Source organism: Chryseobacterium soldanellicola (assembly GCF_900100115.1).
Taxonomy (GTDB): Bacteria; Bacteroidota; Bacteroidia; order Flavobacteriales; family Weeksellaceae; genus Chryseobacterium; species Chryseobacterium soldanellicola.
The window spans coordinates 865,070-980,412 of the sequence record NZ_FNKL01000004.1; the positions used below are offsets into that span (position 1 = coordinate 865,070).

94 protein-coding genes and 1 pseudogene (2 of these 95 running past the window's edge) are annotated in these 115,343 nt (G+C 35.7%); 39 read left to right on the top strand and 56 right to left on the bottom strand.

All coding sequences use genetic code 11. The features are described 5' to 3' along the window. The 4 genes in view from BLT04_RS18115 to BLT04_RS18130 are tightly spaced (at most 35 nt apart) and all read right to left on the bottom strand, a layout consistent with a single transcriptional unit that may run on beyond the window. Positions 1–227, bottom strand: partial view of a carbohydrate porin gene (locus BLT04_RS18115; protein ID WP_089757192.1) — the start only. The gene continues 1,183 nt to the left of window position 1, outside the view; 227 of the gene's 1,410 nt are visible here — the first part of the coding sequence; its start codon is at positions 225–227; its stop codon lies beyond the left edge, outside the window. Positions 228–229: 2 nt separating this feature from the next. Continuing rightward, positions 230–1,480: an L-fucose:H+ symporter permease gene (fucP, locus tag BLT04_RS18120; RefSeq protein WP_089757193.1), complete on the bottom strand. Its 1,251-nt coding sequence runs from the start codon at positions 1,478–1,480 to the stop codon at positions 230–232. A 33-nt stretch (positions 1,481–1,513) separates the two neighbouring features. Continuing rightward, a complete protein-coding gene (locus BLT04_RS18125) occupies positions 1,514–2,410 on the bottom strand; it encodes a carbohydrate kinase family protein (RefSeq protein ID WP_089757194.1) in 897 nt (298 codons plus the stop codon). A gap of 35 nt (positions 2,411–2,445) precedes the next feature. Continuing rightward, positions 2,446–3,444, bottom strand: coding sequence for a LacI family DNA-binding transcriptional regulator (locus BLT04_RS18130; RefSeq protein WP_089757195.1), 999 nt, complete (start codon positions 3,442–3,444; stop codon positions 2,446–2,448). A 343-nt stretch (positions 3,445–3,787) separates the two neighbouring features. Here BLT04_RS18130 and BLT04_RS18135 point away from each other — a divergent pair, with 343 nt between their 5' ends. Further along, positions 3,788–4,351, top strand: a complete 564-nt coding sequence (locus BLT04_RS18135) for a Crp/Fnr family transcriptional regulator (protein ID WP_089757196.1) — start codon at positions 3,788–3,790, stop codon at positions 4,349–4,351. Positions 4,352–4,490: 139 nt separating this feature from the next. Further along, positions 4,491–4,817, top strand: a complete 327-nt coding sequence (locus BLT04_RS18140; RefSeq protein WP_089757197.1) for a DMT family transporter — start codon at positions 4,491–4,493, stop codon at positions 4,815–4,817. A 61-nt stretch (positions 4,818–4,878) separates the two neighbouring features. Here BLT04_RS18140 and BLT04_RS18145 read toward each other — a convergent pair whose 3' ends face one another. The 5 genes from BLT04_RS18145 to gpmI form a co-directional block, all read right to left on the bottom strand. Next, positions 4,879–5,646 (bottom strand): class I SAM-dependent methyltransferase, encoded by a 768-nt coding sequence (locus BLT04_RS18145; RefSeq protein WP_089757198.1) that lies wholly within the window; start codon positions 5,644–5,646, stop codon positions 4,879–4,881. Continuing rightward, complete coding sequence (gene map, locus BLT04_RS18150) at positions 5,646–6,455, bottom strand: type I methionyl aminopeptidase (RefSeq protein WP_089757199.1); 810 nt, start codon at positions 6,453–6,455, stop codon at positions 5,646–5,648. Before map ends, BLT04_RS18145 begins: the two co-directional genes overlap by 1 nt. Positions 6,456–6,610: 155 nt before the next feature. Then, positions 6,611–7,042, bottom strand: coding sequence for a BT0820 family HAD-type phosphatase (locus BLT04_RS18155; RefSeq protein WP_089757200.1), 432 nt, complete (start codon positions 7,040–7,042; stop codon positions 6,611–6,613). Positions 7,043–7,135: 93 nt separating this feature from the next. Beyond that, the gene (locus tag BLT04_RS18160; RefSeq protein WP_089757201.1) at positions 7,136–8,116 is read right to left on the bottom strand and encodes an acyl-ACP desaturase; all 981 of its coding nucleotides are present in this window, start codon (positions 8,114–8,116) and stop codon (positions 7,136–7,138) included. A gap of 144 nt (positions 8,117–8,260) precedes the next feature. Next, positions 8,261–9,802, bottom strand: a complete 1,542-nt coding sequence (gene gpmI, locus BLT04_RS18165; RefSeq protein ID WP_089757202.1) for a 2,3-bisphosphoglycerate-independent phosphoglycerate mutase — start codon at positions 9,800–9,802, stop codon at positions 8,261–8,263. Between the two features lie 296 nt (positions 9,803–10,098). On the opposite strand from gpmI, the gene BLT04_RS18170 reads away from it, so the two are divergent. Continuing rightward, positions 10,099–10,422, top strand: coding sequence for a translation initiation factor (locus tag BLT04_RS18170; RefSeq protein ID WP_089757203.1), 324 nt, complete (start codon positions 10,099–10,101; stop codon positions 10,420–10,422). A 1-nt stretch (position 10,423) separates the two neighbouring features. Here the strand turns inward: BLT04_RS18170 and BLT04_RS18175 are convergent, their stop codons facing one another. From BLT04_RS18175 to BLT04_RS18185, 3 genes are all read right to left on the bottom strand, one after another. Then, a complete protein-coding gene (locus BLT04_RS18175; protein WP_089757204.1) occupies positions 10,424–11,323 on the bottom strand; it encodes a leucine-rich repeat domain-containing protein in 900 nt (299 codons plus the stop codon). A gap of 58 nt (positions 11,324–11,381) precedes the next feature. Further along, a complete protein-coding gene (locus BLT04_RS18180; RefSeq protein ID WP_228421996.1) occupies positions 11,382–13,025 on the bottom strand; it encodes an alkaline phosphatase PhoX in 1,644 nt (547 codons plus the stop codon). A 214-nt stretch (positions 13,026–13,239) separates the two neighbouring features. Then, positions 13,240–15,072 (bottom strand): cytochrome-c peroxidase, encoded by a 1,833-nt coding sequence (locus tag BLT04_RS18185; protein WP_089757205.1) that lies wholly within the window; start codon positions 15,070–15,072, stop codon positions 13,240–13,242. A 237-nt stretch (positions 15,073–15,309) separates the two neighbouring features. On the opposite strand from BLT04_RS18185, the gene BLT04_RS18190 reads away from it, so the two are divergent. Next, positions 15,310–16,164, top strand: a complete 855-nt coding sequence (locus tag BLT04_RS18190) for a nucleoside phosphorylase (protein WP_089757206.1) — start codon at positions 15,310–15,312, stop codon at positions 16,162–16,164. 81 nt (positions 16,165–16,245) lie between these two features. Here BLT04_RS18190 and BLT04_RS18195 read toward each other — a convergent pair whose 3' ends face one another. Further along, the gene (locus tag BLT04_RS18195; RefSeq protein WP_089757207.1) at positions 16,246–17,610 is read right to left on the bottom strand and encodes a hypothetical protein; all 1,365 of its coding nucleotides are present in this window, start codon (positions 17,608–17,610) and stop codon (positions 16,246–16,248) included. Positions 17,611–18,258: 648 nt separating this feature from the next. Here BLT04_RS18195 and BLT04_RS18200 point away from each other — a divergent pair. Together BLT04_RS18200 and BLT04_RS18205 are read left to right on the top strand one after the other, a co-directional pair. Continuing rightward, on the top strand, positions 18,259–18,558 hold the full coding sequence (locus BLT04_RS18200) for a hypothetical protein (RefSeq protein WP_089757331.1): 300 nt from the start codon (positions 18,259–18,261) through the stop codon (positions 18,556–18,558). A 123-nt stretch (positions 18,559–18,681) separates the two neighbouring features. After that, positions 18,682–19,491: an enoyl-ACP reductase FabI gene (locus tag BLT04_RS18205; protein WP_089757208.1), complete on the top strand. Its 810-nt coding sequence runs from the start codon at positions 18,682–18,684 to the stop codon at positions 19,489–19,491. A 130-nt stretch (positions 19,492–19,621) separates the two neighbouring features. Here the strand turns inward: BLT04_RS18205 and BLT04_RS18210 are convergent, their stop codons facing one another. From BLT04_RS18210 to BLT04_RS18240, 7 genes are all read right to left on the bottom strand, one after another. Beyond that, the gene (locus tag BLT04_RS18210) at positions 19,622–21,061 is read right to left on the bottom strand and encodes a glycoside hydrolase family 30 protein (RefSeq protein WP_089757209.1); all 1,440 of its coding nucleotides are present in this window, start codon (positions 21,059–21,061) and stop codon (positions 19,622–19,624) included. 38 nt (positions 21,062–21,099) lie between these two features. Then, positions 21,100–21,909 (bottom strand): glycoside hydrolase family 16 protein, encoded by an 810-nt coding sequence (locus BLT04_RS18215; RefSeq protein WP_089757210.1) that lies wholly within the window; start codon positions 21,907–21,909, stop codon positions 21,100–21,102. A gap of 227 nt (positions 21,910–22,136) precedes the next feature. Further along, the gene (gene bglX, locus BLT04_RS18220) at positions 22,137–24,359 is read right to left on the bottom strand and encodes a beta-glucosidase BglX (RefSeq protein ID WP_089757211.1); all 2,223 of its coding nucleotides are present in this window, start codon (positions 24,357–24,359) and stop codon (positions 22,137–22,139) included. An 86-nt stretch (positions 24,360–24,445) separates the two neighbouring features. Further along, positions 24,446–25,906 (bottom strand): glycoside hydrolase family 30 protein, encoded by a 1,461-nt coding sequence (locus BLT04_RS18225; protein WP_089757212.1) that lies wholly within the window; start codon positions 25,904–25,906, stop codon positions 24,446–24,448. 18 nt (positions 25,907–25,924) lie between these two features. Further along, entirely contained in the window at positions 25,925–26,776 is an 852-nt protein-coding gene (locus tag BLT04_RS18230) for a hypothetical protein (RefSeq protein WP_089757213.1), read from the bottom strand. Positions 26,777–26,788: 12 nt separating this feature from the next. Continuing rightward, positions 26,789–28,309, bottom strand: a complete 1,521-nt coding sequence (locus BLT04_RS18235; protein WP_089757214.1) for a RagB/SusD family nutrient uptake outer membrane protein — start codon at positions 28,307–28,309, stop codon at positions 26,789–26,791. An 11-nt stretch (positions 28,310–28,320) separates the two neighbouring features. After that, positions 28,321–31,221 (bottom strand): SusC/RagA family TonB-linked outer membrane protein, encoded by a 2,901-nt coding sequence (locus tag BLT04_RS18240; RefSeq protein ID WP_089757215.1) that lies wholly within the window; start codon positions 31,219–31,221, stop codon positions 28,321–28,323. 177 nt (positions 31,222–31,398) lie between these two features. On the opposite strand from BLT04_RS18240, the gene BLT04_RS18245 reads away from it, so the two are divergent. From BLT04_RS18245 to BLT04_RS18260, 4 genes are all read left to right on the top strand, one after another. Continuing rightward, on the top strand, positions 31,399–32,592 hold the full coding sequence (locus BLT04_RS18245) for an MFS transporter (protein ID WP_228421997.1): 1,194 nt from the start codon (positions 31,399–31,401) through the stop codon (positions 32,590–32,592). Positions 32,593–32,608: 16 nt separating this feature from the next. Continuing rightward, entirely contained in the window at positions 32,609–33,397 is a 789-nt protein-coding gene (locus BLT04_RS18250; RefSeq protein WP_089757332.1) for an NUDIX hydrolase, read from the top strand. A gap of 89 nt (positions 33,398–33,486) precedes the next feature. Next, the gene (locus BLT04_RS18255) at positions 33,487–34,665 is read left to right on the top strand and encodes an acyl-CoA dehydrogenase family protein (protein ID WP_089757217.1); all 1,179 of its coding nucleotides are present in this window, start codon (positions 33,487–33,489) and stop codon (positions 34,663–34,665) included. Positions 34,666–34,819: 154 nt separating this feature from the next. After that, a complete protein-coding gene (locus BLT04_RS18260; protein WP_089757218.1) occupies positions 34,820–36,766 on the top strand; it encodes a T9SS type A sorting domain-containing protein in 1,947 nt (648 codons plus the stop codon). A gap of 55 nt (positions 36,767–36,821) precedes the next feature. On the opposite strand, the gene BLT04_RS18265 is transcribed toward BLT04_RS18260, so the two are convergent. From BLT04_RS18265 to BLT04_RS18285, 5 genes are all read right to left on the bottom strand, one after another. Continuing rightward, positions 36,822–39,512 (bottom strand): PD-(D/E)XK nuclease family protein, encoded by a 2,691-nt coding sequence (locus tag BLT04_RS18265; protein WP_089757219.1) that lies wholly within the window; start codon positions 39,510–39,512, stop codon positions 36,822–36,824. Beyond that, positions 39,509–40,045, bottom strand: coding sequence for a DUF922 domain-containing protein (locus BLT04_RS18270; RefSeq protein ID WP_089757220.1), 537 nt, complete (start codon positions 40,043–40,045; stop codon positions 39,509–39,511). Before BLT04_RS18270 ends, BLT04_RS18265 begins: the two co-directional genes overlap by 4 nt. A gap of 4 nt (positions 40,046–40,049) precedes the next feature. Then, a complete protein-coding gene (locus BLT04_RS18275) occupies positions 40,050–40,457 on the bottom strand; it encodes a hypothetical protein (protein ID WP_089757221.1) in 408 nt (135 codons plus the stop codon). A 65-nt stretch (positions 40,458–40,522) separates the two neighbouring features. Beyond that, positions 40,523–41,158: a 16S rRNA (guanine(527)-N(7))-methyltransferase RsmG gene (rsmG, locus tag BLT04_RS18280; protein WP_089757222.1), complete on the bottom strand. Its 636-nt coding sequence runs from the start codon at positions 41,156–41,158 to the stop codon at positions 40,523–40,525. A gap of 170 nt (positions 41,159–41,328) precedes the next feature. Further along, positions 41,329–42,669, bottom strand: a complete 1,341-nt coding sequence (locus tag BLT04_RS18285; RefSeq protein ID WP_089757223.1) for a M28 family metallopeptidase — start codon at positions 42,667–42,669, stop codon at positions 41,329–41,331. Between the two features lie 127 nt (positions 42,670–42,796). Between BLT04_RS18285 and BLT04_RS18290 the strand changes: the two genes are divergently transcribed. The 4 genes from BLT04_RS18290 to BLT04_RS18305 all read left to right on the top strand — a co-directional run bounded on the left by BLT04_RS18290 (position 42,797) and on the right by BLT04_RS18305 (position 45,549). Beyond that, complete coding sequence (locus tag BLT04_RS18290; protein ID WP_089757224.1) at positions 42,797–43,990, top strand: pyridoxal phosphate-dependent aminotransferase; 1,194 nt, start codon at positions 42,797–42,799, stop codon at positions 43,988–43,990. Between the two features lie 260 nt (positions 43,991–44,250). Then, positions 44,251–44,883, top strand: coding sequence for a peroxiredoxin (locus tag BLT04_RS18295; RefSeq protein ID WP_089757225.1), 633 nt, complete (start codon positions 44,251–44,253; stop codon positions 44,881–44,883). 108 nt (positions 44,884–44,991) lie between these two features. After that, entirely contained in the window at positions 44,992–45,297 is a 306-nt protein-coding gene (locus tag BLT04_RS18300) for a thioredoxin family protein (RefSeq protein WP_089757226.1), read from the top strand. A gap of 3 nt (positions 45,298–45,300) precedes the next feature. Continuing rightward, on the top strand, positions 45,301–45,549 hold the full coding sequence (locus tag BLT04_RS18305) for a DUF6952 family protein (protein WP_027375263.1): 249 nt from the start codon (positions 45,301–45,303) through the stop codon (positions 45,547–45,549). Positions 45,550–45,707: 158 nt separating this feature from the next. Here BLT04_RS18305 and BLT04_RS18310 read toward each other — a convergent pair whose 3' ends face one another. From BLT04_RS18310 to BLT04_RS18320, 3 genes are read right to left on the bottom strand one after another with little or no spacing between them, the layout of a single operon-like run. Beyond that, positions 45,708–46,394: a Bax inhibitor-1/YccA family protein gene (locus tag BLT04_RS18310; protein WP_089757227.1), complete on the bottom strand. Its 687-nt coding sequence runs from the start codon at positions 46,392–46,394 to the stop codon at positions 45,708–45,710. A gap of 38 nt (positions 46,395–46,432) precedes the next feature. Next, on the bottom strand, positions 46,433–46,885 hold the full coding sequence (locus BLT04_RS18315) for a hypothetical protein (RefSeq protein WP_089757228.1): 453 nt from the start codon (positions 46,883–46,885) through the stop codon (positions 46,433–46,435). A 45-nt stretch (positions 46,886–46,930) separates the two neighbouring features. Continuing rightward, a complete protein-coding gene (locus tag BLT04_RS18320; protein ID WP_089757229.1) occupies positions 46,931–47,965 on the bottom strand; it encodes an acyl-CoA reductase in 1,035 nt (344 codons plus the stop codon). Between the two features lie 59 nt (positions 47,966–48,024). Here BLT04_RS18320 and BLT04_RS18325 point away from each other — a divergent pair, with 59 nt between their 5' ends. The 8 genes from BLT04_RS18325 to BLT04_RS18360 all read left to right on the top strand — a co-directional run bounded on the left by BLT04_RS18325 (position 48,025) and on the right by BLT04_RS18360 (position 56,773). Continuing rightward, positions 48,025–48,375, top strand: a complete 351-nt coding sequence (locus BLT04_RS18325) for a 4Fe-4S binding protein (protein WP_047402186.1) — start codon at positions 48,025–48,027, stop codon at positions 48,373–48,375. A 120-nt stretch (positions 48,376–48,495) separates the two neighbouring features. Next, positions 48,496–49,560, top strand: coding sequence for a 3-phosphoserine/phosphohydroxythreonine transaminase (gene serC, locus BLT04_RS18330; protein ID WP_089757230.1), 1,065 nt, complete (start codon positions 48,496–48,498; stop codon positions 49,558–49,560). A 123-nt stretch (positions 49,561–49,683) separates the two neighbouring features. Then, entirely contained in the window at positions 49,684–50,649 is a 966-nt protein-coding gene (locus BLT04_RS18335; protein ID WP_089757231.1) for a D-2-hydroxyacid dehydrogenase, read from the top strand. A 3-nt stretch (positions 50,650–50,652) separates the two neighbouring features. After that, positions 50,653–51,897: a DUF1015 domain-containing protein gene (locus BLT04_RS18340; protein WP_089757232.1), complete on the top strand. Its 1,245-nt coding sequence runs from the start codon at positions 50,653–50,655 to the stop codon at positions 51,895–51,897. 56 nt (positions 51,898–51,953) lie between these two features. Further along, positions 51,954–53,360 (top strand): M28 family peptidase, encoded by a 1,407-nt coding sequence (locus BLT04_RS18345; RefSeq protein ID WP_089757233.1) that lies wholly within the window; start codon positions 51,954–51,956, stop codon positions 53,358–53,360. Between the two features lie 3 nt (positions 53,361–53,363). After that, a complete protein-coding gene (locus BLT04_RS18350; protein ID WP_089757234.1) occupies positions 53,364–54,719 on the top strand; it encodes a M20/M25/M40 family metallo-hydrolase in 1,356 nt (451 codons plus the stop codon). 1,053 nt (positions 54,720–55,772) lie between these two features. Beyond that, positions 55,773–56,507, top strand: a complete 735-nt coding sequence (locus BLT04_RS18355; RefSeq protein WP_089757235.1) for a DUF6261 family protein — start codon at positions 55,773–55,775, stop codon at positions 56,505–56,507. 8 nt (positions 56,508–56,515) lie between these two features. After that, positions 56,516–56,773 (top strand): hypothetical protein, encoded by a 258-nt coding sequence (locus tag BLT04_RS18360; protein WP_139166280.1) that lies wholly within the window; start codon positions 56,516–56,518, stop codon positions 56,771–56,773. Between the two features lie 67 nt (positions 56,774–56,840). Here the strand turns inward: BLT04_RS18360 and BLT04_RS18365 are convergent, their stop codons facing one another. From BLT04_RS18365 to BLT04_RS18390, 6 genes are all read right to left on the bottom strand, one after another. Beyond that, complete coding sequence (locus BLT04_RS18365) at positions 56,841–58,004, bottom strand: retropepsin-like aspartic protease (RefSeq protein ID WP_089757237.1); 1,164 nt, start codon at positions 58,002–58,004, stop codon at positions 56,841–56,843. A 79-nt stretch (positions 58,005–58,083) separates the two neighbouring features. Then, positions 58,084–59,022, bottom strand: a complete 939-nt coding sequence (gene cap12, locus BLT04_RS18370) for a CBASS system CD-NTase-associated NAD(+) hydrolase Cap12 (protein ID WP_089757238.1) — start codon at positions 59,020–59,022, stop codon at positions 58,084–58,086. Positions 59,023–59,030: 8 nt separating this feature from the next. Further along, the gene (locus BLT04_RS18375) at positions 59,031–60,053 is read right to left on the bottom strand and encodes a nucleotidyltransferase family protein (protein WP_089757239.1); all 1,023 of its coding nucleotides are present in this window, start codon (positions 60,051–60,053) and stop codon (positions 59,031–59,033) included. Between the two features lie 166 nt (positions 60,054–60,219). Beyond that, on the bottom strand, positions 60,220–61,257 hold the full coding sequence (locus tag BLT04_RS18380; protein ID WP_228422001.1) for a peptidylprolyl isomerase: 1,038 nt from the start codon (positions 61,255–61,257) through the stop codon (positions 60,220–60,222). Positions 61,258–61,338: 81 nt separating this feature from the next. Then, a complete protein-coding gene (locus tag BLT04_RS18385; RefSeq protein ID WP_089757240.1) occupies positions 61,339–61,851 on the bottom strand; it encodes an FKBP-type peptidyl-prolyl cis-trans isomerase in 513 nt (170 codons plus the stop codon). A gap of 515 nt (positions 61,852–62,366) precedes the next feature. Further along, complete coding sequence (locus tag BLT04_RS18390) at positions 62,367–63,437, bottom strand: branched-chain amino acid aminotransferase (protein ID WP_089757241.1); 1,071 nt, start codon at positions 63,435–63,437, stop codon at positions 62,367–62,369. Positions 63,438–63,521: 84 nt separating this feature from the next. On the opposite strand from BLT04_RS18390, the gene mnmD reads away from it, so the two are divergent. Together mnmD and BLT04_RS18400 are read left to right on the top strand one after the other, a co-directional pair. Continuing rightward, positions 63,522–64,196 (top strand): tRNA (5-methylaminomethyl-2-thiouridine)(34)-methyltransferase MnmC2, encoded by a 675-nt coding sequence (gene mnmD, locus BLT04_RS18395; protein ID WP_089757334.1) that lies wholly within the window; start codon positions 63,522–63,524, stop codon positions 64,194–64,196. Between the two features lie 58 nt (positions 64,197–64,254). After that, positions 64,255–64,671, top strand: a complete 417-nt coding sequence (locus BLT04_RS18400) for an NUDIX hydrolase (RefSeq protein WP_089757242.1) — start codon at positions 64,255–64,257, stop codon at positions 64,669–64,671. Positions 64,672–64,703: 32 nt separating this feature from the next. Here the strand turns inward: BLT04_RS18400 and BLT04_RS18405 are convergent, their stop codons facing one another. Next, positions 64,704–65,408, bottom strand: a complete 705-nt coding sequence (locus BLT04_RS18405) for a DUF4294 domain-containing protein (RefSeq protein ID WP_089757243.1) — start codon at positions 65,406–65,408, stop codon at positions 64,704–64,706. 51 nt (positions 65,409–65,459) lie between these two features. Between BLT04_RS18405 and chrP the strand changes: the two genes are divergently transcribed. Next, on the top strand, positions 65,460–66,536 hold the full coding sequence (chrP, locus tag BLT04_RS18410) for a chryseobasin maturation metalloprotease ChrP (RefSeq protein ID WP_089757244.1): 1,077 nt from the start codon (positions 65,460–65,462) through the stop codon (positions 66,534–66,536). Between the two features lie 84 nt (positions 66,537–66,620). Then, positions 66,621–67,271 (top strand): ribulose-phosphate 3-epimerase, encoded by a 651-nt coding sequence (gene rpe / locus BLT04_RS18415; RefSeq protein ID WP_089757245.1) that lies wholly within the window; start codon positions 66,621–66,623, stop codon positions 67,269–67,271. A gap of 218 nt (positions 67,272–67,489) precedes the next feature. Here the strand turns inward: rpe and chrI are convergent, their stop codons facing one another. Beyond that, a complete protein-coding gene (gene chrI / locus BLT04_RS18420; RefSeq protein WP_089757335.1) occupies positions 67,490–67,975 on the bottom strand; it encodes a chryseobasin maturation helper ChrI in 486 nt (161 codons plus the stop codon). A gap of 191 nt (positions 67,976–68,166) precedes the next feature. On the opposite strand from chrI, the gene BLT04_RS18425 reads away from it, so the two are divergent. Then, the gene (locus BLT04_RS18425) at positions 68,167–70,002 is read left to right on the top strand and encodes an alpha-L-fucosidase (RefSeq protein WP_089757246.1); all 1,836 of its coding nucleotides are present in this window, start codon (positions 68,167–68,169) and stop codon (positions 70,000–70,002) included. 85 nt (positions 70,003–70,087) lie between these two features. Here BLT04_RS18425 and BLT04_RS18430 read toward each other — a convergent pair whose 3' ends face one another. The 8 genes from BLT04_RS18430 to BLT04_RS18470 form a co-directional block, all read right to left on the bottom strand. Next, positions 70,088–70,504, bottom strand: a complete 417-nt coding sequence (locus BLT04_RS18430; RefSeq protein ID WP_050380425.1) for a nucleoside-diphosphate kinase — start codon at positions 70,502–70,504, stop codon at positions 70,088–70,090. A gap of 313 nt (positions 70,505–70,817) precedes the next feature. Then, entirely contained in the window at positions 70,818–71,744 is a 927-nt protein-coding gene (gene rsgA / locus BLT04_RS18435) for a ribosome small subunit-dependent GTPase A (protein ID WP_089757247.1), read from the bottom strand. A 141-nt stretch (positions 71,745–71,885) separates the two neighbouring features. Beyond that, positions 71,886–72,965 carry a chorismate mutase gene (locus tag BLT04_RS18440; protein ID WP_089757248.1) on the bottom strand — a complete coding sequence of 360 codons (1,080 nt, stop codon included), beginning with the start codon at positions 72,963–72,965 and terminating at the stop codon, positions 71,886–71,888. Positions 72,966–73,376: 411 nt separating this feature from the next. After that, positions 73,377–73,700 carry a hypothetical protein gene (locus BLT04_RS18445; RefSeq protein WP_089757249.1) on the bottom strand — a complete coding sequence of 108 codons (324 nt, stop codon included), beginning with the start codon at positions 73,698–73,700 and terminating at the stop codon, positions 73,377–73,379. A 287-nt stretch (positions 73,701–73,987) separates the two neighbouring features. Further along, on the bottom strand, positions 73,988–75,073 hold the full coding sequence (gene dnaX, locus BLT04_RS18455; RefSeq protein ID WP_089757251.1) for a DNA polymerase III subunit gamma/tau: 1,086 nt from the start codon (positions 75,071–75,073) through the stop codon (positions 73,988–73,990). Between the two features lie 99 nt (positions 75,074–75,172). Continuing rightward, entirely contained in the window at positions 75,173–75,799 is a 627-nt protein-coding gene (locus BLT04_RS18460; RefSeq protein ID WP_089757336.1) for a TetR/AcrR family transcriptional regulator, read from the bottom strand. A gap of 7 nt (positions 75,800–75,806) precedes the next feature. Then, positions 75,807–77,063 carry an aminotransferase class I/II-fold pyridoxal phosphate-dependent enzyme gene (locus BLT04_RS18465; RefSeq protein WP_089757252.1) on the bottom strand — a complete coding sequence of 419 codons (1,257 nt, stop codon included), beginning with the start codon at positions 77,061–77,063 and terminating at the stop codon, positions 75,807–75,809. 256 nt (positions 77,064–77,319) lie between these two features. After that, positions 77,320–78,063 (bottom strand): response regulator transcription factor, encoded by a 744-nt coding sequence (locus BLT04_RS18470; RefSeq protein WP_089757253.1) that lies wholly within the window; start codon positions 78,061–78,063, stop codon positions 77,320–77,322. 85 nt (positions 78,064–78,148) lie between these two features. Here BLT04_RS18470 and BLT04_RS18475 point away from each other — a divergent pair, with 85 nt between their 5' ends. Together BLT04_RS18475 and BLT04_RS18480 are read left to right on the top strand one after the other, a co-directional pair. Beyond that, complete coding sequence (locus BLT04_RS18475; RefSeq protein ID WP_089757254.1) at positions 78,149–78,793, top strand: DUF1349 domain-containing protein; 645 nt, start codon at positions 78,149–78,151, stop codon at positions 78,791–78,793. A 681-nt stretch (positions 78,794–79,474) separates the two neighbouring features. Next, positions 79,475–79,807, top strand: a complete 333-nt coding sequence (locus BLT04_RS18480) for a hypothetical protein (protein ID WP_089757255.1) — start codon at positions 79,475–79,477, stop codon at positions 79,805–79,807. Positions 79,808–79,820: 13 nt separating this feature from the next. Here BLT04_RS18480 and BLT04_RS18485 read toward each other — a convergent pair whose 3' ends face one another. Continuing rightward, entirely contained in the window at positions 79,821–81,401 is a 1,581-nt protein-coding gene (locus tag BLT04_RS18485) for a Na+/H+ antiporter (protein WP_089757256.1), read from the bottom strand. Positions 81,402–81,770: 369 nt separating this feature from the next. Between BLT04_RS18485 and BLT04_RS18490 the strand changes: the two genes are divergently transcribed. Together BLT04_RS18490 and BLT04_RS18495 are read left to right on the top strand one after the other, a co-directional pair. Then, the gene (locus BLT04_RS18490) at positions 81,771–82,184 is read left to right on the top strand and encodes a hypothetical protein (RefSeq protein ID WP_089757257.1); all 414 of its coding nucleotides are present in this window, start codon (positions 81,771–81,773) and stop codon (positions 82,182–82,184) included. Positions 82,185–82,457: 273 nt separating this feature from the next. After that, positions 82,458–83,780: a peptide-N-glycosidase F-related protein gene (locus BLT04_RS18495; RefSeq protein WP_089757258.1), complete on the top strand. Its 1,323-nt coding sequence runs from the start codon at positions 82,458–82,460 to the stop codon at positions 83,778–83,780. Positions 83,781–84,288: 508 nt separating this feature from the next. Here BLT04_RS18495 and BLT04_RS18500 read toward each other — a convergent pair. The 3 genes and pseudogenes from BLT04_RS18500 to lodB all read right to left on the bottom strand — a co-directional run. Next, entirely contained in the window at positions 84,289–84,708 is a 420-nt protein-coding gene (locus BLT04_RS18500) for a hypothetical protein (protein ID WP_089757259.1), read from the bottom strand. Between the two features lie 10 nt (positions 84,709–84,718). Beyond that, entirely contained in the window at positions 84,719–85,432 is a 714-nt protein-coding gene (locus tag BLT04_RS18505; RefSeq protein ID WP_089757337.1) for a glycohydrolase toxin TNT-related protein, read from the bottom strand. A gap of 114 nt (positions 85,433–85,546) precedes the next feature. Further along, a pseudogene (lodB, locus tag BLT04_RS18510) lies at positions 85,547–86,674 on the bottom strand (lysine-epsilon-oxidase maturase LodB); the annotation flags it as partial. A 661-nt stretch (positions 86,675–87,335) separates the two neighbouring features. Here lodB and BLT04_RS18515 point away from each other — a divergent pair. The 8 genes from BLT04_RS18515 (at position 87,336) to BLT04_RS18550 (ending at position 100,207) form a co-directional block, all read left to right on the top strand. Beyond that, positions 87,336–87,914, top strand: coding sequence for a YciE/YciF ferroxidase family protein (locus BLT04_RS18515; protein ID WP_089757261.1), 579 nt, complete (start codon positions 87,336–87,338; stop codon positions 87,912–87,914). Between the two features lie 231 nt (positions 87,915–88,145). After that, positions 88,146–89,288, top strand: coding sequence for a vWA domain-containing protein (locus BLT04_RS18520; RefSeq protein WP_089757262.1), 1,143 nt, complete (start codon positions 88,146–88,148; stop codon positions 89,286–89,288). A gap of 65 nt (positions 89,289–89,353) precedes the next feature. Beyond that, a complete protein-coding gene (locus BLT04_RS18525; protein ID WP_089757263.1) occupies positions 89,354–90,808 on the top strand; it encodes a sigma 54-interacting transcriptional regulator in 1,455 nt (484 codons plus the stop codon). 282 nt (positions 90,809–91,090) lie between these two features. After that, positions 91,091–92,491 (top strand): glycoside hydrolase family 28 protein, encoded by a 1,401-nt coding sequence (locus BLT04_RS18530; protein WP_089757264.1) that lies wholly within the window; start codon positions 91,091–91,093, stop codon positions 92,489–92,491. A gap of 1 nt (position 92,492) precedes the next feature. Further along, complete coding sequence (locus tag BLT04_RS18535; RefSeq protein ID WP_089757265.1) at positions 92,493–96,059, top strand: DUF4450 domain-containing protein; 3,567 nt, start codon at positions 92,493–92,495, stop codon at positions 96,057–96,059. A gap of 119 nt (positions 96,060–96,178) precedes the next feature. Further along, positions 96,179–98,314, top strand: coding sequence for a hypothetical protein (locus BLT04_RS18540; protein ID WP_089757266.1), 2,136 nt, complete (start codon positions 96,179–96,181; stop codon positions 98,312–98,314). 308 nt (positions 98,315–98,622) lie between these two features. Next, complete coding sequence (locus BLT04_RS18545; protein WP_089757267.1) at positions 98,623–99,669, top strand: GntR family transcriptional regulator; 1,047 nt, start codon at positions 98,623–98,625, stop codon at positions 99,667–99,669. Positions 99,670–99,763: 94 nt separating this feature from the next. After that, positions 99,764–100,207 (top strand): nuclear transport factor 2 family protein, encoded by a 444-nt coding sequence (locus BLT04_RS18550; RefSeq protein WP_089757268.1) that lies wholly within the window; start codon positions 99,764–99,766, stop codon positions 100,205–100,207. 338 nt (positions 100,208–100,545) lie between these two features. Here the strand turns inward: BLT04_RS18550 and BLT04_RS18555 are convergent, their stop codons facing one another. The 8 genes from BLT04_RS18555 to BLT04_RS18590 form a co-directional block, all read right to left on the bottom strand. Then, entirely contained in the window at positions 100,546–101,697 is a 1,152-nt protein-coding gene (locus BLT04_RS18555) for an alpha-hydroxy acid oxidase (RefSeq protein WP_089757269.1), read from the bottom strand. 3 nt (positions 101,698–101,700) lie between these two features. Then, positions 101,701–103,089, bottom strand: coding sequence for an FGGY-family carbohydrate kinase (locus tag BLT04_RS18560; RefSeq protein WP_089757270.1), 1,389 nt, complete (start codon positions 103,087–103,089; stop codon positions 101,701–101,703). Positions 103,090–103,505: 416 nt separating this feature from the next. Beyond that, a complete protein-coding gene (locus BLT04_RS18565; RefSeq protein WP_089757271.1) occupies positions 103,506–104,786 on the bottom strand; it encodes a sugar isomerase in 1,281 nt (426 codons plus the stop codon). A 231-nt stretch (positions 104,787–105,017) separates the two neighbouring features. Next, entirely contained in the window at positions 105,018–107,120 is a 2,103-nt protein-coding gene (locus BLT04_RS18570; protein ID WP_089757272.1) for a bifunctional aldolase/short-chain dehydrogenase, read from the bottom strand. Between the two features lie 264 nt (positions 107,121–107,384). Beyond that, positions 107,385–109,448 (bottom strand): RagB/SusD family nutrient uptake outer membrane protein, encoded by a 2,064-nt coding sequence (locus BLT04_RS18575; RefSeq protein ID WP_089757273.1) that lies wholly within the window; start codon positions 109,446–109,448, stop codon positions 107,385–107,387. A gap of 10 nt (positions 109,449–109,458) precedes the next feature. Further along, positions 109,459–112,497, bottom strand: coding sequence for a SusC/RagA family TonB-linked outer membrane protein (locus BLT04_RS18580; protein WP_089757274.1), 3,039 nt, complete (start codon positions 112,495–112,497; stop codon positions 109,459–109,461). Between the two features lie 359 nt (positions 112,498–112,856). Beyond that, positions 112,857–113,945: an L-rhamnose/proton symporter RhaT gene (gene rhaT / locus BLT04_RS18585; RefSeq protein WP_089757275.1), complete on the bottom strand. Its 1,089-nt coding sequence runs from the start codon at positions 113,943–113,945 to the stop codon at positions 112,857–112,859. 353 nt (positions 113,946–114,298) lie between these two features. Continuing rightward, positions 114,299–115,343, bottom strand: the 3' portion of a protein-coding gene (locus tag BLT04_RS18590) for a glycoside hydrolase family 88/105 protein (RefSeq protein ID WP_089757276.1). It continues 119 nt past the right edge of the window; only the last 1,045 of its 1,164 coding nucleotides appear in the window; its start codon lies off the right edge, out of view; it ends in the stop codon at positions 114,299–114,301.

A 115,343-nucleotide genomic window follows, 5' to 3' on the forward strand; every position in this document is an offset into this window, starting at 1 on the left:
AAAAAGTCAACATAATCTCCCTGATCCATTCTTCCTCCCAAAGACCCTTGATTGTTAAGGTTCAATTGCCTACCTGTTCGGCCATCCGCATTGGGTGAATAAGCGGCTCCTATCCTACCTGTTGTACCGAAAGAGAACTTTTTATTAGTAATTACAATCTGTGCGAAAGAACTTTGACTGCATATGATCATCAGCAAAAAACAGCCTTTAAAAATCTTATTTCTCATTGCTATTTAATGGTTTTAGGTTTATAAAGCTTTACAGCAAACAAAATGATGATTACATAACAGATAATTGGCAGCAAATAAGCATGAGCAACGTCCGATTCTGCGATTTTACCCATAATTGGTGTGAAAAAAGCACCACCAAACATAGCCATTACTAAAAATGAAGAAGCCTGTTGAACTTTTCCACCTAATTTTTTTAATCCTAAACTGAAAATGGTAGGATACATTACACTTAAGAATAAATTAAGCATAATTAAGCTTATAAACGAAACCCAGCCAAAACTTTGAGAAATAATCAGGCAAAGTACAATATTACAGGCTGTAAAAATCGCCAATACTTTATTCGGAGCGATATATCTCATCAGGAATGTCCCTACAAACCTGCCGATCATCATCATTGCCATACTTAAAGAGAAATAATAAGATGCCTGAGTTTCTGCAAGGTGCATTTTTTCAACGCCATAATTGATAAAAAATGCCCATGTTCCACCCTGTGCTGCAATGTTAAAAAACTGAGCAATAACGGCAAAAACAAAGTGTCTCTGCTTCCAAAGCGGTGCATTGGCATCTACTATATCAGCGTGATGATCTTCACCTGTTGCATGTTCAAGCATTTCAATCTCTTCCGCATGAGGATCTTTTAAGCTAGGAACTTTGATAAAAGAGAAAATAACCGCTAAAATAAGAACTACAACCCCGATCCAGGTGTAAAGACTTTTCACAGAATCTAACGAGGTATCTTCTGTAGTAGCCCCTCCAAAAATGAAAAAGCCACCCAATAACGGACCAACGATAGCTCCCAAACCATTAAAAGATTGTGCGAAATTAACTCGCTGATCACTGGTTCTTTCATCTCCAAGAGCTGCTACAAAAGGGTGAGCCACTGTTTCTAAAGTTGCCATTCCTAACGCAAGAATAAAAAGTGCCACTCTGAAAAAGTCAAAAGAAGCATTATTCGCCGCCGGAACAAAAAGGAAACATCCTCCCGCAAATAAGGTCAATCCTAAAATTACGCCCATTTTATAGCCAAATTTCTTCATAAAAAGGCCCGCAGGAATTCCCATTAAAGCATAAGCTCCAAAAATTGAAAGCTGTACGAGCCCCGATTTTGACTTTGAAATATGCAAAACATTCTGAAAATGTTTATTCAAAACATCTCCCATTGTAAGAGCAATCGCCCAGAAAAAGAACAGGGAAATTACAAACGCAAGTACCACCAGATACTTTTTTTCGGTAAACTTTACTGAATTCATAATGTGTTTTTTTAGTTAAAGGTTTAAGTATATTTAATTATTTTGATCTCTGAATTTCTCGAATTCATTGTATTGATAATCCGGGCATGCGCCTGATTTTGAAGTAATAAAAGCTCCAAGAGAAATTGCTTCTTTCATAATTTCTTCCGGGCTTTTTCCCTGAATTCTCTTAGAAATAAAACCGGAAAGAAAAGCATCACCACTTCCTACAGTATCGGCAATTGTAATGGGAATGGCTGAAAAACCATAATTTCTGTCACCAACGAAGTATCTTGCTCCTTTACTTCCTTTTGTAAGAATAATTTCCTTAATGTTAAAATGATTTTGAATGAATGTAGCACTGTCGTCTTCACTCGCATATTCTTCACTTAAAAAACTCATGATTTGTCTCATTTCAGCCTTATTCATTTTTACGATATCTGCTTTATGCAAAAGCTCCTGAATAAGATTAATATCAATAAAAGGTGGTCTGAAATTAACATCAAATATCTTAAGCTTTGCAAATTCCAACAGCTTAAGAAGTGTTTCTCTCGTTTTTGGATTTCTTGCCGCAAGACTGCCGAAAACAAAAGCTTCTGCATTTGAAATCAGTTCTTTATGTTCAGGTAAAAATTCTATATAATCCCACGCTACATCATTGATAATCTCATAAGTTGCCTCATTATACTGATCAATTTTTGCAATCACGGTACTTGTGGAATGTTCAGGATCAATTTGTATATAATCCGTTGTAATTCCCCATTCTTGTATCTGATCTGTAAGTTTTTTACCAAGCTCATCATTTCCGATTCTGCTTAGCATTTTAACTTCTGTTCCCGCTTTATATACATTATAAGCCACATTAAATGGTGCGCCCCCCGCTCTGGTACCTTCAGGAAATATATCCCAAAGAACTTCACCAAAACAAACAACATAAAAATCTTTTTCCATAATAGGTTAAACGTTTAATTAAATAAATAAATTTTTTATTTGACTGAATTTTTATTAATCAATTTAGCCGGAAAAGTTATTTTTTTTCCGTCCGGAGTATAATTATTAATTTGTGCATCAAGAAGTTTAATCGCTTCTATTGCCATTTCGGTTAAAGGCTGCTGCACGAAGCTGACTTCCGTAGGGAAAAGATGATAAGCTTCCGTTTCATCAAAAGCAATAACAGAAACATCTTTAGGAACCTTGATATTGTTTTTTACCAAATAGGTCAGGCCTGCAATTCCAAGCTTATTGCTTGAGAAATAAATTGCTGTTTTTTTAGAAAGGTCAATGCTTTCTTCCAATCCTTTATATACATCTTCTGTAATATTATTTAAATCGATCATGATGTTTTTTGCAGGGATTTCTGATGCCGCAATTCGTTTATCAAAACCTTCCTGTCTGTCAAGCAAATGGGGAAGCTTGGTATCATAACCAACATAAATAATTTCTTCAAAGCCTTTATTAATCAGGGTATCACAAATACTTTCCGAGATTTCAGAATTATTGATCATCACCCCGGGAATGTTTACATTTTTAAGATAACGGTCGATTGTTACAACAGGATATTCTTCTTTTATCAGTTTCAAAACAGCTTCATCAGAATCCACAACCGGCGCAATAATCATTCCGTCAACCTGTTGCTCAGAGAAAAGGTCTGTCAGTTTTTTAAACTTTTCCGGCGTTTCATCAGAACTTCCGATCAATAAAGTATAACCGAATTTCATGGCTTCATCTTCAATGCTTCTTGCGATATTCGAATAAAAATCATTGGAAATATCAGCAACAATAAGTCCTATCAGCTTACTTTTATTAGTTTTAAGGCTTTTTGCGATTTTGTTTGGGGTATAATTAATTGTTTCGGCAACATTCAGGATTTTCTCTTTTGTTGCTTCACTTATTCTGCTTCCTTCTTTTTTATTTAAAACATAGGAAACGGTTGCGACAGAAACGCCCGCAATTTTCGCTATATCTTTAATGGAAGCTCTTTTCATTTTTAAATTAATTTGCGCAAAAGTATTTCATTAAATATTAACAAAGCAATAGGCAATTTTTTTTGGTCAGATCAAAAAATATTGTATTTTCGCAGCTTTTTATTTTTACAATTCAAACACAATATAACACATTGATTATCAATTATCTATTCAAAATAATTTCTCTATATTAATTTAATGTTACTTATATATTAAAAGTTAAATACAGACAATAGCAGATTTTTGGTTAAACGTTTATGTTATAAAAATTTAATATTTTTGAAAAAACTTTGTTATTTGTCACATTTTATTCCTAAAAGCTAGTAAAAAACAAATAAATTTAAAGTATTCCAAACCATTCTTTATGAATATTGACCAAATATTAGATAAAATATACCCATTACCTGATTCTTCTAAAAAGAATTTAAAAAAATACATTTCAGAGGTAAATTACAGTAAAAATTTTTGCTTAATGGAAGCAGATAAAATAATTCCTTATATATATTTCATTAAAAAAGGAATCGTACGCGCTTATTCAACTACAGAAGATAACGACATCACGTTTTGGTTTGGAAGTGAGGGTGAAACCGTAATTTCAATGAAAAGTTATGTTGAAGATAAGCCGGGTTATGAAAATATTGAGCTTCTGGAAGATTGTGAATTTTATATGTTAAAAACAGAAGATCTGAGAAAACTTTTTAATGAAGATATTCATATCTCGAATTGGGGAAGAAAATTTGCTGAACGTGAATTAGTAAAAACAGAAGAATTGATTATTTCACGACAATTCAAAACTGCTTTGGAGCGTTATAAAGATCTCATGAAATATAAACTCGATCTTTTAAAAAGAGTGCAGCTGGGACATATTGCGTCTTATTTGGGAATTACTCAGGTGAGCTTGAGCAGGATCAGAAGTGAGATTAAGTGAGTTTTTTAGAGTTTTAGAGTTTGAGGGTATAAGTGTATGAGAATTTGAGGTATAATTTTCATGTTATTCTTATTTTTTAACAATTGTAAAATTTTAATTCCTTATAAATACAGACCTTTGCAGAAGAAAATTATTAAAAATGAATTGGATTATTTTAATTATAGCAGGATTATTTGAAGTGGCTTTCGCCTCATGCTTAGGAAAGGTGAAAGAAACAATAGGAAACACTATGTATTTCTGGTTTGCAGGATTTTTAATTTCCCTGACAATAAGCATGCTTTTACTGATTAAAGCAACACAAACATTACCGATAGGAACAGCTTATGCGGTCTGGACGGGCATCGGTGCGGTCGGAACCGTTCTAATGGGAATTTTCTTCTTTAAGGATCCGGTAAGCTTCTGGAGAATTTTCTTTATCGTTACTTTAATCGGGTCTGTGATTGGGTTAAAAGCTGTTTCACATTAATTTTTTAAACATAAATTTACCCATAAAAACAATAAACGTCCCTAAAAATAGAGACGTTTTTTTATTTTTTAAAAACAACGGGTAAGATTTCATTTTTTCTCAGTCCATATTTTTTAATTTCTTCTTCTGTAAACTGCTGAGAATAAAAATTAGGTTCGGTTTCAAAGCCTGCTTTTCTCAAGCGGTCAAAATAATCCATCCCGTACCAGCGAACATGGTCGTATTGCCCGAAATGCTTTTGACGTTCTTTAGGATCTTTAATGGTAAAATCTTCATAGGTTTTTTCATGAGAATTTCTCATCGGAACCTGGAAAATCCCCCATCCGCCGGGTTTCATTACGCGATATAATTCGCTCATTGCTTTGGCGTCGTCTTCGATATGTTCCAAAACGTGGTTGCAAAAAACAATCTCAAAACTTTCGTCAGGAAAAGGCAAATCCAGAATATCAGCCTTTACATCTACAATCGGAGAAAAAAGATCTGCTGAAATGTAATTAAGGTTGCTCATTCTTTTAAATTTTCTTAAAAATTCCTGTTCGGGAGCAATATGCAGAACTTTATGGTTTTTAATAAAAAAATCGGTTTCATTTTGAAGATACAGCCACATCTGGCGGTGTCTTTCAAGGCTTAAAGTTCCGGGAGATAATGCATTCTCGCGTTGATTTCCGTATCCGTACGGTAAAAATTTTCTGTAATATTTCCCGTCAATAGGATCCTGAAATTTGTCTCCTTTAAAGAACTGATAAATAAGCGGTCTCGCCCAAATGCTCATTTTAATAAGCACCGGACGTGGAATTTTATTTAATAAAAGTTTCGTTACTTTTTTCATTAAAAATCCATTTGGAAAGGCTTTTCTTCATCAGTTTCGATACCTAAAGCTTCGTAAATATATTTAAAAGTAGAAAGCAATACCGGTTTTCCGTTGATTACCGCTACATCATGTTCGAAATGTGCAGAAGGTTGATTATCAAGGGTTGTCACCGTCCAGCCATCATTATGGAACTTCACTTTTTCAGTTCCCAGATTGATCATCGGCTCAATTGCAATGGTAAGACCGTCTTTGATCACTTTACCGCTTCCCTGTCTTCCGTAGTTCGGAACTTGTGGATCTTCATGCATTTTTCTTCCTACACCATGGCCAACAAGCTCTCTTACAACACCATATCCTTCTTTTTCACAATGAGCCTGAATTGCGTGTGAAATATCTCCGATTCTCTTTCCTCTGACGCACTGCTCGATTCCTTTGTAAAGAGATTCTTTAGCAACTTTTAATAATTTTTTCGTCTCCGGATTTACTTCACCAATTTCAAAAGTGTACGCGTGATCACCTACGAAACCATTTAAAACGGCTCCACAATCCACAGAAAGCACATCGCCTTCTTTTATAACTTCATTGCTTGGAAAGCCATGAACGACCTGCTCGTTAGGAGAAATACACAAAGAATAAGGGAATCCTCCGTATCCTAAAAATGCAGGCTCTGCCCCATGATCTTTAATAAAATCATGCGCTAATTTATCTAAATATAAAGTAGTGATTCCCGGTTTTATTTCTTTCGCCAACATTCCTAATGTCCTGGAAACCAACTGGGCACTTTCTCTCATAAGACGAAGCTCGTCTATTGTTTTTAATTGAATCATTTTTTGTTTAGATATTAGAAATTAGATGTTTAGAAATTAGATTAAATCTTATTGCATTTTTTCATAACATCTAATATTTTCTGATTAAAATTTAAAATTAAAAGCTGATTTAAAAACTAATTTCTAACGTCTAGCTTCTAATTTCTTATAAAAATCTACCAGAAAAGTCCTTTTTTCTTTTCTTTTTTAAGTTTTGAATAGGCTAAAACTTCTTTGCCTTCCACACGGAATTCTATTCTTTCATTAATGATATTGTAAATCTCACCCCAACCTGGGAATCCTCCAAGATTTCTGTCATCAATAAACCAATCTGCATCCAGCTTTCTCGACTGATTTTCGGGATCAAAAACTTCCCCTTCAAAACTGGAATTTACTGCATAAAACTCAATTCCGTTCTGCTTGCAGAATTCCACCGCTTCATCTAACGTTTTTCCGTGTCTGTATGTCCAAAGTATCAATCTGAATCCCTGAGCCTGTAATTTTCTAAGTGTTTCGAAAGCAAAAATCTTTGCCTTTCCAATTGCCGGATATGCATCATCTACAATCGTTCCGTCAAAATCTACAGCAATTTTTTTATTATTCATCATTCTATTATGATTTAGAAGTGCAAAGATAAGAAATAAAAAGAGTGCCAAAAACATTCGGCACTCTTACTTTTATAATTTAATGATAATATGGAACTAACTTTTCACCCATTTAAACTGAAACTGTAAATCAGGTGTTGAAATTCTATCTGTAATTTTTTGAAGCCTTGCCGGAAGTTTCATTAAATATTCCTGAGCTTTTTCGGCTTTTTCAGTAAGACCTTTCACATGTTCTATCTTCCATTCATCCAACAATTCTTTCATGATATTGATATAATCCTGCCCTGTATAAACCATACATCTTTGTGCTGCATCTGAAAAATGTCCCCAAAGCTCACCTGCCGCCTGCCCGGATTGTCTCATCATGTGAGCCGGCATGACGATCTTTTTACGCATCATATCTTCAAATGCAAGGATCATTTCTGACGGATCTATTTCAAGGATTTTTGCTACGAAATGTTTGTATGCTTTTGCGTGTCTTGCTTCATCTGCTGCAATCACACCACACATTTTTGCTAATTTCCCGTTTCCGGACTGCTTTGCCAATGTTCCTACCCTTCTGTGTGAAATATTGGTAGCCGTTTCCTGAAAACTTGTGTAAACAAAGTTTCTGTAAGGGTCCATGCTTGTTCCCAAATCAAAACCGTCGTTGATTAAATATTGAGTTGTAATCTCTACTTCACGCATATTCACTCTTCCGCACAGATAAAGATATTTACTTAATAAATCTCCGTGTCTGTTTTCTTCACCCGTCCATGCTCTGATCCAATGTGCCCAACCCACTGATTGTTTTTCCTGATCAATACCTTCAACACCCATCAGCCAGGATTCGTAAGAAGGTAAAGCTTCTTCTGTGATACAGTCACCGATCAACGTTACGAAAAGATCGTAAGGCATTTCGCGGGCAAAAGTCTGGATTTCTTCTAAATCGTACTTAAAATCAGCGCTTGACGGATCCGGAAGGTAATCGGAAGGTTGCCAGATTTTCTCAATTGGCGTTAAAAATTTATCCAGAAAAGAACCTACTTCCTTTTCCAATATTCCCATTACTTCTTTTCTGACAAGGTTTTGATACATTTTTACTATTTAGGTTAGAATATGCAAAGATAGAATTATTTTATTATTTAAAGCATAACAACATTCGTGCCTGATATAAATCATAAAAATCAATCTCGTTATATTTTGTTATAACGGCATTGTTTTAACATTATTATTAAATTTTTAATTAACTAAAATATCTCCGGTCATTATTTCCGGAATTTCTATTCCCATTACTTTTAAAATCGTCGGTGCGACATCGCCCAGCTTTCCGGGCTTTAAATTCCAGGTATGGTCTTTATCCATCACGATGAAAGGAACCAGATTGGTTGAGTGTTGTGTATTCGGGGTTCCATCCGGATTGATCATTACATCTGAATTTCCGTGGTCTGCCAAAATGAATACTGCATAACCATTTTCATAAGCTGTTGTCGCTACTTTTTCGATGCATTTATCAACGGTTTCAGCAGCTTTTACAGCCGCTTCAAAAACGCCTGTATGTCCCACCATATCTGTGTTTGCAAAGTTTAAACAAACAAAATCCGCAGTTCCGTTTTCTAATTCCGGAACGATGGCGTTGGTAATATCATAAGCTGACATTTCAGGTTTTAAATCATAGGTCGGAACATCTTTCGGGCTCGGACAAAGCAATCTTCTTTCCCCGATAAACTCCTCTTCTCTCCCTCCCGAAAAGAAAAACGTCACGTGAGGATATTTTTCTGTTTCCGCGATTCTGATCTGTGTTTTGTGATTTCTTTCCAACACTTCTCCCATGGTATCTTCCAATACGTTTTCATCAAAAACAACGTGTACATTCTGGAAAGTTTTATCGTAATTGGTTAACGTAACATAATATAAATTCAATTTACGCATAAAATATTCCGGGAAATCTTTCTGAGAAAGCACTTCTGTGATCTCACGGCCTCTGTCTGTACGGAAATTAAAGCAGATTACAACATCATTATCAACAATCTTAGCGACAGGAACTACATTTCCGGTTTGTCTGGTATCGATCATGATAATAGGCTTTAGAAATTCATCTGTTACATTATCATTATAAGATTCCTGAATTGAGGCTAAAGCATCAGTTGACTGTTTTCCAACGCCTTCAACCATAGCATCATAAGCCAGTTTTACACGTTCCCATCTTTTATCTCTGTCCATTGCATAATACCTTCCGACAACTGTTGCCAGTTTTCCGGTTGTAGATTTCATATGCTGCTCAAGCTCATCAATAAAACCCAATCCTGAATGTGGATCACAGTCTCTACCGTCTGTGAAAGCGTGAACGAAAACATTTTCATGCAAGCCAAATTCGTGCGCTGCGGTCAATAATCCTTTCAGGTGATTGATATGTGAATGTACTCCCCCGTTTGAAACCAAACCGATGAAATGTACTTTTTTGTTCTCTTTTTTTGCATAAGCGAATGCATCCTGGATAATCTGCTGATGGCCTAACGTCCCGTTTTCAACAGCCATATTAAGCTTAACTAAATTTTGATATACAACTCTTCCTGCACCCAGATTCATGTGACCGACTTCGGAATTTCCCATCTGCCCGAAAGGAAGACCTACCGCCAAACCACTCGCTTCAAGTGTTGTATGGGGAAAATTTTTATAACAACTATCTATAAATGGTGTATTTGCTTTATCTATTGCTGAAACATCCGGATTCATTCCCAATCCCCATCCGTCAAGGATTGCCAATATTGCTTTTTTCGACATTATGTAAACTTTTGTATTACAAATTTATCTAATTTGAAATGAATTCAAGAATTTGAGAGACTTAAATTTTTATTAAAAGATTTTCATTTTCTTTATTCTTAGTTTAAACATAATCATCTGTGCAAATCTGTAGTTTGCTAATTTTTAAATATAAATATTCACTAATATTTTCACGAATGATCACAAGTTTTATTTTCTCCCACAGATTTCACAGATGACTGTGGATATTTTTTAAGTCAAAAGTTTTATACTTGATTTGACTTTTTTGCAATAAAAATAATTATTAATTTTGCCTTATGGATTTACGAGATCAGTTGAAAAACCTTTTTCCTGAGCATGAAGAGCAGGATTTTGAGATGCCTAAAGAAGAATTTAAGCAGAAAGAGCCTTTGGTCTGCAAATTTGAAAAGAAAGGCAGAAACGGAAAACCCGTGACCATCGTTGAAGGTTGGGAAGGAAGTGAAGAAGACCTGAAGAAAGTCTCAAAAAAAATAAAAACCACCCTGGGAATCGGTGGTTCGGAAAAGGATGGAACGATTATCATTCAAGGAGATAACCGTGATAAAATAATGGATATCCTTAAAGAAATGGGTTTTAAAACCAAGAGAGTTGGAGGGTAAATCAGAAATAGATCTGCGTTTGAGGCATCACTTTTTTTAATTCTTCAATTTTTGTTTTATTCATCGGGTTTCCTGTAAGGATCAGTGTTTTCAGATTTTTTAATTCTTTTATTTCGAGGGGAAGGTCTGTCAGTTTATTGTTGGCTAAATTCATGCTTTCAATCATTTTTAAGCCTTTAATTTTAGGTGAGATCTCTTTAATATTATTGTTACTTATATTTAAAAATTCAAGATTTTTTGACCGGAATAATTTTTCAGGAAGCTGAACGATTGCATTTTGCTGTAATTCCAGGTATTTTAACTGTTTTGGAAATTCCAGCTGCCCTAAATCATTGATCTGATTGGCAGAAAGGTTTAAAAATTTCAGATCTTTAATTTTATCCAGATCTTTAGAAATAAAGCTGATCTGATTTCCCTGAAGATTGATCTCTTCCAACGTCGGGATTTCCAGTAAAGCTTCTGGAAAAACATTTAAATTATTGGCATCCAAATGAATGGCTTTTAAATGTTGAAGTTTTGCGATGTTTGGATTAATGGAAGTCAATTCATTCAGATTCATTGAAAAAGAGGTTAGTTTTTTAAGCTCGCCTATCTGATCGGGAATAAATCTGATGCCGTTTTCGTTAACATTTAAAATTTCGAGCTCTTTTAAAGCAAATATCTCTTCATCCATTTTTTCCAGCTTATTTCCCATTAAATTCAGGAAAAAAATAGCATTCAGCTTTGTGATATCAGGCGGAACATTAAACAATCCTTTACCCCTGAAACTCATGCTGTAAACGGTTTCTTTGCTTTTTAAAGCTTCGTCGACATTCGTATAAGTCGGATATTTTATAGGATCGATCTGAGCCTTTATCTGAGAAAGTGAAAGAATGAAAACCGAAAGAAATAGCTTTTTCATATAATAAATAAAGCTGCCGGCAAATGAATTACCGACAGCGATGTAAAAATATTAATAATTATTTTTTAAGGACTTTTATCATTTTCTCAAATCCTCCGTCTGCTTCTACATTTAACATCAGGATTCTGGAAGCTTCAAGCTGTGAAGTAAAATCTAAATTCAAAGATGTATTTGTACCTGTAAATTTCTTGCTGTAAATAATTTTACCATCCATGCTGTAGGCTGTTACTGAGATGTTTTTCAAGCCTTTCGGAGCATTAATTTTCACCAATCCTGAAGTTGGGTTCGGCGAAACGGTTACTGTATTTTCTACATTCTGCTCGATAGTTCCCAATGAACCGGTTGTTCCTAAATTTTCTTTAAGCGCAACAACGATCGTAGCAGATTTTCCTCTGTAATCAATTGTATTTCCTGTAGCATCAATATCTGTGGAAATTGAAGCATCCGGATGCTGGATTGAGAAGAAACCGAATTTATGATCCGGCGTAAATGTAAGTCCTGTCGGTTCTGATCCTGCAGGCATTGACGCGAAAAGTCTTACTTTAGGATTTGCCTGTGTATGATCCGGAGCCACTACCCAAATGTAGTTTTTCCCACCATCCTGAAGCACCCAAAGGTTGCCAAGCTCGTCGAAAGTAAGATTATCATTACCATCTCCCCAAGCTTCAGTTTTTGTCCCTTGAGGAGTGGTGAAAGAATATGTTGTTGTAAGGCCTCCCACGAAAGTTTCAACCTGAGAAGCTGTTGTTCCGTTGTCCTGTAATCTGTACACTTTGTTTAATCCTTTAGCCGTAAAATAGATTTTACCATCTAACGGGCTGATTTCAACGTCTTCTATTCCGTTAAAAGAAGTACCGCCTAAAGATTGTGCCAAAGCAGATGTATTGTTTTGATCTGCCTTAATTTTGTTAGGAACCTGCACCCATGTAGCTGTTGTTGCCACAGGATTACCATTGCTAAGACCCTGATCCAGCTTTAAAACATATAAATTACCTGAAGAAAGGTTATTTGGGGTATCCATAACATATTTATAAACCATATGAGTACCACCGTCTTCTCCGAAATATGCTGTAGTTCCTGCATTGTTTATCACTACATTTTCGTGGTTCATAATTCCCATTTGCCAAAGTTTTCCCTGAGAACCGTTCGTATTCTGAGAAATAACCTGTGCTGTAGCAGGATCGATCTCTACCAGCCATCCGTAATCCTTGTATCCATCAACATTTACGTCGCTCGCAGTTGTCTGCTCTTCTGCTGTAACAATAGTTCCCCAAGGTGTAACACCTCCTGAACAGTTTCTGATGGTCTGAACTAAGCTTGATCCCGAGAAATTCACTCCTCTTGATCTTGTCAGCTGCCAAAGTTTTGTTGTAGCGTTATAGTTAATTTCAGCCATTGTAACACCTCCCGGGTTGGTTTCATGGTTTACTGAAAGATAACCGTTTGTGCTGCTTCCCGTAATCGGAACATATCCCGTAAAGTCGTTCTGACCTCCTACAAGACCACCTCCTTCTGTATAATTATCACCTTCTTTTAAGATCAGCTGGTATTTATGCTCAGCAGGAATAAGTAATTTATTTGTCTGAGCTGTCGGAACGATAGATGTGAAACAACTGATGTGAGTTCCGGTACAATTCTGCGCCTGAAGTGCCGAACTTGTCATTAAACCAAGTACTGCAACTGTTAGTAATTTTTTCTTCATTTTAAATAAGATTTATTAGACCTTGCAAAACTATTTTTTAATCGCGAACCCGCTGTTAATAGGACTTTAAATAAATCTCACGGAATATTAATTAATCTCAAACTTATTGTTAATTAAATTAATTTAACGTTAATTAAAAAAATATTAAAAAAGCGAAAAAGTGGATAATGAACTGCAACTGTGAACTTTTACATTCATTAAACCACCCTTCACCTTAATTATTTTTGGTCTTACTGATGTCTGTCAATGAATTTAAAAAGGCAATGATCTGCTTCATTTCCGGTTGGGTAAGATTCAGCTTGTCGGGAGCGAGGGTCTGGTTTTTCATGGGTAAACCCAAGCCTTCACCTCCACCTTCATTATAAAAATCAAGAACTTCTTCTAAAGTATTGAATGCCCCATTGTGAAAATACGGCTTCGTCAACGCAATATTTCTCACCGTTGTTGTTTTGAAAGAATTTTCATAAATCCATGAGTTTTCCTTTTGTACCGGGCTGTTTATTCTTCCTTTATCAGAATCTAACTCGATGGGTAACTGTTTGATCGGTTTTTTTGTAATTCCCAACACTTCAGATTCATTTTCATTATAAAAAGGAGGAACCAAGCCCGAAAAATGCGGTGCAAAATGACAAGTCGCACAATTGGCTTTTCCCATAAAAAGATTAAAACCTTTTTTGGCATCTTCTGAAATTTCTTTTTCATTGCGCATGAAACGGTCAAAATCACTTTCAAAAGAATACAGAGAGGAAACGTAAGAACTTAATGCTTTTGAGAAATTCTGTTTATTAATTTCACCTTTAAAAGCTTTACGGAAAGCTTTTTTGTATTCAGGTTTGGTTTTTAATTTTTTAATGATGCTTTCGTAGCTTGTGTTGAATTCCTGTTCGTTGTAAATCACGTGTTCTGCCTGTTGTTCCAGATAAAAAGCACGCATATCATAGAAGAATCGTTTCGCGAAAACCGCATTATATAAAGAAGGCGAATTTCTCAGCACCGTTTTTCCTTCCACATTGCTTTGGGATTTTGCTTTTAAATCGGTGAAGGCATTTTCGGGTAAATGACAGCTTGCACAGCTCATTTTACCGTTATCACTTAAATTCTGATCGAAAAAAATATCTTTTCCCAGTTTTTTTAAGTCGGGATTATCTTCCGAAGATTTTAATAAAGTATAAAAATACGGATCAAGAAAATCACTGCTGAAAAAGTTTTTGTTAGCAACATTCCATCCTGAAAATTCTTTCAGATCATCCGGTCTTCCGTCCCAGTTTCCAAATTCCTCATACAAAGGCTGAATGTATTTTTTATAGAATTCTATCCTGTCAAACTTTTCAAAATCTGTATTTTTTGATAGATAATCAATACTTTCAGTTAAAATAGTATTTGCTTTTTCAATATTATAATTTTTAAAATAAGCATCATCATTAATGTATTTTTTGATACCTAACAATGCATGACCTGCTTCTTCCGAAATATTTAACGAACCCGGAGTATCAAAACCCGTTACTCCTAAGCTGTAAATCCTGATCAGCTCAATTCTTAAAGGCAACGTTTTGTTATTTCCTTTGCTTAAACCGTTTTTGGTCGTGCTTAAATAAAAACTTGCATAACTATTGTATAAAAAATCTGTAATCGCCTTAATTTCTTCCTTTTTTTCACCTGCTTCATCGGAAAAAATCAATTCATCCAATACCTGCAAACCTTCGGGAGGCAATGTAAAAGCCTTTGTTCCAGCCGCTTCGATGTGAAATAAAGGCGCAGCATTCAAATGTGTTTTTGAAAATTCAGGGTAATGATAAGCGATGTAAAACTCAATTTCTTTATAAGAATTTCTGGTTTTGCTTAATGTTTTCTGAAGCTCTTCAAGAGAAATTTTTTCCTCGGCAAACAGATAAGCCTCTGATTTTAAGCGGTCAAGATTCGTTTTAAAATCTGTTAACCCTTTATTGATTATTGTATCTTCACTTTTAACTCCTTTATCAACAGGATTAAAAGACATTACAGCAAAACCAATCAAAAGAACAACAATAGCTAAAGGATAAAATCTCATTAATTTTTTGCGCAAAACTATCGATAGCAAACGGATCAGATGTTACCACAGTTTTAAATTTGAATTAAATTATGTTTACATCTTATATAAAGTATTTTTTACTAATTTTAAATCCCGAAAATCAATTTCATTACTTAAAATGTCAATATTTCTTTATTGACCAGTTTTAAAATAAAGACGAAATGATGTTTGGGGAAGATTTTAAAACAATTTTAATTCGACTATTAAAAACATATTATGCTAAATAAACTTGCTGCATCAGAACTTGTTCTGAACGATGACGGAAGCGTTTACCACTTAAATCTTTTACCTGAAGATATTGCCGATAAAATTATCCTTGTTGGTGATCCTGACCGCGTTGCGAAGGTTTCAAAATATTTTGACAAAGTAGAAATAAAAAAGAATAAAAGAGAATTTTACACCCATACAGGAACGTTACGCGGTGAAAGAATTACTGTAATGTCAACCGGAATCGGGACTGAAAATATTGATATTGTGATGAATGAGCTTGATGCTCTGGTAAATATCGACCTTATAAATAAAGAATTTAAAACCGAACATAAGGCGCTTGAGCTTTTCAGAATGGGAACCTGCGGAAGTGTAAATCCTGATGTACAGGTCGATAATATGCTGGTTACCCAAAATGTTGTCGGGTTAGACGGATTGATGCATTTTTATCAGGATTATGAATTTGAGAATGAATTTTCGAGAAACTTTTTAGAAAAATTCCCGTATGCAAAGATAAAACCGATGCTCTATTTTGCAGATTGGTCGGAAGATCTTGGTGAGCTCTATAAAGATGCCAAATACCATGGAAACACCGCCACTTTCCCGGGTTTTTATGCTCCGCAAGGAAGACAGCTTCGTCTGAAAGCGCTTGACGATCAATTTCTGGAAACATTAAATGATCTTGATATCACCAATTTCGAAATGGAGACTTCTGCGATTTATGCCTTGTCAAAACTGTTAGGTCACAAAGCAGTCACTGTTAACAATGTCATTGCCAACAGAAGAAGAGGCGAATTTTCTACCGATCACCATACTTCTGAGAAAAATCTGATTGAATGGGTTTTAGAGAGGATTATCAACTAAGCGTAACAGTAAAAAAGAAGAATTTCAAATTGAAATCCTTCTTTTTTTAAACATGCTAACTTTTTTATTATTTATTTCAAACTAAAATTCATTGATCGTAACATAAAAATGACTAGAATATAAACTTTCCGCACCATTTGAAATATTAATTAAATTAATAGTAATCACTGCATTTGATGTCATTCGTGGGTTTGAGATGGCAAAATTGGCATTTCCTGCAAAATCTCCGGCTGGCGAAACAACAATCGTTCCTCTTGAAGTACCCGGGATTAAAGCGGGAGGAATTGTAATATTCAAAGTGGTAGATTTTCCTGATGCCAGATTATTGATAGAAACGCTTGGCCAAACCTCAAAGTTGATCTGGTTTTTATTTACTGTTCCTCGGTCTCCAAGCTTATATTGGCCGTTTACGTCTAATTTTGCCGTATTGTTCGGTGTATTTGTTCCGATACCAATATTGGCATTATTATCACCCAAAACAATCGCATTTGCCTGTGAAGTTGATGCATTATAACCAATTGCAGTAGAATTTTGCCCCGTCGCAGAAGCTCCTGAACCTAAGGCTGTAGAATTCTGGCCGTTTGTTTGTGAATTAATTCCCAGCGCAGTTTCACCATTTGATGACGTTTTTGCGTTATATCCCATTGCAATCGACTGATAACCATTGGCTAAAGAGTTTTTCCCGACTGCCGTTGCATCATTCACAGAAGTTTTTGCATTAAAACCTAAAGCAATAGATTGAAAACCTGAAGCATTGGCGTTATTTCCTACTGCAGTTGCTTCATTGACAGTTACTTTCGCATTATAACCAACTGCAGTAGACTGATAACCTGAAATTTGTGTATTTGCCCCAATCGCAACCGATTCGTTTGCGTTTACGGAAGCGTTTGTTCCAATGGCAATGCCCTGATAGGCGCTGCTGGAATTTCCCAATGCAATGCCATTTTGCGCTGCATTGGCCGCAGATCCGAAGCTTATGGAATTATTAGCTCCCAATCTGCCCATTGTTGCTGAATTTACTTTCAGAACAAGATCATCTAAAGTATTTGTTCCCAGAGACAAACCTGTATTTGCCCCGCTATAATTACCGCTGTTGGTCCCGGTAAGATTCCAACCGGTTGAGTTTATATTGTTATTCGGGCTGTTGGTCCCGCTTGTAGAGATAAAATTCCACTGAAGATTGTTCCAATAATAAAATCCTGCTGCCGACAAACCTCCCGAACCGTTGTTCCAGACCAGTAAACCCTCTGCAGGTGTAGGAATGGTTGTATTGTCTGTTAGAGATTTTAAAGCAATACTTGGGAAAAGCACCCCTTTATTCGCTGACTTGATATCAAGCATTGCGGAGGAATTAGGGCTGGGCGTACCTATCCCTATTTGAGCATATGCAAAATTATTTAGTAATAAAAATAATAAAGCGTATTGAAGAATTGATTTTGTTTGCATTGTCTTAGTTATTCGCAGTAATAGTTTACGGCTACAAATATAATAAATTTTCAATAAAACAACAAAAAAATTACATATTTCGCAATAAATACACCTAAAAGTGAATAAACCTAGATTTAATCACTATTAAATGAATCGAAACTTATCTTTAATAAATTATTAAATGCATTAATAATGAGGGTTTCAAGTACGTCTTAATTCTTTACACAGTGTTTTAAAATTACAAAATATTTAAAAGAAGTCACTTAAATTTGAATAATATTTAATTTATCACCATATAATGAAACACTTAAAAATATCGATTTATTATAGCTTTACTATTCTATTATTTAATTCATACATAAATGTAAATATTTGTATTCCAATTATTTAAGTTTTAAATCAAAATCTTTATAGGTGACAATAATAAATATAATCTCAGAATTTATATCCATCAATTCAATTTCAGATAAATGCTTAAAATATTTGTAAAAAACTTCTAATTTTTCTGAACAAACCGGAAATTATTCACATTGATGCTTTTGACTAAGGTTAATATAAAATACCATTATGAAACAAAAACAAAATATTGTGAAAAGTTTAACAGACCGATTTAATTTTAGGAATGGTTCTTGTTTATTCATCAATAACACTCTAAAATTCAATATTATGAACAATTCAGAATACAACAAAGCAGAAGATGCAGTAAACAACACAGAAAATTCTTTAAAAAATGCTGCAGAAAATGCAAAATGGAAAGTTGAGGAATTAGCAGACAGAGCTAAAGATTATATCAACGAAAAAAGAAATAATGATGAAGAAGCAAGACAGGAAGATTGGCTGGACAGGGCAAAGAATAATTTAGCCGATGCCTGGGACGATGTAAAGGATAAGGCGAATGATGCCTGGGAAAAAACCAAAGATGCTGCAGAAGATGTAAAAGCAGAATGGAATAAGAAAACCAACTAAAAATTTCAGTCATATAAATATTTTCAAAAAAAACGGAGCCTTTTTATACAAGGCTCCGTTTTTTATTATGCTCTAAAGACAAATTATTGCTACATTTGTAGTATTAATAAACATTAAAAAATTATGTCATACGGTTTACTTAAAGGCAAAAAGGGAATTATTTTTGGAGCCCTTAATGAACAATCAATCGCATGGAAGGTTGCAGAAAGATGTCATGAAGAAGGCGCTGAATTTATCTTATCAAACGCTCCTATTGCTTTGAGAATGGGAGAACTTAATGGTTTGGCCGAAAAAACAGGCTCTGACGTTATTGGTGCAGATGCTACTTCTATCGAAGATCTTGAAAAGCTTTTTGATGCTGCAATTGCAAAATTCGGGAAAATAGATTTTATCCTGCATTCTATAGGAATGTCCGTAAATGTAAGAAAAGGAAAACATTATACTGAAATGAACTACGACTGGTTGGAAAAAGGTTGGGATATCTCTTCCGTTTCTTTTCACAAGGTAATGCGTGTGGCTTGGGAAAAAGACTGTATGAATGAGTGGGGAAGCATTCTGGCGCTTACTTATATTGCAGCTCAAAGAACGTTCCCTGATTATAATGACATGGCGGACAACAAATCTTATCTTGAAAGTATCGCAAGAACATTCGGGTATTATTGGGGTGAGAAAAAAGTACGTGTGAACACAATTTCCCAGTCTCCTACTCCAACTACTGCAGGAAGCGGTGTGAAAGGCTTCGGAGGTTTCATGGGTTATGCTGAAGATATGTCTCCGCTAGGAAACGCTACCGCTCTTGACTGTGCCAATTACTGTGTAAGCATGTTCTCTGACCTTACGAAAAAAGTGACCATGCAGAATCTTTTCCATGACGGAGGTTTCAGCAGCTCAGGAGTTACGCAGAAAGTAATCAATAAGTATGATGTTGAATAATTAAGAATTATTCTCAAATATATAAAACCAAAGCAGATTTGCTTTGGTTTTTTTTGTGAGATGTAAATATAAGATAAATCGGCGGCACCTTTGGTGCCGCCGATTTTTAAAATAAATGTTAATATGAAGTTTATAAAATTACTGTTTGTATAGAATGTGCGGGTGCAGATAACTTTGCTGACATTCCTTCAATCCATAGATTGGTATCGATATCATTATCGGAATCATTCATGATGACGGTAACTAGCTGTCCGTTTTCATTCATGAAAGTTGTTGAGGTTAACGCAGCTCTGTTGGATGAGGTTCCGATTCTTTGAGCATTTGGCTTAACGAATTTTGAAACGTGCCCAACATAATAATATTCATAGGTATAATGCACTTCTCCGGTTTTCGTGTCCGCAATAATAGGTGCAAAACAGAAATTTCCAACATGATTCGGCCCGCCGGTTTCGTCCAGAAGCACATTCCAGTCGGTCCATAAAGCGGTTCCTTTGTTGAAATCGTTGATCATATTTCTTCCGTATAATTCCCCTAAGCTCACTTCGTTAATTTTAGACCTATCAAATTGCTCTTTACAACCTTCCGTAAAAGCTAAAAACTTATCTGGAAAAGCTCTTTGAGTTTCCAGTAAATTATCGAAAAGCTGCGTTTTGTTATTCCATGTTTCGTACCAGTGGTAGCCGATTCCGGAAGCATATTTTGAAGTTTCGGGATCGCTCAACGTTGTTGTGGCTCTTTGATAGATTAAATCACGGTTGTGATCCCAGATCATCACTTTTTTATCTTTAAAACCATTTTTCCAAAGGGTTGGTCCCAAATTATTTTTAAGAAAAGCACCTTCCTCTTCCGCAGTGTAAATACAAGATTCCCAGGTTTGGGTTGCCATTGGCTCGTTCTGAACCGTCAATCCCCAAACATTGATTCCTCTTTTTTCGTATTCTTTGATGAATTTCACATAATAATCTGCCCAGGTTTGATAGAAAGCATTTTCCAATCTTCCGCCTTTCAGCATGCTTTTGTTCGATTTCATCCAGGCTGGTGGGCTCCAGGGAGAAAAATAGAAGGTAAAATTATTTCCGATCGCCTTTTGAGCTTCTTTGATCATCGGAATTTTATACTTTTCATCATGAGAAACATTGAATGATTTTAATGAATTATCATTTTCCGTTACATACGTATAAGAATCACTTGAGAAATCACATGAATTCATATTGGTACGGACAACCGTGTATCCCAAACCGTTTTTTCCATAATAAGCGTCGATAATTTCTTTCTGCTTATTCTTTGGAAGCTTATAAAAAGTTTCTGCAGCAGCATCTGTGATTGCCCCACCGATTCCGATAAGTTTTTGATATTTAAAATCAGGATCCACAAAAATACAGGCATCAACTTCTTTAGGCTGATCCATTTTTTCGAATTTTACAGTTCCTTTATCAACCATTTTTTCATTGGTTTTAGAACTTGTAAGAATCACTTTCGCTGTCTTTCCTGCGTTTTTTTTCCAGTAATTTTGAGCATTGGCAGTAAAAAACATACCGGCTACAAAACAACTTACAATTATTTTCTTCATATTTCTTCTATTTAATTGAGAGAAAACCTCTCACTTCATTATTTATTCTCATAGACTCTTACATAATCTATCTCATATTTTTGAGGAAAAATCGTATCATCGATTCCTTCCTTTCCGCCCCAGGTTCCTCCAATTGCGAGATTTAGAATAATAAAATACGGACGGTTAAATGGCCATGCTTCATTGGTTTTTTCTTTATTCTCGTAAGTAAAAAACTTTTGATCATCAATATAAATGTCGATTTTTTCGGGGGTCCAATCTGCTTTATACACGTGAAATTTTTCACTGGCATCTTTTACTATCAATGTGTCTGTTTTCTGAGACCCGATGATATGGTTGTATTTTTTAGTATGTACCGATGCATGAATATATCCCTGATTATATCCCACATGCTCCATGATATCCAGCTCACCGTCGTCCGGCCATTTCTTCATATTTTCACTCATCATCCAGATGGCAGGCCATGTTCCGCGACCTTTCGGAAGCTTTGCACGCACTTCAACCGTTCCATATTGAAAGGCAAATTTTCCCTTCGTTAAAAGTCTCGCGGAAGTATACTTACTGTTTTCCCAATTTTCTTTTTTGGCTTCAATAACAAGATTTCCGTTTTCCATTCTTGCGTTTTCCAAACGGTTTTTGGTATAAAACTGAGCTTCATTATTTCCAAAACCACTGCTACCGACATCATAATTCCATTTTGTGGCATCGGGTAATCCTTTTCCGTTAAACTCATCATTCCAGATTAATTTTCTGTTGGGATCGGGTTTGTTTGAAGCACAATTTAACGATGAAAAAACCAAAGTTCCGCCAATAACTAATTGAAAAATATGTTGAAGTTTTGTTTTCAAAATTTTGAATTTTATGATGATTATTTTCAGCGTTTGTCATTGGCTACGCCGAATCTAAAGATTTCTGACGAAGGAAGAATCTCAAATCCGTTTTAATAGATTCTTCTATACGCTGCGCTTCTTTCAGAATGACAAACAATGCTTTCTATTAATGCTCTTATAAAAAACGTTCAGTCTTTTACCACCAAAAGCGGGTTTTATCCCGCTCGTGTTAAAAACTAATCCTATTATTTATTCCAGTTAATTCTTTTTGTCTGAACATGCTGAGAATCGGTTCCGACCATAATGTCAAATTCCCCGGCTTCCCAATCATAATTCAGTTCATCATCATAAAATTTAAGATTTTCGGGAGTCAGCGTAAAATTTACCGTTTTACTTTCCCCTTTTTTGATGAATATTTTCTGGAAACCTTTCAGTTCTTTCACCGGTCTTACCACTTTTCCGAATAGATCTCTGATGTACAGCTGCACCACTTCTTCACCGTCATAATTTCCAGTATTGGAAACATTTACACTGATATTTAATGTCTGATTTCCTTTAAGATTTGTCGAACTTAAATTCATATCAGAATATTTAAACTGAGTATAGCTTAACCCATACCCAAAAGGGAATTCCGGATCATTATCTAAGTCGATGTAAGCCGAAACATAATTTCTGTCTGTATTATTTTTCGCGGGTCTTCCCGTATTATAATGATTATAGTACACCGGAATCTGCCCTTCTGTTCTTGGGAAAGTCATTGGAAGCTTTCCACCAGGATTTACCGTTCCGAAAAGGACATCTGCAATAGAATTTCCCGCTTCCGTTCCCAGCCACCAAGTGTATATGATCGTCGGAATATTGTCTGCAGCCCAGTCAAAAACCAACGGTCTTCCTGCATTGATCATTAAAACGATCGGTTTTCCTGTTTTTGCAATTTCTTTCAATAAATCTTCCTGAACTCCCGTGAAATGTAAGTTACTTCTGCTTTTTGCTTCGCCGCTCATTGCTGAACCTTCGCCTAAAGTCATAATCACAACATCTGCTTTTTTTGCCGTTTCCACCGCTTCTGCAAACATGGATTTATCCTGATCATCAACGTTGGCGCCTTTTGCGTAGAGTAAAGTTGAATTTTTGTCTAACTGATTCTTAATTCCGTCAAACTGAGTGATGATTCTTTGATTATCATCTTTAAAAGCAATCGACCAGAAACCGTGGTTTGCAGAAGTTTCTTTTCCGAAAGGTCCGATCAACGCAATTGTTTTTGTAGATCTAGAAAGAGGAAGAATATTCTTTTGATTTTTAAGCAAAACAATACTTTTTGAGCCAAATTCTCTTCCGAATTTTCTGTTTTCCTGATTATTTAACTGTTCTTTCTGTCTTTTTTCGTTGCTGAATCTGTAAGGATCATCAAATAATCCCATCTCGAATTTTTTAACTAAAATTCTTCTAGCCGCATCATCAATTAATTTAGGATCAACTTTTCCTTCCTGGACCAATTTTGGGAGTTCAGCCATATAAGCACGGCTTTCCATATCCATATCGCTTCCTGCATTAATCGCTTTTTCGGCAGCTTCTTTGTTGTCTTTTGCGTAACCGTGAGGCACCATTTCGCCGATACTTCCCCAGTCTGAAACTACAAACCCCTGATAGTTCCATTTTCCTTTTAAAAGATCTCTTAAAATGTATTTGTTTGCCGTTGCCGGAATCCCGTTGATATCATTAAAAGAGTTCATAAAAGTGGCAACACCCGCTTCTGCTGCTGCTTTGAAAGGTGGCAGATAAGTTTCGTTTAATTGTCTTAAGCTCATATCAACAGAATTATAATCTCTTCCGCCAACTCCGGCTCCGTACGCTGCAAAATGCTTTGCACAAGCCATAATCGCATCAAGATTTCCCAAACCTTTTCCCTGAAAACCTTTGATTCTTGCCAAACCAATCTGCGTTCCCAAGTAGGTATCTTCCCCTGAACCTTCCATTACTCTTCCCCATCTCGGATCTCTGGCGATATCGACCATTGGGGCAAACGTCCAGTGAATTCCGTAGGCTGAGGCTTCTGTTGCGGCGATTCTTTCAGATTTTTCGATTAAACCTAAATCCCAGCTCGCGGCCTGCCCTAAATTCACGGGGAATGTTGTTCTGTATCCGTGAATGACGTCCTGACCGAACAGCAAAGGAATTTTTAATCTTGATTGTAAAGCTAATTGCTGAAATTTTCTGGTTTCTTCTGCTCCCGCTACATTCAGCATTGAGCCAACTTTTCCTTTTTTAATTTCATCTAAAACTGTTGCAGAATTGGAATTCTGAGGACCTGTCGCATATTCAAAACCGCTATATTGAACGAGCTGCCCTACTTTTTCTTCCAACGTCATTTTAGACAACAGCTCAGAAACCTTCTGATCGATTGTCTTTTGCCCATACGCATTCATCCCAAATGCTGATAATAGTAATAAGAACGAAATTTTCTTCATTTGAAGTTTTATTTTAAGGTCATTTGAAATCACAAAATAGACAGACTTTTAATTAAAAAACAATGCAGCGATTTCATGATTTTATTTTAAAAAATATAAGTTGCTGTTGAGACTCCCGGCATTGTTACGGAAGCCGTTTTCTGATTATATTTAATGTTAAATGTCTTGTCTGTCGTATTGCTGTTCTGTACAATTAAAACAGTTTTTCCCGCAGGAGTTTTAAATGCCACCGTTGAAAGGTTATCCCCTTGCGAAGAAGCTATTCTCTGAGAATTTACAGGAACGAATTTTGAGGCATGAGCAATAATATAATAGGCAACATTTTTGTCATAACCTGAGCCTCCTGTCACCGTAACTGCACCTTTACACTGTGTACAGCCACCTGGTGTATGAGGTCCGAATGATGCGTCATTTGCCACATTCCATTCTAATGCTGTTCTGCTCCAGTTTCTCATTGATCCAATAATAACATTTTTCACGTGCCAATCCAAATCTCCGGAGAAATTTCCTGTAGAACTCGTCCATTGTTCTGTGAAATATAGGTTTTTATTAGGAAATAAATTATGAACATTATTTAAAGCCGAAATATCCCCCGCATATAAATGGAAAGCAGAACCGTCAACATATTGATTGGCTGCTGTATCATTTAAAATACTTAAAGGATAAACGATATTGTCACAATTGTGATCATAAACAATAATTTTAGTATTGATATTGGCAGCCTGAAAAGCCGGACCTAAGCTATTTTTAATAAAAGTTCCCTGATCCGCAGCCGTCATATACATGCTTGGATTGTTTCCGGGGTGCAATGGCTCGTTTTGAGGAGTTACGGCATCAATTTTAATTCCCTGAGCCTGCATTGCCTGAATGTATTTCACAAAATATTGCGCATATACATTATAATATTCAGGTCTCAAACTTCCACCGATGCTGTTTCCGTTGTCTTTCATCCAAAGCGGGGCCGACCATGGTGTTGCTAAAATTTTAATATTCGGATTGATCACCAAAATATCTTTTAGCATCTGAATAAGCGCCTGATCTTTATTTAAGCTAAATTGTGAAAGAGTAAGATCAGTCTGTCCCGTTGGTAAATCATTGTAAGAAAAAACTTCACTGTTGAGATCGGAAGCTCCAATGCTTATCCTTAAATAACTTACGCCAATACCTGTACTGCTGAATAAATCATTTAATAATTCTTGTTTTTTGGAAGCCGAAAGCTGATTAATGACCGCCACACTTCCTCCTGTAAGCGTATATCCGAAACCGTCAACCGTCTGAAAAACCTGTGAAGGATCAATTTCTACGGTAGTTCCTGAGCCGGAAGCATTAGAAAAATACGCTGTACTTTGCTGCTGAAGCTTTACGGATTGATCCCCTTTTGTTATCCAGACTTCAACAGGGTCACCTGTGGAATTTCCGCCGCCGTTTGTGGGATTTTCATTATTTGAAATATCCGAAGATGTACTGCTACAGTTTAAAAAAGAAAGAAGTGCTACACCGCAAAGCGCAGCACCTCTAACGAAACTATATGAATATTGTAATTTCATATGATATTTTATGGTTAATTATTGCATTCTACGGAACTCAACTTTGTCGATACTTAAGCTGTTAACGGTTTGTCCGCCGCATTTGATTACCAAATAGACAGTTCCTGTTGCGGTAGCTGTATAAACACCTCCGTTTTTAGAAGAATTACACCCTACAGATGAAACTTTTCCTCCGAATTTGCTTGTACCACAACCATCCCATGTATTAATATTTCTGTAAACAGGTCCGCTGACATCCTGTCCTGAAGCCGGAATACTGTTTAAAACATACACTTCAAACCATGTATTTACCAAAGGAGTATCAGAAGATGCCACCATATCAATAGAATATTGTTTTCCTGCTTCTACACTTACAGCCTGATAAATTGCCTGCTGATTGTTTCCGGTTGCCACAATTGTAGCATTACCATTAGCAAAAACCCATTGTGCGCCAGAAGGGCTGATAATATGTTTTGACCATTTTGCAACTTCATCAGGAGTATCAAATCTTCCCCCTTGAATCATATTTCCTGAAACGGGATCCGATGTAGGAACAACGATAGTCTGGCTCGCCGTACCAGCAACCTGACCTCCAATTCCTACAGCCTGGTGCTGAATAACATAAGTACCTGCATCCGGAAGGAAAATATCCTGTGTGCTTTTTCCTGTGTTATAACCATCGTCATCGATATTCCATTTTGAAAGAATATAATTGTTGGTAGCCGCTTTTAACTGGTATCTGTTTTCTGCTGTTTTTGTTGCTGTAAATGATGCATCTACTGCTTCCTGTGAAAGCCCGTTACCTTCCTCGACAGTATCCGGCGTGCAGCTGGCCAATAAAAAAGCCGCCGAACATAATAAAAGGCTTTTATTAATATATTTAGTTATCATATCTATCAAAAATTAATAATTAGGATTTTGTTTAAGGATTGTTCCTGTAAGCTCTGTGTAAGGAATAGGAAGAATTTCATTTTTCCCTGCTACAAAACCTCTTGAGGCTAATTTTGCCGGCGCTTCACCCCATCTTACCAAGTCAAACCAACGGTGGCCTTCTCCTACCAATTCTCTTCTTCTTTCGTCTTTAACGGCTTGCATAGAAATAGGAACCGATGCCAGACCAACTCTTGCTCTTACCGCGTCTAATAAAGCCTGAGCCCTTGCGCCTGAACCATTCAATGCTTCAGCCTCCATTAAATAGGTATCAGCTAATCTGAGATAGATATAGTTTTGACGATAATTTAATTCTGCAGGGCCGGGAAGTGTTGTTACTTCATCCTTTGTAGGCATATATTTGTTCAAAAAGTATCCTGAATCCATATAAGCCGGCGAATAATCTGCTTTACCTTGCTGTTTAAGAAGCTTAACATTCAAGATGGTTGCATTCATTCTTGGATCTCCCTGCATAAAGTTGAATAAATCAGGAGTAATAGCATTAAATGCCCAACCGGCAACAACGTCCGGCGCATCAGTTGTTATTTTGCTGTAACCTCTCGGAGCCACCATAATGTTGATAGAATTGCCTTCATCATTACCCTGCCCCCAGAAACTCCAGTCTGAATTTCCTTTATTGGTATGCATTACCTCAAAAATAGATTCTGTAGTAAATTTATTATCTGTTACCCAAAGGTCTGCAAAATTTGGCACTAATTTATATCCGTATTGGCTTGTACCTCCCGGCGTTCCGTTTACTTCAGCAAATTGTGCTGCGGCTTCAGCTTTTTTATTTTCATATAAATATACTTTTCCAAGCAATGCTCTTGCTGCACCTTGTGTAAATCTTCCTCTCTGATCCCCTGAAACCGTCATAGGCAGATCTGGAACGGCGGCCGATAAATCAGCTTCTATCTGAGCATATACGTCATTAGGGTTTGCCTGAGGAATATTATAATAGTCGTCGTTTGCATTAATTTCAGTAAGAATTAACGGAATATTTTTAAACATTGTTAATAATTCAAAATAATATAATGCTCTTAAACTTTTAGCTTCTGCTGTGAATCTCTTCTTGATTGCATCACTCATATTAGCCTGAGGAATTTTTTCAATCAAAACATTGGTTCTTGAAATTCCCTGATAATAATCTCTCCAATAGCTTGCCGGCATGGTATTAGGGTTTATCTGATAATTTGAAAGCCCCTGAATTCCGGCTCCGTCTGTAGAGCTTCCTCCTCCCGCATAAAAATCATCGGATCCTGCATTGAAAAATGTCACCATGTTTTCAAAACCTCCCGCATATTTTCTTACCGGATCATAAGCTCCAACGAGGGCAAAAAAACATTCTTGCTCATTTCTGAAGAAATTACTTGTATCAAATGCACCAAGATTTTTTACATCTTCAAGATTATCAGTAGTACAGGCAACGTTCATTAATCCTGTTCCTAGTAATAATGATGCTGCTATGCTTATTTTAAATATTTTATTTTTCATTTTAAATCGTATTAGAATGTAACATTTGCTCCAAAAAGGAAAGTTTTAGCCTGAGGGTAATATGCTCTGTCGATACCGAAGCTGTCACCGGCAGCAATTTCAGGATCGTATCCTGTGTATTTTGTAAAAGTGAAAAGATTTTCAGCAGTTACATAAAAACGAAGTTTACCCACACCGAAATTTTGTGTCATGCTCACAGGAAGCGTATATCCCAGCTGAACCAGTTTTACTCTTACATAATCTCCTTTTTGCAGATAATAATCTGACATCCAGGTGTAATTATGGTTTGTATCATTCGTTGTAACTCTTGGCGTTGTGTTAGAAGTTCCTTCCCCTGTCCAACGATCCAAAATAGCCGTCTGATAGTTTGCATTTAAAATATCAAGACGTCTAAGACCCTGGAAAATCTTGTTTCCTGCCTGTCCCTGGGCAAAAACCATGAAGTCCCAATTTTTATAGTTAAGATTTACCGTCATACCAAAAGTATATTTCGGAACAGAATTTCCTAAATTTACTTTATCAGCATCAGTGATTTTTCCATCTCCGTTACTGTCTGCCCAGATAAAATCTCCGGGTTTTGCATCAGGAAGTATCAGCTGGCCGTTTGCATTTCTATAAGCATTAATTTGATCCTGATTCTGGAAAATACCTAAATTTTTATATCCGTAGAAAGAGCCGTAAGATTCCCCAACCTGAATCCTGGAAACAGGACCCATTGACTGAAACCCTGGCCCGTCGATATATAATCTTCCCTGCTCAAGGCTTGTAACCGTATTTTTCAGATAAGCAAAATTTCCGTTAACTGAAACTCCGAAATCTGTCCAGTTTTTCTTGTATCCTAATTCCACTTCTACTCCTTCATTTTCCATATCTCCGATGTTTGCGGTCGGAGCAACAGTCACCCCAACATAACCAGGAATCTGAACCTGTCTTAAGATATCTGAAGTTTTCTTTTTGTAATAATCAACCGTTAAATTGAAATTATTTAAGAATTTAATATCTGTTGCAATATTCAGCTGAGAAGTAGATTCCCATTTCAGATCCGGGTTTGCCAGCGTATTAGGAATATATCCAGGCATAATTACGTTGTTTCCGTTTGTGTAATTGGCTCCCGGTACATAGAAGTTGGCAAACAGGAAATCTCCGATCCCGTCATTTCCTAAAACACCGTATCCTCCACGAATCTTTAATGTATTAACGATTTTATTTTCAGGCCAGAAATTTTCTTTATCCACATTCCAACCTACAGAGAATGCAGGGAAATTTCCCCAATGATGGTTTGCACCGAACTTGGAAGATCCGTCACGTCTGATCGTTCCTGTGAATAAATATTTATTTGCATAATCATACACAACTCTTCCAAAATAAGATGCTTTATGTGTATTAATATTATCCCAGGCATTCATATTTTTCTGATCCTGAGGAACATAATAATTAAACGAAGCATCTTCATAGCTGCTGATCGGCAAATTTGTATGCGTTACAGTTTGTCCGAATCCGATGTTGTATTCGTAATAACCTGTTCCTGCCAAAACATTTAAACTATGCTCGCCAAATTTTCTTTGCCAGTTTACTGTATTTTCAAAACTCCACTCCAGTTTTTGTTGTGTTGTTCTGCTTAAGCTGTTGAAATTTAAATTACTGTAATTTGGATTTAAATAGAAAAGCGGTGTAAAGCTTTGGTTTCCCCAATACGCTTTTTTACCGTTAATTGATGATTTGAAAGTAAAATCTTTCGCGAATTTCACTTCTGCAAAAATATTGGCAATAAAATCATCAGACCATCCGCTGTTTCCTAATTGTGTATATCTGAAAGCAAGCGGGTTAGACATTTCCTGACCAACCAAAGTAGAAATTCCGTAAGGATTTCCATAAGGATCTCTTACAATATTAGGATTTGAATAGGTATTTGGATTTACAGTAGACATATCGGTTACAACCGTAGGCGTTGTAGGATCTAAGTTTACGGCAGAGCTCAAAGGTCCTCCAAATTCACCATTTGCATTAATTCCTTGAGATTTTGTGTGGGTATAAGCAAAAGTTTGCCCAACTGTTAACCAATCTGTAACTTTATGAGTAGAGTTTAAACGCCCTGTTAACCTTTTGTAATAAGAAATATCACTCATAATGATACCTGTCTGATCAAAATATCCGAATGAGCCATAGAAAGTAGACTTTTCGTTTCCTCCGCTGATGCTTACCTCATGGTTTGATCTTTCTCCTGTACCAAAGATAACATCCTGCCAATCTGTTCCTTGCCCTAAAGATTGTGGATTCTGGAATACAGGGTTCTGCCCGCCATTTACATAAGCTTCATTTAAAATGGTTCCGTACTGAGTTGCGTTCAGAAGATCTAGTTTTCTTGCAGCTCTTGCTGTACCATAAAACCCGTTATAAGAGATATTTAATCTTCCTTTTTTACCTTTTTTAGTCGTTACCAAAATTACCCCTCTTGCGGCAGATACACCATAGATTGCAGAAGAAGCACCATCTTTCAATACTTCCATGCTTTCGATGTCTGATTGATTAAGCCAACCGATACCATCTACAACAATCCCGTCAACTACCCAAAGCGGATCGTTGTTTGAATAATAACTCGTAATACCCCTTACACGAATTGTCGCTGCAGAGCCAGGCTGCCCGGAGTTCGAGATTACATTCACACCGGCAGCTCTCCCCTGTAAAACCTGTTCAGGCTTACCGGCCGGAATATTTTCAATGTCGCTGGCTTTAATACTTGAGATCGCTCCTGTTACATTACTCTTTTTTTGAGTACCATAACCGATCATTACCACTTCCTCAATTTTTTGCTCTTTTGGAAGCGTGTCTTTGGCCGTGTTCTGGGCACTGAAATTTGCAGTAAAATATAGCACTGCAACCATTCCCAAACTTCTAGTTATTCTTACATTCATATACAGTTAGTTTTTTAATTCTCAAATTGAGACAATAAAAATATATTTTTTTTTAAATAATTAACATTATATTAATAATTATTTTAATTTTTCGTTTATTTTTGGGGGTTGAAAGGCATAAATTTTAGCCAATAAATCATAATTTTTCATAAAAAATCAATAAAAAAGATCCCCAAAATGATATCCAAGCCGGCCAATATTTCACTTCCGTTAAAACTGACTTTTCTAATTTTTTCAATGGTTTTGAACTGTATGGGCATTGTAATTCTTCAACTTTCGGAGGCGAAAATCACATATGATAAATTGGGATTTTTAGAATCTTTTAAGGATCTTCCAATTGCGTTTATTTCACTTTTTGCCGTTAATTTTATCAGTAAAATCGGGACAAAAAAGGCATTGATTTTTGCGTTAATTGTTGTCGGAATCTGCTCCGCAATATTACCTTTTGTTGAAGTATTCTGGTTTTATAAACTTTGGTTCGCAATAATTGGGACGTGCTTTGCAATCGGTAAAATTTGTGTTTTCGGAATTATCCGGAATAACATTTCTGACGAAAAATCGCTCGCGAAAACCATGAATAGCGTTGAAGCATCATTTATGATCGGTATTTTTGTGGTCAATACAGGCTTTGGATGGCTTATATCAAGTCAGTACTCCGAATTTTGGAAATTTGGCTTTTTGTCGATTTCGGTTTTATCGTTACTTACGATTTATTTATTTTCAAAATTACCAATTTCAGAGCCTGAAAAAACTGAAAACAAAGGCATTATCTCTGATTTATCAGAATTTGTAACGCCTTTAACAGTTTCTTTTTTAGGCGTCATTTTCTTTATCGTTTTTGTTGAGCAAAGCTTTAATTCCTGGTTGCCGTCATTCTATAAAAATCATTTAAAGGTTAATTCTTTTTTTGCACTTCAGGCATCTTCATTTTTAGCACTTTTCTCTTATGTGGGGAGAACAATTACATCCAGCATCATCCAAAGATTCTCATTATCAAAATATTACACATTATGTTTATCATTAATTGTAATCGTCTTAACCGTCATCTTGGGAATACAGTTTTTATATTCGGAAAATTCGCTTGTATTACTGTTTTTATTCCCTGTGATAGGCTTATTTCTTTCACCACTTTACCCTGTAATCAATTCTAAAATGATTTCAAAGATCAATAAGGAAAAAATTAATCTTTTTACTTCATTAATAGTAATTTTTTCTTCACTGGGAAGTTCTGTAAGTTCCATTATCATGGCATTATTATTCGGAAAACAGCTTTTGAGCTTTTATCCGTTATATATTTTACTTGCTGTAACTGTGCTACTTATAATTAGTTTGATTTATTTTAATTTTGCTGAGAAAACATATAGAAAATAATTTTATTTTTACTGTCATGGAAATCAAGGATACAAAAAACAAAGAAACATTACGGGAACTTATTGATACAAAAGACTTTGTAGCTCATGTATCGGTGGATTGCACCATTTTTGGTTTCCATAATAACATTCTGAAAGTCTTGTTGCTGAAGTATCATGACCTTGATTTGTGGTCTCTTCCCGGTGGTTTCGTGTTTAACGATGAAGATCTTCGTGAGGCTGCAGCACGTGTTTTGCATGAAAGAACACATCTTAAAGATATTTTCCTAAAACAGTTCCATACTTTCGGCAGAATCGACAGAACGGAGAATAATGTTCATCAAATCCTGCTTAATAACAAAGGAATTAAAGTTCCTAAAGATCACTGGATTTTCCAGCGGTTTATCACAGTCGGTTATTGCAGCTTGATTGATTTTTCGATTGCCAATACATTTCCTGATGCATTTAACGAAACTTGTGAATGGTTTGAGGTGAATAAACTTCCAAAAATGGCATTCGATCACGACAGAATTATCGAAACCGGGCTCGAATATCTTCGTATGAATATCAATACCGAAGTTGCGGCCAGCAATCTTCTTCCCGAAAAATTTACGATGAAAGACCTTCAGTCTCTTTATGAAACAATTTTAGGAGAAAAATTCAGGCGAAATAATTTCCAACGTAAAATATTGAGCTTAAACATTTTAGAAAGACTGGAAAAGCTTTACGACGGTTCTGCCAACAAAGCGCCATATCTGTATAAATTTAAAAACAGAATTTATAATCCGACCAATCACTACCCGTTTTCGAATGAAGAAGAGGTCTAAAATTTTTAGTTAAATCTATCTTTAAAAAGACATTCAAAAAAATTTTCCTGAAATGATGAAAAGTGCTATTTTTAGGAAAATTAAATTACATGTCATATTATCCTCTTACAAGCATTCCAGACTATTACGGAATTGATGCTTTACTTACCGAAGAACACAAGCTGATCCGCCAATCAATAAGAGAATGGGTCGAAAGTTTTGTAATGCCGCAAATCGATCAGGCTGCACAAAACCATACAGATTTACCCAACTTAATGAAGGAATTGGGAAAAATCGGTGCGCTTGGGCCTTATATTCCTGTTGAATACGGCGGTTCCGGGTTAGATCAGATTTCGTACGGTCTCATTATGCAGGAATTGGAAAGGGGCGATTCTGCGGTACGTTCTGCGGCTTCTGTACAGAGTTCTCTGGTGATGTTTCCTATCAATGAATTTGGTTCTGAGGAACAAAAAAGAAAATATTTACCTCAGTTAGCTTCCGGTGAAATGATCGGTTCTTTTGGCTTAACAGAGCCTAACCACGGGTCAGATCCCGGTTCTATGGAATCTCATTTTAAAGATATGGGTGATCATTATCTTTTAAACGGTGCCAAAATGTGGATTACCAACGCGCCTTTATGTGATATTGCTGTAATTTGGGCTAAAAATGAAGAAGGAAAAGTACAGGGACTGATTGTAGAAAGAGGCATGGAAGGTTTCACAACACCTGAAACCCATAATAAATGGAGTTTAAGAGCTTCAAAAACAGGGGAATTGGTATTTAATAATGTAAAAGTTCCTAAAGAAAATCTACTTCCCGGAGTTACAGGATTAAAAGGCCCTTTATCATGTTTAAATTCAGCAAGATACGGGATTTCATGGGGTGTAATCGGTGCTGCAATTGATTGTTATTGCACTGCCGTTCAATATTCAAAAGAAAGAAAGCAATTCGGGAAACCCATCGGCTCCTATCAGTTACAGCAGAAAAAATTGGCAGAATTTTTAACTGAAATTACTAAAGCTCAGTTACTTTGCTTACAATTGGGAACACTTAAGAACGATCATAAAGCAACTCCTGCACAAATTTCTATGGCAAAAAGAAATAATGTGAAAATGGCTATTGATATTGCAAGAGAATCACGCCAAGTCCTTGGAGGAATGGGTATTATGGGTGAATTCCCGATGATGAGACATGCCGCAAACCTTGAATCTGTGATTACTTATGAAGGTACGCACGATGTTCACTTATTGATTACAGGAATGGATATTACGGGTTTCAATGCTTTTTAAAATTAAAATATAAATAATGAAGAGCCTGGTCTGCTTACCAGGCTTTTTTATTGGTCAATGCAGAATTTGTATTCGACGAATAATTATTAATTAAACAAAGTAGTTGCAATTTTATTAAATAAAACTAATTTAACAACCAATAAAAATATGAATTATGAAAAAGATTAATCTTTTATTATTAAGTCTTGTTTCACCGTTTTACTTTTCGCAACAGGCAGGCGATGTAGTAAGCTTTGAACAAAAACTTGATTTAACGCCGCAGGGAGCCGTTAATTTTATCGCAAGCAGTCTCGGAGAAGAAAGCACGCCAGATTTTGTGAATTATCTGAATGGTTTTAATATCGGCTTGAAAGCTTTCAAAATCACTTATTACACTAAAAACGAAAACAATACGCTGGTTAAAGCAACAGGTCTTGTGATGTTTCCAAACGTAAATTACAAGCTTTCCACGGTTGTTTCCGAGCATGGCACAACAGATACCAGAAATAATGTTCCATCCAATCTAAAAGGTACTTTGTATGGTGGCTTTGTTGTTGAACTTTCATATGCCCTTAACGGTTATATTGTGATGGCACCTGATTATGTAGGGATGGGAACAGGCGATGGTACACATCCTTATGTACACTATCCTACCGAAGCCTCAGCTACTGTCAATTTCGTGGCTGCAGCCAATAAAGTTTTAACTCAGTTAAACATAAAAAGGTATGATGAATATTTCCTGACCGGCTATTCTCAAGGTGCTCACGCTGCAATGTCAACTTTAAAAAAGTTAAATATTTCAAATCCCAATAACCTGAATTTCAAATATGCTTACATGGGAGACGGACCTTACGATTTTTCGGGAGTAACTTTGCAAAAAGGAATCATTGAAAAAGATGTTTATCCGTTTACAGCATTTTTAGCTAATGTTGTAAATACCTGTAATAATGTAGGTTATAAAACTTATACTAACAATATTTCAGAGGTGATTTCTGCAGAATACCTTGATAAATATAACGAAAATGTGATCAATGAGCATGGTGGATTATTATGGGGACCATTGATTTGGAGAAAACTTTTCACAACAAATTTCGTTAATGATGCCACAAATAATAACAACAGCAAACTAAGACAATGCTTACGGGCTAGCGATGTTTACGATTGGTATAACAAAACCCCGATGACGTTGGGTCATTCTACGGTAGATCTTGCAATTCATCCGGAAAATACCTCCAAAACAATTGATACTCAGCGTGGTTATTATCCTTGGTGGGACTTGAATAAATACAAGCTGGAAGCTTTTTATTGGGGGCCTTTAGGACACGCAGGAGGAATTTTACCTTTTGTGCTAGCGTCAAATGCAAAGTTCAATTCTTTAAGAAGTGGCGGACTTTTCAATGAATGGGCAATGTTAACTTCAAAAAATACCGGAGAAAATCAACCAAAAACAAATTCGCTGTTTACTTCTCAGATTAAACCGGATGTAAAAGACATGAATCTCGTTGAAATTACAGATTTTAACACCCAAAAAGCTGAACGTAAAGCAATAATTACCAACAACTTATCAACCTTAAAAGATGGTGTTTATTTGTTAAAAGTTGCCGAAAATAATACAGATAAATTTATTCCTTATATCAAAAATACCCCTCAGATTATAGCTGAAAATCAAATTGTTACCTCTGAAAACAATAATATTTTAAGCTTAAAGATCAATACTGATGATATATTATCGGTAAATATCTTTGATAAAGACAAAAATTTGGTTAAAAGTATTTCAAAGGAGCAATTTAAAACAGATGGAGGAATTAATCTAAATGATATTGATAATCAAAATCATACGTTTGAAATTGTTACTCAATTTTATAATCTTCAATTTGATAAACAAATCAACGGACTTGCTTCAGAAAATACAGCGGAAGTTTACACTCAAAATCACCAGGTTTTTGTAAAATCGAAAAATGAAATCAAAAATGTTACGATTTATAGTATTTCCGGTGCATTGATTCAAAATCAGGAAGTTAAGAAAACTCAATTTGAATCAAACAGCTTACAATCAGGCATTTATTTGGTCCAAATCACGGTAAGCAATGGCAAAATAATCAATAAAAAAATACAGCTGTAATTCCTGCAGTTTCCTTTATATCAATTGTTAAAATGCACTTCAGAAATGGAGTGCATTATTGATAAGATTTAATATTTTCTATAAAATTAATGTCTGGGTTTAAAATTTCCAGAATCAGGCTTTTAATGGATTTCATTGCATCATCAATATTTCCTTTGTCAAATTGCAGAGAAACAACTCCTTTTCTGGCTTCCGCAAAGCTCCAGATTCCCGTTTCAACCGGAAGTCCCCAAAATTCAGGAAGACTCTGAACAACATATTGATAAATACATAGTTGTAAAGCCTGTTTACGCTCACCATTATGAAAATATGAATCCACATTTTCTTCATCAATTTTAACTGTTAAGTTTTTGATTTTAGCCGTTTTATAATCAATAATTCTCACCGTCCCGTTCAAACGGTCAATCCTGTCAATAAATCCGAAAAACGTTATTTTATCATTCTCATCAAGATAAAAATCTACATTTTCAAACCTTCTTTCAATGGCAATTATTTCAAGTTTATTTCCTTTTTTAACAAGATCAAGATCGTGATTTAATATGCTTTCAATGACTTTTTTAGCAATTGCTTTATGAATGAAATTCATTCCTTTTTCATAAAATTCAGGCTGATGCTTTAGCTTTTCAATTGCAATTTCTATATATTTATCTATTGCTTTAATTGATTCCTTTAAGTCATTTTCTTTTAATACTTTACCTTTTAATACTTCATATATTTCTTGAAGTGAATAATGAACTAAATTTCCATAATTTTTTACAGAAAGCTCTTCTTCAATTTCGTCTGTTTCAGAGGTATTTAAAATTTTTGAAAGATAAAAATCAATCGGATTATAAAGGTAGCTTGTAAGGTGTGAAGCGGAAACTTTTTCCTTCCATTTTTCCAGTCGTTCCAGCACAATATCTGTCTTCGTAAATTCAATCGGCTGGCTTAAAATTGGCTCTGAAGAATTTTCAATAATCAAATGCTCGATATGATGAGAGCTCTCCATTTCAATTTGTGTAATAAATCTACTTTTTTCACCCGTATTTACACCTGAGCTTAAGGCATTAAAAAGTAAATGAACATTTTTGGCATCCTGGATTAACCGGTAGAAATGATAAGCATAAATGCTGTCATTTTCCAGGAAAGTATGAAGATCAAAAAACCTTCTGATATCAAAAGGAATATAAGTATTTTGTGAATTTCCCAACGGTAATTTTCCTTCATTTACAGAAAGCATGATTACGTTTTCAAAATTCAGGAGACGGGTTTCCAAAAGTCCCATAATTTGTAATCCACGCAACGGTTCACCTTGAAAATCAATACTTTCAGAATTAATATGCTGATTGATCAAAATCTCCAGCGTTTCCATTTTAATTTCAAAATTATAGGGTAAGATCTGATTCTTTATAATTCTGAAAGCATTTTCGAAGTGAGAGACGTTTTCGTATTGAATATCATCTATTTCCAGCCATTTTACATGCTTGCAAAAATCGATAAGAATATCTAAATATTCGTTTGTGGAACCGGCTTTTTGAAGAAGGTTAAAATAAGAAAGTCCACTTAACATTTCTACCAAAAGCTTTCTCGATATATAAACAATATTCCTTTCTTCTATTTTTGATTTAAATTGAGAGATAACTTCTTCATCTTCAATAGATTTGGGAAGCTCTTCCAAGATAGGAAATATATCTTTGTAATAGTAGGAAGATTTGTTTTTTTCAAGCTGTTTCTGAAGATAAAAAAGCTGTTTCACTGCATTTGAAAACGACAGATTCTTTAAAGGAAAACCCATTGTAATATTCAGATTCTGAACACCATACATTACATCTAAGCTTGCAGGCAGCAGATTTTCGTCGAGTAAAACAACTGCGGTATTTGAATAGGTTTTATTGTCGATTTCTTTGAAAATTTCAGGAAGGATTTTTGTCTGAGTAACGTTTCCTGAAACTTCGTAAACTTTTATATTTTTTGGCTGGTTAAAATCATCTTCAATCCATTGAAAAACTCTGCTATCATTGAATTCCTTCCATGTTTTATGATTTCGGAGAAATTTTCCGGCTTCCTGCCTTTCATCATCAAAATAATAATGGTCAGCCTGAAAGAAGCATTGTCCTTTATCCCACTGTAAAAGGCTTCGAACCAATTTTTCTTCAACCGGAGTAAAGGCATTAAAGCCACAAAAAACAAATTTTTCAGAAGTATTTTTGGCAAAATTTTCAATTTTTTTCTTTGCCGTTTCGTGAATCATTCCTGATGTTGCCCAATTTCTTTCGTTTAATTTCTCTTTTAAAACGGGAAGGAAAATATTCATATTTCTCCAGAAATTAAGGAATTTTTTTCTAGGAACATCTTCATCATCTCCGAGGTTTTGGGCCCAGTCTTTAATTCTTTCTTCATCAAACATATACTGTAAAACTGCCTGATCACCGTCTGAAAATTTTAACATATCGTCCCAATCTTTCTGCAAAGTCGGGAACCATTTTAAAAATTCAGCAAAATCATCATTGGGGATAAGATTCAGGCTTTTGTACACGTCAAACGCAAAAAGCCATAAAGAAATTCCCTGAATCGCTTGTTTATCAGCAATTCTGTCTATCAATTCTTCAATAGTAAAAAAATTCGGAAGAAACCCTGAATATTTATTTTCCTCTAAAATCTGTTTGATAAAAACAATGGGTCTTTTCCCGGGCAGAACAATGTTAAACTCAGAAAGATCCGGGTTTTGGGCTAATAATTCGTGAATGATTTTGTTGAGAAATTTCAAGAGGCTTTATAACTTTTTAAATTGTCTAACTCTTCAGCAATAATACGATTATATTCTGATTGTTTCTCTTCAACAATACCGTTTTGTGTTTCGGCATCATAAGCTCTCTGGAAATCCTGATATGATTTTAAAACACGATTATAAATGTCTTTAAAATATTTGTCAAAATCGGAAGAAGTCTTTATTTTTTCCGCTATTTCTTTTCGCAGTTTTCTTGAAAAAAGTTCGGCAACATCAAAATGTTTTTGTTCATGCAACAAGATATAATCATTGATTTTTTTAACATCTTTCCATGATTTATCTTCATTAAAAACGGTTTCGATAGTTATTTTTACGGGTGTTTTTGGATTTGAAGATTTCACATACGAATATACCCAACCGCAATTTGTATAAGCAACGACATTGCTGCCGCGCTGATTATTAATATTACTTTTAAAATTGCTCCATTTCAATTTTACATTTTCTTTCCAGATGATTTTTTGTGAAAATAAACTATTGGAAATCAGAAAACAAGCTACAAAAATCCATTTCATTATTTTATTCTACTACAATTGTTCTGGTAATCCAATTACTACCGCCGTTCCAAAATTTAAAAGTGTAAGTTCCTGTTTGCCGAGGACTGAAATTGATCTGGTTGATTCCTGTAAAACTGCTTTGAACACAAGGCCCGTTGGTGATATATTTATATGCCGTAACAGATCTTGTCAAGTTATCATTATGAATGTAATCATAGCCGTAAAAGCCCTCACAATGAGACGGATAAGTAGAATAAGTCCTGATACTCTGAACAGTAAAAACATCCATCGTATCATTTGCAATTTTAACACTATCGATTTTTATTTTGTCGATAGATTCAATGGTCTGATAATCGTCGTCGTCATTACATGAGGTCAAAAATAATCCTAAAATTATTGCTGAAAACCCAATATTTAAAAACTTTTTCATAACACTGTATAAATTTCGATTATTACTAAAATTTGAGCAAAAATTATTCCTTAATTATGTTAAATTTAAGAATTAAAATTACCTTTCGATACATAAACAACTTTTTTTGTATCAAAAAATTCTTCATCAAAATAGCTTTTAAGATTAAAAATTTCACATTTAAGTCCGGCCAGCTCTTCTGCAAGATCGCCGCCTTTTAAATATAAAATTCCGTTATGTTTGGGATTAAACTGTTCTTTTTCAAATTTGCCTTTTAACCATCTCAAAAATTCCGGCATCTGAGTAACCGCTCTGCTTACTACAAAATGGAATTTTTCTTTTACTTTTTCCGCCCTTCCGTGGATTGCAGTGACGTTTTTCAATCCAACTCCTTCTGCAACAGCATTTACTACACTTATTTTCTTTCCAATAGAATCAATTAATGTAAACTTTACTTCAGGAAATAAAATCGCTAACGGAATTCCGGGAAAACCACCACCAGTCCCGATGTCTAAAACTTTGGTTCCCGGTGCAAATTCCATCACTTTTGCGATTCCCAAAGAGTGTAAAATATGCTTTTCATACAGCGATTCCATATCTTTTCTTGAGATGACGTTGATTTTTTCGTTCCATTCGTTGTAGAGATTTTCTAGCTGAGTGAACTGGTCAATCTGTGTTTCTGTAAGATCCGGAAAGTATTTTAATAGTAACGATATAGACATATGAATTATTATAGTTGGCAAAAATAAGTTTTATTTCACATTGTATTCAAATTAAATTCTGAATATCCGCTTTAATTATAATGCCTTTTTTAACGCAAGGCACGCAAAGATTCTTCAATTTTCTCAAATTATGGATAATCATAAAGTATTTGAATTTTCATCACCTCAGATTATTTTGCAATACTAGGAATAACAGGCAAGCTTAAATTTCCAGTGTTACTAACTGCCTGTACCGCAAAGATATAATTATCCTTTGACAACGGAATCTTAATAGAAAGCTGTGTTGTAAATATTTCTTTTTGCCATACAGGGCTATCCGTTTCTCTTATCAGCACAAAATATCCTGCCGGTGTTCCGGATTTCGGCTTTTTCCAATGTAACGTGGTAGAATTGGTAAGTTCTTTCACCTCTACTTCTACATTCTCAGGCTTTGAGGTAGATTTGGCAAGATTGGCTAGCACGGCAACATTTGCAGCAACATTTTTTTTGAGATAATCATGATCTATAAATTCCGGAAGGTCGCCATACTGAATATTTTTTTCTGTTCTTACATCCTGATGCTGATGATTGTAATTTTCATAATATTCTGTCAATCTCACTGATGGAAACCCGTAATTAACAAAGCTGGAATGATCTCCGCCACGTAAGAATCTGTCATTTCTATAGATTAATTTTACATCTAATTTTTTGACATATTTCTCTGCAATTTCTTTTATGTATCTGGCTAACTGTCTGGAATCTCCGTCATTTTCGAGTCCGATATTCCTGATTGCCATGGCTTTTTTATCAATATCCGGATAAGGAAGCCCTTCACTGAATACCCGAAGTGTGCGGTCATTTGTTTCGCCCGTTTCTCCGGCTTTAACGTTGCCGATCATGTCATTATTTAGAACAGCTTCGATTTGAAGACCTTCTTTTTTAGCTTTTTCCGCCAACATTTTAGAGCCAAGGAGCGATTGTTCTTCTCCTGAAAATGCGACAAAAATAATAGTCGCCGGAAATGAAGATTTGCTTAAAATTCTTGCTGCTTCAATTACTGCACTTACTCCGCTTCCGTCGTCATTTGCGCCCGGAGCAAAAGAAGTTCGATTCATAATATCAGTAACACGCGAATCAAGATGTCCGGAAATCAGAAAAATTCTTTTATCATTCAGGTCAGTTCCTTTTAGATATGCAATAGGATTTCCGAGGTTAACTCCCTGATCTACACGCTTTCCATCAGGCTGAAGATCCTGTTGCTGAAGATAAACTTCCATTCTCCCACCAGAATTTTTTGAATATTGTTTAAATTTTTTAAGAACCCAGTTTCGTGCTGCGCCTATTCCTTTATTTTGATCATCAACTGTGCTCAAAGTATGTCTTGTATGAAAGCTGACAAGCTTATTGATATAAGATTTTAAAGAATCAGCATTAACCTCAGAGACATATTTTGTTATTTCATCATCTTTTTTTAAACGGGCCTGCGAAAAAATGATACATGGAAAAAGCATTAAAAGAAGAAAATATTTCATAACAAGTTAATTTAAAACAGACATTTGTAAATATAATAAATCTATATCTTGGATTATTTGTTTTTTTTGATCACATTTTATTCAGATTAAGTTTTTATTATATATTTGTTTAAATGCAAAAAACTATATGGACAAACTTTCAGATAGAGTACAGAGACTCGGTTACTCGCAAACTTTTGTAATGTCTAACAAGGCTAGAGAAATGAAAGCCAACGGAATAGATGTTATCAGCTTAACTCTCGGCGAACCCGATTTTGATGTTCCCGATAATATAAAACAAGCCGCTTTCGATGCTATTAACCAAAATTACAGTCACTACTCTCCTGTTCCGGGATTTTTGGAACTTCGCCAGGCAATTTCTGATAAACTTAAAAGAGATAATAGTTTAGAATATAAACCTACACAGATTTGTGTTTCAAATGGTGCAAAACAGGCTATTTTAAACGTTTTGGCATCACTGCTAAATGATGGAGACGAGGTCATCCTTCCTAATCCGTATTGGGTAAGCTATGATGAAATGGTAAAAATGATGGGTGGAAATTCTGTAATGCTTCCGACATCTTATATTACTGATTTTAAGATCACTGCAGAGCAACTGGAAGAAGCAATTAATGAAAAAACAAAAGCAATTTTGTTCAGCTCACCTTGCAATCCTTCTGGTGGTTATTATACCTATGACGAATTGAAATCTTTAGCTAAAGTTATCGCTAAATATCCTCATGTCACGGTAATTTCGGATGAGATTTACGAATATATCAATTACGAAACAAAAACAACTTCCATCGCCCAGTTTCCGGAAGTGTACGAACAAACTGCGGTAATCAACGGAATGTCAAAAGCTTTTGCAATGACAGGCTGGAGAATCGGATATTCTGCCTGCCCGGAATGGCTGGCAAAAGCCTGTGAAAAAATACAGGGACAAATGACGAGCGGAGCAAACACAATGGCGCAAAGAGCTTCCATCACAGCGTTACAAACCAATCCTTCCGAGTACAAATTTATGATCGATGCTTTCAAAAAGAGAAGAGATCTTGTGTATGATTTAATTAAAGAAATTCCGGGTTTTAAGGTTTTGCTGCCAAAGGCTGCCTTTTATTTCTTCCCTGATATTTCTCATTATATTGGTAAAACTTTAGACGGAACAGAGATTAAAGATTCTGATGATTTCGCTATGTTTCTTTTAGAAAAAGCTCATGTGGGCTGTGTGGGAGGAGTTTCTTTTGGAAGCCCGGAATGTATCCGATTTTCATATGCAGCTTCAGAAGATGATTTGAGAGAAGCCATGAAAAGAATTAAAGAATTACTCGAAAAATTTAATTAGTCTTAAAAATTTTCATCTTATTTAAAAATCAAGTCTAAGTTTAAAAGCTTAGGCTTTTTTATTTTTTTCTAATAGACGAAACCTTAATCAAAAATAAAAAATTTGTTTATTAAAATAGTGAAAAACACCAGTTTAAACACATTTTATTCTATTTTTAATCAAAAACAATTATAGATTTTATTTATCAATATCAACTTGTTCGATAGACAAAATAGTTATATATTTGCATCAGAAAATTATAATATAAAAACGAGAAAATTATGTCTTTAGTAGGAAAAAAATTCCCGAATGTAACAATCGATGCAATGTCTGAAATGGGTGATGATCTTAGAATCAACATCTTTGAAGAAACAACAAAAAACCAGCAGAAAGTAGTTTTGTTCTGGTATCCGAAAGATTTCACTTTTGTTTGCCCGACTGAGCTTCACGCTTTCCAGGAGGCTTTAGGTGAATTTGAAAAAAGAAACACTAAGGTAATCGGTGCTTCTTGCGATACAAACGAAGTGCATTTCGCTTGGTTGAACGTATCAAAAGATAACGGAGGTATTGAAGGGGTAACTTATCCAATTTTGGCTGATACACACAGACAGTTGGCAAATATGTTGGGAATCGTTGATCAGGATTTCGAATTTGATGAAGAAGGAAATGAAATTTTCACAGGTTCAAACGTAACTTACAGAGCAACTTATTTAATTGATGAAACCGGAAAAATCTTCCATGAGTCTGTAAATGATATGCCTTTGGGAAGAAACGTAAAAGAATATTTAAGATTAATTGATGCTTATACGCACGTTCAGAAGCACGGTGAAGTTTGCCCTGCAAACTGGGAAGAAGGAAAAGAAGCGATGAAAGCCGACAGAAATTCTACTGCTGAGTATTTAGCTAAGAACTAATACAATGTGTTAATTTGAAAATGAGATAATTTGAGAATTAGTCACATTGATTATTTAAGAATTATCTCATTTTCTATTTTAGTAAATCCCAAATTTTCAATTTAAATTATGTATACAGAATTAACAGAAGATACGCTGCAAAATATTGTAAGCGACAATGAAAAAGTTGTGGTGCAGTACGGGGCAACCTGGTGCGGAAACTGCAGAATAATGAAACCGAAATTCAAAAAATTAGCATCGGAAAATGAAAACATTCCTTTCCTATACGTAGATGCAGAAAAATTACCGGAAAGCAGAAAATTAGCCAAAGTTGACAATTTACCTACTTTCGCGATCTTCAAAAATGGTGAATTGGTGAATCAGGTTCAATCTAATCAGGCTGAAAGTTTAATTAATTTATTTAACGAATTATAAGCTATGAAATTACCCGTAATCAGACAATTTTACCAGAACCAAACGCCCGAAAATCTTGAAAAAACATTAGAGGTTTTGGAGAGCTTCAGCGAATTCAGAGGTACAAGTGAAGAGGACTTAAACGTTGCAGGTGAGTTAATTACAAACATCTGCGGAGCCTTGGAAGTTCACGCCAACGTACAAAACGGAATGAGTGAAAAGGATGCTTTAAATTCTTTTGCTCAAAAGGTTTTAGGATCCATTGATAAATAGCTTTTTTATTAAAAGATTGAAAGATTTAATAATTGAAAAATTATTGACTTCACATAAAAAATCCCGATGAAAAGACATCAGGATTTTTTGGTTTATAAAAATGAATTTAAACATTTTGAAAAATTCATAATTTAAATTCATAATTTATCACTTTTACATTAGCTTCTTCTGCTCATAAGAATACTTAAAATATACCAGAACAGCAACATAATAGATGCAAAAAGCTGTAACGAAGCTCCCACATATTGGTTGACACCATAAGAATCTTTAAGCTTACTTGTCTGATATAAGATCGTAGCAGAAGCCAAAATCACCATTCCTACAGAGAACCAAAGTCCAAGATTGAACCCGAAAAGCATTCCGCCAACGATCAATCCCAGTGAAATAAATCCACCGATTACGATGATATTCCTTAAAAAAGAAAAATCTCTTTTGGAAGTAAACGCTACTGCAGAAATTCCGGCAAACATCGCCAGAGTAAGCATTGCCGCCTGATAAATCACCTGTCCGCCAGAATAAACAATTGCTATATAAATCAGAGGCAAGAAAATTACCGCTTCCAATAAAATATAAAATCCGAGGCCGAAATACTGTGTTGCCTTACTTTGAGAAAGAGACCATTTTGTAGCTAAAACCGAAGCCAGCCAAAATACTCCGATAATCAATAGCCAAGCGTACCTTTGAGCAAACATTGCCAAGATCAATTGTTCCGGAACCACTTTTAATAAAACCGTTTCAACCCCGATAAATAAAAGGATTGATACAGCAACGTGTAAATACGTTTTTTTGTAAAAACTTGCCTTTTCCACGTCTTTAGAATTCGCAACTAAAACATCTGTCATCATAGTTTATATTTTTATTTAAATATATAAAATTAATTTATTTATTTTGTTTGTTTATAAGGCTTAATTCCTAAGATTTTGCCATTTTCTTCAAAAACAGCCGTAATAATTTCTTTAGGCTCAGTCGACTTATCATCCGAATATTTATACTGAATCATTGGGTAATTACCACCTCCGATCAACGATTTATAGCCTGTTTTAAAGATTTCAAGCTTTTTATCAAAATGAATATCTTCCGTCAGCCTTTTATAGACTTTATCCGTAACAGCTGTTTTTGCATTGTCAGAAAGCAGACTTTCCATTGTCTTTTTATCGGAAGTTTTTAATGCGGTGATAAACTGCACAAATTTCCCGTTGAATAATTCAATTTTGTCTTTGCTGAGCTCAAGCTTTTGCTCAGTCGTCTTGGCTTCTTTTACGGTAACGCTTTTTACTTTCTGTGAAAAACACAGGTGAACTGCAAAAACAGAAAGAATTAAAAATATTTTTTTCATAAAATTCGGTGATTTGATGTAAATTATTATTTAAGACAAAGACAATTAAACCAGCTCTAAAAACTTCATTGTGTCAACATTATCTGCATAGGTGTCTAAACTTGGGTTTTGCGCCTGCCCAAAAGCAATGGTATCAAAACCCAGTCCATTTTTCGCAACCACACATTGAATATTCTCTTCATTTTCAGCAATAAAGCTTTTAACATCCTCCAAAGAAGAATATCTGCTGAAATTAATTACAGAAAGTGGGCTAAACAGTTTATCATCTTCTTTTAACATAACGAAATTATTATCCCAAAATTGTTCTTGATTTAAAAGGTAAACCGCTCTGTTGTATTCGTAATTATTCGCATATTTATTATGATTGATAATATCCTGAAAATCAATGAAACTTTCAAATAATCTGTCAATAACAAAATCCTGCGGAATAAAAATTCTTGTTACATTTCTGCAACCTAAACCGAAATACTGGAAAATATCATTCGCTAAAAGTTTTAATTCTTCTACAGTTTCATCACCTTTCAGAACAGCAATGGAAGTTCTGTTTTTTCTGATGATATTTAAATGGTTTTTAAAATAATATTCAAGGTATCTTGCTGTATTATTGCTTCCTGTAGCGATTACGGCATCGAAATTCTCTAATCTTTCAACAAACTCATATTCAACATTATCATTAGAAAATTCTTTCCATTTTTTCAACAAAAAAGGAATCATGTATCTGTCTTTTGAAGACAATTTGATTACCGGAATATGATTGCTCAAAACCACAGAAATCACATCATGAAATCCCACCATAGGAATATTTCCGGCCAGGATCAATCCTACTCTTTTAGGGATTTTTGAGATCGTATATGCCTGAATCCAATTCTTTATATTTTCTTCGGTTAATAAATCTGCCCATTGTTTTAAGGCAAATTTCTGATTTTCAATTGTGAACCACTGGTTCTCTATTTTTGATTTTTCTAACAATAACTCAAAATCAGAATCATTTTCATTATAATCCTCAGGATTCTTTGTTAAAAAATCTTTAATATAATTGCTTACCTTCGTAAGTCCTAAAACTTGATTTTCAATATTCATAATTACTGTAAAATTGGGGAATATTTTGTAATTTTGTGCAAATTTAAAAAAAATTAGCGATGGCTATTAAAATAACTGATGAATGCATTAATTGCGGGGCCTGCGAACCAGAGTGTCCAAATAATGCAATTTATGAAGGAGCAGTAGATTGGAAAGCTTCCGAAGGTACTGAGCTGAAAGGTACAGTAACATTAACATCAGGACTCACTGTGGATGCAGATTCACCACAGGAGCCCGTAAGTGATGATGTGTATTTCATTGTAACAGATAAATGTACGGAATGTAAAGGCTTCCATGAAGAGCCGCAGTGTGCAGCGGTTTGCCCTGTTGACTGCTGTGTTCCGGATGAGGACCATGTAGAATCAGAAGAAGCACTGCTTAATAAAAAAGCATTCTTACACGGTGAATAAAAAACGCCGTCTCATCAAGCATGAGACGGTTTTTTTAACTATAAACTTGAAAAAATCCAATAAAATATTAATTCTGAAACCGCAAGAGATTGATATTCTTGCAAACCAAAAAATAAAAATATGAGCAAAAAGCACAACTTCAGCGCAGGACCATGTATCTTACCACAAGAGGTATTCGAAAAGTCGGCAGCAGCTATTTTAGATTTTAACGGTATAGGATTGTCTCTTCTTGAGATCTCTCACAGAAGCAAGGATTTCGTTGCGGTAATGGACGAAGCGCGTGCCATTGTAAAAAGACTGATGAATTTAGGCGATGATTATGAAGTTTTGTATTTGGGTGGTGGTGCCAGTCTTCAGTTTGCGATGGTGCCTTATAACTTGTTGAAAGTTGGCGGAAAAGCAGCTTATCTAGATACAGGAACCTGGGCTGCTGGAGCTATAAAGGAAGCAAAAAAATTAGGAAATGTAGATGTTGTAGGTTCTTCGAAAGAGGAAAACTACTCTTTCATTCCAAAAGATTATACGGTAGGATCAGAGTACGATTATTTTCATTGTACTTCAAATAATACAATTTACGGAACTCAGATGAAGTCTTTCCCTGAAGTGGAAACTTTGATGGTTTGCGATATGAGCTCTGATATTTTCTCAAGACAGCTGGATTTCTCAAAATTTGATTTAATCTACGCCGGAGCCCAGAAAAATATGGGACCTGCGGGAGTTACTTTAGTAGTGATCAAAAAAGAAATCCTTGGAAAAACAGGAAGAGAAAATATGCTTTCAATGTTAGATTATTCTCAGCATATTTCTAAAGAATCAATGTACAATACGCCACCGGTTTTCCCTGTATATGCGTCTTTACTGACTTTGCAACATTTAGAAAATAATGGAGGAATTGCAGCTGCCGAAGCCAGAAACGAAGCAAAAGCAAAACTTTTGTATGACGAAATCGACAGCAATCCGTTATTTGAAACGTTCTGCAAAGAAGAAGACCGCTCGTTGATGAATGTTTCATTTAAATTAATCGATGACAGCAAAAAAGAGGAATTCGACGCTGCATGGAAAGCTGCCGGAATCAGCGGACTGAACGGACACAGAAGTTTGGGAGGTTACAGAGCAAGTTTATACAATGCTTTACCGATCGAAAGCGTGCAGGTTTTGGTGGATGTAATGAAGTCTGTTAAATAATTTAAATATTTAAAATTCAAAGATTTAAGGATTATTTATCATTAATTAAATTTTCTTAATTTGCGCAACTATTTAATTTTTAAATATTGCAATCTTTAAAATTTTAAATTAAATAAAAAAACCATGAAAGTTTTAGCAAACGACGGAATTTCGAAAGCTGGAGAACAGGCATTAAAAAATGCCGGAATTGAAGTGTTGGACAACAAAGTTGCACAGGACCATGTGATCAATTTCATCAATGAAAACAACGTAGATATACTTCTCGTAAGAAGCGCTACGAAAGTAAGAAAAGATATGATTGATGCTTGTCCAAGCCTTAAAATCATCGGAAGAGGTGGTATCGGTATGGACAATATCGATGTTGAATATGCAAAAAGTAAAGGAATTAAAGTAATTAATACCCCTACAGCATCTTCAAAATCGGTTGCAGAGCTGGTTTTCGGGCATTTCTTTTCACTGGCGAGATTCCTTCATGAATCGAACAGATTGATGCCTTTGGAAGGAGAAACTCATTTCAATGCCATGAAAAAATCGTTCAGCAATGCGTACGAGCTTTCAGGGAAGACGTTAGGAGTTATTGGTTTTGGAAGTATTGGTCAGGAAGTTATAAAAATCGGGATTTCTTTAGGAATGAAGGTTAAAGTTTTAACAAGAAAACCTGCAACGGAAGTTTTGACATTAAGTTTTTTTGACGGCCAGTCAGTGAACTTTGAAATTACTTCTACCAACAATACGGATGAGTTTCTTAAGGAAGCAGATTTCATCAGTATCAATACGCCGAAGACCAACGAATATATCATAGACACGCCTCAGTTTGAAAAGATGAAAGACGGAGTTTATATTGTAAATACTGCACGAGGCGGCGTTATCAATGAAGTAGCACTGATCGATTTTATTGAATCAGGAAAAGTTGCAGGAGCAGCACTGGATGTTTTTGAAAACGAACCAACTCCGGAACTGCCTTTATTGATGAATCCTGCGCTATCTCTATCCCCACACGTTGGCGGAAATACGGTAGATGCCCAGGAAAAAATCGGCGTCGAATTAGCAGAACAGATTATTAAGCTACAAAAAGAAACTATACAATAAAATATGCCTGTTTTTAAACCTTTCCGTGGAATAAGACCTCATAAAGACTTCGAGAGCACCTTCCCTACTCATCCGCTGGATAATTTTACCCAGGAAGAAATAGCGGAGAAAGCCCAAGTTGAAAATACTTACATCAACATGATAAAACCTTATGTTGTAAGTAAATCTAAAGATATTGATAGGAATTTAAGGAAAATCCGATCGACATTTGAAGAGCTGGTTGAAGAGAAAAAACTCATTCAGGACAGCTCGGCCTATTATCTTTATGAGCAGATTTATCCCAGCAAACAGGTTTTCAGAGGCCTTTTAGGATTAGCGAGCATCGAAGATTTCTGGAACGGCAAAATTAAAAGACACGAGAGCACAATTCCTCAGAAAAAGGAAAAGCTGGCTCATTATCTTGATAAGGTAAATCTACAGGCAGAACCTGTTTTATTGACCTATCCCGCCAATTCCAAGATTGAATTGCTGATGAATCATGAAGAAAAAAATGTTCCGATTTTCAATCATGTGGATACAAAAGGAATCAGACACAAAATCTGGAGGATTGATAACCGTCTGAAACTGCAACAGTTTAAAGAAGTAATCGATCAGATCGATGCATTTTATATTGCGGACGGCCACCACAGGATTGGTTCCACAGCGCTTAATGCAAAGCTTCATAAAGACAAAAACAAAAGACATAACGGTACGGAAGCTTATAATTTTGTGTACAGTTTCATCGTTTCCAACCAGTCGATTAAAATTCATGATTACAACAGGATTTTAACTGATCTTAATGGTGTTCCAGCTGAAGATTTTTTAAAGCAGCTTGAAAAATATTTCCTTATTCACGAAAAAGGAGAAGCACCTTATTTTCCTTCGCAGAAATTCCATATGTCAATGTATATGGACGGTAAATTTTACTCTCTTCACGTAAAGCACGACCTTCGCTCTCAGGAAATGTCTTTAGACAATCTTGACCACCATCTTTTAGATAAATATATTTTTAAAGATATTTTAAAAATTGAAGATCCGGACAGCTCAGATAAGATTTCTTATGTAAAAGGAACTTCCAACATCGAAGGGATTAATCTGTTAAAAGAAAAAGTAGACAATGGTGAAGGAAGAGTCGGTTTTGGAATATATCCTGTCAGTTTTAATGATATGATTAAAATTTCTGATTTAAAACTGAGCATGCCTCCAAAATGTACATTTATTGAGCCCAAATTGGTTACAGCCTTATTAATGTACGATATGAAACCTTAATTTATTCCTATATTTTCCCTACTTTTATCAGCGGAAAAAGAAAAGGTAAATAAAAAATGAAAAAAATATTCATTATAATTCCACTCTTTTTGAGTGGATTTTTATTTTCTCAAAAAAAACCTCAGAAAAAAACGGTAAAAAAGACAAACGTTTCGGCAAAATTCAACTATCATGATGAATTTAAAAAGATTTCAGACGAAATCATGACCAATGGAACCGCATACGACAATCTCGGACAATTAACTAAAGGGGTCGGACCGCGTTTCAGCGGAACTCCCGGCTATGCAAAGGCTGTTGAATGGGCAGAAAAGAAGTTTAAAGAGATCGGAATAGAAATGATCTGGAGACAGGAAGCAAAAGCTCCGGTATGGATCAGAGGAAAAGAATCTTTACAGATAAAAACAGCAAACGGAGACTGGAGAAACATCAGAATGCTATCTTTCGGAAATTCGGAAGGTACAGACGGAAAAGATCTCACCGGCGAAATTGTCTTAATCAATACTACTTCTGAGCTTAATGCTTTATCTGTGGGACAGTTAAAAGACAAAATTGTTTTCGTCAATGTTCCCATGGATCCGAAAATTATTAACACCAGTGATGCTTACTTAATTGCAGCAAAATCAAAATTGATTTCTGCTTCTGTCATCGCTAAAACAGGAGCAAAAGCTTTAATTATAAGATCATTAACAACAGCTAATGACGATGTTCCTCATGCAAAAATGATTTATTACGAACCGGATGATAAAGTAAAAATTCCTGCCTTATCAATCGGAGTAAGATCTGCTGACGAACTGGAAAAATTAGTAAAAAAACAAAAAGTCACTGCTAAAATAAATATGACCGCCGAATCAAAAGGCGACACCACCAATCCGAATATCATTGCTGAGATTCAAGGAAAAAAAGACTCTAAAGTGATTGTGTTAGGAGCTCAGCTGGATTCCTGGGATTTTGGAGAAGGTGCGATTGATGACGGGACTGGAGTGGTTCAATGTATTGAAGTTTTAAGAACCTTAAAAGCGCTTGGCTTTGAAAATAATCATACGATCAGAGTTGTTTTGTACGCCAACAGTGAAAACGGCGGACAAGGGCGAGAAATGTATGCGGCTTATGTTAAAAAGAAAGATGAGAGACATGTTTTCGCTTTAGGAACGGATGCGGGAGGCTATTCTCCACGCGGTTTTTCACTGGATATGTCCCCACAAAGGAGAAAACAGATTTTTGAATGGAAAAATTATTTCCTGCCGTACGGTATTTATGATTTTGATCAGACGGAAGCCATTCAGGATATTTCGCCTTTAAAAAAGTTGGATATTCCTTTGGCAGAGCTGGTTGTAGACACTCAACGATATTTTGATTATCACCATTCTACGGAAGATACTTTCGATAAAGTGAATAAAAGAGAGCTTCTTTTAGGCGCCGTTGCCATGACACAGCTTATTTTCATGATCGATAAAAACTGGTAAAAAATGAAAAAGATAGTAGCAACATCATTATTACTTTTTAGTTTGCCGGCTTTTGGTCAGGCTAAAGAAGATTCCATACAATTCAGTAAAATTTCTACGGAAATATTAAATAAAGGTAAATCTTACACCGAATTAAGAGATTTAACTAAAAACATCGGTCACCGTTTAAGCGGTTCCGAAGCGTATAAAAAGTCCGTGAAATGGGCAGAGCAAAAACTTCGCGATGCAGGTGCAGATAAGGTCTGGTTTCAGGAAGTAATGATTCCCGTTTGGGAAAGAGGAAAAGAATCTCTACAGATCAAAATTTCCGACGGAAAATGGAAAAACCTGAAAATGCTTTCTCTGGGAAACTCTGAAGGAACAGGCGGAAAAGACGTTTCAGGAGAAATTATCATGGTAAAATCAATGGAAGAATACGAAAAGCTTCCTGCCGAAAAGGTAAAAGACAAAATAGTTTTCTTCAACTATCCTTTTAATCAGTCTTATATTCAGACATTTAAAGGATATAGCGATGCAGCCAAATATCGGGTGAATGCTGCTTCATTAACCGCAAAAAAAGGCGGAAAGGTTGCTATTATCCGGTCGCTTTCTTCTGCGTTTGATGATGTTCCTCACACAGGAGCAATGCGTTATGAAAACGATCAGAAAATCCCTGCCGTAGCTATTGGAAATACCACAGCAGACGAATTGGAAAGGTTATTACAATCACAAAAAATCACCGCAAAGCTCAACTCCAGCTGTGGAATGAAAGGTGAAAAACTTTCACATTCCGTTATCGGGGAAATTACGGGTAAAAAAGATAAAAATGTCATTCTTGTCGGCGGACATCTCGATTCTTGGGATGTCGGGGAAGGCGCGCATGATGACGGAACGGGAATTGTGCAGAGCATTGAAGTCTTAAGAACCTTCAAAAATCTTGGCATTAAAAACAATCATACCATACGAGTTGTATGTTTTGCGAATGAAGAAAACGGCGTAAAAGGTGGCATACAATATGGAAAAACAGTAAGAGACAACAACGAAAAACATCTTTTCGCCATAGAAACCGATGCCGGAGGTTTTACGCCCAGAGGGGTCTCCTTAGAAATGGACGACCAGAAAAGAAATCAGATCAAAAGCTGGAAACCTCTGTTCGAGCCTTACGGAGCGACCGATTTTGAAGGCAGATATTCTGGGACGGATATTTATCCGCTTCATGATATGGGCGTTCCAACAGCTGAATTAGTTCCCGATTCCCAACGATATTTCGACATTCATCACACGGAAGAGGATACTTTTGAAAAAGTGAACCGCCGAGAATTACTGCTCGGTGCCACAGTAATAACACAGCTTATTTATATGATTGATAAGAACTGGTAAGATAATGAAACCGCCTTTTAGGGGCGGTTTTTGTTTTTTTAAATACTTGAGTATAATTTATCAGGAGCTTTTTCCGGCTATCCACTCATACTCCTCACGCCAACGCAATCCCACACCGAAACCTCACCATTTCCACTTCTAGTTGCGGGGTACCCGTTGCTATCCGGGCTAGGAAAGTGAATCGTCAATAAATGATTGTTAATTTAGATGAAGCTTGAGAAATTAACCATTAACATTCACTCCGTTAAAAACCATCCCGTCAAAATTCTTTTAGAATTTTCGCCACCTTCCGAAGAAGGGGAATTTTTCGCCGCACATACTGAGGTCATTGCGAGGAGCGCAGCGACGAAGCAATCTCATTGTTTACTTAGTTTTTTAAATGATTAATGTTTTAACTGTTTAGATCCTTTCAGGATGACAAAGTGTGCGCTTATTGTGCGGTTAGCTTGGTTTCCTATTTGTTTTTAGAGATTGCTTCGTCGCTCCTGAACTGCGTTCGCAGACCTTCAGTCTGTTCGCAATGACAGAAATATATCGCTAATACATTCTTGAGATCCTTTAACTAAGTCGAACCTAAAGGTTTCAGGATGACAAACCGGGTATTGAATCTTTTGTGATATATTGAGATGACAACTGCTCCCCTAGCCCCGATTGGAGCATGTGTTTGAGCTCATTTTGAGGATTTCGGCGGCGGCTTTGCCGCCGCCGAAATCCTCAAAATAGCGAGTGCGGAAAGCGGGATTAAGCTCCTGAAAAATACAGGTTTTCTTCGTCGGGTTTTCCGATAGTGAGCTTTCTTTTAATTTCTCATCACGGGGATTTCCGACAGGCTCATCTTATTCTGATTCTCTTCGCCGGAGTTTCCGGTGGCGTAGGAAAGTTTTGATTTAGTCCGTCGGGAATTCCGGTATTGTAAACCGGTAATGTGTATCACCGGAAGCGGTTTATATGATAGATATCTATAATGATTTACTAATTACTACAGAAAATAGATAATTGGCATAAAATTAGCTACATACAACTTTGAAAAAAAATTCTTAAAAACACACTTCGATGAAGAAATTAATAACTTTGGACCTTTCAAGGCTCCATCATGCTGAATTTGGGCAGTTTATTGTCCGCTTTTTTGAAGACTTCGGCAGCTCAACCTTAAACGCCAATACGGATTCTGATTTTAAGAGAATGTCTGATGCTATTCAGGCTCAGATCCCGATGTTCAACAGCGCGCTTGATCAGGTAAGAGCGAGTGAAGAGTCATTAAAAATTGCTGATGCAGACGCGATTCGTGATGCCGATCTACAGGCATTGAGAGATGCTATAAAGCCTTACAGAAACGCCAAAACCCAAATCGAAAGAGATGCTTATACTGCCATAAAGCTGCTATTGAATGAGTATAAAAATGTGCAATATGCCTCTTTTGAAGAAGAAACAAACAAGCTGAATATGCTTGTCGATCAATTACTCTCTTCAGAATACAGCTTCCATGTTTCTGTATTGAGTATCGTGAAATTCGCCAATCATCTGTCGGATTCCAATACGGCATTCAACACTGCTTTTGCAAAGCGTTCTTACGAGACATCGCAAAAGCAAACGTATGATGTAAAGGCATTGAGGAGAAATCTCAGTCACGATTATAAACAGATGGCCAACTACATCGCAAGCTTAGCCAACGTAAAAAGTGATACTTTTTACACCGATGTATTAGCAATTCTGAACAACGGAAGGGCCTATTTGTCGGGCATCGTTCTGTCAAGAAGAAATGGCAATAAAAAAGAAATTAACAATTAAAATAATTCATGATGAAGAATTTAATGAATATGATGTTTAAGAATCAAGAAGATTCTATGAAAATGAAAGTATGGAGTATTATTTTATTAATTGGATTTGCACTTTTCTCTGTGCTGATATTCGTATCGAAAATCACATTTAATAACCTGATGATTTATCTTGTCGCTTTTGTGGCGTATGTAGGTTTCAGCCTGTTTTTCATCAGTTCTCTGAACGGTGATCACAGCTCATTTGAGATGAGAAAGAGAATGAACAGACACTCATAACTTCAATTATAATTTTACGAAAAAAACGCTCTTTCAGGGCGGTTTTATATTTTGAAAGGTTCTTGAATTATTTTAAGTATTCTCTTTTATCTAGTTTAACATCCAGAATATTTCCGTTTCTTTTTAATTTGACGTTGATGCTTGTTGCATTTTCCTCTACCCTGTTGATCATATAGTTACATGCAGATTCTGTGTTGAGATGATCAAGATTTACATTGTTTATGCTTATAATGGAATCATCAATTTTCACCGGAAAATCATTCTCCTGAAAGACCAGAACCACGACAGGCTTGTTATCTACAAAACGATATCCGAAGCCGAAAGATTCCAGTTTTGGAGGATCGTTTTTGATGCGCTTCATGTAGATTTTATTATTCGCCCAGTCTAACACAAAAATAAAGTTTTTGAAGAAATCATTTCCGATAAGGCTTGAATTTCCGGTTGTGATCATTTCATTCTGGAAAATCTGATTGCCTAAAGATAATTCAGCGGTTCTAAAAATATATCCTTTCGTAGGTTTTCCCGTGCCATAGGCTCCTACAGAAGTCGATCCGTACGTTTCTACGAACTTTTTTACTTTTTGAGAATCGAAATTATTGTCGGTTACTTTCATTCTTCCTGAAAATCCGGTATCAAAGGTAAGCTCAACTTTATTATTTAAAACCTTGGTTTCTACGATAGGCGTTTTCTGTGCCCTTGCCTCAAACGGAATGGTCACATCGTAGCCATTTAAATCAAATTTTGAAAGGTCTTTTGTAGCTTCCAGTGAATTTTCAGAATAATTAATCCTCCAGAAAAGTTTAGCCATTTGATTGGCTCCGAGGATTCCGTCGACTTTGAAGCAGTTCATTTCGGCAACATTAAAATCCATTACAATTACTCCAATATTTTTGAAAACTACATTATCAACCACCATTTCCGGAAGTTCCGTAAAGATCTGCGACTGTTTATTTTCCTGCGAATCTTTTACTTTTTTCTTATGCTTTTTCTCCAAACCAAGTTCTGTATAAACAGCCGTGGAAATAACCGTCGGAGCTCCTGTATCAAACAAAAAATTGTATTCTTTCCCATTGATATTGACTTTCACATACGGTATATTATTGGAAAAGTTCAAATTAATTTTCTCAACCGGATTTTTGAGTTGCGCCTCACCTCCTTCAAAGAATTTTTTTCCTTGCGCGGAAAAGGAAAGTGCTGAAAACATCAAGAAACAGTACAGGAGTTTTTTCATTGGAGAATTTTGAACTAAAGTAGGGAATTTTTGTGGTTTTTGGAAATGGGAAACCGTCCTCACAAAAGGACGGTTTGGATTACATTTCTTGTTCTTTTACAATTTCTATAAACGAATCAAAGCCATCTCTTAAAGCTAGTTTCTTTAAAGTGTAGATAAATCTTTCAAATTCTCTTTGAATAATTGAATCATAATCTGGACTCATTTTATTAAAATCATTTGGCAATAAGTTCGAAATGGCATAGTTTATTCCAGAAAGAACTGTTGGAAAATCAATTATAAATACCTTATTATCGTTTATTATAGCTTCAACTTCTATATTTCTTGGTCTTCCTGCATAATCAAAACTTAATTTTTTCAAAGAAAACTTTCTTTTTATATTCTGAAATTGAAGATTTACATCAGTTGTAAGCCTTTCAGGTATTATTATTTTCAGTTTACATTCTTTATATTTTGTTCCTTCATCATCTAATCCATCATTATTAACTAAATGAGTACATGTCGGTTTTATAAAATTTTCAAAATAAACTGAAGCCAATGTAGATGAAGGAAAAAAGTTAATATCTGAATCTTGTTGGCTTTTAAACAAATCTCCAATTTGCCTTATTGATTCATGAAAGGACTTTATGTCATTTTTTTTAAATCGTGCAAGGGAAATTCCTTTAATATCAGATAAAACTCTAATATCTTCATCAATAATAAAAGCACAATTGTTAAGTCCCAATCGTCCTATAAATAATCCTAATTCAAAAATCACATTATCTCTAGGCTGCAAATAGTCTTTTCCTCTAACTTCAACTTTATCATCTTGGGTTCCCAATAAAATACCAAAATCATATTGTAAACTTGCTTTAATTAAATCATTAAGATAATTATTATTTAATTTAAAAACAGCATTATCCCATAATTTTTCATTCCAGATGGTAACTTCAAAGTCCCTTTCTAATATCATTTTAGCAGCCTCTGCTAAATGTAATTCCTCTGACGAGGAGCCTATAAAAATTCTTTTTTTTCTCATTATAATATTTATGAATAAATTAATTCCCCTTTTTCAAAATATGAATTATAAAGCTCTTTACTTACATCTTCAATCAATTCATCTAAATCTTTTTTCAAGTTCCTCATTTCTGAAACACAATCATCTGTTAATGGATTTTCTGTTCCATTTGGACTCTTTATACTTTTCCTTAATTCAGAGTTGTTTATCAGGTTTAATAATTGATTTGATATTACTTTAGCTATTTGAACTTCTTTTCCTGAATGATAATAAAGTAAATTATCTTCTATTGAATGAACAATAGTAGTTAAATCAAAACTACTCAGTTTTATTTCTTCTAAAGAATCAGCCTTTAAAGTTTTTAATAATCTAATTGCCTTTCTAGAGCCATCGTTTGTAGTCTCTCCCTTAGCATTAACTTGACTGATATGTGCAAAAGGAAAATCCGAAATCTTTTCATTTTCAATAAAATCATACAAATAAATTCCTCGATAATACTCATTTTGTGTTTCTATATAATCTTGAGTATGATACCAAAAACAAAAAACTATATCTACTTTTCTATTTAGTGATTTATTAAAAATAGAAATATTTTTTCTTCCTGTTTTATCTACTTCATCATAAATATTTGACATAATATTTTCTGATTGTTTTCTTAAGTCTTTAATATCATCAGTATGATCAGTATCTGTATAAGGATTATTAATAGGTACATTTGGTCCGTTAAAATGATATTTATTAATGATTACTAATAAATCAAAATCGCTATGCACCTTTATATTAGTTCCAGTAACAACAGAGCCCTGTGTTCTGTACGCTCTATCAAAATGTAAGTTAAAATTTCCTTCTAAATGTTTCTGTACTCTATTAGCAGCATCATAGGTTCTTTCATTATATTTTGAATCTATTTTACTCATGGATTCATATAAATATTTTATATTCTTAGGAATTTTATCATTACTAAAAGATTTCGAAATAACTGATTCATTCAGTTCATTATCATATCTTCTTGATTGTAGATTACTTAATCTTCTCTCATAATTTAATGGCATATCTTATCTAAATTTTAATTAAACATTGTATAATTTTCAAATCTAGCTAATGTAACATATTACTTCATTACGGGAATCCGTATTTCTACGTAATTTTCAATCACTTACCATCAGAAAACAAAAAAGCCATCCTTTCGGACGGCTTCCAATTTTATAAAAATTTCGATTAATGTACTTTTACAAGCTCAACATCGAAAACTAACCATGCGTTTGGTGGGATCACTCCACCTGCACCTCTTTCTCCGTAACCCATTGCTGGTGGAATCAATAAAGTAGCAGTTTCACCTTCTTTTAATAAAAGGATACCTTCGTCCCATCCTTTGATTACTCTACCCATCCCGATTGGAATATCGATAGGCTCGTTTCTGTCGAATGAAGAATCAAATTTAGTTCCGTCAATTAACTTTCCAGCGTAGTGTACAGATACATTGTCACCAGATTTTGGAGCTTTTCCGTCAGTTGTTTTTGTGATTTTGTAGTAAAGACCGGATTCAGTTTTTTGCATTCCTGCTTTCTGATCTTCAACCATTTTCAACTGATTGGCGGCAAATTCCTCTTCTTTTTTCTTTTTTTCAGCTTCTTCTTTAGCGATGAATGCTTTATTGTTTTCTGCGATCTTCGCTTTTCCTTCCGTGAAAGTTTTTGCAGGATCGTAGTTTTTGTACTCGTCACCTTTGCTGAAAACAGAAACTTTTTCTAGAACGATATCTGTTTTGGGTTTGTCCTGAGCTCCTTTTTCTACGTTTGCGATCGCATCGATCACATCATCACCTTTTACTACTTTTCCGAAGATCGTGTGTCTTCCGTCTAACCAGGGAGTAGCCACTTCTGTGATGAAAAACTGAGAACCGTTGGTGTTTGGTCCTGAATTCGCCATAGAAAGGATTCCTTTTCCTGTATGCTTAAGGTCGTTTTTTTCGTCCTCGAATTTATATCCAGGATCTCCCATTCCCGTTCCCTGAGGATCTCCTCCCTGGATCATGAAATCTTTAATCACCCTGTGGAAAATCGTTCCATCATAAAAAGGAACTCCCTTAGCCTTAGCTTTGTTATCGATTTTACCTTCTGCAAGACCAACAAAATTAGCCACAGTTACCGGTGCTTTTTTATCTTCCAGCTTTACGATCAGATTACCTTTTGTCGTTTGAAGATTAGCATAAAGTCCGTCATTAAGACCTTCGTAAGTTTCTTTGTCTACGTTCATTTTTTTATAAATTGGTGTACAACTCATCAGCGAGATACTTGCCGCTGCCAGAATTATATTCTTGTTAAACAATTTCATTTATTATAGCGCTTTTAATTTTATGATTAATGGGATGTCGTTATCTATTTTTTTCTCGTCTCCATAAGTACCGTACGCCAAAGAAGATGGAACTAAAAGCGTAACTTCCTCACCATCATGTATAAAACGCAAAGCATTTTCTACAGCTTTCAATTCATCAAAGTGTCCGAATTTTGCGTCTCTTCTTTCGAAAGGCGCATCGTAAATTTTCGTCTGGTCAAAATCATATAATTCGTAAGAGTACGAAATCAGCGTATTGTCCTGTCTTCTTTCCCTTTTATCGAAATTCTCGGCATTCGTCCAGTAATTAAGCTGTGTAGGATAGAATTTCACTGGTTGCGCATTGATCCAATCCTGCATATGTTTCCTTTCAATAATATTGAGGTTTTTCATCCTCTCTTTAGAAACATCAAGGTCGTTTTTACTCAAAACACCGCCTACAGGAGGATGTGCCTGTTGCGAATTTCTATTACAGCTCATTAAGCTTATCACCGATATGAAGAGTATTTTTTTCATAAACTTTTGCGAAAATACGCATTTCGGGAATCATTACAAAACTTGTGTAACATTGAATTAAAAGTTTTCTCATTTTCTCTGTCACCTGAGCGCGAAGCAGTTGAAAAATCTTATCAAATTGTTATTTTTTACCAGGTCTATTTAATTGAAGCTTTTTGACTCCGTCGAATTGTATTTTTATTGTTTTTTAAGGAGCAATTTGATTACATCGAAAAGCTATTTTATTTTTTTTATTTGAAGCTTTTTCCAGCTTTCCGCACTCGCTATTTTTTTAGTTTAGGCTGCGGCGGCTTCGCCGCCGCAGCCTAAACTAAAAAAATGAGCTCAAACAATTGCTGCAATCTGGGCTAGGATATTTGTCGTTTTTTTTAATATTTCCAAAGCGATTGTGTAAAAAGTGATGTTGAGATTTATCATTTCACATCGTTTCTTTCAGGATGACAAACGCGAACCTATAATCATAAAACAAAAAAAGCCAGGAAAAACCTGGCTTTATATCAATTTTTTACGTTAAATTAAACTGTTTCCATAACGTGATCTACCAAAACCCTCCATCCGAAAGGATCTTCCGTAACGTTATTTTGAATGTTTACCAGATCATTTTTAAGCGTTGCAGCATAGCTTTCTTCATCTGAAAGTGTCGGCAGCTGTAATTTCTCACCCTGATATCCTAATGCCTGGAAAACGGTAGTCACAACTGCTGTTCCTACTCCCCAAACTTCTTTTAAAGTTCCGTTTTTCTGAGCTTCGATAACTGTTTTTACAGGGATTGGCTCCACTTTTACTTCGATTCCTCTTCTTTTTGCCAATTGAATGAAGCTGTCTCTTGTAACCCCGTCAAGAATTTTTTCAGAGGTTGGCGGAGTGAAAATCGTATCGTTGATTCTTACGAAAACATTCATTGTTCCACTTTCCTCGAAATATTCGTGAGTCGCGTCATCCGTCCAGATAATTTGCTCATATCCTTCTTCGATTGCTAATTGAGTCGGGTAAAAAGATGCGGCATAATTTCCTGCTGCTTTTGCAGAACCTACACCTCCGTTTGCCGCTCTCGAATAGTGGTCGGAGATTTTTACTGAAACTGGCTCTGTATAATAGCTTTTCGCCGGTGTAGCAACGATTGCAAACATATATTTATTAGCAACTCTTGCTTTTAATGCTTCTTCTGTAGCGAAGATCAATGGTCTGATATATAAAGATAAACCTTCTCCGTAAGGAATCCAGTCTCTGTCAAGATCAACTAAAGCTTTCAACCCGTCAAGGAACATTTCCTCAGTCACTTCCGGCATTGCAAGACGTGCAGCAGATTTATTGATACGTTCAAAATTCTTTTCAGGCCTGAAAAGGAAAACTTGACCATCCTTGTCCTTATAGGCTTTCATACCTTCAAAACAAGCTTGCCCGTAATTCACCCCCATCATCGCAGGAGTAAATGCCAACGGACCGTAAGGAACTACTTTTACATCCCCCCATTTTCCGTCCTCATACTCGCATATTACCATATGATCAATGAAAGTATTTCCGAATGAAAAATCGCTTGGGTCGAATGTAGAAATTCTGGAGTTTTCAGTTTTTTGAATTATCATTTCTAAAATTTTTTATGATGTTCTACAAATTTAACATAATTTTCTAAATATAAAAATTTTACGTTAAATTTGACAAAAAAAAGCGTGAAAAGAGAAATTAAGACCACAAACGACGGTAGTAAAACATTGTTTATCAATGACTTAAATGAAAACTACCATTCTCACCACGGAGCGCTCCAGGAAGCAGAACACGTGTTTATCAAAAATGGATTAAATTTAATAAATGATTACGAAATTAATATTTTAGAACTCGGTTTTGGAACAGGTTTGAATGTTTTGGTTACAATTAATGAATATTTAAAAACTGACAAAAATCATATCATTAACTATTTTTCACTGGAAAAATATCCCATAAATGAATCTGAAATTAAAGATTTAGCCTATTTTGACCTTTTTGATAACCCCGAATTTAAAAATATTTATCAAAAAATTCATCAATCAGATTGGGGTAAATCGGTTGAAATTATTAATGGATTTAACTTAAAAAAGATAGAATGTGACTTCTTTAACCTGAAAGACATTGAGTTACCAAAAATCAACCTTGTCTATTACGACTGTTTCGGAGCAAGAGTGCAGCCTGATTTATGGGAAAAGCCGCTGTTTGAAATGGTTTCCGACAAGATGAATATTAACGGGCTATTAACAACTTACTCATCCAAAGGAAGTGTCAGAAGAATCCTTCAGGAGCTAAATTTCAAAGTAGAAAAGAAACAGGGACCGCCGGGGAAAAGGGAAATGATCAATGCGGTAAAGCTTTAATAGTTTAACTTATAACTTTTAACAATTTTTCTTACATTAGCTATACAAAATATTATTTATGATCGATAAGATAAACATCAGAGTTTATGCTTGTGCTGTAAAAGACAAAAAAGTTTTAACATTGTTTGAAGAATACGCCGGCGAGCCATTAATGAAATTTCCGGGTGGCGGGCTGGAATTCGGTGAAGGATTGATCGAATGCCTACACAGAGAATTCGATGAAGAATTAAATGTAAAAATCGAAATTGTAGAACATTTTTATACTCAGGAAGAATTTCTCGTTTCGCGGTTCAGAGAAAACGAACAATTGCTTACCATATATTATATAGTAAATATCGTCAATGAAGAAGATTTTCTGATCCTCGATCCGTGCATTGAAAAAACGGAATGGCTTGAGATCGACAGACCCGATAATCCGTTTCCCTTGCCTATTGACAAAATTGTTTTCGATAAACTAAAAGAAAAATTCCTGTAAAGCTTACAGGAATTTTCATTTCTAATTTTATATTACTTTGGTATTTTAAACTGATTGGCTCCCGGATAAGGCTGTAGATAACCAGAATTCCAGTTGGATTGCAGAAGCGATTCCAGAAACTCATCGGTTCTGTTTTTATGAGGGTTATATTGATCTTTTAAATCAATATCTGCCATTTTTCCTTTTACATTCCACCAGAATGCACTCCATCCGCCTCTTAATTCTTTAATGATCTCATAGACATTTTTTCCGGTCGCCCTGTTCATTAATTTGGCAAAAACCTGTCCTTCAGTAGTCGTTAAATCTCTTAATTGCTTTTCATATTGGTCTGCCAGCATATTTTGCCTGTCCTTAACATATTTCCTTTTGGCTTTGCTGTCAAGATCCGTCATTTCTTTCTGAATGTCTCTGTATTGCTGTAAAGCGGTTAAAAATAACGGATAAACCCTATATAATTTTTTATTTAGAAAATAATAATAATTCCGGTCTAACTGATTGTTGAATTTAGGTTTGTTTAGTAATACCAACTCATCCATCACAACGACTGTTTCCCCGTTTATTTCATAGATTCTGGCTTTCTGTCTTTCGTCGTAATAATATTTATTTCCAAATTCATCTACTTTTAGTAGCTCTGCAGGATATTGGCTTAAGGGTTTTGCAATCACAGAATCCTTTTGCGCAAAAACGCAGACACCAAAAAAGAGGAGAAAAAGGCAGACAATCTTACTAAAATTCATTATTTTTACGCGTATTACAGTAAAAATTAAACGCAAAAATCATTCCTTTTTATGAAATTTGAGAAGAAATCTTTAAAATTTTTGGAAAAATATTTAAACACTTCATCACCAACAGGTTACGAACACAAAGGTCAGGAAGTCTGGATGGACTATATCAGACCTTATGTTGATAAAATTGAAGTAGATCATTATGGAACTTGCTATGGTATAATCAATCCCGATGCCGAATTTAAAGTAGTGATTGAAGCTCATGCCGATGAAATTTCGTGGTACGTTAATTATATTACAGACGATGGATTGATCTACGTTATCAGAAATGGAGGCTCAGATCAGACGATCGCGCCGTCAAAAGTCGTTCATATTCATGGGGAAAAAGGTATTGTGAAAGGTGTATTCGGATGGCCCGCCATTCATACAAGAGGTGCGAATCAAAACGAACCCATTCCAAAAATCGAAAATATCTTCATCGATTGCGGGGCAACGACAAAAAAAGAAGTTGAAGAAATGGGAATTTATGTAGGTTGCATGATCACTTATCCTGATGAATTCTTTGAATTGAATGACCGCTATTTCGTTTGCAGAGCTTTAGACAACAGAATCGGCGGCTTTATGATCGCGGAAGTCGCAAGACTTTTAAAGGAGAGCAAAAAGACGATTCCGTTTGGTTTATATATCACCAATTCCGTTCAGGAAGAGGTTGGTTTGTACGGAGCCGATATGATTGCAGATACGATCAAGCCAAACATCGCAATTGTAACAGACGTTACCCACGACACGACAACTCCAATGATCGAAAAGAAAAAAGAAGGCGACCAAAAATGTGGCGACGGGCCGGTAGTTTTCTTTGCGCCAAGCATTCATCATGTGATCAGAGAATTAATCATTGATACTGCAAAAAACAATAAAATTCCTTTCCAAAGAGCAGCGGCAAGCAGAGCAACAGGCACAGATACAGATGCTTTCGCCCACTCCAACGGCGGTGTTCCAAGTGCTTTAATTTCCTTACCTTTGCGCTATATGCACACAACGGTAGAAATGGTTTCTAAAGAAGATGTAGGAAATGTAATTAAGCTGATCTATGAAACTCTTTTGAAAATTCAGCCGGAAATGAAATTGAAATATCATTAAGAAAGAAGTTAGAAATTAGATTCTAGAAGTTAGTTTTAATCTAACCTCTAATTTCTAACTTCTAAAATCTAAATATAAGTAAAAATGAAAACGAAGCTTATTGCTCCTTCCCTTTTATCTGCAGACTTTGGGAATCTGCAAAGAGACATTGAAATGTTAAACAACTCTCAGGCTGACTGGTTCCATGTGGATGTGATGGACGGGAGATTTGTACCCAACATTTCATTCGGTTTTCCGGTAATGAAAACTGTTCAGCAGCACGCCAAAAAGTTTGTTGATGTGCATTTGATGATCGTTGAGCCCGAAAAATATGTTGAAGAATTCATCAATCACGGGGCAGATCTGGTTTCTGTACATTATGAAGCCTGCACTCATCTTCACAGAACGATTCATCATATCCAGAGCTTAGGGGCAAAGGCAGGGGTTGTTTTAAATCCTTCCACACCGGTTTTAATGCTGGAAGATATCATTGCTGATGTAGATTTGGTACTGTTAATGAGCGTAAACCCAGGTTTTGGAGGCCAAAAATTCATTGAAAATACCTATAAAAAAATCGCTGAAACAAAAGATTTAATTTTAAGCAATAACTCTACCGCTTTAATTCAAATTGACGGTGGTGTAAACCTTGACAATGCTGCAAAGCTTTTCGAAGCCGGAGCAGACGTTCTTGTTGCAGGAAATGCTGTTTTCTCGGCAGAAAGCCCTGAAAGAACAATTGAGCTTTTGAAAATTTAATTTCAAATCTATTTAAATAAATAAAAGGCAGCCAAATTGGTTGCCTTTTCTCATTGAGAAATTTGAGCTTCGATGGTTATTAGTTTCTGTCCTGAGGACTTTGCATTAAACTTTATATTTTTAATGCGCTGTAAAGATGCAAATAAATTATATACAAAGCATCCGTAAAAACACTGAATTTTATTTTAAGTATTTCTACTTACTATTAAAATTATTCATTATTCAATTTTATTCCAGATGCAGGCGCAAACGGCTGATATTATTGTTATTAAAGAAAAAACGGTTCTGATATTGTTAAGAAAATTCCATTTGCTTTCGAAAGCTTCACGCATTTTCCTGATATTTTCTGTTGTTGAATTAACAATATCAAATTGATCCAATTGATCATTTAACGGAACATTTCCAAACATTGTTACCCCAAAAACCCCGATCAGATAAGCAATTGATGCCAAAAGAAGAAAAACAAAAACCGGGCCTTGTGACCGAAAAAGAAAGGCGGAAACAGGAAGCAGAATTGCTGTTCCCATAAAGCTTATAAAAAAGACCGGATTAAGGATTTCCCGGTTAATTGACTGCATGGATTTCAGATATTCAACATCGGATAATTTTCCTAACCCTAAAACCACAGAACAGGAATAAGCATAAAAAAGTCCGGCTATCAAAGCAGTTAACGTAGCCGTGATGATTAAAATAATTGTCGTCATTTTCATCTATTTTATCTTTATGATTTAAATACTATTGAAAAATAAAAATAATACATTAAAAGAATAATAATACCGAATATATTTAATTAGTGAAATGAATATTTGATTTATTTTCATCATCATTGAATTATTATTGATGAAAACAAGGTTTTACAGCTCGCATTGATTATTTTAGCGGCCAAACAATAAAAATGAAAGGAAAAATTGTTGCAGCCTCTTTTATAAGCTTACTATTTACTTCAAATATAAAAGCACAAAACAGCCCCGATGATAAAAAAATGGAATGGTTTCATGATGCTAAACTGGGAATCTTTATTCACTGGGGAATTTATTCTGTTGACGGAATCCCGGAATCATGGTCTTTTTTTAATAATTATATCAATCATGAAAGGTATATGAAGCAGCTGAATGGCTTTTCCGCTTCAAAATATCAACCGGGCGAATGGGTAAAGCTCATCAAAGATTCAGGAGCCAAATATGCAGTCATTACTTCAAAACATCACGACGGCGTTGCTCTTTGGAATTCAAAAGCGGAAAAAGCAACAACAATTCCTAAAAATTCTTTAGCTAAAAAAGATGTTCTTACCCCTTTTGTTTCCGAGCTTAAAAAAGCGGGATTAAAAACCGGTATCTACTACTCTCTTCCCGACTGGAGCCATCCTTATTATGACATCAATACCAGGGTAAAAAAGCGGTATGAAATTAAAGATGATCCTAAACGCTGGCAAAGTTTTGTAACCTATTATCAATCTCAATTAAATGAAATCTCAACGCAATATCAACCCGATCTTTTATGGTTTGACGGAGATTGGGAACATTCTTCGGAAGAATGGCAGGCACCGAAAACATTAGAAAATTTAAGAAAATACAACCCGGATATCATTATTAATTCAAGATTAAATGATCACGGGGATTATGAAACTCCGGAGCAGGGAATTCCGGTTATAAATCCGGATAATAAATATTGGGAATTATGCTACACGATAAACGATGCCTGGGGATATCAGCCTTATGACCGAAATTATAAAACTCCGAATATGATTATCAGAACCCTGGTTGACGTCATCAATATGGGTGGCAATTTACTGCTGGATATTGGGCCGAAATCTGATGGAACAATTCCCCAGGAACAAGTTGAAATTTTAAAAAGCCTCGCAAGGTGGACTTCAAAATATCCTGATGCCATCTACGGAACAAGCACAGGTTTACCTTTTGAAAATTATAAAGGAAAATCTTCGATTTCTAAAGACGGTAAAAAATTATTTCTTTTTTTAGAAGAAGCAAAAGATTTCACAAAAATTTATGGATTAGGTTATCCGCCAAAATCAGCAAAAATCATCGGAGATAATATTGGAAAAGTCAATTTCAAAGAAGATAATTCCGGAAATTTGACTTTAAATTTTTTAAATGTTAATTTCGATCAGGATGTTACTGTTGTTGAGCTTGATTTTAATGAAAAAGTAAGCACAAAAGCCATTAACAAAGAAAAATATTCCTTATCTCAAGTTCTTGAAAACAAAAGTACAAAATCTGCGGTCTATGAAATTGCCGATCAATTGCATGAAGGAAATAATATTTTTGTAAATTCAGGATTGACAGGCGATGGTTTGGATATGAAAATCGCTGAAACACCGAAAACAAACCCCGAAACCCTAAACTGGATCAGTAAAAATGCAGATGCGCTTTTTGAGACAGAAAAAGGTCTGCCAAATGGCCATTTCTCAGGAATGAGCGTGATTTCGAAGGATAAACAAACAATTTATCTTTTTGTGGAAGGTACACCAACCGGTCCCGTTGCTTTAAAAGGAATTAAAAATGAAATTGCCAGAATCCGTATTGTCGGAGATGGTTCTCTTCTCAGTCATAAAGTTTATAATAAATTATATTGGAGCTCTACGCCCGGAATTATTTATATTGATGTTCCAGCAGAAAGGCTCGACAAAAATATGACCGTAATTGCTGTTTTGCTGGATAAACCTCTTGAATTACAAAGAAAAAAAGTTGGCACCATTGAAAACAATCTATAAACCAGACAAATAACAGGACAGTATGGCACATAAAAAGCAAAAATCCGGAAAATTTTCCGGATTTTTTTATTTTGATAAATTTTAATTAAAAAATTTCTCTGCCTGAAAAATGAAATTGAGCTTCGATAAGAGCATTCTCATCAGAATCAGAACCGTGAACTGCATTCTCTCCGATGCTTCTTGCAAACATCTTTCTGATTGTTCCTTCAGCAGCTTCAGCCGGGTTTGTAGCTCCGATCAAAGTTCTGAAATCTTCAACGGCATTGTCTTTTTCAAGAACAGCAGCAACGATTGGCCCTGAGCTCATGAAATCAACTAATTCCCCATAGAAAGGTCTTTCAGCGTGTACTTCATAGAATTTTTTTGCATCAGCTACAGTAAGTTGAGTTAATTTTAAAGCTTTGATCTTAAATCCTCCTTCTGAAATCTTACCTAATATAGCACCGATATGTCCGTCAGCAACAGCATCAGGCTTAATCATAGTGAATGTAATGTTAGACATAAATGTATATTTTTTTAATGGCGCAAAATTACAAAAAATATATTTGATTTTAATTTAATTTTTTTTTAACATAAAAATAACTTTTATTAAGAAATTATGAACCAAACTTTGGCACAGTAATTGTTTATTCTATTGCGATTCTCATGTTTAATTTGAGTTTTCATGGTTATTAGTTTTTACCCAGCTTCGGCTGGGTTTTTTATTGATCGATGTTTCCCGAATTCTGTTCCTAATTCGAACATTATTAAATAGTTAAACTCCTGTTTAATTATTTTAAACAAGATATATTGCGGTTTGTTAATATAAAATTGAATTATATTTTAGACAATTCTTCGGCTTCTTCCATCAGCTTTATATAAGTAGAATATCTGGAATGTTGAATTTCGCCGGTCTCTAAAGAATCAAGAACGGCACATTTAGGCTCGTTGATGTGAAGACAATTATGAAACTTGCACTCTTTTCTCTTTCTGAAAATCTCCGGAAAATAATGCTGTACTTCTTCTTTTTGAATATCAATCATGGCAAATTCACGAACTCCGGGAGTATCGATTACATTTCCTCCAAAATCCCAGAAATGCATCTGAGCGAATGTTGTTGTATGCTTTCCTTTTAAATGGGTATCTGAAATTTCAGAAGTTTTTAAGTTTAAGCCCGGCTGTAAAGCATTTACCAAAGTAGATTTTCCACATCCGGAATGCCCGAAAAATACGGAAGTTTTATCTTTAAGGATTTCCTGTAAATCTTCTAAATTAAGTTTTGAATATGATGAAATTTCCAGGCTATTATACCCGATTTCCTGATAAAGAAATTCAATATCTTTTACAAGTTCTATTTCTTCATCATGCAAAACATCCATCTTATTGAATAATATTAATGGTTCAATATTGTAAGCTTCACAACACGCCAAAAACCGGTCGAGGAAGCCAAGTGACGTTTCAGGATGTTTGAGGGTAAAAATAAAGCATGCCAGATCAATATTAGATGCAATGATGTGTGCTTCTTTCGAAAGGTTGACGGATTTTCTGATCAGGTAATTTCTACGCGGATCGATTTTTGTGATCCATGCAATATCATCCTGTTCCAGTTGAAATTCCACAAAATCCCCTACAGCAAGCGGATTGGTAAGCCTGGTTTTAATTAATTTAAATTTTCCCCTGATCCTGGCCTCAAAAATCCTTCCGGTTTCTGTTTCCAAAACCTGATACCAACTTCCTGTAGATTTAATGATTTTCCCTTTCATATATTAAGATGGTGCAAATATAAGCAATTAGGATTAGGTTTGAGTGTTTTAGGGTTTGAGAGTTTGAGAGTTTAGAATAGCGGATTTTATATTACGCGAATAAACTCTCAAACTCTCAAACCCTAAAACTTTACAACTCAATTACCTGTCAATCATAATGCTATTCTGCACTTCAATAGATTCTTCATGGATCGCTTTGAAAACTTTCTCAATAAAATCCTGAGACAATCCCGTTTCTTTGGCTTTTTGAATCGCATATTCCGTGATCACTCTCCAACGTTCAGGCTGGAAAATCGCGATGTCATTCTCTTTTTTAAGCTTACCGATTTTCTCAGAAATTTTCATTCTTTGAGAAAGAAGCTCGATCAATTGGAAATCCAGATCAGAAATTAAAGTTCTGTGTCTTCCCATTTCGCCCTCAAAGCCGGCTAAGCCTGTATTTCTTACTTTTAAATTGCTTATTAATTCAGCCAGAACTTCAGGTGTAATTTGCTGTGCCGCATCACTCCATGCTTCATCGGGATTACTATGCGTTTCGATGATAGCTCCCTGATAACCAACGTTTAGAGCCTCCTGAGTAATATCGGCCAAACCGATTCTGTTTCCGCAGATGTGGGAAGGATCGATCAGCATCGGAATATTCGGGAACTGACTTTTAAAATCCAAAGCGATCTGCCAGTTCGGGTTGTTTCTGTATTTCGTTTTTTGGTATGTTGAAAAACCTCTGTGAATTACACCTAAATTTTTAATATCCTGTCCTACAAGCCTTTCCAGAGCGCCAATCCATAAAGATAAGTCCGGATTTACAGGATTTTTTACAAAAACAGGCTTATTTGTTCCTTTTAAAGCAACTGCAATTTCCTGAACTGTAAAAGGATTTACCGTAGAACGCGCGCCGATCCAGAGAATATCAACGTCAGCTTCCAAAGCCGCAAAAACGTGGTGGGCATTGGCAACTTCTGTCGCAGTTTTGAAGCCGTATTCTTCTTTTACTTTCTTTAGCCAGTTTAAACCGATAACGCCTACGCCTTCAAATCCGTTGGGTTTTGTACGGGGCTTCCAGATTCCTGCACGAAAAATCGGAACCTGTGCGTTTGTTTCTCTGATTCTTCTTGCGGTTTCCAACATTTGGGCTTCACTTTCCGCGCTGCATGGTCCTGCGATCATCAATGGTTGAGAAAACTCATTGATCCAATCGTTGTTCAGGTCTTTTAAATTCATATTGTTAATTTATTATATTCTTATTAAAAAAATTTACACCAATAGTTATTTGATTATAAAATTACTTTATAATTCCTTTCAAAAAAATGCCGTTAAAAAAATTTAGTGGGAGTAGGAATTTTGAATAGAAAATCAATTATTCCAATATTTTTTGAGAAAGAAATTTAGCTAGCAGTACCAATAAAATCGATAATACTTTCTGAAATTTCTAAAATAGCTAAATGAAAAGCCAAAATAACCGCTAAAATAATTAGCAGCTACAAAACCAAAATGGTTTTCAAGATTCGATTTATGTGAGATAAATTGTTGCACTTGTTTACTGTGAATCGTTTATTTCTAGCTTTTCAAATAATAATTTGTTTTTGTTGAAAAATTAATTTCCACAAAAATCTTTGACAAATATATAAAAAATTATGACAAATCAAACTTCATTAAATCATCAAGATCTTTCAGCAAAGGATTTTTCTCGATAAATTTTTCGAAGATCTTCTTTTTGGTAACAACTTCAATTTTCAGGTTTTCAAAATCTCTTTTGTATTCAACTTCAATAGAAAAGTTGTGTACTTTTGTTTTAAAATGATTAAAAAACTCTCTGCTGACCTTATCAAATTCGACTTTTGCGGAATCTGAAGGATATAAAACCGTGATTTGGTTTTCATCGGATTTTACAAGCTTGAATGTCTTAATGGCATTATAAACAAATATATCTTTGTTCTGAAGCTGTTTTAATAACAAATTCCATTCCGATTGTAAATCTGTTTCTGTAAAATGATTTTTGGGTAATTCTTCGGTTTTTACGGCGTTATTTTCTTCTTCAGCTTCAATTTTTTCTTCCTTATTTAAAAAAGAATTAATACTGAAACCTGAAGAAATTCCCTGTCTGGATAATGGTTTGGAAGTTTTTTTAATTTCCTGGGGAACCTGCTCAGTAACGATAGGCTTTTCAGCCTTTTCCTCTTTTTTTTCCTGAATCTTCTGCGGAATTTTTAATTCCTGCTTTTCATCAAGAAACGGGGCTAATATTATAAACTTTTTTTTTTATTAATATCGCCGTTAGCCGTTATAGAAGCCAGCTGCATTAAAGCAATTTCTACTGTCAGCCGCGGATTTTTTGAATTTTTATAATTAATATCTGCGTGGTTGCAAATTTCAATGGCATCAATTAATTGTTGGGCATTCCATTTTTGGGCCTGCTCTACAAATTTGGTTTTTGTCTGTTCGCCAACTTCAATCAAATCTATTGTCGAAGCATTCTGAGCCATCATTAAATCTCTGAAATGATTTCCTAATCCGGCAATAAAAATATGAGAATCGAAGCCTTTTTTCACGATTTCATTAAATGCAGAAAGTACTTCCGGAATTTTGTTTTCTTTGGCTAGATCTACAATTTTAAGATATTGGTCGTAATCAAGGATATTTAATACTTCAGCAGCTTTTGCGAGCGTAATATTCTTTTGGGAAAATGTGGAAAGCCTGTCAAAAATAGAAAGGGCGTCTCTCAGAGCTCCGTCTGCTTTTTGAGCAATAAGATATAAGGCATCATCTTCATATTGGATGCTTTCTTTTTGCGCAATATTTCTTAAATGACCCTGAATATCCTCAATAATGATTCTTTTAAAGTCATAAATTTGACAACGTGATAAAATTGTAGGAATAATTTTATGCTTTTCTGTCGTAGCCAGAATAAAAATAGCGTGAGCCGGCGGCTCTTCAAGTGTTTTCAGAAAAGCATTAAAGGCAGCAGAAGACAGCATATGCACCTCGTCAATAATATATACCTTGTATTTACCGACCTGGGGAGCAAAACGAACCTGATCGATCAACTCACGGATATCATCCACCGAGTTATTTGATGCAGCATCAAGCTCATAGATATTGTAAGCAAAGCCGTCTTCTGAAACAGAGCCGTCTTTTTCGTTGATCTTGCGGGCCAGAATCCTGGCGCATGTAGTTTTACCCACACCACGAGGTCCACAGAAAAGCAAAGCCTGTGCTAATTGATTTTCTTCAATAGCATGTTCTAAAGTATCTGTAATATGTGACTGCCCAACTACAGTGTCAAACTCCTGTGGACGATACTTTCTTGCAGATACTATAAAATTTTCCATTGGTCAAAATTAAGAAATATACTTCTAATTTGAAAATATAAGCTTTCAAATTTCTCAATAATTTTTAATTTTTCTAATAGAAAAAGCCTCTTTGTGTTTTTATTTTTTCTGGTAAGCAAAATCGATGATCTCTACAAGAGCTTTTTCGATTTCACTTCTACCTTCATCTGTTTTAAGGTCAATCCCGCAGAATTTGCTTGCGTTATACCCTGTATAAAGATTTAAGTAATAGGCACCGGAAATAATCAAAGCCATAATTGCCCTGTATCTTGTGGCATCTTCGCCAAAGTAGGGATCCGTGATGTGTTTAAACATGACATCTCCGACTTCTTCACGCTGCTCTACCAGTTTTCTCAGAATAGGCTTGCTTTCTGAAAGCTCCCAAAGAATAATTTTCTGTAGCTCTTTATTCTTTTTAAGACTGTCAAACTGATTAAGCAGCGCCAGTTTAGAAAGCTCTTTTCCGCCGTCTGAAAGGTCTACTTCTATATTTTGGTTTACTTTGCTCCAATAATCCTGAGATTTGATATATTCGTCGATAAGCTTTTCCGTACTTCCGAAATATTCGTAAATCAGCTTTTTATCAAAGCCAGCTACGGCTGCAATTTTGCTTACTTTAAGTCCTGAATAGCCTTTAACTCTTAAAATTTTTCCGACTGCGGCCAACAGCTTTTGTTTTGTTTTTTCTTTGTCCCGGATAGGACCTTGCACAACTTTTCTAGGCATATGTATTTTATTTTTTTGCAATATGCAATTTTTTATTTATATCTTCAAACGCATTGAGCGTCTTATCAAGATGTTCTTTCTCATGTCTGGCCATCACGCTCATTCTGATTCTTGCATCCTTCCTTGCTACGGCAGGATATAAAATCGGGTTGGTATAGATGTTTCTGTCAATTAGTAGCCTTCCTACATCACCTGTTACATGTGGGTCGCCAATTTTTACAGGAATAATGGCAGAACGTGTGATTCCGGTGTCTAAACCAAGATCATCCAGCCCTTTTTTGAAATAATTAATATTACTCCAAAGCTTTTCTCTCCATACCGGCTCTTCGTCAATAAGATCAATCGCCTTAATGATCCCGGCGGAAGAAGGCGGAGCGGTTGCCGAGAAAATCTGCTGGCGAGACTGAAATCTCAATAAAGCCGCAATTTTTTTATCTGCAATCACATATCCTCCCAAACTTCCGAAAGTTTTACTGAATGTGCCTGTTATAATATCGATTTTATCCAGTAAATTGGCCTCTTCCAGCGTTCCTCTTCCTGTTTCGCCCAAAATCCCTACTCCATGTACATCATCCACCATTAAAAAGGCGTTATATTTTTTTACCAAATCATAAATTTCATTCACATACGAGGTATCACCATCCTGGGAATATACTCCATCTATAATTACGAGTTTTGTACGATAAAGGTTTTCAGAAGTTCTCAAAATATGTTCTAAAGCCTCTAAATTGTTGTGAGGAAATGTTTTTTTATTGGTAAAAGCACATCCTTCATACATACTTGCATGCACCGCCATGTCTAAAATAGCAAGATCTTCTTTTTGCATTAAACATTGCAGTGAAGCACTATTCGCAGTATATCCCGTTGTAAAAACTACGGCTTCATCTTCTGTTCTTCCGAAAAATGAAGAAATTTTCTTTTCTAATCTGTTATGATAGTCAAAATATCCTCCGATCAGTGGTGTGGCACCAGTTCCTGTCCCATATTTTTCTATCCCTTCTATCGCTGCCTGCTTTACTTTCGGATGTTGAGTAAACCCTAGGTAATCACTGGAAACGAAACTTACGTATTCTTTATTTTGATTCTCAATATCTACACTTACTACCGAATTGGTACCTGTGGTATTTTTCAGTCTGTAGTTCATGTGTCCGTTTGATTTCATGTATTCTAAAAATTCATAAAAAATCTCCGCCCTTTGAGCGATATTATAATCCGGAATATTCTCAAAATCCCTAAATGTGGCTGTTGTAAAGTTTATGTTCATCCTTAATATTGTTAGCTGTTTAAAGAACAAATATATGACTATTTAACATCGGTTAGATTGAATTTATCAGTAAAATTTGTTATGCATGTAATATTTTTATTAAAAACTCTTAAAATCAATACATTTCGATAATATAAAGCAAAAACGATTAAGTCTATCATATTATATAACAGACTTAATTTAAATATTTAACTATAATTAAAATCTTTAATTAAAAACAATTCAGAGTTGAAAAAATTCAATCATGGCTGTAGTTTTAATGAAAACTATCATTAAAAGCTTTAATAGAATTTTTTACATTTAATTTTTCAAGGATATTTTGCCGATGCCGGCTTACCGTATTAACACTTATTGAAAGAAAAGCGGCAATTTCTTTACTTGTAAATCCTTCTCCGACATACTGCAGAATTTCCAGCTCACGTTGTGAAAGAATATTTTTATAATTTAATTTATCCTCACCTACAATTTCTGCCGTAACCGAGTTTATGATCAAAAATTCTGATTGCAAAAGCGGCGACTGGTCCAAAGAAATACTATACAGGCAAAGCGCAAACCTCAATTTCCCGTTTGTGGCCGAGTAAAAATAAAACATCCGGTGCTGCACAAATCTGTAGACATTATTTTGATCCTTCATTTTGATCCTCGAGGTTACGTTAAATTGGGCTCTTTCTTCAGGTTTTAAAGAATCCATCATTTTAAAAAAACGCAATTCATGAATATATTTTTTAAGCTTATCATCGGGATGTATTTTTTTCAGAATTTCTTCTTCCCAGATCGAATTAATAACCGTAGGATTTTCTTTAAACTTCAGACCTAATTCCGAGGCTGTCTTAGACTGATAAACAAAGCTTTTGTTCTCCTGCATATCACTTAAAACCGAAATAGCGTTTTCAACCTGAGAATAGACCAATGCAATCTGTTTGTAGGTTTCTATATCAAGCGAACAGGTATTTTTGTTCTTATTAAGCAATGTTTTGTTCAGGGTTTCAACTATTTTCATAAAAATGGTTATTTATCAGTATTGATGATAAAGGAGTGATGTTTTACTTTTGCTAAATTAATCAATAAGTAACATTCATCGAAGAATGAAAAAAATATTTTTAGGCTGTGCTTTATTAATTGTTCAGAAAAATTTTGCGCAGACATTAGAAAAAATGACATGGTTTAATGAGCCCGAAAAATGGGAAATTAAAAATAATGCTTTATCCATGCTTGTTACGCCTCAAAGCGATTACTGGAGAATTTCGCATTATGGTTTCACGGTAGACGACGCTCCTTTTTTATACACCACGTATGGTGGAGAATTTGAAGCAAAAGTGAAAATCAGCGGAAATTATAAGGCCAGATTTGACCAAATGGGACTAATGCTGAGGATCGACAAAGAAAATTATATAAAAGCAGGGATAGAATTTGTGGACGGAAAATATAATTTAAGCACCGTTGTCACCCATAAAACCAGCGACTGGAGCGTTATTACCTTAGAGAAAACGCCTTCCGAAGTCTGGATAAAAGCTGTCAGAAGGCTTGATGCTGTTGAGATTTTTTATTCTTTCGATGATAAAAACTATGTAATGATGCGAAACGCCTATTTACAGGACAACTCGCCGGTAATGGTAGGTCTAATGGCTGCCTGCCCCGACGGAAATGGTTTCAGTGCTACTTTTGAAAATTTTAAAGTGAAACATCTTGCTGATGAACGCCGCTTGAAATGGCTTGAAAACCACAAATAAAGTGATTGAGTTTTATATTCAATATTGAGTCAATTTTTTTTACCTCTCAGCAATGGGAGGTTTTCTTTTAAATGGATTTGAAAAATTAATCGTAGTAATTTTAAACAATTTAGAATCAATTATTAAATAAAAAGGCCAAAAAACTTAGTTAGAAATAAGCATTCAGCCTTTAGCATCTGTATTTTTAGAATCTCAGCGAGCAAAATTATTTGATGGTAATCTTAAGGCAAAAATAAGGTTAGATTCAGCGTTAAAAAAATTATTATTGTAGAAAAATACTCACATCGCGTAGAATTAATTCTACAAAAAGCTATAAAAATGCAACTCTCATTTAATTGAAAAATAGTTAAGAGATACCACAAAAATCCGATTAATCATTCAAAATTTACCCATTATGATACATTTTTAAAGATAATTTTTAGATTTTTTTAATATTTCGAAATAAATTATTTAAGTTTGGTTAGATTTTTGAATTGAAGAAACTGAAAAGTAAATTCACGGCTTACTTTTCCACCTCACACCACTAAATATTATTATCATGGAAACAGGAAATTTTACTCCTACTAAAACCAGACTTCTTCTTGTCCTGAAAAAGTCGTACCCGATACCCGTCTGTTGATCTTTCAGCAATCTATTTTTCGTGTTTCACAATTTTCCCCGAACAATTTAAACTTAAAGATCATGATTTTTGAAGATGACCAACATTCTGTAATTCAGGATAAGCACAACTTGTCTTTTGTGACAAATATTATAAATTTCCATGGAGATAAATCATTCATTTTAAATTCCTTACAAAAAATAAAGAACAATACCATCTGTAAAATAAAAAGAAAAGTAATCAATAAATTAATTAAAGATTACACACGTCATTTGAATCAGTACATTGAAAATGAAGATATTAACGCAAAACCGGACAACTACGAGCTTTCACCGGCTTATGCAAAGCAGTCTTATCATAAAGTATTGAAAGAAGATGAATATCTGCAAAAGCTTTTCTCCATTTTGAATGATTAAATTTTAACCAAAATTAATTAATAAGGCGAATTCTTTCCTCTTCAAGATCAATATTCATTAAATGTTTTCGGATGATGTCTTCATCAACCTCTGAATGAGTGTGATTCTGATCAATGAGCCACATTCTCTGCTGGTTTAAAACATCAAGATAGGCTTCACGCACTTCCGGAGTAAGCTGAATCTCGTAATCGTCATTCATTTTTCCCTTCCATTTTTCATGGATCTGTTGCAGGAACCGGCTTTTTGCTAAAATGCTTTTATGATTTGCATTCATGTGATCAAGCGTAAATTTTGCCATTCCGTGCTTTATTTTTTCTTCCGCTTCATCTTCGGGCAGATAATCATTGTAGGAAGGCATTTTTATTTTTTTAATCAAATAAGGAAGCGTTAATCCCTGAACGACAAGGGTTGTTAAAATCACAATAAACGTAATAAATAGCACTAAATTCCTTTGGGGGAAAAGCGGGCCTCCTTCACATAAATGGGTCGGAATAGACAGAGCCGCCGCCAGAGAAACTACCCCTCGCATGCCCGTCCAGCCTAAAATAGCAGGAATTTTGAAACCCGGACTTCGAGTATCGGCAACGGTGATATAATTTCGGGCAATTAAAGTAATAATAACGGCCGCATAAGCTGATATGAGCCTTACAACAACCAAAACTGCAGTAATTAAAAGTCCGTACCCGATTGCTGCTGAAATACTTACTCCTTCCAACCCGGAAGTAATCTCCGGTAGATCCAGGCCGATTAATATAAAAACAAGTCCGTTTAACACAAAAGCAACACTTTCCCAAACGTTGATTCCTCTTAATCGGGAAGATGTATTTAAAAACTGATGCCTGTTATTTGAAAGTAAAAGTGCGCCGCTTACCACCGCCAAAACACCTGAACTGTGAACTTCTTCAGCCGCAATATACATTACGTAAGGCGCAACAATAGTTAAAATGGTATCCATATTAGCGTCTGTGGGCAGAAACTGCTGACCTTTCATAAAAATCCAGCCGACCAGAGCTCCAATTCCGATCCCGCCGATCAGCATCCACGAAAAGCTCAATGCCGCATCATGCCAGACAAATTGCCCAGTCGCAACTGCAATCATTGCAAAACGAAAAATAATCAGTGATGAAGCATCATTCAAAAGACTTTCGCCTTCTAAAATTGAAGCCATTCTTTTCGGAACTTTTACAAATTTCAAAATTGCGCTTGCGCTTACTGCATCCGGAGGAGAAACAATTCCGCCTAATAAAAAACCAAGCGCCAGGGAAAATCCGGGAATAAAATGATTGGCTACCAAAGCCACAGTAATTGCTGTAAAAAATACCACTACAAATGCAAAGCTTCCTATAATTCTCCTCCATTTCCATAATTCTTTCCATGAAATTGCCCATGCCGCTTCATATAATAAAGGTGGAAGAAAAATGATAAATATAAGTTCGGGATTTATTTTAATCAAAGGAATACCCGGGATAAAGCTTATCAGTAAACCCGCAATTACTAATAATACAGGATATGCTACCCTGATTTTATTGGCAAGCATAATGAGCAGCACAATCGCTACGATAAGGGATAAATAAAACGGAAAATCGTCAATCATTTTGTGTCAAATATTTTAAATATTTACAAGCATGACAAATTAACTAAAATTTTTGAGATTAAAATTAAACTGAGTTTCAATTTTTCTGAAAACTGTTATATGAGAAAACACTTTTACATCCGGACTTATCATATATTTTTATTAAACTAAAGTTTTAGATTATTTACAACAGATACCACACACGTACCACTTTTTTAAAATGTTTAACATCTGTTTAATCCTTTGAACTTATCCTTTTCAACACATAATGAATTATTTACGAAAAATATTCATTAATTATTTAATAAAAGTTTAATTAATTCTAAAATGTAAGGCATAGTATTTGCAAAGATATTTATACCAATCATCACCACTAAAACTCAAGATATTATGAACGTAGCAGATCTTAAAATTAAAAACTTAGTCGAATACAAAAATCAAGTTTTTACAATAACTGAAATATTCCAGCATAATAATGAATATTTCGTTAAAATTGAAAATGATATTCATAGTATTTCAGTGCCCGCCAAAGCTATTACGCCTATCAAAATTACGGAAGAATGGCTTGAAAAATTCGGATTTTCAAGAACTTACAGCTCAGAACAGAGAATAAGATACGAAAGACCTGAATCTTTTATAAAGTACGACATTGATTTAAGCTCAAGAAAAATTGTAGAAGGATTAAAAATTTATGGCAATTCGATAAAATGTAAATATATCCATGAATTTCAAAACCTTTTCTCGTGTTTGTTCGGAAAAGAAGCCACAAGCAGCAATTATTTTTTAATGAAGACCGAATCTTAACTATAATATATTTACGCTAAAAACGGCTGACCAGAAAATGGTTAGCCGTTTTTTTGTTTTTAAAACATAGAATACAAGTACTAATAGATGATTAATTAAAAGCTGTAAATTTTAAATTCCAATATCAATTTATCTAAACTTAAATCTTAGAATATTTAAAAATCCCGTATTTTTTCAATTAAATACCTAAAATAATACCAATAAAAGTAAAATATCAATAATATAAACTATATTTACCCATTAATTCAAATAACAACGAAGATTCACCTCACTATGAAAAAAACTCTACTGACTTTTTTATTACTTTCCTCTTTTTTTAAATCCCAGACAACGATCAATGTCTTTTCGCAGGCTGTTTTTTATGATGGCTATGCTGCAACGGTTTCAAACCCTGTTCCGGCAAATGCAATCAGGCTGGCCAATTACAGATACGCAAAAAAGCTGACTGATGCTGAGCTGAACAGCTTTCAGAATAAAATCAATTTAAATGTCACCATCGGTGCCTTATGCGACAATTACGACAGGCTCGGAGGTGTACATATTGCGCTGGTTCCCAAAGGACAGGCCACTTATACCCTGACGGATACAACGGTGCAGAGGTTCGAAGTCGGCAGATACATCACTCCTTTTATGAATAAAAATGCCTCGCTGACTACCGTGCCTTATACTTATGACGTGAGCAATCTTTATTCTGTTTTCAGTAATTTATCATTAAGAAACACGTATGATATCTGGGTTGAGCTTGATGTTTTCGGGGTTCCCTATGCTGCCAATACCCAAATTGCAGGATGCGCAGGAAGAAACGATGTTTTTACCGGAACTCTTGATTTTGTAACCTCTACAGACCCCACCATTACTGCATCTTCCAACAATATTCTTCCTTTATCGGATTCAAGGGCCTTAAATAATTACAATAATACGGATGTGGCGGGGCAGACCGTTCGCCTTATTAATTTCAACCTTGCACAAAGCACCACGAATGCTAACTTTTATGTGATCGCAACTCCTCACGGCGCCAATTCCGGCGGTGAAGAATATGTAAGAAGACAGAACATCATTTCAATGGATAATTCGCAGATTTTCACGTTTACACCCGGAGGAAAATCTTGCGAGCCTTACAGAATATACAATACACAGAGCAACGGGATCTATGGGAATTCCCCTCAAAGCGGCGCGTGGTGGACTTCCTGGAACAACTGGTGCCCCGGAGATGCCGTCCCGATCAGGAATTTTTCTTTTACAACATTGTCAGCAGGAAGCCATACTTTAAAATATGAAGTCCCGACAGCAGTTTTCAACGGCCAGCAGGGCGATATTTTCCTTTCTATATATATGCAGAGCACCAATCAGAATTTATCTGTAAAGGATATTTCTACGGTTGATGTTTCGGTTTATCCTAATCCTACGACAGATTTTGTGAATATCAGATCTGAAAAGAAAGTGAAAAATATTACCGTATTTTCAACAGATGGCAGAATAATTTCAACTACGGGCCAGTCCAGAATAGATTTCACAGCCTACCCTTCAGGAACCTATTTATTAGATATTCAGCTTGACGGCGGAATCCGTTTTAATCATAAGGTCATTAAAAAATAAGCAAATCTTTAAACTTAAATATATCCACAGCTTACCGTTGTGGATTTTTTATGCTTAATTCTGTATTTAATTAAATGATTAATAATTCCATGTTCTGTAAATGATTATGTTTAATTTATAAGATTTCACAGAAATTATTAACCCGACATCCCTCCTTCTTTAAGGGTCTACCCCCCCTTCACTAAGGGGGGTATAGACCCTTCTGAACCCCCTCCGGACACTTGTACAAGTCCCTTCAACCCCTTGTATAAGTGGTAATAACCGGTTAGACAAGCCTCCAAATACGGTTCTGCAACGGTCCGCGGCCCCTTGACCAAGAGGATAACGGGGCTTCAGAACTACCCGAAGCCCCTTGATAAAGGGTCTCTGATGGCTTATATAACCGGCTTGAGATGGTAAGACAAGCGGGTAAAGCGGTGAATGAGAATGAAGATATTAAAAAATAAAAAACCAATCCCTAAAATGAGGATTGGTTGTTATTGAATGTGAGTGCAATAAAAATTAGCTATTATTCAGCTTCATTATATTTCCAGATTCCTGAAATGGTCAGTAAGTTGAGGCCCGGCTGTTTTTCTCCGTAGCTGAAAACGCAGATGTATTTTGAGTGGCAAGACGGGCAATCGGTCCCGAAATACAGGGTTGGTAAATTATTTACCGTTAATTCTCCAAAATGCTGCGCGTTTTTCTGCGTTTCGGTTACCATTTTATTTTGCAATAATTCGCTTTTAGATGCTATTTTATCTTCATTATATATTTGAAAAACAGGAAATCCTGATTCATAAGGGATAATCTCTACGGTATTTTCATGACCGCAATGGAGGCAGGTGAATTTTGTAACGGCAGACGGAACAATTTCATCATTGCTGAAAATACTCTTCACAACAGCAGCCTTTTCTCCGATCTTTATTTTTTTTGATATTGAATACATCCGAAATATTTTATTGAATAACTGTTCCTGCCAGGTTGTTGTAATGGCCGCTCGGGCTTTTTTTGATCGTAACTTTTATATATCCTTCCTGCGCAAGCTTATTCCATGTTTTCTGGTATCCGGTGTTGGGATCGATCGGGATTTTCCACATTGTCTGCTTCCCTTTTCCAACCTGATTAAACCAGGGGATAACATCTGCTGTTTGCCCTTTGAAAGGTAAGGAATTATTCAATACTTCTATTTCGTAATAAAAATCATATGCACTTTCAGGCTGATTTAAAGCCCTCTGTGAAAAAGTATAGACATATCCATTGATGATCGGGCTCGTAAAGCTGCCGCCCAAAGTAGGAATTCCGGTCCCGTTGTAGCTGCCGACCGCTCCGCTGTATCTGTCAAATTTTTGCCCGGCCACAAGCGGAACATCATCAATAATATTGAAGCCTCCGTTGGCGGGAGGCCATCCACCATTCAGATTATTAGCTTTAAATAATGCTTCAAGATCACTCCATTTTCCTTGTTTATAGAGATCAAATGCCTGATCTCTGATGGGCTGGCTCACGGTTCCTGAAGGATCATAAGTTAAGGCGAATTCATCTGCATTTTTATAAAATACGTGCGTAACTTCGCTTGCTGAATCATTAAAAAACTCATCTCTATCTGAGCTGCAGGAGACTGAAAATAAAGCAATTGATAAAAATAAAATGTGCTTCAGTAAATTTTTCATATACATATTTTCGGGTTTTATGGTTAAAAGTTGTAATTGATTTGTTAAAATAAAACAGCCTTCAAATCACCGATTTCAAGGCTGTCTAACTAAAGGACCTTAACTATTTAACATTTAAAAACTAGAGTTGATTCGTTTTTTCCAAAAAGTGGATTTATTCCAACGCTGTTCTTTCTGATAGAAAAAAAACTTGGTCTGTAAATATTGATTGTAAATCTCATTAATACTGTTCTGATAGTATAAAAATGTACCTTCATGGCCGGAATCAGCATCGATTATAGCCTTTGCAGCGTGGCATGACGAGCTTATTGCAAATCCTATCCCCATTGACGAAATAGGATCAAAAGAAGCAACTGCATCTCCCACAGCCAGAAAATTGTGCTTTGACCTGATATCTGTGATCTGCGAAAATGCGTTTTTAACCCAGGTATTGCTCTGCAGCCTTGCTTCAGAAATTTTATGCTTAATATGTTTTGTTTTTGCGAGCAAAGCATTCCAGTTTTCTATCTTTTCAAGATGTTTTTCCTTAATTATCGTAACATCGGAGAAAAAAGTAAGCGTCATCGGTTGATTGGGCAGTGAAGCGCAATACCACCATCCGTCTTCAATAGATTCTACAACGATATCCTGTTCCTGCACATCAGATTCTTTAAAATATAAAAACCTTCCGATCGCAGCGAGGTCGTCATACCGCTTGGATTCTACTCCAATTTCTCTACAAATGCTGCTCTGTCTTCCGGTGGCATCAATCAGATATTTAGCTTGAATGCTGAAACTGCCTTTTGTCTTATTTTCAACATTAATTTCCCATTCATGGCTGTCATTTTGAGTGATTTTCAGGCATTTGGTATCCGTGAAAATTAATCCGCCTTTTTCCAAAACTTTTTCCTGCAGCATCAGATCAAACTGTTCTCTGTTTAACTGAAAACTTTCCGTTTCTGCTGTAAAAACAGAATCACGAACTGCAATTCTCGGGCTTCCCCACGCCGCTGTACTGCTGTAACCGTGTATAAAACCGGAGTTTTCGATCGTATGTTTATCAACTCCTATATATTCCAGCAAATCAAATAAATTTGCATTTACCTGTTCACAGATTTTTATAGATTCCTGATTCGTTTCTTCAATAATTGTAACTCTTAAATCTGAGTATTTAAGTAAATTTAATGCCGTGGAAGCTCCTGCAGGGCCGCCACCAACAATAAGGACATCTGTTTCTAACAAATTCTTCATCTTATTTTGTGTTTTTTGGCAGCAGAATCTAGAATAGCGGTCTGTTGCCTAATAATTTTTTATATCAAACTTTTCTTAAATGTTTCATCGACAACCTCATTTTGTCTTTGATAACTTTGGTTTTTTTATTTTATGATTGTGCTGACTTCACTTTGAAATGCCTATTTAGGAGTGAAAAATGTTATTTCCTTTTCTGTTTCCAAGTAGAATCGGAACTAACAGCCGTATCCAATTATGGATGAACTTGATACTTTCATGGTTTAATTTTTTTTCCTACTCTGTTTTTGGCTTTTCGGTTACGCCTTGTTTAATGGTTATTGTTTTTAGCTTATCCGGCACCTGAATCTGCACAAAATCTTCTATCAATATCACTTTGAAGTGACAAAAATAAAAGCAATTTTTATTCAAAAATTCTTTTGATAAATGGCACATAAAAGATAAAAATCTTTCGAGGATAAAATTAAAATATTTTTTTCAATTAATAGTGAGTTTTATTAAAAATAATGTAAAAATTTTAGCAAAAGTATAAATTTAAGTAACTATAATATAGCCTATCATCTTACAGAAATTCATAATACAATAAAAATGTGGTACTTATATTTAAAAGCATTCTCTTTTTTGGTCTTATTATTGTAATATTTGCTGCATAAACAACCAACTTAAATATTTTATTATGGAAACTAAAGCAACCGCTACAAAAAAAACAACTTCTACAACAGGAAAAACAACGGCAAAAACAGCCACTAAAATTCCGGCTAAAAAAGGTGCTGCAAAAGATTTAAATGATCTTTTTGAAGATGCACTTAAAGATATCTATTGGGCTGAAAAAGCCTTGACCAAAGCACTTCCTAAAATGCAGAAAAATGCAACAGATGAAGGTTTAAAGAAAGCTATTGAAAGCCATCTTGTTGAAACAGAAGAACATGTAGCAAGATTAGAAGAATGCTTCTCCGCATTAGGAAAAAAAGCTCAGGCTAAAAAATGCGATGCCATGCAGGGACTTTTAGATGAAGGAAAAAGCATCATGGAAGAAACAGAACCAGGCGCTGTGAGAGATGCAGGAATTATTGCCGCAGCACAAAAGGTAGAACATTACGAAATCGCAACTTACGGAACACTTGCTGCTTTTGCAAAAGTTCTTAAACAGGATCAATGCATGAAGCTTCTTTTACAAACGCTTGAAGAAGAAAAAAACTGTGACCAGTTATTAACAAAAATTGCAGATACTACTTTAAACAGTAAATCAAAATAAGTAAAATCCAGTGTTTATTATTTGAAATGAGGCTCCTTTAAATTAAATTTAAAGGGGCCATTTTATTAAAAATTGAATTAAACAGCAATTAATAAATGAATAAGTCAATTCTCATTTCATATAGCTGTCATTAGTATTTTCTATTTTCATACGGTGTTATTAAGCTTATAATTTCATAACTTGTATCGTTAAAAAGTAAGAAATTACAGAAAAAAATTGCAGCAGCATCTTATGACGAACAAAGATTTTAATTTCAAAAAAGGTTTTACTTTCAGTAAGCATATTCCGGAAGAAATTTCGCATTTTGACCGGGTTTTCGATGTCTTTAAAGATTTGCTTACCCACACTTCCGGCGATATTGAAGAAGCTTTTGATTGGCTCGATATGCTTGATAAGGAATATGACATTTTTAATGATGAATATTCTCTTGAAGATTTTGAGGAAGATTTAAGAAAGCGCGGATATATCAAACGTGAAGATGATTCTGAGGACGGAAATTCCGGAAAAGGAAAAGGCAGAAATATATTAACAGCCAAGCTTGAGGCCGCTTTACGCGAATATGCTTTAGATCAGATTTTCGGGAAACTGAAAAAAAGCGGCATAGGAAATCATAGAACAACAAAAACAGGAGTTGGTGATGAGCGTGACGGCGAAAACCGTTCTTTTCAGTATGGGGACGATTTATCGACTGTAAATATGACCGAAAGCTTAAAAAATGCGCAGATCAACAACGGAATTTCAGATTTAAGGTTAACAGAAGACGACCTTATTGTAGAAGAAACCAAGCATAAAGCGCAAATGAGCACGGTTTTAATGATCGATATCAGCCATTCGATGATTTTGTATGGCGAAGACCGCATCACACCCGCCAAAAAAGTAGCAATGGCACTGGTGGAATTAATCAACAGAAAATACCCGAAAGATTCCATAGATATCATTGTTTTTGGAAATGAAGCATGGCCAATTAAGGTTAAGGACCTTCCCTATCTTCAGGTCGGGCCTTACCATACCAATACTGTTGCAGGCCTGGAGCTGGCCATGGATATTCTTCGCAGAAAAAGAAATACCAACAAGCAGATCTTTATGATCACTGATGGAAAACCAAGCTGTATCCAGCTTCCGACGGGTGAATTTTACATGAACAGCAATGGTTTGGACGAAATGATTGTCTCTCAATGTCTTAACAGAGCCGCACAGGCCAGAAAACTGAAAATTCCCATCACTACTTTTATGATTGCCCAAGATCCTTATTTGCGGCAGTTTGTAGAAGCATTTACCGCCCAAAATAAAGGAAAAGCATTTTTAACAGGGCTTTCAGGATTAGGGCAAATGATTTTTGAAGATTACGAAAAAAACAGGATTAAGAGAATATGATTAAATTTAAAATTTTAGATTTATAGTAATAAATTCTCACTAAATAATTAGTACTTACAATAAAAATGAAAAAGGATATCACATTTAAAGAATTAAAAAATTCCGGATATATTGACAAAACGATTAATGAAGAAATTCAGGCTAATTTAATTACAAAAATTAAAGCTAAAGAACCCGTTTTTGAAGGACTTTGGGGCTATGAAGATACGGTAGTTCCTCAGCTTAAAAAAGCGATTCTTGCCGGTCACCACATCAATCTTTTGGGGTTGCGGGGGCAGGCAAAAACCAGGATTGCGAGAAGCATGGTCAATCTTCTTGATGAATATATGCCGATTGTAAAAGGCTCAGAGATTAATGACAGTCCGTTTCACCCGATTTCAAAATTTGCAAGAGATCTTATTGCTGAGCTTGGTGATGACACTCCCATCTCGTGGGTTCACCGTTCCAACCGTTTCTTTGAAAAACTGGCGACTCCTGATGTGAATGTTGCTGATTTAATTGGCGATATCGATCCCATAAAAGCGGCGACTTTAAAATTACCTTATTCCGATGAGCGCGTTTTACATTACGGAATGATTCCGCGAGCCAACCGATGTATATTTGTATTGAATGAATTACCCGATTTGCAGGCGCGAATTCAGGTTTCTTTATTTAATATTTTGCAGGAAGGTGATGTTCAGATTCGTGGTTTTCAGTTGAGAATGCCTCTTGATATTCAGTTTGTATTTACGGCAAATCCCGAAGATTATACCAACCGCGGAAGCATTGTAACCCCTTTGAAAGACAGGATCGGTTCTCAGATTTTTACACATTATCCAACCACAATTGCTCTCGCAAGGCAGATTACAGAGCAGGAAGCAAGGATTTCGGATGAAGATAAATCACAGATTCAAATTCCTGATTTAGCAAAAGATCTTTTGGAAGAAGTAGCTTTTGCAGCACGCGACAGCGAATATGTTGATGCAAAAAGTGGTGTAAGCGCACGTCTTACCATCAGTGCAATGGAAAATTTAATGGCAGCAGCAAAATTACGTTTAATAGAATCCGGAGTTGAAAAAACGACGGTCCGTTTACTTGATTTCATGTCGATTATTCCGTCTATCACAGGAAAAATAGAGCTTGTTTATGAAGGCGAACAGGAAGGTGCAGATTATGTTGCAAAAATATTAATTGATAAAGCGGTAATGATGCAGTTTGAAAGCTTATTTCCGCGAATCTCAAAATTGGAAAAAGAAAGTATAAAAACGCCTTATACAGATTTAATTAAATGGTTCAATAAAAATCAGCTCGAACTTAATTATACCGATACGGATGAAGAATTTTACAGTAAGCTCAACAAGATTACGCCTTTGGTAACGGTCGTTGAAGAAAATACGTCAGGATTAAGCCCTGAAGATCAGAATTTCTGTAAAGAATTGGTTTTATGGGCATTAACAATCAGTAAAAAATTAGATAAATCTGAAAACCAAACTGCTTTCACTTTTGATTCCGCAGATATCGGTCAGTTTTTACGCAATTAAAAATTTTCACTCTCAATACAAATCCTCTGAATTATCGGGGGATTTTTTATTTTAGAAATAGCCAATTCTTAAATAATTTATAAATATTATATTGTAATTTTCGCAAAACAAAAAACAGCATTAATTTTATGCAATCGATTACAAATATTAATAAGCTATTTGAATTTTGAAATGCCGACAGTGCAGGATAATTTTTAATTACAATAATTTTAGATTGCAAAATGAAAAGAAATTTTTTTAAATATTAATTTCTCTTTAAAATTTAAACAATTTGTTGGTATTATGAAAAAATATGTTTTATTCTTTTTTACACTGTTATTTTCAATCCAGATTTCGGCTCAATATAAGCCCTGGACTTCAGCACAACAACCTTTAAAAGAAATTGATGCGCTGAAAAAACAAATTGTAAAACCCAACTTCAGAAAAAAAGACTATCTGATTACTGATTTTGGTGCCGTTGGTGACGGAAAAACAAAAAATACGGAAGCCTTTAAAAAAGCAATTGAAAAATGCAATGCAGAAGGCGGAGGAAGAGTTGTTGTTCCAAAAGGAGTTTTTTTAACGGGTGCTATTTATTTAAAAAGTAATGTTAATTTATATGTAAGCGATGACGCCACCATTTTGTTTAGCCAGGACAGCAACGATTATCCGATTGTTTTTACAAGATGGGAAGGTATGGAATGTATGAATTATTCATCCTTAATCTATGCTTATGAAGAACAAAATATTGCCGTAACCGGAAAAGGTACATTAGACGGAAATGCAGATCTTGATCACTGGTGGTTTTGGTGTGGAGCCAAACAATACGGTTACAACGAATCCCGCCCGGGAAGGCAAAACCCTGCACGCGCAAAGCTGCATGAATACATGGCAGAAAAAAAGGATCCGAGAGAAAGAATTTTTGGTGACGGATATTATTTAAGGCCAAATTTCGTTCAGCCTTATAAATGTAAAAATTTCTATATGGCGGACGTTTTGGTTAAAAATTCACCAATGTGGAATCTTAATCCTGTACTTTGTGAAAACGTTTTAATTGAAAGAGTAAAAGTTGTCAGCCACGGCCCAAATAACGATGGCTGTGATCCGGAAGCTTGCAAAAATGTCTGGATTAAAGACTGTTATTTCGATACCGGAGACGACTGTATCGCAATAAAATCCGGAAGAGACGAAGACGGAAGAAGCATCGGAAAACCTGCAGAAAATCATATTATCGAAAATTGTGAAATGAAAGACGGCCACGGCGGTGTTGTCATCGGAAGCGAAATTGCAGGCGGAGCCAAAAATATTTACGCCATTGGAAATGTGATGGACAGTAAAAATCTTGACAGAGCACTTCGTATCAAAACAAGCTCAAGCCGTGGCGGAACAATTGAAAATGTCTTTTTCTATAATACAAAAGTTGGTGCTTACAAAGACGCAGCGGTACTTTTTACCATGTTTTATGAAAAACCGGGTAATTTTATTCCGACGATCAGAAATATCTGGGTAGAAAATTTACAGGTAAAAGATGGCGGAAAATATGCCGTGCTTTCCAATGCGTATGAAACTTCGCCTGTGACGGATTTCACGATGATCAACGCGAAAATTGACGGCATTGAGATTCCTTACAAAGTTGATTTCTTGAAAAATGTGACACTGAAAAATGTAACCGTTAACGGAAAACCTTTAACCAATTTTAAATAAAATGCGAAAAAAATCCATTTTAGCCGGTTTGATCGTTTTATCTGCATTTTCATATTCTTTTTCCCAATCAAAATATGGGCAGGAAAACGAAAGAGAGCTGCATTATAAAGAAGATAAAGGCGATTTTTTATTGGTTAACGGAAAATACAGATTCAACCGTGCGCTGTATGGAAACAATCTCGCTTCAAGGGTAGAAGCCGGAGATTTGCCCGAATTTGCCCTATATCTTCCCGGAATGGGCGGAAATCTTCAGTTTGTCATTCAGAAAGGAAATTCGTTTAAAAAACTAATTCAGGCAGAAAAAATTGAAACCCGTTATCGTCCGGGCTCAATGCTTTACAATATTAAAGATCCTATTCTTGGATTTGGAAGCTTAAAACTGACGGTTTTAGCACAATCCAAAGAAGAAGGGCTGGTTTTAAAAATGGAAACTGAGAATGTAGATTCCGGCACAAAAATTTACGCTGTTTATGGCGGTGTGAGCGGAAAAACATTCAGCAGAAACGGCGATATTGGTGCCGATCCGGAATCAGGATTCTATTTGCTTCCTGAATATTGCATCGGAAATGAATTTCAAATTAATAAAAATCAGTTTGAACTTTCTTATGTAAATAAAAAAAAGGAAATTCAGAGTATTAACGGAAGTTTTTCAAACATCAGTTCATTACAATTAACTGATGCTAAAACGCTTGAAAACCTGTCTCAGCTTACACAAAATAATGCCGGGCAGTCTCCTATAATTTACGCAACCTATTCACCACAAAAAAAGCCTGTTTACATCCAGATTACAAAAGGAAAATCGACTTCAAAACCTATATCAGACGAACAGCTTGCTATTATTTTTAATGAATCGGAACAATCCAGATTAAATCTCACTAGCCGGGTTCAGCTAAAAACTCCGGACTCAGATTTAAATAATTTTGGAGCAGCTTTAGCCGTTGCTGCAGACGGAATTTGGGAAAGCCCGACCTATTTACACGGCGCCGTAGCCTGGCGTATGCGTTTAAATGCGTGGCGAGGGGCCTATGCAGCCGATGTTTTAAGCTGGCACGACCGCGCAAAAGAACATTTTCAAAGCTATGCCAATTCTCAGGTTTTGGAGCCTCAAACCGGATCTGTTGAGATGGATACCCTTTTACATTTGGCTCGAAATGCCGAAAAAATGGGGAATTCAGTGTTTTCAAGCGGATATATTTCAAGAAATCCCAATGACAATTCAAAGCCGCATCATTATGATATGAACCTTGTTTTTTTTGATCAGATGTTTTCTCACTTTAATTATACCGGAGATATTGAATTTTTAAAGAAAATGTGGCCCACGATGGTTCGCCATATGGATTGGGAGAAAAGAAACTTTAAAAGAAACGATCTCTATGATGCTTATGCGGCTATTTGGGCAAGTGATGCGTTGCAATATTCGGGTGGAAAAGTTACTCATACTTCTGCTTATAATTACAGAGCCAACATTGAAATGGCAAAACTGGCGAAAATTATTGGCGAAAATCCTCAATCTTACGAAAAAGAAGCTGAAGCCATTTTAAAAGCAATGAAAAACCAGCTTTGGATTAAAAAAAACGGTTATTTTGCTGAATATAAAGATGCTTTGGGTAATCAGATTCTTCACGATAAGCCGGGAATCTGGTCGATCTATCATGTTTCGGATGCTTATATTTTAAGCGAATTTGAAAATTATCAGAATACGCAATACATTAATAATTATATTCCGCGCATTCCGGTGCAGGTAAAAGGAGAATTATCTAAAAATTATTATACATTATCTACAACCAATTGGCAGCCTTACACATGGTCGATTAACAATGTAGCATTAGCAGAAAATTTACAAACCGCGTTAGCTTACTGGCAGTCAGGAAGAAACGAAGATGCCTACAGGCTTTGGAAAGGAAATCTGGCGGAAAGCATGTATTACGGAATCAGCCCGGGAAATTTTGAACAAATTTCTCATTATGACGCTTTTCGAGGTGAATTATACCGTGATTTTGCCGATCCGATCGGAGTTGCTGCAAGAACTTTGACAGAAGGGCTTTTTGGGGTTTATCCAGAATTGTTAGAGAATAAAATCAACATACATCCAGGTTTTCCCAAAGATTGGAATTTTGCAGAACTGAAGGTTCCAGATTGGGAATATAAATTCAGCAGAACAGCTAAGCAAACGAATTATTGGTTTAAATCAAATTTTAAGAATGAAATTTCGCTCGAAATGCGTATTCCGGTAAATCATACTCAGATACAATCGGTAAAAGTAAATGGCAAAAAAGTAGACTGGACGATACAGCCCAATTCTATTTCTCAACCTTTTGTAAAGCTGGAAACAGAAAAAGCAAAAGAATTTACTATTGAAATTACCTATTCGGGAGAAGAATTAAAAACTGAAAAAACAGACTACATAAGCTATATTTCTGAAAATCTTCAACTTACCTTAGATTCAAAAAAGAAGATTAAACAAATCTATGATCCACAGGAATTAATAAAATCCAGAAAAAATAACCGGTTTGATTTAGTTAAAGAAGAAAGAAAAGGAACTTTTTTCGTTCAACTCGAGCAAAACGGAACCAAATGGTGGCATCCTGTGAATGTTGACATTCAATATCCTTTACAAATCAACTGGAAAAATAAAACATTACAAATTCAATCAAAATCATCTGAAAAAATTAATGGAAAATTGAGTATCAATGGTTTTGTGAAAAATTTTTCAACACAAAAAAATCAATCAACATCAATTGAAATTCCGACCATTGCTTTAAGCAAAGGAACCAATTTTATTGAGCTTGACTATAACGGAATTAAGCAAAATATTGACATTACAGATTGGGAAATTGAGAATAAAGGCGACTTTACTCCTGTTTCATTACAGTCAAAATATAACGAAAAGGTTACCAATATTTTCAGCCAAAAATATCTTTCACCACGTCCAAATATCCCTACTCTACAACTTCCGTGGCAGGGAATCGGAAATTGGTGCTATCCTTTGGCAACAGCTCAAATTGATGACAGCGGAGTAATGAAAAATCGGAAAAACGGGAAGATCGAGTTTCTTGGAATTCCTTTTTTAATCAATAATGACGAAAAAAATATTGCTTTTACAAGTCAATGGGATAATTTTCCGAAATCTATTGAAATCCCAGTTACGGGAAAAGGTAAAAAAATCTATTTTCTGATGGCGGGGTCTACCAATCCGATGCAGTCGCAAATGACAAACGGTATAATTACTATTAACTATTCTGACGGTTCTCACTCTGATTTAGAACTTAAAAACCCAGTCAATTGGTGGCCGATTGAGCAGGATATGTATGATGATAATTTTGCTTTTGAAATTCCGGATGATAAAATCCCGTACAGAGTAAAATTAAAAACCGGAGAATTATATAAAGGCGGAAGCTTAGCGAAATATTCAGAAATTAAAGGCCTTACAAACCGTGCTGTTGAAGGCGGTGCGGCAACAATTCTGGATTTGCCTATTGACCCTAAAAAAGAATTAAAATCAATAAAATTAACAACAGTGAGCAACGATGTTGTCATCGGAATGATGAGTGCAACTGTTTTAAAATAAATTTATATCATCAATAGGAACGGGCTTTAGCCCGTTATAAATAATAAAAAAACCATCAAGGCTTTAGCCGAAACTTATTTTAAGATCGACAATGCCTGATTCAATAAAATAATTTAAAAATGAAGAAATTAGTCATATATCTGAGTCTATTTTGCATTGGATTTTCTTCTCTCAATGCCCAGAAAATTGACCGTCAAAAAGTCGTCCAGCGTCATAATATTGTCAATACAAAAGTTGATACGTTATCTTCTTTAACGGTCGGTAACGGAAAATTTGCCTATACCGTTGACATTACCGGAATGCAGTCATTTCCTGAAGTTTACAAAAACGGAGTTTCTTTGGGAACTCAATCCGAATGGGGCTGGAACAGCTTTCCGAATACTCAAAATTATACATTTGATGAGACCTTAAAAGCTTACGATTTCAACAATACCGGCCGAAAGGCATTGTATAGTGTCCAATTAAAAGAGCCTGAGCGAAATAAAGGAGCCGTTGAATATTTCAGGGTCAATCAACATCGTCTGCAACTGGGAAATATAGGCATCGAACTGTATAAAAAAGACGGCGAAAAAGCCAAAATTTCTGATCTGACCAACATTAAACAGACCATCGACCTTTGGACAGGAATTATTACCAGTGAATTCTCTTTGGAAGGAACACCCGTGAAAGTCTGGACCGCTTCTTTTCAAAATTCTGATAAAATCGGGGTAAAAATTGAATCCGATTTAATTGTTCAGAACAAATTGAAAGTTTTTGCGCACTACCCTTCTCCGACCGGACAATTTTTGGATGACGCAGCTTTTTACGGCAATGAAAATGATCATTCGACAAAAATTATTTCGTCACAATCAACACAAGGATTAATTCAGCACAAACTGCAAAGTACGGATTATTATACTCAGTTTTATTTCACAGATGGAAAATTAAGTGAAGCCGGAAAACATTATTTTGTGTACGAGCCTTCTTCTAAAAGCAGGACAATAGAATTAAGTGTTGAATTTTCATCTAAAAATCCAAAAAGCAGTAAAACATTATTTTCTGATGCTCAAAAAGAAAGCACTTCAGGATGGAAATCTTTTTGGGAAAGCGGTGCTGCTGTTGATTTTGAAGGAAGTACAGACCCGAGAGCCAACGAACTGGAACGCAGAGTTGTTTTATCTGAATATTTAACCAAAGTGCAATGCGGAGGAAGCAATCCGCCACAGGAAACAGGTTTAACTTTCAATAGCTGGTACGGAAAACCACACACAGAAATGCATTGGTGGCACGGCGTACATTACGCTTTATGGGGAAGGCCTGAAATTCTAGAAAAGCAGTTGGATTATTATTTCAGATCGTTTGAAAAAGCAAAAGCTTTAGCTCAGAGACAAGGCTATAAAGGTGTAAGATGGATCAAAATGTCTGACAATGAAGGAAATGAAAGTCCGTCTTCTGTTGCGGCATTTCTAATTTGGGAGCAGCCTCACCTTATTTATATGACTGAGCTTTTATATCGCAATAATCAAGATAAAAAAATACTTGAAAAATATAAGGATCTGGTTTTTGCTACAGCCGAATTTATGGCAGATTTTGCTACTTACGATAAAGAAAAAAACCGTTACAACTTAGGTAAAGGAGTGATTCCGGCACAGGAAGTTTTCCCTGCAAAAGACACTTACAACCCTACATATGAAGTCGCTTACTGGGATTGGGCACTAAAAACAGCACAGCAATGGAAAGAAAGATTGGGCCAGCCAAGAGATAAAAAATGGGATGATGTAATTACAAAATTAGCTCCGCTTCCGGTTCAGGATGGGGTCTATCTTTCGACCGAATCGGCAAAAGACTCTTTCACATTTCCAAAATGGATGACCGATCATCCGGCTGTTTTGGGAGCATTGGGAATGGTTCCCGAATCTCCGAAATTAGATAAACAAACCATGAAAAACACCCTTGATATTGTTTGGGAAAGATGGAGCTGGGCAAATACCTGGGGCTGGGATTTCCCAATGACTGCCATGAATGCAGCACGATTGGGGCTTCCGAATAAAGCGCTGGATGCACTTTTCATGAATATTCAAACCAATACTTATCTGAAAAACGGCCATAATTATCAGGACGGTCGACTGCGTATTTATCTTCCCGGAAACGGTGGAGTTTTGACAGCTGTTGCCATGATGCTTGAAGGTTGGGACAATTCGAAAGGTAAATTTCCCGGTTTTCCGAAAGACGGGAAATGGAAAATAAAAGCAGAAGGTTTCAAAAAAATGCCTTAAAAATTTTACATTCATATAGTTTGAAGTCTGTCGGAAACGGCAGGCTTTTTTTGTTATAATCGCATTAGTTTTTTTTCCAATCAAAACACTGTGATATAAAAGATTTACAAATATATTTTAATCTATTTTTAAAGTTTTTACCTTAATTACATTCAATTCTTACAATAGATCATTACAATTAATGATATAACATTATTATATTAATTGAATCAAAGAATAAGTTGTAAAAAATTTGTAACTTGTATTCGGTTATTAGTCAATTTTTTTATTAGTTTTTAGCACTAAAATATATCCCGTTCCTGAAAGTCATGGCAGAAACATTTGAAATCAATATCAATGAACACTCCAGAGTTCCTAAATACAAACAGATTGTAGATTCTATTCTAAACGGAATTGATGGAGGAGAAATTAAGATCGGAGAAAAAATCCCTTCTATTAATGAGCTTAGTGAATCGTGTTTTCTCTCGAGGGATACCGTAGAAAAAGCCTATAAAGAGCTTCGTAAAAGGCAGATTATAGAATCTGTAAAAGGAAAAGGATATTATATTTCACGTATCAATAAAAATGATATCATCAATATTTTTTTCCTGATCAACAAACCAAGTACCTATAAAATGATGATTTACAATTATTTCGTCAACGCAATCGGTACAAAAGGGAATGTTGAAATGTATATTTATCACTGTGATGAAACGCTTTTTATTAATTCGCTGAAAAAGAATCTTGGCGGATTTGATTATTATGTAATTATGCCCCATTTCCGTGATGAACAGTCAAAACACACCAGTTCGACACAGGAAGTGCTCGATATGATTGAAAAAATTCCGAAAAACAAACTGCTGATCCTCGACAATACAAAACCCAATATTTCAGGGGATTATGGCTCTATTTTTCAGGACTTTGAGCATGATATTTATGATGCATTAAAGGAAGGTTTAGATAAAATAAAGAAATATGAAAAAATAATTCTTGTCTATCCTGACAAATCCATTCATCCCTATCCTTTCCGTATTGTTCGCGGTTTTGAAAAATTTTGTAAGGATTTTAAACTTGATTATGAGATTCTTGACGAAATTTATCCCGATATGGAATTACAGGATAAAGATATTTTTATCACCATTCGGGAACGTGATCTTGTGAATTTGGTTAAACAGATCAGACAGAAAAATCTTCAATTAGGAAAAGACATCGGAATTATTTCATATAATGAAACTCCATTAAAAGAACTGCTCGGGATTACTGTGATTACAACAGATTTTAAAGCAATGGGAGAATCTGCAGCTTATATGATTCTGAAAAACAAAAAAGAATCGGTGAATAACGTTTTTAAATTTATCCAAAGAGATTCTCTGTAAATTATCATGTAAATAATTTAAAATAAAGATTTACAAATAAAACAATGCAATCGATTACATAAAATACAATTTTAATATAAAATGTGATTTAATTATGATTAAAAAATTAATTTTTACCATAAGTTTTTTAATGGTACTGGCTGTTTCAGGACAGAAAAAAAATGATAAAGATGCAGTGACTGATGTTGCTGAAAAGCTGAGATTAGCCATGATTAGCGGTGACAAATCAAGTTTAGAATCTTTGATTTTACCGGAGCTAACTTACGGACACTCAGGGGGACATATAGATGATGCTGCCGAATTTGTTGACAAATTAGTCAGTAAAAAATCAGTTTTTGAAACGATTGATATTACGAATCAAAATATTAATATTGTTGGCAACACGGCAATTGTCCGTCATCATTTTTACGCAAAAACCAATGACTTTGGAAAAGGTCCGGGCGATGTGACATTGGATGTTTTACTGGTCTGGGCAAAAGTAAAAAACGACTGGAAATTACTGGCCCGGCAAGCTGTAAAATCTGAAAAGAAAAAATAAACTTTAAATTAAATTATAATAAATAAAATTCGCAAGGCTTACTTTGCGAATTTTTATTTTGAAGCTGTTGAATTTTTTTGACGCAAAGTTTTATTTATGATCTAATATTTTAAGTAAGCAAAGAATGGATTAATAAATTGATTATTAATACATTATATTCATCAACGGTTTTATCGCTTTACTTTACCTAAATATGCATTTTCCAAATTAAATCTTTTTAAAATATTCTGAAACAAGCAAACAGAATTGTAAACTTTGACTAAAGTCAATAAGAATCTGTTACAATGAAAAACGGGCTAAAGCCCGTTCCTATTGAATATTAATATACTTTAAAGATTTTACTTCACTCTAAAACTCTGCAGATCTTCCGGTTTTTCACAGCAAACCTGCTCCATTACCTGTCTGAACTGCATTTTAAGCATTTCAATGATATGATCACCACCTTTTTCACCTAAAGCACCGACTGCATACATAAAAGTCCTTCCCATAAAGGTAAATTCTGCACCACAGCTCAATGCACGGGCAATATCGGGACCGGTTCTTACGCCACTGTCCATCATGATTTTGATTTGATCTTTGTATTTTTCGCTGATTTCCTTAACAACGGAAATGGTAGATTCTCCCGCATCAAGCTGTCTTCCGCCATGATTGGAGATAATCATTCCATCGAAACCTAAACGTACGGCTTCTGCGGCATCTTCATCGGAAGCGACTCCTTTGATTACCAGCTTTCCTTTCCATTTGTCGCGGATCGCTTTTATCCTGTCAGGATTTAATCTGCCGGAAAAAGTAGAATTCATGAACTGCCCCAGCTGTTTCACATTCATGTTTTTATCCATATATTTTTCCATCGTCTTAAAGCTCGGAACACCATGTTTCAGCATTTCCAGGCACCATTGAGGTTTTGCCAACGCCTGAGAAACGTTTCTAAAATTCAATTGAGGAGGCATTGCCAACCCATTTCTGATTTCTTTAGCTCTGTAACCAAAAGTCGGAACATCTGCTAAAACTACCAAAACATCATATCCGGAAGCCTCACAACGGCTGAGAATATCGTCACGCAGCCATTCTTCTCTTGGGTGGTATAATTGATACCATGCTTTTCCTTCGGTTAATTCTGCAATTCTTTCAATGCTGCTGGTCGTAACTGTACTTAAAATAAAAGGAATATTGTGTTTAAAGGCTGCTTTTGCTAAGATTTCGGGGGCATTAGGCCACATTAATCCCTGTAAACCAACAGGAGAAATTCCGAATGGTGCAGAATATTTTACCCCGAATAATTCAGTTTCCATATTGGCTTCCGCATAATTATTATTCAGGTATTGCGGACGAAGCAGAACTTCTCTTAGTTCGCGTGTGTTTCTGTCTCTGTTAATATTTTCATTACAGCCCCCGTCGAGATATTCAAAAGCGAAACGAGGCATTCTTTTTTTTGCCTTTTCGATCAGAAGTTCAAGGGAAGCGTATCGGGTATCAAATGGAAATGACATGATTTATAAATTAAGAATTAAAGGTTGGAGCACTTTCATCTGATAATGCTGCTGTAAAAAAGTTTCATCAATTTCCTTATTGGAAATTACCATAGAAGCTCCTAATGCCGAACCCAGCGGAGAATGGGTGGACATCACGTTATAGTCCTGAAAATGATGAGACATCAGCTTCATAAACACATCATTATCTGTGAATCCTCCGTCAATGTAAATAGTTCTGATTTCCGAATTTCCGATGGCATTTTTAATCGTGTGAATCTGCAGATCCATCAATTCTATCATTAACTGATGATAGGCTTCTTCAAAAGTTGTAAATGATTTTAAATCTGTTTCATTAATCATTTTGCGTTTTAAAGCAATTCCTTCAAATCGGAAATAAACGGCTTTATTTTTCATTAAACGCAGGTACAGATCCTGATCAAAATGAACTTCCCTGTGAAAACCGTATTCTTTTCCGTAATAATCACATAATTTTTCAACCTGAATTTTGTATTCATTTCCCATAAAAAAACGGGATGCTTTTACACGTTTTCCGTCGATACGCATATAATTCAGGCAATTATTTTCTATATCTTCATCGGTTAAGCTTTCATCATTAAAAGGATTCAGAGAAATGCTCCAGGTTCCCGTTGAAAGCAGTAAAAACGGTTCTTTTTTGCTTAAAATATAAGGTAAAAGCGCGGAAGAACTGTCATGAATTCCCACACCGATTTTAATTTTTTGGTTTCTGTATGAAGTATTTATGCTTGCTGAAGTTGGTACGATTGGTGCCAATAGAGCATCAATTTCTTCTTCATACACCCAGTCGTGATAATCTGCTTTGTCATAATCCCACAAGTTGGTGTGGCAGCCTATTGAGGTAAATTCGGACACACAGATTCCTGTAAACAAATACGACAAATACTGAGGTAAATGAAGGCTGTAACGAATTTTTTTAAATACTTCCGGATGTTTATATTTTAACCAAAATAGCTGCAGTCCGGAATTCAGCATTCCCGATTGAGGAGATGCCGTTTCGCGGGCAATTTTCAGTCTGCTTCCATGTTTTTCATAAAACAAATCCAATATTTCCTCGTCCATCGGCTTAGTGTAATTGTACAGAGGCGTCAGAATATTCCCTTTCTGATCCAGGTGCACAAAACTCGCTCCGTAGGTGGAAAAATTGATCGCTTTTACTTCAAATCTTTCATCCTCAAGAATGGCATTAAAATTATCTTTGATCCAGTTTTGCAGTGCTGCAAGGTCTTCCGTAGGATACCCGTCTTCATCAGTTGTGAGCGATAATTCTGTATATTCCCGAACGACTTCTTTATAATTTTTATCAAATAAAAAGAATTTTTTATTGGTTTTCCCAATATCAAATACGATGGTTACCTTCTTCTTTTTGGACATTCTTGTGATGAATTAATTTTTGTCATTGCGAGGAGCGAAGCGACGAAGCAATCTCTTTATTTTAACACAAATAGCGCAAATATTTTCACTAATAGCATTAATCTGTTTTACTTAAATTTTAAACGCAAAGTCCGCAAAGTTTTTTTGACTACTATACGTTTTTAAGTTCGAAAGGGCGTTTCACTCAGCAAATGACAATTATGTTTATTGAATATTCATTTAAATTAATTTTTTTAAAACCATTAAGGAGTGTTTAGCTATTAAGGAAATTAAGAAAAAATCCACTGATTTCTTAAAGTACCGAAGTTATACTTAATATTCTAAACACAATTGCCTTAACGGTAAAAAAATAAGGATACATATAACTAAACTTTCGATTGCACTCAAAAGTTAAAATTATCAAATTTAATAAGGTTTTATAATCCTGTTGCCTTTACATTCAGCCCTCTTTCGGTAATTAAATTTTCTCTTACCTTCAAGTTTCTGTAAGCTGCAACCGGATCCAATGCTGCGCCTGTTTTTAATCTTGCAGCCTTTAATAAAGGACGGACATCTGTTCTGTACGCATTCTGTAAAATATCCTGTGCACCCACAACATCATTGTTTAACTGTGCTGCTTTTAAAGCTTTCTGGTCAACCAAAAGTGCCTGGGCATATGCAATTAAGATAGCTTCCAAGGACTGTAATAAATCTTCCAGCGGATCTTTGATGTTATGACTTGCATCGATCATCCAGGCCGGATAAGGATTGTTTGGGTTGTTTTCCATTCCGTACACCAATTCATTGAAAATCAAGAACAAAGCGTATGGCTTAATAGAACCAACCGTTAAATCATCATCTCCATATTTACTGTCATTAAAATGGAAACCGCCTAATTTTCCTTTATACATCAATGTTGCAACAATCTGCTCAATATTTGTATTCGGTAAGTGATGCCCCAGATCAACTAATGTGTAAGCTCTTTCGCCACAAGCATTGGCCAGCATGAATGAAGTTCCCCAATCCTGAATTGTTGTTGAATAGAAATTCGGTTCGTAAGGTTTATATTCGATGAATAATTTCCAGTCTTCAGGCATTCCTGCGTAAATTTCTTTTAAGCTTTTTTCAGTATTTGATAAAGCCGTCTGGAAATTCAACTGTCCCGGAAAACTCGCTCCGTCCGCCAACCAAACGGTTAAGCTTTTTGAGTCTAATTCTTTTCCGATTCTAATTACTTCTTTATTGTGTTCTACGGCATAAGCTCTTGCATCTTCATTCACAGCGTTTAAAGAACCAAATTTATAAGACTGTTTCGCGCCCGGCTGATCCTGAAACGTGTTGGAATTCATGGCATCAAAAATAAGTCCGTGAGAAGCAGCTTTTTCTTTAATTGCTTTCACATCACCCGGAATATCCCATGGAATATGCAATGAAACAGCTCCCGCAGAATGCGTTAAGGCATGAAGCAATCCAACGTCATCTAATTTTTGTTCCAAAGAAGAAGGTTCGCCACCGTAAGAAAATCTTCCAAAACGGGTTCCACCAGCTCCTAAAGCCCAACTCGGAATTGCCACCTGGAAATCAGAAATTTTGTTGACAATCTCAGCAACATTTACCCCTGATTTTGTTAATTTATTTTGTAGAAAATCAAAATCTGCCTGAAAATTTTCAGCTTCATTTTTATTGTGTTGTTCAATGATATCTTTTCCTATAATCATGATTTGATTTTTTTAAAATCTTTATTCATATTGTTCACAGAGTTTTTACCCTATTTCGCACACAGGTTTTATCCCGAATTCTGTTTCGTTGTTCACAGGGTTTCACCATGTGCTATTGATATGTCGCCACTTCGTGGCTCTCTATGAAGAAAATTGTTTTAATTAATTGAAGGCTTAATTTGATAATAAGCCTTCAATTTAATAAATTATCTTTTTTAAGCATTAAAAAATTTATCTTGGGAATGCATTTGCCATACCTCCATCGACATTAATGATATTTCCTGTGCTTTTATCTAAAATGGCGATGCATGCAAAAACTCCGTTGGCGATGTCTTCCGGAAGGATAATTTCGTTTAATAAATTTCTTTTTGCGTAAAATGCGGGTAATTCTTCTACAGAAATTCCGTTTGCTTTTGCACGGCCTTCTGCCCATGAACCTTCCCAGATTTTACTTCCAACGATCACTCCGTCAGGATTTACTACATTAACACGGATTTTATCAGATGCCAGTTCTGCTGCCAATAATCTTGTCATGTGCTGCTGAGCTGCTTTTGCGGTTCCGTATGCAACGTTATTGGGTCCGGCAACCAAGCCGTTTTTACTTGCAATATTGACGATATCACCTCCAAGACTTTGCTTTTTCATGATTTCAACGCCATTTTTAGCTATTAAAAACTGACCTTTAACCAAAACATCTTCTAATAAATCCCAGTCTTTTGTTGTGGTATCTTCCAGAGATTTAGAAATTGCCAAACCTGCAGAATGAACAAGAATATCGACTCCACCAAAAGCTAAAACAGTCTCTTTAAAGGCATTGGCAATGGCTTCTTCGCTTGTCACATCGCAAGTAACGGCTACTGCCTGATCTTTGCTGTATTTTGCTGTAACGGAATCCAGGGCGTCCTGATTTAAGTCTGTAAAAACAACAACAGCACCTTCCTGAACCATTTTATCAGCAATTGCCTGTCCGATTCCTCCGCTGGCTCCGGTTACAACTGCGATTTTTCTTGAAAGAGGCTTTTCTTTAGGCATTCTTTGCAATTTTGCCTCTTCCAACAGCCAATATTCGATGTCAAAAGCTTCCTGTCTTGGTAATGAAGTGTACTCAGAAATAGCTTCTGCCCCACGCATTACATTGATTGCATTTACGTAAAATTCACTTGCAACACGAGTCGTTTGCTTATCTTTTGAGAAACTGAACATTCCTACTCCCGGATAAATGATGATCACAGGATTCGGATCACGCATTGCAGGGCTGTTCGGATGTTTACAAGCTTCGTAATATTCTTTGTATTCTTGTCTGTATTGCTCGAAAAGTGGATTTAATTTATCTAAAATAGCTTTAGAATCACTTAAATCTTCATTTTTATCCAAAGTTAAAACCAAAGGCTGAATCTTTGTTCTTAAAAAGTGATCCGGGCAAGAAGTTCCCAATGGTGCCAAACGTTCAAGATCGTTGCTGTTGATATATTCTAAAACTACGTCGCTGTCTGTAAAATGACCTACCATTCGGCTTTCAGAAGATGCTAAGCCTCTTAATAAAGGCATCAATTGAGCGGCTTTGTTTTTACGTTCATCAGCCGGAAGAGATTCCACTTTTTGTCCGCCAAAAACCTGTCCGTTTTCCTCTATTTTTTTAGCAATATATTCAGAGGCCATTTCGATAACTTCCAAACTGTTGATGTAGCATTCATAAGAAGTATCGCCCCAGGTGAATAATCCGTGGCTTCCCAAAACAATCCCACGAATTCCCGGATTATCGTTTAAGCATTTTTCCAATTGTAATCCAAGATCAAATCCCGGACGTTGCCATGGAACCCAGCCCATAGTGTCTCCCCAGATTTCTTTTGTAATCGCTTCACTATCTTTTGCAGCAGCTACAGCAATTAAAGCATCCGGATGAAGGTGGTCGATATGTTTGAATGGAAGTAAACCATGAAGAGGTGTATCAATAGAAGGCGCTTTGCTGTCCAGATCAAAAATACAGTGATTGAATAATCCTACCATTCTGTCTTCGTCTGCTAAGCCTCTGTACACGTTTTTCAGGTTTCTCAGTCTTTCTGTGTATAATCCGGCGATTCCTTTTCTGGTTAATGTTCCGATATCGCCACCAGAACCTTTCACCCACATTACTTCAACTTCTTCGTTGGTTAAAGGATCTTTTTCAATGGTTTTGCAGCTTGTATTACCTCCTCCATAATTGGTAATTCTCAAATCTGCCCCTAATATGTTTGAGCGGTATAAAAATAAAGCCACCTGATCATTTCCTAAAGAAGCCGCTTTGTTTTCGTCCCATAAATAGTCTACGTATTTGAATGTTTTTACATTTTCCATTTGTTTTCTTATATTTCTAGATTTTCATCCAAAATTAGATTGTTATATCGTTTACAGCATCCCGTACTATACTGCTAAACACTGTATTTAAAGATAAATTAACGTTTAAATCTTATTTTACTAATTAATTTTTACAACAATCCCATTAAGGTATTTATAATTAATATTTTGTGATAAAGGCTGTATAAAATTTAAACATTAAGAACAGTTTAAATCGACTTTATGAGCCCAAAAACTTTCTTAATGTTTAAACTATTTATTTGATTAATATCCGGGAAGCTGAGTAAGATTTGGGTTATCAACTAAAGGATGACCTGCTGCAGCGGCTGCAAAAGGAAGTAATTCTGTTTTATTGGGTACAAATCCGTAGAAAAGACCATCTCCTCCACCTTCGATCCAGTTTGGATAGGTTCCTCCGTTTTCAGCAGAGCCTGTTGGTTTTGTATAAATAATATTTCCAATCTGAAGCTGATTAAATCCTGCTAAAAATCCTGCTGCTTTTCTTGCATTACCGTTAAAAGTGCTGGTATATGCTTCAAACATTTTCGTAGGATACCATTTGTCAGTTGGCAATACCGTTTGCCCGTGCGCTGTAGCAATAGCGGCTAATGCGGTTTGATAAGCAGCATAATTCGCTGAATTTGTAGGAACATTTTGAGCCGTTGCAATTTCTGCCGGGTCTGTAAGATCAATATAGGTAAGCGCTAAGAAAGGATCTCCGTAAATTTGCGCATTCTTTTGCAATTTATAAAGGCGTAAAGCAGGGGTATTTGCGTATGGTCCTGTTTTGTCGGATAAGTTTTTCATGGCCTGTTTTGTGGCTGCAATTTCGCTTGCCAGACGATTCATTCTGATTAAATCTGTACGAAGATTGAATTCTCCTGCAAATTCCCATTTACGCTCCTGAACAATAGCAGATTCAAATGCCTGCTGGCCGGTTGGTATCGCAAGCGAACCTATTCCTGCACGAGTTCTCACCTGTAATAAGGCAGCATTTGCAGCAGCTGTAGGCCCACCGTTTAAGTAGTTTTGAGTTTCGGCATACATTAATAAAACATCAGAATATCTTAGAATCGGAATGTTAAGATTACGTGCATCTGCCGCCTGTGGCGCTACACACCATCCCATTCTGAATTTACCTGATAAAATACAAGAGAATGTAGTTCCTGCATTTACCCAAGTGTCTGAGGCATTTCCGGTATTTAAGAAATAGATGCTGTAAGAAGTACAAGAAACATCTCTACGCGTATCTCCCTGATTAAAAGATAAATAATAAGTCGGCAATATAAACTGCAGTGCTTTTCTGGAACCATAAGTTCCTCCCCGGGAACCTTCATTGGCATAAACTCCAAAAGCTGAGTTTGTGTTTGGACCGTATTCAGCGATATGCCAAAGCATTTCCTGATTTGTCACTGCAAAATTTCTCTGACAGAAATTGAACCATAAAGCCTGGAAGCCACTTTTACCGCCCTGAGCCTGTACTAAACTATTTGCACCGCCATTGATCACAGCTGCGGCAGCGTTATCTGCAATTTGGTACAGCTGCTGAACTCTTGCATTATCACTTCTGCGAGACATTGTACCGGCAGCTCCGGTATTAAGATCCCATCTTAAAGAATATCCTGCTGCATACAGGGCAATTCTTGCTAATAAAGCATTCCCAGCCGGTTTCGTTAAACGCTCTGTTGTTGTTCCGGTAGCCGGTAAATCATTTACAGATTCCTGCATATCAGCAATAACACGATCGTAGATTATATCACGTGAGGTACGTTTTGGATATAAAGTATTTGGATCATTCGGATCTGCATCTTCCAAAGGAATCCAAACGGCAGGAACATCTCCATACACTCTGATCAGATTGTAGTAGCAGAATGCACGAATGGCTTTTACTTCTGCCAATAAAGAATTACGCTTTGCGCTTGGTTCCATTAAACCTAATCTGGCGATGGCAATATTGGTTTTCTCTATGCTGGCATACATCGCGGCATAAATTCCCGTAACTGTATTCGGTGTATAAGCATCATACTGGTAGTTGCAAATGTTGTATTTGGAATTATTAGTGGATCCGTCTTCAGCAGAATGAGTTACGGTATCTCCTGCTCCAAGCTGATAATACATTTCTGTAGGAACCAAACCTCTGTAGCAGCCCTGAACAAATAAATCTGCAGTATCCAGGCTTTCAAAAACCGTATTGGTATCAGTAACATTATAGGCAGGCTGATCCAGAAAATCCTCGCTACATGAATTGATAAATAACCCGGCGATTAAAAAAGATGGAATTACTATTAATTTTTTTATAAATGTTGATTTATTAATTATATTTTTCATGATCTGAATATTAAAAAGTTAAATTGACACCAAGAACATAACTTCTTGAACGTGGAAAGGACGAAGTATCATATCCCGGCGTCACTGCAACACCGCTTGCTGCCGAAACTTCAGGGTCATATCCTGAATATCCTGTTATTGTCGCTAAATTATTAACCGTAACATAAATACGTGCATTCGTTAACGAAACATGCTGTAAAAATTCTTTATTAAAGCTGTATCCTAAAGTTAACTGAGCAATTCTCAAATATGATCCGTCTTCCACATAATATGAAGAAGGATAAGCTATATTAGCCGTATTGGTGTTGCTTAAGCTCCAAAGGCTTGAATCTTCATTAGGATTAAGCTCTTTTAATCTCACCAAATTTGTTGTTGCCTGCCCTGTATTAGGATCAATTAAATGATAATAATTGTTTCCGAATTCTGTCGGAACGTTTTGGTATAAAGCATATGGGCTTAAACTCTGCTTGGTGGCATTGTAAATATCTCCGCCTACACTGAATTTCATAAATATCGCTAAATCAAAGCCTTTGTAAGAAAAATTATTGCTGATACCCCCGATAAAATCAGGTGTTCCGTTTCCAATTTTCACTAATTTTCTTGTAAACTGGTCTCCGGCCTCATTATCTGCGGCAAATTTCATATCTCCGGGTTTTGGAGTTCCGGAAGAAGGTTTTACCACGCCAGGCTTCAAGGTAAGGGTTCCGTTTGGAGCCTGTATGAAATCATCCGTCGTATAAATCCCCTGATAAACGTATCCGTACATATCTCCAAGCTCTTCTCCCACGGTAGCATAATAAGTCACCAATCCTGATCTGCTGCTTCCTACGCTGAATGGTCTTGAATCTCTTCCATCCAGAGCAAGAACTTTTGACTTGTTAAAACCAATATTTGCATCTGTAGACCATCTGAAGCCTTCCGTTTTAATATTAATACTGTTAAGGGTAAATTCCAGACCTTGGTTTCTCATGCTTGCAATATTTTCATATCGTGTACTATATCCTGTAGAAACCGGCAAACCAACTGGCAGCAACATCCCATTAACATCATTTCTGTAAAGTTCGGAAGTTAGTTTGATTCTGTTGTTGAATAACCCTAAGTCCACTCCAATATTGGTTGCTTTCATCTCTTCCCACTGCAGGCCTCGGTTACCGACAGTATTGCTTGTTGTATAAGCGGGATTACCCGGTGTATTATTGATCGGATAATCGGTAAGTACCAGATTGGTAGTGTATAAGCTGTTTCCTATATCGTTATTTCCTGTAATTCCGTATTCAAATCTGAATTTCAGATCATTGATGACATTATTAATCTTGCTGTTTTGCCAGAAGCTTTCCTGAGAAGCACGCCATGCAGCGGCTACTGACGGAAAATTTCCCCATTTTTTATCCGGGCCAAATTTTGAAGATCCGTCTCTACGAAAAGTTGCCGTCAATAAATAACGATCATCATAGTTGTAGTTTACACGTCCAAAATAAGAGCTCATGGCTGTACTTGAATGACTTACATCTTTGTCGGATATCGTTGCATTTGTAATATCATCCAATCCATAATTAAAGATAGGGAATTTGATGAGTCTCATACTGTTCCCTTCAGACTCCTGATAAACAGCTTCCTGCCCGACCAAAGCGGTAACCTTATGCTTTTCTCCGAATGTTCTGTTATAAGTTAAAGTATTGGTAATCTGATAACGATAATTTTCCGCATTCGCTATACTTCCGTTGATTCCTGTGTTTACAGGATCTGTTAAATAAGCGCGGGAATTTGCATCTGAAAATGAAGTAGATTTACTATTGTTCCAGTTATATGATCCTGCTGTTCTGAATGTGAAATTCTTTAAAAAATCAAATTCGATACCCGCATTGGCTACAAATGATCTAAAACGTTTGTTAGATGTAGATGCCTGAGTTTCTATATAAGGATTTTCTGTGTCAAAACCAGAATCCAAGGCTGAATAATCAGGGAAAGTCTGTGTATTAAACAGTTGATCCTGAGTAAATTTCGTTCCTCCCGTAATTGGTTGAAGAAGGATTTTTTTCATTCCCGAATACGCTCCTCCTCCGTTGGTGGAATTGGAATTAAACATCGAGCTGAAATCTACTCTTATTCCTTTATATAATTCGGAATTAATGTTAGCCCGTAATGAATTTCTTGTTTCATTGAAATTTTGAAGCAAACCCTCCTGCTTATTGTAATTATAACTGATGAATGCCTGAGTTTTTTCGTTTCCAACAGAAATATTAACGTTTTGATTTTGCGTTACCCCTGTTCCGCCCAGCATTTTTTCCTGCCAGTCTAATGCGGAAGCCGACCCATACCGATTGCTGATCCTGTTAAATGCTCCTGTATAAAATCCCGGTGAATCTGTTCCCAGGCTGTTATCGAAAACATTGCTCCATTGAGTTGCTTTTCCTCCCAGCTGAGCCAGCTCGTACTGATATTTCACATACTGTTCGGCATTAGAAAGCATATCCAGCTTCTTGGAAAGCATATCAAAGCTCATGAACGAGTTATAATTAATGGTCGTTTTTCCTTTTTTACCGCTTTTAGTTTTAATGACGATAATACCGTTGGAACCACGGGCACCATAAATTGCGATTGCGGAAGCTCCTTTTAATACATCAATACTTTCAATATCATTAGGGTTAATAATGTTTAATGCATTATCAAGCTGGAAACCATCTACAATATATAATGGCTCTGTACCTTGAGTAATTGAAGCACCTCCACGAATGGTAACGTTTGCTGCTGCTCCCGGCGCACCGCCTGCAGTCACGATATTTAATCCCGAAGCTCTTCCCTGTAAAGCCTGTAAAGCATTCATCGCCGGTGTGGCTGCCAGATCTTTTGCAGAAACTGAAGCTACAGATCCCGTTAAATCTGATTTTTTTACTTTTCCATAGCCGATAACAACAACCTCTTCGATCTCTTTCGTTCCTACTTTTGCAGTATCCTTAATTGTTGTTTGCCCAAAGACAAAACCAGACGCAAGCAGAAATAAAGGTGCAATTAATGGCTTTAAATTCTTGTTTGTAATTTTTAAAGACATATATTAAGTTTTAGTAACATTCAATTATTATTTAGCCAATGTACACTGTTACAAAAATTCTGGCATCCTGCAATATCCTGCATCGAAAATTCTTAATTTATCTTAATTATATGTAAAAATTTAAGATAAAAATTAAAAAATATAGCAATTTGATTAAATTATTAAAAATAAAATCTGAAATCTGTAACTCACTTTACAACAATGATCTAATCTATTAATTTGGAATGTAATTTTCAAAAAAATATACTATCATGCAACATAAAAAAAGGCATCTGAAAAAAAATCCAGTGCCTTTACAAAAATTAAACTATATAATCTGATAAGAATATCCTGCTAAAATCTGAATGCAGAAAAAGCCTCTATCGCAAAGAATTTCCGTATCCTACAATTAAAATAGAGACAAACATGACGATCATTCCGATAGCGATGGTCGTGATCGTTTTCTTGGAAACTCCTTTCCATTCTTTTATGATAATTCCCCATAAATTGGCAATTAAAATGATAAATGCCATGTGTAATATCCATGAGCTGGCACCATTTCCCATTTTGCTTTCTCCCATTCCGTAGAAAAAGAACTGTAAAAACCACATCGTTCCTGCAAGCGCGCAAAAAATGATATTAAGCACAACCGGCACATTTCTTTTGCTGTAATCTGTATACGATTTATTTTTAATGGCTAAATACAGGCAGCCGATTAAATTAACGGCCATCCCGCCCCAAAGCACAACGACATAGGTTACGTTATTCTGAAAAAGAAATTCTCCCTGTCCCGGGTTTGCGTTTTTCCATAATTCGTTTGCAATATTGGCCATTGGTTTTCCGGCTTCTAACCCGAAATTAAAACAGGCGCTTAAAACCCCTGATATTAAAGAAACAATTAATCCTAAGCCAAATTTGTATTCTGTTTTTACCTGTACACCGTGCGGATCTGTTGTTTCGGCATCGACTTCTTTTTCTTTCATCATTCCGGCTTTTCCGCTAATGATAATTCCTATCACACAGACAAAAAGCCCTAATAAAACCATCTGCCCCCATCTGCTGGAAACCATCAGGCCAATACTGTCTTTGCCTGTCTGCGGAGAAAATTCATAATAAATTGATGGAACTAATGAGCCAAAAACCATACAAAGCCCCAAAATAATGCTGCTTCCAAGTGCCACACCTAAATACCGAACCCCTAAACCATAAGTAAAACCTCCAATTCCCCATAAAGCACCGAATAAAAACGTCAGTCCTAATATAGAAGAGCTCTCATTCTGTATAATTTCCCAAAAATTTGGAATGGTAAGAAAAGCTGCTAACGGCGGAACTATGATCCAGGAAAAGATCCCTCCTATCAGCCAATATGTTTCCCAGGACCATCCTTTTACTTTTTTGTACGGTAAATAGAAACTTCCCGAAGAAAACCCTCCTAAAAAATGGAAAAAAACTCCTAATAATGCATTCATAATTTATCTTATGGTTAGAATTTGAAAATTAAATATATGAAATCGATTGCGCATCTTGTAGTGTCATGCAATTGATTATATTGTTTTCTTTTCGATAATAAAATTAAGGTTTTTTCTTAATCCTATTAATATTAATTAAATATTGTTTTAAAATTGCATATCATTTTACGCAAAGATTTTAATAATAAGTTTTGGCTAAAGCCTTATTGCAATCTCATTTTATAGTCGGACTAAAGTCCGACCCTATTGATTGTAGATAAATTTAAGTTCACAGCATTAATTTTCTTAACGCTCCTGCTTCCTAGGTCGATTAATTTATTGAGTAAAATTCAATAAGTTCTTAAACTTAATATTTACTTTAATTTGTAAACTTCACTTCCTGCAAGCAACAGACAACCTAAGCCATAGTCTTCAAAATCAGGTTGTTTGTCAACGGCAAGTGGCTGACCGTCTTTGGGCTCTTTTCCAGTTCCCTGAACCCAACCTAAAAACCCATTTGGCTGAACGGAATCTTTTGCAATCGCGTTCCAGGCTTTGATGACAACCGGTAAATAGGTTTCTCTGTCAATCAGACCTTTGTTGATTCCATAAGCCATTCCGTATACGAAAAGGGCGGTTCCTGTCATTTCTTTTCCTCCGAAATTGGTCGGATCGTGTAAGCTTACATTCCAAAATCCGTCTTCTCTCTGAATCGGAAGCAATGCCGATAACAAATCTTTGTAATCCTGTAAATATTCCTGATAATGAGGATCTGATTTCGGCGTATCTTCGAGTGTGCGTGCCAGTGCAGCAACTACCCAGCCGTTTCCGCGGCTCCAGTAGCAGTCTTCACCGTTTGGCTCTTGATAAGGTGGGACAAAGCTTTTGTCTCTCCACCAAAGCTTGTCTTTCGGATTGTATAAACCGTTTCCTCCGTGCTTGTATTTTGTGAAGGCATACATTTCGTAATTTTTATCGAAATATTTTTTCTCGCCGGTCATTCTGCCCAGTTTTGTAAAAATTGGCATTCCCATCTGAAGCGCATCAATCCACCACCAGTCGTCTGCTTTATTGGTAGCCATCATGCTGTCTATGGAGGCTTTAACGAATTTTATTCTCTCAGGATTCTTTTTACCATCGATTTCATAAAGATCCAAATAGGTTTGTCCACAAGCCTGATTATCAGCGTTACGCGTATATGTATCACGCATCATGTCCCAATTATGCTTTTCAGACCATGACATGGCGTAGTCGTAATATTCTTTTTTGGGATCTACTTTATACAGTGCGATTAATCCTTCATAATAAACGGCACGCGTCCAAAGGTTACTTGGCCACACTTTTTTACCTACAATTTCTTTCCCGGTATCCGGCCATTTGTTCATGAAATATTGGTTGGCTCTTTCTGCAATTTTCAGG

Coding starts and splice junctions, on each gene's coding strand:
- chrI (WP_089757335.1), bottom strand. CDS start 67,975: ATGACGACAATTATTTTAATCATCACGGCTACGTTAACTGCTTTGATA.
- BLT04_RS18320 (WP_089757229.1), bottom strand. CDS start 47,965: ATGAATATTGAAAATCAAGTTTTAGGACTTACGAAGGTAAGCAATTAT.
- BLT04_RS18570 (WP_089757272.1), bottom strand. CDS start 107,120: ATGGAAAATGTAAAAACATTCAAATACGTAGACTATTTATGGGACGAA.
- BLT04_RS18525 (WP_089757263.1), top strand. CDS start 89,354: ATGAAAAAGGATATCACATTTAAAGAATTAAAAAATTCCGGATATATT.
- BLT04_RS18580 (WP_089757274.1), bottom strand. CDS start 112,497: ATGTCTTTAAAAATTACAAACAAGAATTTAAAGCCATTAATTGCACCT.
- cap12 (WP_089757238.1), bottom strand. CDS start 59,022: ATGAGAAAAAAAAGAATTTTTATAGGCTCCTCGTCAGAGGAATTACAT.
- BLT04_RS18475 (WP_089757254.1), top strand. CDS start 78,149: ATGAAAAAAATATTTTTAGGCTGTGCTTTATTAATTGTTCAGAAAAAT.
- map (WP_089757199.1), bottom strand. CDS start 6,455: ATGATTCAATTAAAAACAATAGACGAGCTTCGTCTTATGAGAGAAAGT.
- BLT04_RS18180 (WP_228421996.1), bottom strand. CDS start 13,025: ATGAAGAAAAAATTACTAACAGTTGCAGTACTTGGTTTAATGACAAGT.
- BLT04_RS18575 (WP_089757273.1), bottom strand. CDS start 109,448: ATGAAAAATATAATTAATAAATCAACATTTATAAAAAAATTAATAGTA.
- BLT04_RS18365 (WP_089757237.1), bottom strand. CDS start 58,004: ATGAAAAAACTCCTGTACTGTTTCTTGATGTTTTCAGCACTTTCCTTT.
- BLT04_RS18210 (WP_089757209.1), bottom strand. CDS start 21,061: ATGAAGAAAATAATTGTAAGTTGTTTTGTAGCCGGTATGTTTTTTACT.
- BLT04_RS18295 (WP_089757225.1), top strand. CDS start 44,251: ATGTCTTTAGTAGGAAAAAAATTCCCGAATGTAACAATCGATGCAATG.
- gpmI (WP_089757202.1), bottom strand. CDS start 9,802: ATGTCGAAAAAAGCAATATTGGCAATCCTTGACGGATGGGGATTGGGA.
- BLT04_RS18560 (WP_089757270.1), bottom strand. CDS start 103,089: ATGTCCAAAAAGAAGAAGGTAACCATCGTATTTGATATTGGGAAAACC.
- BLT04_RS18355 (WP_089757235.1), top strand. CDS start 55,773: ATGAAGAAATTAATAACTTTGGACCTTTCAAGGCTCCATCATGCTGAA.
- BLT04_RS18495 (WP_089757258.1), top strand. CDS start 82,458: ATGAAAAAAACTCTACTGACTTTTTTATTACTTTCCTCTTTTTTTAAA.
- BLT04_RS18310 (WP_089757227.1), bottom strand. CDS start 46,394: ATGATGACAGATGTTTTAGTTGCGAATTCTAAAGACGTGGAAAAGGCA.
- BLT04_RS18465 (WP_089757252.1), bottom strand. CDS start 77,063: ATGAACATAAACTTTACAACAGCCACATTTAGGGATTTTGAGAATATT.
- bglX (WP_089757211.1), bottom strand. CDS start 24,359: ATGAAGAAAATTTCGTTCTTATTACTATTATCAGCATTTGGGATGAAT.
- BLT04_RS18500 (WP_089757259.1), bottom strand. CDS start 84,708: ATGTATTCAATATCAAAAAAAATAAAGATCGGAGAAAAGGCTGCTGTT.
- BLT04_RS18380 (WP_228422001.1), bottom strand. CDS start 61,257: ATGAACGTAGACAAAGAAACTTACGAAGGTCTTAATGACGGACTTTAT.
- BLT04_RS18375 (WP_089757239.1), bottom strand. CDS start 60,053: ATGCCATTAAATTATGAGAGAAGATTAAGTAATCTACAATCAAGAAGA.
- BLT04_RS18195 (WP_089757207.1), bottom strand. CDS start 17,610: ATGCAAACAAAATCAATTCTTCAATACGCTTTATTATTTTTATTACTA.
- BLT04_RS18470 (WP_089757253.1), bottom strand. CDS start 78,063: ATGAAAATAGTTGAAACCCTGAACAAAACATTGCTTAATAAGAACAAA.
- BLT04_RS18145 (WP_089757198.1), bottom strand. CDS start 5,646: ATGAAAAAAGTAACGAAACTTTTATTAAATAAAATTCCACGTCCGGTG.
- BLT04_RS18175 (WP_089757204.1), bottom strand. CDS start 11,323: ATGAAAAAGCTATTTCTTTCGGTTTTCATTCTTTCACTTTCTCAGATA.
- BLT04_RS18390 (WP_089757241.1), bottom strand. CDS start 63,437: ATGATAATTCAAAAAACTGAAAACTCCAGAATTTCTACATTCGACCCA.
- BLT04_RS18340 (WP_089757232.1), top strand. CDS start 50,653: ATGCCTGTTTTTAAACCTTTCCGTGGAATAAGACCTCATAAAGACTTC.
- BLT04_RS18135 (WP_089757196.1), top strand. CDS start 3,788: ATGAATATTGACCAAATATTAGATAAAATATACCCATTACCTGATTCT.
- serC (WP_089757230.1), top strand. CDS start 48,496: ATGAGCAAAAAGCACAACTTCAGCGCAGGACCATGTATCTTACCACAA.
- BLT04_RS18240 (WP_089757215.1), bottom strand. CDS start 31,221: ATGAATGTAAGAATAACTAGAAGTTTGGGAATGGTTGCAGTGCTATAT.
- BLT04_RS18350 (WP_089757234.1), top strand. CDS start 53,364: ATGAAAAAGATAGTAGCAACATCATTATTACTTTTTAGTTTGCCGGCT.
- chrP (WP_089757244.1), top strand. CDS start 65,460: ATGAAATTTGAGAAGAAATCTTTAAAATTTTTGGAAAAATATTTAAAC.
- BLT04_RS18275 (WP_089757221.1), bottom strand. CDS start 40,457: ATGAAAAAGTTTTTAAATATTGGGTTTTCAGCAATAATTTTAGGATTA.
- BLT04_RS18540 (WP_089757266.1), top strand. CDS start 96,179: ATGAAGAAATTAGTCATATATCTGAGTCTATTTTGCATTGGATTTTCT.
- BLT04_RS18290 (WP_089757224.1), top strand. CDS start 42,797: ATGGACAAACTTTCAGATAGAGTACAGAGACTCGGTTACTCGCAAACT.
- rhaT (WP_089757275.1), bottom strand. CDS start 113,945: ATGAATGCATTATTAGGAGTTTTTTTCCATTTTTTAGGAGGGTTTTCT.
- BLT04_RS18520 (WP_089757262.1), top strand. CDS start 88,146: ATGACGAACAAAGATTTTAATTTCAAAAAAGGTTTTACTTTCAGTAAG.
- BLT04_RS18260 (WP_089757218.1), top strand. CDS start 34,820: ATGAAAAAGATTAATCTTTTATTATTAAGTCTTGTTTCACCGTTTTAC.
- BLT04_RS18335 (WP_089757231.1), top strand. CDS start 49,684: ATGAAAGTTTTAGCAAACGACGGAATTTCGAAAGCTGGAGAACAGGCA.
- BLT04_RS18400 (WP_089757242.1), top strand. CDS start 64,255: ATGATCGATAAGATAAACATCAGAGTTTATGCTTGTGCTGTAAAAGAC.
- BLT04_RS18535 (WP_089757265.1), top strand. CDS start 92,493: ATGCGAAAAAAATCCATTTTAGCCGGTTTGATCGTTTTATCTGCATTT.
- BLT04_RS18515 (WP_089757261.1), top strand. CDS start 87,336: ATGGAAACTAAAGCAACCGCTACAAAAAAAACAACTTCTACAACAGGA.
- BLT04_RS18155 (WP_089757200.1), bottom strand. CDS start 7,042: ATGATGAATAATAAAAAAATTGCTGTAGATTTTGACGGAACGATTGTA.
- BLT04_RS18385 (WP_089757240.1), bottom strand. CDS start 61,851: ATGAAAAAAATACTCTTCATATCGGTGATAAGCTTAATGAGCTGTAAT.
- BLT04_RS18140 (WP_089757197.1), top strand. CDS start 4,491: ATGAATTGGATTATTTTAATTATAGCAGGATTATTTGAAGTGGCTTTC.
- BLT04_RS18230 (WP_089757213.1), bottom strand. CDS start 26,776: ATGATAACTAAATATATTAATAAAAGCCTTTTATTATGTTCGGCGGCT.
- BLT04_RS18200 (WP_089757331.1), top strand. CDS start 18,259: ATGAACAATTCAGAATACAACAAAGCAGAAGATGCAGTAAACAACACA.
- BLT04_RS18460 (WP_089757336.1), bottom strand. CDS start 75,799: ATGCCTAGAAAAGTTGTGCAAGGTCCTATCCGGGACAAAGAAAAAACA.
- BLT04_RS18530 (WP_089757264.1), top strand. CDS start 91,091: ATGAAAAAATATGTTTTATTCTTTTTTACACTGTTATTTTCAATCCAG.
- BLT04_RS18360 (WP_139166280.1), top strand. CDS start 56,516: ATGATGAAGAATTTAATGAATATGATGTTTAAGAATCAAGAAGATTCT.
- rsmG (WP_089757222.1), bottom strand. CDS start 41,158: ATGTCTATATCGTTACTATTAAAATACTTTCCGGATCTTACAGAAACA.
- BLT04_RS18425 (WP_089757246.1), top strand. CDS start 68,167: ATGAAAGGAAAAATTGTTGCAGCCTCTTTTATAAGCTTACTATTTACT.
- BLT04_RS18170 (WP_089757203.1), top strand. CDS start 10,099: ATGGATTTACGAGATCAGTTGAAAAACCTTTTTCCTGAGCATGAAGAG.
- BLT04_RS18505 (WP_089757337.1), bottom strand. CDS start 85,432: ATGAAAAATTTACTGAAGCACATTTTATTTTTATCAATTGCTTTATTT.
- BLT04_RS18550 (WP_089757268.1), top strand. CDS start 99,764: ATGATTAAAAAATTAATTTTTACCATAAGTTTTTTAATGGTACTGGCT.
- BLT04_RS18315 (WP_089757228.1), bottom strand. CDS start 46,885: ATGAAAAAAATATTTTTAATTCTTTCTGTTTTTGCAGTTCACCTGTGT.
- BLT04_RS18485 (WP_089757256.1), bottom strand. CDS start 81,401: ATGATTGACGATTTTCCGTTTTATTTATCCCTTATCGTAGCGATTGTG.
- BLT04_RS18545 (WP_089757267.1), top strand. CDS start 98,623: ATGGCAGAAACATTTGAAATCAATATCAATGAACACTCCAGAGTTCCT.
- BLT04_RS18185 (WP_089757205.1), bottom strand. CDS start 15,072: ATGAGATTTTATCCTTTAGCTATTGTTGTTCTTTTGATTGGTTTTGCT.
- BLT04_RS18285 (WP_089757223.1), bottom strand. CDS start 42,669: ATGAAATATTTTCTTCTTTTAATGCTTTTTCCATGTATCATTTTTTCG.
- BLT04_RS18405 (WP_089757243.1), bottom strand. CDS start 65,408: ATGAATTTTAGTAAGATTGTCTGCCTTTTTCTCCTCTTTTTTGGTGTC.
- rsgA (WP_089757247.1), bottom strand. CDS start 71,744: ATGAAAGGGAAAATCATTAAATCTACAGGAAGTTGGTATCAGGTTTTG.
- BLT04_RS18440 (WP_089757248.1), bottom strand. CDS start 72,965: ATGAATTTAAAAGACCTGAACAACGATTGGATCAATGAGTTTTCTCAA.
- BLT04_RS18480 (WP_089757255.1), top strand. CDS start 79,475: ATGATTTTTGAAGATGACCAACATTCTGTAATTCAGGATAAGCACAAC.
- BLT04_RS18565 (WP_089757271.1), bottom strand. CDS start 104,786: ATGATTATAGGAAAAGATATCATTGAACAACACAATAAAAATGAAGCT.
- BLT04_RS18250 (WP_089757332.1), top strand. CDS start 32,609: ATGGAAATCAAGGATACAAAAAACAAAGAAACATTACGGGAACTTATT.
- BLT04_RS18235 (WP_089757214.1), bottom strand. CDS start 28,309: ATGAAAAATAAAATATTTAAAATAAGCATAGCAGCATCATTATTACTA.
- BLT04_RS18300 (WP_089757226.1), top strand. CDS start 44,992: ATGTATACAGAATTAACAGAAGATACGCTGCAAAATATTGTAAGCGAC.
- BLT04_RS18270 (WP_089757220.1), bottom strand. CDS start 40,045: ATGAAATGGATTTTTGTAGCTTGTTTTCTGATTTCCAATAGTTTATTT.
- BLT04_RS18305 (WP_027375263.1), top strand. CDS start 45,301: ATGAAATTACCCGTAATCAGACAATTTTACCAGAACCAAACGCCCGAA.
- BLT04_RS18245 (WP_228421997.1), top strand. CDS start 31,399: ATGATATCCAAGCCGGCCAATATTTCACTTCCGTTAAAACTGACTTTT.
- BLT04_RS18190 (WP_089757206.1), top strand. CDS start 15,310: ATGCTAAATAAACTTGCTGCATCAGAACTTGTTCTGAACGATGACGGA.
- BLT04_RS18160 (WP_089757201.1), bottom strand. CDS start 8,116: ATGTATCAAAACCTTGTCAGAAAAGAAGTAATGGGAATATTGGAAAAG.
- BLT04_RS18325 (WP_047402186.1), top strand. CDS start 48,025: ATGGCTATTAAAATAACTGATGAATGCATTAATTGCGGGGCCTGCGAA.
- BLT04_RS18345 (WP_089757233.1), top strand. CDS start 51,954: ATGAAAAAAATATTCATTATAATTCCACTCTTTTTGAGTGGATTTTTA.
- BLT04_RS18255 (WP_089757217.1), top strand. CDS start 33,487: ATGTCATATTATCCTCTTACAAGCATTCCAGACTATTACGGAATTGAT.
- BLT04_RS18205 (WP_089757208.1), top strand. CDS start 18,682: ATGTCATACGGTTTACTTAAAGGCAAAAAGGGAATTATTTTTGGAGCC.
- BLT04_RS18130 (WP_089757195.1), bottom strand. CDS start 3,444: ATGAAAAGAGCTTCCATTAAAGATATAGCGAAAATTGCGGGCGTTTCT.
- BLT04_RS18490 (WP_089757257.1), top strand. CDS start 81,771: ATGAACGTAGCAGATCTTAAAATTAAAAACTTAGTCGAATACAAAAAT.
- BLT04_RS18125 (WP_089757194.1), bottom strand. CDS start 2,410: ATGGAAAAAGATTTTTATGTTGTTTGTTTTGGTGAAGTTCTTTGGGAT.
- BLT04_RS18430 (WP_050380425.1), bottom strand. CDS start 70,504: ATGTCTAACATTACATTCACTATGATTAAGCCTGATGCTGTTGCTGAC.
- rpe (WP_089757245.1), top strand. CDS start 66,621: ATGAAAACGAAGCTTATTGCTCCTTCCCTTTTATCTGCAGACTTTGGG.
- fucP (WP_089757193.1), bottom strand. CDS start 1,480: ATGAATTCAGTAAAGTTTACCGAAAAAAAGTATCTGGTGGTACTTGCG.
- dnaX (WP_089757251.1), bottom strand. CDS start 75,073: ATGGAAAATTTTATAGTATCTGCAAGAAAGTATCGTCCACAGGAGTTT.
- BLT04_RS18225 (WP_089757212.1), bottom strand. CDS start 25,906: ATGAAATTACAATATTCATATAGTTTCGTTAGAGGTGCTGCGCTTTGC.
- BLT04_RS18555 (WP_089757269.1), bottom strand. CDS start 101,697: ATGTCATTTCCATTTGATACCCGATACGCTTCCCTTGAACTTCTGATC.